This is a genomic window from Labrys sp. 22185 (assembly GCF_052045555.1).
Lineage (GTDB): Bacteria > Pseudomonadota > Alphaproteobacteria > Rhizobiales > Labraceae > Labrys > Labrys neptuniae.
Genome location: NZ_JBQEPH010000011.1, coordinates 1 through 114189, shown reverse-complemented (window position 1 = coordinate 114189; position 114189 = coordinate 1). Strand labels below are relative to the sequence as shown.

Genomic DNA, 114189 nt, shown 5'->3' with positions numbered 1-114189 from the left:
CCATCGATGCCGAAAAGAGTGAAAGCCATCGGCAACCTTCCGTCGTCGAGAGTATTCGCTCGGCCGCCCGGGATCCGCGGCTCGCCTTTTTCGTTGGCGGCGGCACTCTCCTGCTGGCCGTCTACGGCCAGTGGTCGGCCACCCTGGCGCCCTATCTCGGCGCCACGATGGAAGGCGGCGTCGACATCTTCGCCTATCTGCTCTCGATCAACGGGCTGGTCGTGCTCGTCGGCAATCTGTTCGCGCGCCGGCTGATCGAAAAGGTCGGCGCCCTCCATGCCATGGTGCTGGGCTGCGTCCTCATCCTCGCCAGCGAACTCGGCTTCCTGGCATCCAGCAGTTTCACCGGCTTCGCCCTTTTCATGGTGTTGTTCACCATCGGCGAGATCCTGGTGGTGCCGTCGGAATATCTCCTGGTCGACGGCATCTGCAACGCCCGCAACCGGGGTAGCTATTTCGGCGCCCACTCCTTCTCGACCATCGGCAATTTCTTCGGTCCGGCACTCGGCGGCCTGATGCTCGGCACTTTCGGGGGCACCGGCATGTTCCTGACCTTCGCCGCCTTTGCCGCGGCCAGCGCCGTGATGTTCACCATCGGCATGCGGATGCCGCCGCCGCGCCCGCGCGTCCAAGGCCTCCCGGCCGCTGCAGCCATCGAGATTTCAGGCCTCAGCCGGCGCCTGCATTACGCCTGAGGCGCTCGCATCACACATAGCCGAGGCAACACACCGCCACCGGCCCGGTCATGATCGCGCGGCCTTCCGGCAGCAGTTCGATGGAGAGGGCTCCGCCGGGCAGATGCACGGTGACGCTGTTGCCGTCGATCAGCCCACGCAGGCGGGCAGCATAGGCAGCGACACAGGCGCCGGTGCCGCAGGCCTTCGTCAGGATACCCGGGCGCTCCCAGACCTTGAGGCGCAGCGTACCGCGATCGACCACCTCGGCCACGCCGACATTGACGCCCTCCGGGAACAAAGGATCGTTCTGGATGGCTGGTGCCACCGCCCTGACGTCGACGGCGTCGAGTTCCCCAACGAAGAACACTGCGTGCGGATTGCCGATATTCAGGGCGAGGCCATCGCGAAGCGGCCCGCTGACGAGCGGCAGATGAGCGGTGTCGACCTCATGCGCGAGCGGGATCTGGTCCCATCCCATCACGATCGGCCCGAGCGTCACCGCAACAGCCATCGGGCCGGCCCGGCGGCAGGCCAACAGACCCCCACCGGTCTCCAGCACCAGTTCGTCCCGCCCGCTTTCCTCCAGCAGGAGATGAGCGACGCAGCGTGTGGCATTGCCGCAAGCCCCGGCCTCACGCCCGTCTATGTTGAAAATGCGCATACGGGCATAGCTCCCACCGGCGGCCCCAGCGGATGTCGGCGCCTCGATGGTGAGCACCTGTTCGGCGCCGACTCCCGTCTCGACGTCGCACAGGCGCACGATATCGGCCACAGGCAAGGCACGGGGATGCAAGCGCTGGTCGAAGATCACGAAGTGGTTCCTGAGGCCGTGCATCTTGACGAAGGGCTTGAGCCCCTCGAGGCCGGGCGCCGGCGCTTGGGCAAGGTAATCGGGCAGCAGCATCGGACGAGGCCTCATGGCGCAGGGTAACCACGACCGGATTTGTATTGTCCGGCAATTGACACATGCCTAGAGAAGATCCACCCTGAACGAAACAAATATTACTTCCAGGGAACAGCGTGGGGACATGATGGCAGGCCAGCAGCTTTCTGCACGCGATCGGCTGCGCCCCTGGTATCTGCTCTCCCCGACCCTGATCGTCCTGACCGTGCTGATGGTGGTGCCCATCGTCATCATGACGGTGTACAGCTTCTATGAGTTCGTCACGGCCGGCGTTGAGAAGCAGGTCTTCACCACCGCGAACTGGCACGAATTCTTCACCGACAGTTTCTACCACCTCTTCCTATGGAAGACCGTGAAGGTGGCGGCGATCACCGCCATCCTCTGCGCGCTGCTCGGCTATCCGCCGGCCTATTTCATTGCGATGACGCGCACGCGGCACAAATGGCTGCTGCTGCTGCTCCTGATCGTGCCCTTCTGGATCAGCTTCACCATCCGCACCTTCTCCTGGATCCACATCCTGGGCGAACAGGGCATCATCAACGTGGTGCTGATGAAGCTCGGCCTGATCTCCGAGCCGCTGCGCATGCTCTACACCCAGGGCTCGGTAATCATGGGCATGATCCACTTCCTGCTGCCCTATATGATCCTCAACATCTATGTCAGCCTCGAAGGCATCGACCGCAACCTGATCTCGGCGGCGCGCACGCTCGGCTGCACCCAGGGCCAGGCCTTCCGAGAGGTGGTGCTGCCGCTGTCCCTGCCGGGCCTGATGGCGGGCCTCTTGCTCTGCTTCGTGCTGGCGGCGGGCAGCTACGTCACCCCGCAGGTGCTGGGCTCCACCCGCGACGCGTTGTTCGGCAATCTGATCTACGACACCATCATGACGCAGCTGAACTGGCCGCTAGGCTCGACACTCTCCCTCGTGCTGCTGGTGCTGCTCGGCATCGTGGCTACGATCTACAGCCGCTATATGGGCCTGTCGCGCATCTTCAAGGGGTTGAGCCAATGAGCGAGCTGCCCGGCGCGGAAAAGGACTGGTCCTGGCAGGCCGTGAAGGTCTTCACCATCCTCGTCTACATCTTCATGTTCGCGCCGATCCTGGTGGTGGTGATCCTCTCCTTCAACGATTCGCAGTTCGGCGGCTTCCCGATGACCGGCTTCAGCCTGCGCTGGTACAGCAAGCTGATGGAGAACGAGGCGGTGATCCGCGCCTTCAAGACTTCGCTCTGGGTCGCCCTGATCACCGCGGTGGTCTGCACGGTGCTCGGTATCATGGGGGCGATGGCGCTGGTGCGCTACGACTTCCCCGGCAAGCAGTTCATCAACACGCTGCTGATCGCCCCGGCCCTGGTGCCGGAGACGGTGCTCGGTGTCGGCCTGCTGCTTTTGATGCGCTGGGCCCAGCAGCCGCGCACGCTGGTGCTGCTGGTGCTTGGCCATATCATGCTGGCGCTGCCCTATGTCATCCTGGTGGTGCAGTCGCGGCTGGTGGGCATCCGGCGGGTCTATGAGGAGGCGGCCCTGTCGCTCGGCGCCAACCGGTTCCATACCTTCCGCGAGATCACGCTGCCGCTCTTGATGCCGGCCGTCATCGCCAGCCTGCTGCTGGTCTTCACCATTTCCTTCGACAACGTCACCGCCAGCCTGTTCTGGCGCCCCTCGGGCGTCGAGACCATGCCGACGCAGATCCTGTCGATGCTGAAAGTTTCCATCAGCCCGGAGATCAACGCCCTCGGCGCGCTGATGATCCTGCTGACCGTGGGCGTGCCGCTCATCGGCGGCGGCCTTGCCCGCTATCTCGCCCGCGGCATTCGCTAGGGCCAGTCATAAAACCACCAGGAGGGGAACCAGACCAATGACAATGTCGCAGACCAGGCGCCTGGAGCGCCTCAAGGAGCGTTATCTCAATGGCGGCATGAGCCGCCGCACCTTCCTCGGCCTCACCGCGGCGGCGGCGGCAGGGGCCGGCATCAATCTGAAATGGGGCGGCTCGGCGCTCGCCGCCGCCAAGGACGTGCGCTTCGACGGCTGGGGCGGCAGCGTTCAGGAGGCGATGGATAAATACGCCTTCAAGCCCTACACGGCCAAGACGGGCAACAACGTGGTGCAGGGCACCTTCGGCGACGAGAACGAGATCATCACCAAGGTCAAGACCGCCTCGCCCGGCGAGTTCCAGGTGATTCATTCCTCCGGCGTCGAATATTACAAGCGCTATGTCGATGCCGGGCTGACCACCAAGCTCAACGACGCCAACATCCCCAATATGGCCAACATCATGCAGGTGATGTTCGAGCCGTTCCGCAAGATCTCGCCGGACCTGTCCTGCGTGCCCTATGACTACGGCACCACCGGCATCGCCTACAACACCAAGGTGATCTCCGAAGCCGAGGCCAAGGAGAAGGGCGTCAATCTGCTGTTCGATCCCAAATACAAGGACAAGATCGGCGGCTATGGCAACATGATCACCCGCGTCTGGTATGCGGCGCTCGCTCTGGGCCAGGACCCCAACGCCATCAAGGACATCGATGCCGTCTGGGACAAGGTGCGCGAGCAGCGCGACCTTGCCAAGAAATACTGGTCGTCGGGCGCCGAGCTGATGGACCTGCTCTCCAAGGGCGAGGTGGTGGTCACCGATGCGTGGTCGGGACGTGTCGCCGCCCTGCAGGCCCAGGGCGCGCCGATCGGCTATCTCGATCCGCCCGGCTCCTATGCCTGGATGGAGGACCTGCTGGTGCTCAAGGGCGCCCCGATGGCCGAATGCGAGGAACTGCTCAACTTCATGCTGCAGCCCGAAGTGATGATCGCGGTGGCGGAGGGGCAGAGCTATCCGCCCGCCCTCGATCCCACCAAGGTGAAGCTGACCGACAAGGTCAAGGCGCTGCCGGCCTTCGACCCCACCGGCAAGATGGCTTCGCTGACCTTCGCCGACGCCGCCTATTGGGACAAGCACACGGACGAGTGGACCAAGACCTGGGACCGCATCGCCAAGGGCGCTTGACCTCCCATCACGGGTCGAGCGCGCGCGTCTTACCCTCCCCTGGAGGGGGAGGGTCGGCCTATAAGGCCGGGGTGGGGTGAAATCATGCCCGGCGTAGCAATAAACATTCGTCATTCTCAAGACAGAGTCACCCCACCCCGACACTACGTATCGACCCTCCCCCTCCAGGGGAGGGTCAAGAACCCAAACTGCTCGCCAAAGTTGGCGCCTTTGCCCCAGGGCCAGTGTTTCGAACGAGAGCGTGACTGATGACCAAGCCGACGGCCGTGGAACTCACCAATGTCAATCTGGCCTATGGCGATTTCGTTGCCGTCAAGGACGTCAACCTCACCATTCGCAAGGGTAACTTCGTCACCCTGCTCGGCCCTTCGGGCTGCGGCAAGACCACGATCCTGCGCTCGATCGCCGGCCTGGTGCAGCCGACGGCCGGCGAGATCGTGGTGGCGGGAAAGCGCATCGACACGATGCCGATCCACAAGCGCAATATCGGCCTGGTCTTCCAGAACTACGCCCTGTTTCCGCATAAGAACGTGTACGACAATATCGCCTTCGGCCTGAAATATCGCAGCGTGGACAAGGCCACCATCGCCGCCAAGGTCAAGCGCGCCCTCGACATGGTCCGCCTGCCGGGCGTCGAGCGCAAGCTGCCTTCCGAACTCTCCGGCGGCCAGCAGCAGCGCATTGCCCTCGCCCGCGCCATCGTGATCGAGCCGGACGTGCTGCTGCTCGATGAGCCGCTCTCGGCGCTCGACGCGCATCTGCGCGAGGAAATGCGCACCGAGCTCAAGATCATCCAGCGCGAGATCGGCATCACCTCGATCTTCGTCACCCACGACCAGGAGGAAGCCCTGGCGATGTCCGACCACATCGTGGTGATGAACAAGGGCGTGGTCGAGCAGCAGGGCACGCCCAAGCAGGTCTACAAGCGTCCGGACACCCGCTTCGTCGCCAGCTTCCTCGGCCAGTCGAACCTGGTCGAGGGCAAGATCATGGGCGTGGCCGATGGCCGCCTTGCCCTGCATCTCGACAACGGCGTGCAACTGGTCGCCGTCGCACCGGCGTCGGCCCGCGCCGGCACAAGGGCGACCGGCGTGGTACGGGCCCAGCGCATCCGGCTCGGCCCGCCGGGCGGCGATCCCGGCGAGCTGCGCGCCACCATCATCGCCGCTTCCTACCTCGGCGGCACGGCGGCCTATATCCTCGATCTCGCCGGCCTGAGGCTGCAGGCCAATGCCACCATCGAGGACAGGGTCTGGCATGACGGCGAGGCCGTCGCGGTGACCATTGCCCCTCAGGATGTGTTGCTGCTGGACGAGAATGGGCGCAGGCTCACCTGACGGCGGGTCGCTCCAGCCGAACCGTATTCGATACCAAAGTTCTTTTCAGCACCAATGGGGTTTTCCATGCGTTACGACGTCGTGGTTCTCGGCGCCGGCATCGTCGGCACCTCGATCGCCGCGCATCTGCAGGAGCGCGGCCGGTCCGTCGCCCTGGTCGACCGGCGCGGCCCGGGCGAGGAAACCTCCTACGGCAATAGCGGCGTGGTCGAGCGCTCCGCGTTGCTGCCCGTCGCCTTCCCGCGCAGCCTGTCCGCCCTCGCAGACGTCGTGCTCAAGCGCTATCCCGGCGCCAACTACCATTGGACGGCCCTGCCGGCGCTGGCACCCTGGCTGCTCGCCTATTGGCGCAACTCCGCCCCGGACCGGCTTCTCGCCACCGCCCGGATGATGCAGCCTCTGCTCAGCGCCACCGTGGCCGAGCACCGCGCCTTGGCAAGCAAGGCCGGCGCCGACGCCCTGTTCCGCGACACGGGCTGGCTCAAGGTCTATCGCAGCGAGAAGGCGTTCGAAGCCGAGAAGCGGGAATTTCCCCTCGCCGCCGAGTTCGGCTACCGGGTGAAGGCGCTGACGCGCGACGAAGCTCTGGCGCTCGAACCCAATCTCCGGACCGATTTCACCGCGGGCGTGCATTGGCAGGATCCACACAGCGTCTCCGATCCCGGCGGCATCACCAAGGCTTATGCCGGCCATTTCGAAGCGATCGGCGGGCAGGTCCTGATCGGCGACGCCCGCAGCCTGCGTCCGGGTGCTTCCGGGTGGAGCATCACCACGCAGAACGGTCCGATCGAGGCGCGCCAAGCCGTCGTCGCGCTCGGCCCCTGGTCGATGGATGTGCTCGCCCCGCTCGGCTATCGCTTCCCGCTCGCGGTGAAGCGCGGCTATCACATGCATTACCGTGCCGAGGGCAATGCCGGCCTCAGCCGCCCCGTGCTCGACGAGCAGGGCGGCTTCGTCATCACACCGATGGCGGGCGGCATCCGCCTCACCACCGGCGCCGAATTCGCGCGGCGCGATGCCCCGAGGACACCCGTGCAGGTCGAGCGCACGGAAAGGCTCGCCCGCAAGCTCTTTCCGCTCGGTGAGCGCGCCGAGGCCGAGCCCTGGATGGGATCGAGGCCGATCTTCCCCGACTCGCGCCCGGTCATCGGCAAGGCGCCGCGCCACGACAGCCTCTGGCTGGCCTTCGGCCACCAGCATCTCGGCTTCACCCTCGGCCCGGCCACCGGCCGGCTCCTGGCCGAGATGATCACTGGCGAAAAACCTTTCGTCGACCCCTCCGCCTACCGGGCGGAACGTTTCGGCGCCTGAGCCCCGTAGCGTTTTGCGATTTGGCGGAATCGCCAAGAATCGCAAAGGCGCGTCGAACCAAAGGGTGAGAGCAAACGAGTGTTTCCGTCCAAACGCGCTTTGCTCCAGGGGCCGTCCCTTGTCCGAAAAGGCGACGATCTGCACCGAAAGGACATGGCCATTTCCCTTTGCAGCGCCACGATTTGGTGGTTAGACGGTGCATGACGAGATTGCGGAGCCCCCGATGAACCCCTCTTTTACTGCCGATCTGATGGAACGCGCCCGCGACAAGGGCCCTGTTACCATCGGCCTGGTCGGGGCCGGCCAGATGGGCACCGACCTCATCGTGCAGATCGCGCTGATGCAGGGCATCCGCATCGGCGCCGTCGCCGTGCGATCGCGACCGCAGAATGCCATCGCCGCCGCCCTGAGCGCCGGGCATCGGCTGGACGAGCTCGTCGAGGTCGCCAATGCCTCGGCCATCGACCGGGCCATCGAGACCGGGCGCATCGCCATCACCACCGACCTGGAGGCCCTGGCCGCCGCCGGCCGCATCGAAGTGATCATCGATGCCACCGGCCATCCCGAATCCGGAGCGATCGTGGCTGAGGCCGCCATCCGGCACGGCAAGCATATCGTCATGCTCAATGTCGAGGCCGACATCACCATCGGCCGCCATTTCAAGGCCGAGGCGGAGAAGGCCGGCGTGATCTATACCGGCGCGGCCGGCGACGAACCGGCCGCCGCGCTCGAACTGGTCTGCTTTGCCCGCACCCTCGGCATGACGGTGGTCGCCGCCGGCAAGGGCAAGAACAACGCCCTGAATTTCGACGCCGTGCCCGACGACTATGTCGCCGAGGCGACGGCGCGCGACATGAATCCGCGCGTGCTGGTGGAATTCGTCGACGGCTCCAAGACCATGGTGGAGATGGTGGCGCTCGCCAATGCCACCGGTCTCGAGCCGGACAAGCCCGGCTTGCACGGCCCCCGTGCCAGCAAGGAAGAACTCGCCGAGGTGCTGATCCCGATGAGCCATGGCGGCGTGCTCTCCAAGCGCGGCTGTGTCGACTACACCATCGGCAAGGGCGTGGCCCCGGGCGTGTTCTGCGTGGTCGAGCCCAACCATCCGCGCGTGCTCGAGCGCATGACGGACCTGCATGTCGGCAAGGGTCCGTTCTTCACCCTGCACCGGCCCTATCATCTGACCAGCCTGGAAACGCCGCTCACTGCCGCGCGTGCCGTGCTCTACGGTACCGCCGACCTGCAGCCGCTCGACCATCCCGTGGCGGAGACGGCAGCGGTGGCCAAGCGCGACCTCGCGCCCGGCACCGTGCTCGGCCGCATCGGCGAATATGATTATCGCGGCTGGTCGATGCGCTGGGCCGATGCCAGGCGGGAGCGGTTGCTGCCTCTGGGCCTGGCCGAGCGGGCCCGTGTCACCAAGCCGATCCGCAAGGGCGAGCTGCTCAGCCACGACAATTGCGCCGTCGACGACAGCCTCACCATCGTGCGCCTGCGCCGGCAGCTCGACCTCGCCGACCAGCGCTTCCTCAAGGCCGACGCGGCGTAGGCCCGATCGGGGAGCTGGCCTTCCGACCAGCCTGGAAATGCCACGCCCCCTGGATCGAGAAAGGCGGGTCTGAAGACCCGCCCCCCAAATGCCGCCCCCCTGACAACGCATCTCATGTTCTATTATCTCGCCAAGACCCTGGGCTTCCTGATCCTGCCCTCCAACGCGGCCCTGGTGCTCGGCCTCCTCGGCCTCGGCCTCAGCTTCATTCACCGTGTCCAGCGCTTCGGCCGCTTCCTGATGGGCGTCGCACTCCTGGCCTTTGCCATAATGGGCTGGTCCCCACTCGGCAATTGGCTGATCCAGCCGCTGGAGGAACGCTTTCCCCAGGCTGCGGTCCCTTCCCAGACCAAGATCGCCGGCATCATCGTGCTGGGCGGTGCGGTGGACACCCACATCTCCACCACGCGGCATGAGACGGCCCTGACCGATTCGGCCGAGCGCATGACGGCCGTTGCTGGCCTGTCGCGCCAGTTTCCCGATGCCCGCATCATCTTCACCGGCGGCGTCGGCTCGCTTGCCGGCCAGATCTGGGGGGACATCACCGAGGCCGATGCCTCCAGGCAGCTCTTCCGCAGCTTCGGCATCCTCGACCAGCGCATGCTGTTCGAGAACCGCTCGCGCGACACCTATGAAAATGCCGTCTTCACCTATGACCTTCTCAAGCCCAAGCCCGGCGAAACCTATCTGCTGGTCACCTCCGGCTACCACATGCCGCGCTCGATGGCCTTGTTTCGCAAGGCCGGCTTCGATGTAATGGCCTATCCCGTCAATTATCGCACGGCGGGTCCGCAGGATGCCATGCGGCCCTTCTATGCGATGAGCGACGGGCTGCGCCAGGTGAACCTTGCCGTGCGTGAGTGGATCGGCCTCCTCTCCTACCGGCTGAGCGGGCGCATCGACGAGATCTTCCCCGAACCCTGAAAGTTGCCCCATGCCCGAGCCCCTGCTTGCCGCCGCCGAAAACGCCGTCCCGATCTGGTTCGCCACCAAGCAAAACCTGGGCGCTGTTGTCGGGTCCTTGCCGCAGGCGCAGCGCGACTGGATCGCCGCAAACGGCTTCGAGGCCGCACCGGGCCGCCACCTTGTCCTGCCCGGAGCCGAAGGAACCCTGGGCGGCGTGTTGTTCGGCCTGGAAGGCGAGACGGCCCGCCACCGTGATGGCTTCCTTCCGGGGAAACTCGTCACCGTGTTGCCGCCGGGCACCTATCGCTTCGCCAATGCCAGCCATGACGACCGGCTCGCCGCCTTGGGCTGGGTCCTCGGGCTTTATCGCTTCGGCCGCTATAAGCGTAACGATATCAAGGCTATCAGCCTGGCCGCGCCCGATGGAGTCGATCGCGACGAAATTCTGTCGATCGCCGAGGCGGTGGCGCTCGGACGCGACCTCGTTAATACGCCGGCCAATGATCTCGGCCCGGCGGAACTCGCCGAAGCAGCCCGTTCCCTGGCCGAACGGCATGGCGCCGAGTTCCGGGTGACCCTGGGCGAGGAACTGCTCGCCCAGAACTTCCCGATGATCCATGCCGTCGGCCGCGCCTCTTCGCGTGCGCCGCGGCTGATCGATCTCACCTGGGGCGACGCCGCCCATCCCAAGGTGACACTGGTCGGCAAGGGCGTGATCTTCGACACCGGCGGCCTCGACATCAAGCCGTCGGCCAGCATGCTGCTGATGAAGAAGGACATGGGCGGGGCCGCCTCGGTGCTCGCCTGCGCCAGCATGATCATGGCGGCCGGCCTCAAGCTGCGCTTGCGCGTGCTGATCCCGGCCGTCGAGAACGCAATTTCCGGCGATGCCTTCCGGCCCAGCGACATCCTGGCCTCACGCAAGGGGTTGAGCGTGGAGATCGGCAATACCGACGCCGAGGGCCGCCTCGTGCTCGCCGACGCCCTCGCGCTTGCCGATGAGGAAGCGCCGGAGCTGATCGTCGACATGGCGACGCTGACAGGTGCCGCCCGCGTCGCCCTCGGCCCCGACCTGCCGCCTTTGTTCTGCCGCGACGAGAAGGTGGCAACCGATCTCCTCGCCCATGCCGCCCGGGAGAACGATCCGCTCTGGCGCCTGCCGCTCTGGCCCCCCTATGACGCCATGCTGGACTCCAAGGTCGCCGATCTCAACAACGCCCCCGGCGGCGGCTTTGCCGGCTCGATCACCGCGGCCCTCTTCCTCAACCGCTTCGTCGAGAAGGCTGGGGCCTATGTGCATCTCGACATCTTCGCCTGGACCCCTTCCGCCAAGCCCGGCCGGCCCGAGGGCGCCGAGGTGATGGGCGCCCGCGCCCTCTATGCCTATCTCAAGGCACGTTTCGGCTGAGGCGCCGCCAACCGACCGACCGGGGCCGGTGGCATCGCCGGCTCCGGCTATAGCAAAGCCAATCCAGCCTTCCGGGAATTTGCACCATGGGTAGCCACGACGAACTGATCCGCCTGACCGCTTGCGAGGTCGTCGAGCGCCTCAGGCGGCGCGAGGTCAGCCCGCTCGATCTGGTCGAGGCCTCGCTTGCCCGTATCGAGGCTGTCGACGGCAAGGTCAATGCCATGGTCACGCTCTGCCCCGAGCGCGCCCGCGACCAGGCCCGCCGCCTGATGGCGACCCCGCCCAGCGAAGACCCGCACTGGCTCGGCGGCCTGCCGCTCGCCGTCAAGGACCTCAACGACGTTGCCGGCGTACGCACGACCTATGGCTCGCAGATCTACAGGGATCACGTGCCCACGCGCTCGGACATCATGGTCGAGCGCCTGGAAGCCCGCGGCGGCATCACGATTGGCAAGAGCAACACGCCCGAATTCGGCGCCGGCGCCAACACCTTCAATGCCGTGTTCGGCGACACGCTCAACCCCTGGGACACCAGGCTGAACGCCGGCGGCTCGTCGGGCGGGGCGGCCGTGGCACTGGCCACCGGACAGGTCTGGCTGGCCACCGGCTCGGATCTCGGCGGTTCGCTGCGCACACCCGCGAGCTTCTGCTCGGTGGTGGGCCTGCGCCCCTCGCCCGGCCGGGTCGCCAGCGGCCCCGACGGCATCAAGTTCGAGACCCTGCCGGTCAACGGCCCGATGGCACGCAATGTCGAGGATGTCGGGCTGATGCTCGACGCCATGGCCGGCTGGCATATCGAGGACCCGCTGTCGCTGGAAGAGCCGGCCATCGGCTTTCGCGAGAGCGTCCGCCGCCGGCAGGCGCCCAGACGCGTCGCCTTCTCGCCCGATCTCGGCGTCACCCCGGTCCATTGCGAGACCCGGGCAATCGCCGAGGCCGCGGCAAGAAAACTGGAGGAAGCTGGCTCGATCGTCGAGGAAGCCTGCCCCGATTTTGCCGGCGTGCCCGAGGCCTTCCAGACGCTGCGGGCTCTTTCCTACGCCGCCGGCATGCGCGAACTGCTCGAGACCCGCCGCAGCGAACTCAAGCCGGACGTGATCTGGAACATCGAGAAAGGGCGCGCTCTCGATGCCGATACAATCGGTGCCGCCATGCTCCGTCGCAGCAAGCTCTATGACGACGTCGCGGCCTTCTTCTCGCACTATGACGTGCTGATCGCCCCAGCCGCCTGCACGCCGCCGCTCGGCATCGAGCAGCGCTGGGTGCGCGAAGTCGAGGGCACGGTGTTCGAGAACTATGTCGACTGGCTCAAGATCGCCAGTGTCGTCACCATGACCTCCTGCCCCTCCCTGGCCATGCCCGCCGGCTTCACCGCCGACGGCCGCCCCGTCGGCGTGCAACTCATCGGCCGGCCGCGTGGCGAGGCGGCGCTGCTAAGTGCGGGCGCCGTGCTGGAGGAGTTGCTGGGGCTGAGTAGACTGGTACCGATCGAGCCCAAAGCGATAGCTTGATCTCGATGCGGCAAAGCTGATTGGCGCCGAGCTCTCTTGGAACTACGAAAAAGCCAACTTGGCCAGTTCATCACCCAGTGCTTTTGGGTTTAAAATTAGATAATCAGAAAAAACACTATTCAAAATTTTCTTTTCCGAAACTCGAAGCATATCGGCCGGAGCTTTATATATTTCTGTCTTATTTTCACCGATGGCATCCGTTAGAAAATAGTTATGAATAAACTCTCCTTGATGATTTATTGCAATCATCCTTGAAGATTTGTGAGCAAATGCCGATGTATGAAACGCGGACCCAATAAATCCACACACGGCTTTATATTTTTTAAAAATTGAGACTTGTTCTCTAAAGGAAAGGTCCTGCGGATGAACTATGTCAAAACCTAAGGCTTGTAACGTGGCCTCGAGTTCCTGTTCTCCAACAATCCCATTGGATGGTTTCGCCACTTTACTTCTAGATAGATAAACGGGCCTATCAATCTTCAATGCATCGGTCTCGGCAAGAAATTCTCCGATTTTTCTATAGAGAGGTCTCGCCGCCTCTAAAGTTACAGCATAACTCAGTTGAACGCACGGTCCAGGAATGTAAATGTCACGCAGACGCTCTGGCTTACGGCACTCATAAATGTCATTTCTTGTTATTCCTAGAGCACTCATTATTTCAGAAATATACGCAACGTTATACCACTGATCGGTGCTCGAAGAATCAGATTGAAAGACAATTCTTCTTCCATTTAATCCATCTTTTGTTATACACCAAAGACGGCATAAGCTTTCAAGGATTACGTGACCATAATTCCTTCCTGGTTCGGGAAATATCTTACCACCATAAATGAAACCTGACTGAGAATTATCTTCCACGTCTTCAAGTAAGCAAGAAAGTTCAGCTTTCTGAAACGGCATATGGCTTTTGAACCAATAGTCGATTGCCGTATCTATGGATTTTCCCTGCGCGTCGAATACACCCCACGCCCCACCTCTAACCAGAGGTGTTACGATAGCTTCCTGAAAATGATCATATCTAGGCAAACCTTCTCTAAACACCAAGGAGTTCCTGATGTTCTCGACCGGGAATGGAACCAATTTACTGAACTCACTCATTTTAAACTATCCCTTAGGAAGTGCAGGTGAAGGAAGGGTAAGAGCTCACTACCCAAGGAATTAGGAAGAAGGTGTATCGTGATCTATGAACACGTCATAAAAGCGATCTTTAACATTTCGAAGCTCTATTGAGTTGCCTACGACGCTCCTATTTGGCGGGCTACCACGCTATGCGCCTCCTTATGAAAAACGGAGACTTACCGCATGGATAAAACATGCCCTCTCAGAAGCCGCTCCAATATGAGACCAAGCGCAAGCGTCACAACACCAAAGCCAATCGTATAAGTCCGATCAAGCAGATGCTCACCATATCCCTCGTAATATGCTGCGCGCATCCACTCAACGACCTGAAGAGCAGGGTTGTAGGATAACCACGTTCGGAATGGATCGGGTATCGCGCTCGGAACGAACATGACGCCTGACGAGGCCCAAACGGCCACATTCATGAGTGCATAACCCGTCATCCACATCTGGAACACCATCATGATGACGCTATTAAGTACACCCATGCCCAATCCGAGCAAAATAGCTGCCAAAATGGCGCTAAACGCCTCAGCCATATCTTGAGGCGCGATTGGAATATTGAAAGACCACCCTAAAATAATCATGACTATCGCGACCGCAAAAGCCGATAAGATCTCGAGCACGGCGCTAGCAATCAGAACATCCAGCAACTTTACTTCTGGCAATCCGAGCAACGGCCTGTTCGCCGCCAGATCCACCATCATGAAACGCGCGAGATAGGAGAAAACCATAAAGGGCACAGAGCCGGTTGCAATAAACAACACGGCGCTTTCGCCGAAGGGGGCCGATCGCCCCCCTATGGTAAATATCGCAATCAGCAGCAGGATGTGGGCAACAGGCCACCCAACGGCCAGCAGATAACCTGTGCCATGAGCGAAGAATCGCGTTCTAATCGTACGCAAGAGGACTGCGGCGAGTACCTGCCGTTGCCGTCGCACCGCGGCCCAAAAGCTCGGTACCTGATATCCAAGCATTGTCACCATACTCATCCCGATATGTCGGCTACAGGGAAAATGTGGCAGAAAGTCCGGAATGCATCTGTTGGCCTAAGAAAGTTGATCGGTAATGCTTGCGTTACGCCAAAGTGAATACAATTGCCTATATAAACCGACGCCTGCTAAATCCGCTCCATAACAGTTGTAAATTTTACAACCAAAACAATCTTCTCATATCTGATGCGGTATTGACAGACGAAGTTGAAATAACTTTACATTCATCAAAATACCTAGCCACTCCATATTCATCCAGAGAGATGCCTGACCACACTTTCCAAATATCTGAATAGTTATTCACTAGAGCTTCTGACTCAGGATTTAGATTTGTGATTGCCACAAGACCTGTAGGAGCCGCATCAAATACATATATATCTAGATCCGGCCTATTTTGTTTTAGAATTGGAAGCACCTTCCAAACATCGCCTGTCCAAGGAACAGCGCCGCCTGGATATTCCCGAACCGTCATTTCGGCGTTGAAAGGCAACATATCATGAAGAAATACAATTGAGTTCTTTTTACAATGCCGTTCTGTATTATAGAAATCTCGAAGCAAGGTTTCCGCCTCGTGCAATCCATCCAAAAAAGCGATATCAATTTTTGCAGACAACAGAGCTTCCGGGTTATAATCAGCGAAAAACCGATCACTCGGCATAGAGAATAGCATCGTTACCGCTCTTTTATTATTTATAGACTCAGGAGATACGGTAAACATTGGATCAATTGCAATAGAATTGCAGGTAGAATTTGCAAGAGAGGCACCCGTTGCAGTTCCAATCTCCAAATATGTTTTTGGTTTAAGAAAATCGTGAAACTTTTTCAAGAAACTGTAATATATCTCTCCGCTTGAACGAACATAATTCTCAGATAGGCGGTCGACTAGCTCATTCAATTCAGACATATTACAAACCTTCGCTGCATAGTAACGATAAAATCGTCTAGGTATACACAAGTTATATTGCAATATTATTGCTGATAACTTTTAACTTTCAGTATGTATACCTGGAGTTTCGCTCTATCCTCAAATCACAGAATTTATTCCAAATTGCAAGCCAGGAATAGTTCACCGTTCTTGAAGATGAGCTTTCGCCAATCATCAATTTCGATATATCTGAATTGAATGTTCAGAGATAGAGGACCTTGCCATTCGCTTTCGCGCGCGCCGTCGAGCATACTTGGCGCCTCCCTCAAAAGTCGATGATTGCGGAAGCGGTAGTCCTCTTAGGTTCCCTCTCGAATTAACCCAATCTGCGTGATTACCCCCTATCCTGGTCCTTCGAATGCCGGCGGCAGGGAGGCACAGAGGGGCGATGGCGGTGGAGATGCGGCCGGCGCAGGCGTTGCGGCTCTGGCATGACGTCATGCTGACGCTGGTGCGCGACGCCCAGCCAGATCTGTCGAGCCGGCAGCTTGCCATTCTCCTCACCGTCTATCTGGAAGCCCCGCCCCATACGGTGCGCGGCCTCGCCGCCAAGCTCGATGTCACCAAGCCGGTGATCACCCGGGCGCTCGACAGCCTGGCCAAGCTCAAGCTCACCGCGCGGCGGCGCGATGAGTTCGACCGGCGCAATGTCATCATCCAGCGCACGGTGGACGGTGCGCTCTATGTCGAGAAGCTCGGCGACATCCTGGTCGCCCTTGGCAAGGACCTTCCGCGCTGACGACCCTGGGGGTGCGAAGATCTTGCGGGACGGCACAGGCTGCTCCATTGAAGACAAGACCCGTTTGAAGGACTGTTGCATTGACTGCCCATGATCGTCGCATCACCCCGGCTCGGCCGGACCTTGCCGCAGCCTCGCTACGCGGCATCGTCACGGCGCCACGCTATGTCGAGGGCAGCGAGCGCCGCGTCATCGAGACAGCGGTGCCGTTGCGGCCGGATCCGGATTTCTCGGCCTCCATCGATACCGAGCTTCTCTTTGGCGAGAGCTTCACCGTCTATGACGAGATGGAAGGCTGGGCCTGGGGCCAGGCCGACCGGGACGGCTATGTCGGCTGGCTGTCCGCCAATGCGCTGGCGGCCCCGCGCCCCGCCACCCATAGCATCGGCGTGCTGCGCAGCTTCATCTACCCCGTACCGTCGATCAAGGCGCCGGTGATGCTGGCACTGAGCCATGGTTCCGTCCTTTCCGTGGTCGCCAGCGAGGGGCAGTTCCTTCGCCTCGAGGATTGGGGCTTCGTCTTCGCCGCCCATGCCAGGCCTGTCGATTCCAAGGAGGACGACCCGGTCGCGGTCGCCGAGCGTTTCCTCGGAGTGCCCTATCTGTGGGGTGGCAAATCGAGCCTCGGCCTCGATTGTTCGGCCCTGGTGCAGACGGCACGCCATGCCTGCGGCCTGGCCTGCCCGCGCGACAGCGACATGCAGGAAGGCGAACTGCCGGGCGAGCGGCTCGACCCCGCCGGGCCTCTCGCGCAATTGCGGCGCGGCGACCTCCTGTTCTGGAAGGGCCACGTCGCCATGGTCCGCGACGAAACGACGATGATCCACGCCACCGGCCATACCATGACCGTGACGGTCGAGGGCCTTGCCGACGGCATTGCGCGCATCGCCGCGGCGGGCAGCCCTTTGCGCAGCATCATCCGGCCGGATTGAGCCGGGCTGATATTCTCGACTTCGGCTAGAGGGAACCAATCATCATGACCTCGATGGATGCGCCGGCAAAAGCCACGGGCGGCAGGCTGACCATGCAGGACAAGCTTGCCGCCGGTATCGCCTCCGGCCTCTTGCGTGACCTGCATGTCGTCCTCGCCAGCCAGGACGGACGCATCATTCTCGAGCATTACCAGGCTGGCGTAGACGAGAGCTGGGGCAGGCCGCTCGGCGAGGTCGGCTTCGGGCCGCAGACGCTGCACGATCTGCGCTCGGTCACCAAGAGCGTCGTCGGCCTGCTCTATGGCATCGCCCTCGACCGCAAGCTCGTGCCGCCGCCGGACGCGCCCCTGCTGCCGCATTTTCCGGACTATCCCGACCTCATCGCCGCATCCGACCGGCAGGGGCTGCGGATCGAGCATGCCCTTACCATGACGCTCGGGCTCGAATGGGACGAAGAGCGGCCCTATACCGATCCGCTGAACAGCGAGATCGCCATGGAAATGGCGCCGGATCGCTACCGCTTCGTCCTCGAGCGACCCGTCGTCGCGCAGCCCGGGACGCGCTGGATCTATTCGGGCGGTTGCGTGGCTCTGGTCGGCGAGCTGATCCGGCGCGGAATCGGCAAGGCCCTGCCCGAATTCGCCCGGGAAACGCTGTTCGAGCCACTCGGCATCGACAGGTTCGAATGGATCGCCGGTGACGACGGCGTCGCCTCGGCGGCTTCGGGCCTGCGCCTGCGCGCCGCCGATCTGCTGCGGATCGGCGAGCTGGTGCTCGCCAAGGGCCTGTGGAACGGCGATCGAATCATATCGCAGGCCTGGATCGAGGCCTCGTTGAAGCCTGCCATACCGACCGGTGACGGTCTGGCCTATGGCCGGCTGTGGTTCATCGGCGCAGACGCAACGACAGCCCTGCCCGGCGGCGAGCGTCCCTGGATCGCCGGCTTCGGCAATGGCGGCCAGCGCCTCTGGCTGATGCCGGATGCCGGCATCGCCGCCGTGATCTATTCGGGCAAATACAATGCGCCCGACGCCTGGGTGACTCCGACGCGCCTCTGGCGCGAGATCATCCTCGCCAATGCAGGAAAAGCCTGAGGCAGCCTCTGGGGCCTATTTCGGCGCCGTGCCATTGAAGGCGAGGATCTCGCCGGCGAGATAGAGCGAGCCGGTGAGCACGACGCGAGGTGCCACCGGAAAGGCTTCGCTGGCGATCGCCTCGAGCGCGGCCTGAAGACTGCCATGGGCGCGGGCAGCGAGCCCGGCCTGGCGCGCCGCTTCGGCCACGGCCTCGGGGGCGCGGGCTGCAGCACTGTGCTCGATCGGCACCGTATGCACCTCACGGGCGAGACCGGCGAAATTGTGCAGGAACCCGTCGGAATCCTTGGTGGTCAGCATGCCCGTCACCAGCACCAGCGGCCGGGGATTGCGCTCCTCCAGTTCGGCGAGGGCCTCGGCCAGCACACGGCCGCCATCGACATTGTGGCTGCCGTCGAGCCAGATCTCGGAGCCCGGTGGCAGCAGGGCCGGTATGGCACCCTGGGCGATGCGCTGCAGGCGGGCGGGCCATTCCACTGCCTGCATCGCTTTCTCGAAATGGCCATCCTCGACGGTGAACAGGGTCTGGCTGCGCAGCGCGGCGATGGCAAGACCGGCATTGCGGTGCTGGTGTCGCCCGGCAAGGCGCGGCAAAGGTAGATCGAGCAGGCCGCTCTCGTCCTGATAGACCAGGCGGCCATTCTCCTCATGCACGTCGAAATCCTGCCCGCCAATCACCAGTGGTGCGCCGACCCGCGCGGCCACGCTTTCGATCACGGCCCTGACAGCGTCGATCTGCGGATAGATCACGCCGGGTGCGCCGCGCTTGAGGATGCCGGCCTTCTCGCGGGCGATGCCCTCGATGTCGGTGCCGAGGAAATCGGCATGGTCATGCGAGATCGAGGTGATCACGCTGAGAAGCGGCTTGTCGATGACGTTGGTGGTGTCCATGCGTCCGCCGAGCCCCACCTCCAGCAAGAGGACGTCGGCCGGATTCTCGGCGAAGAGCTTGAAGGCGGCGGCGGTGGTGATTTCGAAGAAGGTGATCGGCGCGCCGTCATTGGCCTGCTCGCAGGCCTCGAAGGCCTCGATCAGCATGTCTTCGCTCACCAGGGCGCCAGCGCTGCCCCTGGACCCGGCCAACCGGATACGCTCGTGGAAATGTACGAGATGGGGCGAGGTATAGACGTGCACGCCATAGCCGGCGGCTTCCAGCGCCGCGCGCAGGAAGGCGATGGTCGAGCCTTTGCCATTGGTGCCGGCGACATGGATCACCGGCGGCACCTGCCGCTCGGGATGGCCGAGCTTGGCCAGCAGCCTCTCGATCCGGTCGAGCGAGAGGTCGATCTTTTTCGGATGCAGCGCCATGAAGCGGGAGAGATAGGCGTCGGACTGCGTCATGGGTGTGAGAACCGAAGAATCGAGGAATGAACTACAGGGTTGAACGGGGCACATCCAAGCCGCGTCGGCTTTGGCATTTGCGCTCCAGCCCGTTCCGGAGCCGCCCTTTGGTAGGCAGCCTGATGAACTCGTCCCGCGGAGAGATGGCTTGCCCGAACCGTCTCGAATGAGCCTCCACGCCGCGACGATCGAAATGGGCGCTGCCGACGTGGCAGCGGCGGATTACAGCCCTTTGTCTCAGGCGGCTTCCGCCGGGATCTCCTTGGGCGGGGTCTTGGTCAGCAGTCGGCAGATGCGCGCGACGGTGGCCTTCATCTCGTTGCGGTGAACGACCATGTCGACCATGCCATGCTCCTGCAGATATTCGGAGCGCTGGAAGCCCTCGGGCAGTTTCTCGCGGATGGTCTGCTCGATGACGCGCGGACCTGCAAAGCCGATCAGGGCTCCCGGCTCGGCCAGCTGCACGTCGCCAAGCATCGCATAGGACGCAGTGATGCCGCCGGTGGTCGGGTTGGTCAGCACCACGATATAGGGCTTCCTGGTTTCCCGGAAACGCTGGATCGCCACCGTGGTACGCGCCATCTGCATCAGGGACAGGATGCCTTCCTGCATGCGCATCCCGCCGCCGCACGCGAACACCACGAAGGGTACGCCGCGATCGGCCGCCGTGAGCAGGCCCTTGACCACCGCCTCGCCGGCCGCCATGCCGAGCGAGCCGCCCATGAAGTCGAAATCCTGCACGGCAATCACCGCCGACACGCCATCGACCGTGCCGGCACCGAGCTTGACCGCATCCGTCATGGCGGTCTTGGTACGGGCATCCTTCAGCCGGTCGACATAGCGCTTCTCGTCCTTGAACTTGAGCGGGTCCGGCACGACCTCGGGAAGCGCGATGTCTTCCCATTTGCCGTCATCGAACATCAGCTTGAGGCGCTGCGTCGCCGTCATGCGCATGTGATAGTTCGAGGCCGGGATGACGTAGTTGTTCTGCTCCAGGTCCTTGTGAAAGACCATCTGCCCCGTCTCCGGATCCTTGATCCAGAGATTCTCGGGCGTGTCGCGGCGCGAAAAGAAGTCCTTGATACGCGGCGGAACGACGTTGGCGATCCAGTTCATGGGATACCTTTAAAAGCACGGCGCCCGCCCAAGGTGGGTCGGGGCTGCAGATCAATCATGTTGCCCCTACTTAGCCGTTCCAAACGCCTTTGTCAGCGCCCCCGGCGCATGACCGCCATCCGCCTCGCGGGTTTCCGGCGACAAGTCGAGCCATCCCACTCGACACACGCTGGACGGCGCACCCGAACCGCGCAATATGTAGGACGAATCCACGTTCAGACCGAGAAGCATCAGGGAGTCCCAGGGATGGCGAACGCCATTTATCCAGATCTGAAAGGCCGCACCGTCGTCATCACCGGCGGCGGGCAGGGCATCGGCGCCGCCACCGTCAGGCTGTTCGCCCATCAGGGCGCCAAGGTCGGCTTCGTCGACATCGCCGAAAAACCGTCGCAGGCCCTGGCGGACGAACTCAACCAGAGCGGCGCCACCGTCCTGTTCAAGAAGGCGGATATCACCGACATCGAGGCCCTGAAGGACGCCATCGCCGACATCAGCGCCAAGCTCGGGCCTGTCACCGTGCTGGTCAACAATGCCGCCCATGACCAGCGTCACAAATTCTTCGAGGTGACGCCCGACTATTTCGACGACCGGATCGCCGTCAACCTCAAGCACGCCTTCTTCGCCGCCCAGGCCGCCATCCCCGACATGATCGCCGCCGGCGGCGGCGCCATCGTCAATCTTGGTTCCGGCTCCTGGCTGATGGGCTCGGAGGATCTGAGCGCCTACGCCACCGCCAAATCGGCCGCCTACGGCCTGACCCGCGTGCTGGCCCGCGAATTCGGCAAGGACAATATCCGCGTCAACTGCGTCATTCCCGGCTGGATCATGACGGAGCGCCAGCTCGCGCTCTGGGTCGACAAGGCGGGCGAGGAAGCGATCGCACGCAACCAGGTGCTCAAGCGCAAGCTCGTGCCCGACGATATCGCCAAGGCCGTGCTTTTCCTCGCCTCGGAGCAATCCTCGGGCATGACCAACCAGCAGATCATCGTGGATGGTGGCTGGTATTGAGCCAGCCTTCGTATTCAGCGAGGATCGAGCGCCTCGATCCTCGGCACCGATAAAGGCTCGATGCTCGCCATGGCGCTTGCGCGGCGGCGGACGGGCGCGCATGTAGGCGCGTCGAACCCAACACCAACCGGATTGGACCAGCATGACTTCCGAACTCATCGCCGTGGACTGGGGCACCAGCCGTTTCCGGGCCTATCGCCTCGATAGTGCCGGCAAGGTGCTCGACCGGGTCTCGGCCGAGGACGGCATGTCGACAGTCCCGGCCGGTGGTTTCGCGGCCGTGCTGGAGCGCCATTGCGGCGCCTGGATGAAGGCCAGCCCCGATGCGCCGGTACTGATGGCCGGCATGGTCGGTGCCCGCAATGGCTGGGCTGAGGCCGCCTATGCGCCCTGCCCCGCTTCGCCCAAGAGCCTTGCAGAGGCGCTGCTGCACATCGACGAGCGGATTTCGATCGTTCCCGGTGTGATCGCACACGATGAAACCGGCCCCGACGTCATGCGTGGCGAGGAAACCCTGATCTTCGGCACCGATGTCCGCAATGGCCTGGTCTGCCTGCCCGGCACCCATTCCAAATGGGCAAGGGTCGAGGACGGCGTCATCACCGGTTTTGCCACCTTCATGACGGGTGAGACCTACGCCCTCTACCGCCAGCATAGCCTGCTCGCCCGCCTGGCCGCCGAGCCCGAGGATCTCACCGGCTTCGACGACGGGCTGGAAGCGGCCACCGACGAACGCGGCCTGCTGAACCGCCTGTTCCAAGCCCGCACCCGCGTGCTCGCCGGTGAGATGAGCGGCGAAAAGGTCGGCCCCTATCTCTCCGGCCTGCTGATCAATGCCGAGATCGAGGGCGCCTTCAAGCGCTACGGCGCCGACCATCTCGTTACGCTGGTCGCGGACGGCGTGCTGGCCAAACGCTATGTTTCGGCGTTGAGGGCCCGCGGCAGCGCCATCGAGATCATCGCGCCGGAACGGGCTTTCCTCGATGGTCTTTCCACCCTCGCCGCGGCTCGCTGACATCCGGCCCCTCGAACCGACAACAAGGACACAACCATGAGCCTCACCCTCGCCTCTGCCCTGGCCGAGATGCCGCTGGTCGCCATCCTGCGTGGGGTCAAACCGGACGAGGTGGAAGCCATCGCCGAGGCGATCGTCGCGGCCGGCATCCGCATCCTGGAAGTGCCGCTCAACTCGCCCGATCCTCTTCGCTCCATCGGCCTGCTCGCCCGCGGCCTCGCCGGACGTGCCTTGGTCGGCGCCGGCACCGTGCTGACCGTCGACGACGTCGCCGGCGTCGCCGAGGCCGGCGGTACGGTAATCGTCTCGCCCAACACCAATGTCGAGGTGATCCGGGCCAGCAAGGCGCGCGGCCTCCTCTCCCTGCCGGGCTTTTTCACCCCGACCGAAGCCTTCGCCGCGCTGGAAGCCGGGGCCGATGCGCTGAAGCTGTTCCCGGCCGAGATGGCATCGCCCGCCGCCGTCAAGGCCATGCGCGCCGTGCTGCCACGCAGCACCAAGGTGCTGGTGGTCGGCGGCGTCTCGCCCCAGACCATTCCGCCCTATCTCGCCGTCGGCGTCGACGGCTTCGGCGTGGGTTCGGACCTCTATGCTGCCGGGCGCAGCGCCACCGAAGTCGGCGAGCGCGCGGCTGCCCTCACGGCCGCCATCCGGGCGCTCAACGGCGAGCGCACGGCCTGAACCTGTCCCAATAGTGTTTTTGCGATTTGACGAAGCCACCGAGAATCGCAAAGGCGCGTCGAGCCAAAGAGTTTGAGCAAACAAGCGTTCAGTCATGAACGCATTTTGCTCTGGAGAGGCCGAGTTGCGCGCCTCGCCTTTCCCGTTATGCTTTCCAAAACAATCGAGGAAACCGCCCTATGATCGTCGTGTTCGGTTCGCTTGGCGTGGACCTGGTCACCAATGTCAGCCATATTCCCCACCCTGGCGAGACCGTGCTGTGCGAAGGTTATTTCATGGTGCCGGGCGGCAAGGGCGCCAATCAGGCGGTGTCGGCGGCACGCGCCGGCTCGAAGACCGCCATCATCGGCTCGCGCGGCAATGACGGCTTCGCCGATCTCGCCCTGTCGGTGATGCGGGAAGCGGGCGTCGATGTCGCGCCGGTGCTGCCGGTCGACAAGCCGACCTGCGTCGCCCTGATCACGGTGGACGAGAAGGCCGAGAACGCCATCGTCGTCGCGTCCGGCGCCAACCAGGCCACGCGCGCCGCGCAGCTCGAGACGTTCGACCTCGCTGAGGGCGATATCGTGCTGCTGCAGCGCGAGATCCGCGATTCCGAAAATTTCGCCGCCATCAAGCATGCCAAATCGCGCGGTGCCCGCGTCGTCTTCAACGTGGCGCCCGCCGGCCCGCTCCCCGAAGAGGTCCTGCGCCTCGTCGACGATCTCGTCGTCAACGAGCATGAGGCCCTGGTAGTGGCCAAAGCTGCCGGTATCGAGGCGACCGATCCTGTCGAAGCCGCCCGTGTGATCAGCGAGCGCTTCGGCTGCGCCGGCATCGTGACGCTGGGCGCCGAAGGCGTGGTCGGCTGGAGCAAGGGCACACGCCACACCGCACCGGCCCTCAAGGTGACGCCGGTCGACACCACCGCCGCCGGCGACAGTTTCACCGGCGCCTATGCTGCTGCCCTCGACCAGGGCCTCGGTTTCGACGCTGCCCTGGCTCGCGGCGCCGCCAGCGGCTCGCTGGCCTGCACCCGGCCCGGTGCCCAGTCCTCCATCCCGACCAAGGCCGAGATCGACGACGCCCTGCGCCAGTCATAGCCTGAAAATTGGCAAGGCGCGGCGAGCGCTCGCAGGAGCGGAAGTTCAAGCTCCCCTTGTCGCCACGGCCCTGGCGTGGTACCCGCGCGCTGGCTCAGCGGCCTGTCATGATCGGACTGCCGCTGGATTGTGATTCCTAGAGTATGGTGTCTCCAAGCTGGAACGCGCCTTGCCCTAGCCCTTTGTTCTGACGCGTCGTTGCCAGGTTCGGCGGCCTTGCCGGACCACAAGACGCTCCGGAGCGCTTTTTCCTTCGGCCCAAGGGCTGCACACCCACTAAGGAACTCGAAATGGCGAACGAACAGCAGAACGGCCCCGAAGAGGCGCAGGAAGTCCAGCCCTCCCTCAACGTGCTGGCGCAATACATCAAGGATCTCTCCTTCGAGAACCCCAATGCACCGCGTTCGCTCGGCAACCTGCAGAACTCGCCGCAGATCCAGCTCACCGTCAACGTCAATGGCAAGCCGCTCGGTGGCCCCGACTACGAAGTCGAGCTTTCGATCGAAGGCGGCGCCGGCGAAGGCGCCAACACCCTGTTCAAGTTCGAGCTGCTCTATGGCGCGGTGATCCGTCTTGCCGGCATCCCCGAAGACAACATCCACGCCATGGTGATGATCGAAGGCCCGCGCCTGCTCTTCCCCTTTGCGCGCCAGATCATCGCCGACTGCACGCGCAATGGCGGCTTCCCGCCCCTGATGATCGACCCGATCGACTTTGTGGCGCTCTATCGCAACCGCCTCGCCCAGAGCCAGCCGACCGTCGGCCAGGCCTGATCGTCGCGAACTGCGCGACTCTCCTGAACAGGACCGGCGGCGCGCACCCGATGCGCCGCCCGGTATCTTGTGAAACAAGCGCCATTCCCGAAGCGGCGCTATGATCGGAAATCGATCATCCGGCACCCCTCGACAAGGCCAGGACCGGACACAGGAGGAATGGGCTTGGGAACGCGGCGACTGATCGTCGGATGCCTTGCCGCGGCCATGCTCGTTGGCGGCGGCATTTATGCCATCGGCCAGCAACTGCGCAGCTGCGGCCTCATCGATGTCTGGCTCCGCCGCAGCGGCTGCATCGCCGCCCATGAATTTCCGACTCTGTTCGACGGCAAAAGCCTCAACAATCCCGCCATGGCCTTCGAAGGCGATAGCGATCGCCTCGCCCTGGCGATGACCGAAACCCGGCCGGCCACCGCCGCCGGCGCTATTCCCCAGCGCTACATATTGCTTGAAGTATCGGCCGAATCGGGCACGGTCCTCAACCGCACACCACTCGGCGGCTTCGAGGAAGGCCGGCTCAACGGTGCCATCCTGCTCGCCTGGAACGGCCGCCATGCCGCGATGGCCATACCGCAGCCGGGCAAGGCAGCTGCCCCTGCCGCCAAGGAACAGGTCGCGGCGACCCTCAAGCTCATGGCCCTGGCGGGCGGCGAAGCCGGCTGGGAAAAGCCGTTGGACGACATCCCTGCAAGCCGGTCCGGCTTCGGCCAGTTCGACCCGGACAATCAGCGGTTCCGGCTTTTCACCGGCGCATGGACGATCGCAGGGGAAAAGATCGATCGAGGCCAGGTGAATTGGAACAGGGCATTCGGCTCCGGCGACATGCCGGTGAACACGCCCGACGGCACCACCGCGGTCGTCCGCGCCGACAAGGGCGCGATCGAAATCATACAGGCCGACGGCCGCAGATCCAGCCACGATCTCGGCATCGCCGGCGGGCAGATCTCGACCAACTGGCTGCTGCTGTCGCCGGATGGGCGCAGATTGTCCCTGATCCTGCGCCCCGTCGGGGCAGACGGCATCCTGCAGGTTTGGGACATCCGGACCGGCCAGCGCCTGATGGATGCGGTCGTACCCAGGCTCGCCACGGAAGCGGCATGGTCCGCCGATGGCCGCCGCTTGGCCGTCCGCCGCAGTGGCCGCGAAGGTTCGGGCTACGCCCTGTTTGCCATTGACGGCTGAGACCTACGATCGCGATGTTCGATCCAGCATCGGTACTGTCGGCATGAGACCGCAGGAAGCGGGTGGCATCGATCCGGCCAGTGCCGCAGATCTCGAGAAAGCTCGCTCTGCGGACAAATACGATGTCGATACCGGCCACTCCCAATCGCCCGATGAGCCTCGTCGAATGGGGCCTGCTGCTCGCCCTCTCGCTGCTCTGGGGTGGATCCTTCTTCTTCACCGGCATCGCGATCGAGGCCTTGCCGCCGTTCACCATCGTCCTGCTGCGCGTCGGTCTCGCCGCGCTCATCCTGCTGGTGGTCCTGTCGTTCCACGGCCAATCCCTGCCGCGCGAGCCGCGTCTTTGGGCTGCCTTTTTCGGCATGGGCCTGCTCAACAACGTCACACCCTTCTGCCTGATCGTCTGGGGCCAGACGGAGATCGCCTCGGGCCTTGCCGCCATCCTCAATGCCACGACGCCGCTATGGACGGTGATCGCCGCCCATTTCCTCACAGCGGAGGAGCGCATGACCGGCAATCGCCTTGCCGGGGTACTGATCGGGCTCGCCGGCGTGGCCGTGATGGTCGGCCCGCAAGCCCTCGCCGGCCTCGGCGCACAGCTTGCTGCGCAGCTTGCTGTGCTCGGCGCCGCGATCTCCTATGCGCTTGCTGCCATTTTCGGCCGCCGCTTCCGGATCCTCGGCGTGCCGCCGATGGTTACCGCCACCGGGCAGGTCACGGCTTCCGCCCTGATGCTGGCACCGGCTGCGATCATCGTCGACCGGCCCTGGACGCTGGCCATGCCAAGTCTGCCGGTCTGGGCGGCAATCTTCGGCCTGGCCGCCATGTCGACGGCGCTCGCCTATGTCCTCTATTTCCGGATCCTGACCACGGCAGGTGCCACCAATCTGGCCCTGGTGACCTTTCTCATCCCGATCAGCGCTATCCTGCTCGGAGGGTTCGTGCTCGGAGAAAGGCTCGATCCGAAGCATTTCGCCGGGATGGTCTTGATCGGCCTGGCTTTGATGGCGATAGACGGCCGTCTTTTCAGGCGCCTGCGCCCGGCATGAGACAGGCCGGCTGTCAGACCGTTATTCCAACGGCCCCGTCACGGTGCATATTTCTTCCACAGGGCGTTCTCGCCCAGGCCGGCGATGAAGGCTTCGTGGGCGGCCAGTTCTTCGGGCCGGATGCGCGACGGCAACGCCTTGGGGCGGGGCCCGACCGTGCCGCCCCCAGCGCGGGCGACGATGGCGGCGGAGGCTGAAGCCAGGCTGAGCGCCGTCTGGCGTCCGCCGGTCAGCTCGATATAGACCTCGGCCAGGATCTCGGCGTCGAGCAAGGCGCCATGCTTGACGCGCTTGGAATTGTCGATGCCGTAACGCTGGCAGAGTTCGTCGAGCGAGGCACGCGCGCCGGGATGCTTGCGCCGTGCCATGGCCAGGGTATCGACGACCCGGTCCATCGCCAGGGCCGCGAGGTTGACCCGTTTCAGCTCCGCATTGAGGAATCGCATGTCGAAGCCGGCATTGTGGATGACGAGATGGGCGTCACCGACGAAATCGACGAATTCCTGGGCAAGTTCGGCAAAGAGCGGCTTGTCGGACAGGAACTCGGCCGAGAGCCCATGCACGTTGAAGGCTTCCACCGGCATGTCGCGCTCGGGATTGAAATATTTGTGCCAGGTGGCACCGGTGGGATTGCGGTCGATCATCTCGACACAGCCGATCTCGACCAGCCGATGCCCTTCATTGGGATCGAGGCCGGTGGTTTCGGTATCGAGGATGATCTCGCGCATTTAGGGTCCGTCGTCAGCTATGGTTTGGAATTTGATGAGGTCAAAAATAGTCAAATGGGAGGAGAGAGCGTAGCCAAGTCTTTCGTCTTGGCAAGCGAAGCGACGCTGCAGATGACCATTTTTCACCTCACCGCTTCCGACTCAGGCGGTGGAGGACAGGGCCGTGATTATGGCATCCACCTGACTCTGGGCAAAGTCGAGACCCTTGCTCGAATCGATGATGAAATGGGCGCGGCGGCGCTTTTCCACATCCGGAACCTGGCGGGCCAGGATCACGGCGAAGCGTTCCTCGTCCATGCCGGGACGCGCCATCACGCGCTCGCGCTGGATGCGGGCGGGCGCCGAGACCACCGCCACAGCCCGGCAGCGCCGTTCGCCACCGGTCTCGTAGAGCAGGGGGATGTCGAGCACGGCAAGGTTCGCCCCCTTGGCGCGGGCAGCGGCCAGGAAATCCTGTTCGGCAGCATGCACGAGCGGATGCACGATCGTTTCGAGAGTGCGCATCGCCTCGGCATTGCCGAATACCTGCCGGCCGAGCTTGGCGCGATCGATCACCCCATCCACGGACACCCCCGGAAAGGCTGCCTCCACCGCCTCCACGGCCGGCCCGGCATAGAGACGATGAACCGTGGCATCAGCGTCGTGCACCGGTACGCCCCGCGCGCGGAACATCGCCGCCGTCGCCGACTTGCCCATGCCGATCGAACCGGTCAGGCCAAGGATGAAGGTCATCATCGCCTCCAGGGAGCATGCGCCCCCATTCGTATCGTGATCACACCGGCACGCCAGCAGGGATCGTCAAGAAATCTTAGGCTTACAAATCCCAAGCCCTGAAATCCTACGCTTTCGCCTCGATGTCCGCCAGCACCAGCGCCCGCAATCGCGGCGTCACCTCGGGCCGGGCGCCGAACCAGCGCTCGAAACCGGGAACGGCCTGGTGCAGGAGCATGCCGAGCCCATCCACCGTGGCAAGGCCGAGCTGCCGGGCCGCGGCGAGCAGCGGTGTCTCCAGCGGCACATAGACGATATCGGTCACCAACGTCGATTTCGGCAGGCGCGAGAGGTCGAGATCGAGCGGCGGCTGGCCCTTCATGCCGAGCGATGTGGTGTTGACCAGGAGATCGGCCTCTTCAAGGGCGGTCTCGACCTGGTCCCAGGCCAAAGCCGTGACCTTCGTGCCGAAATGACGGGCGAGAGCTTCGGCGCGTTCCAGCGTGCGGTTGATCAGCAGGATCCGCTCGGCGCCGCGCTGCAGGAGCCCATAGAGAATGGCTCGGGAAGCACCTCCGGCCCCCAATACGACGGCCTGCTTCATCCCGGCGCTCCAGCCCGGGGCTTCCTGGTCGAGATTGGCGAGGAAGCCGGCGACATCGGTATTCATGCCTTTGAGCTGGCTGCCTTCGAACCAAAGCGTGTTGACGGCTTCAAGATCGCGCGCGACAGGATCGTCCACGCTGGCGAGGCGGAAGGCCGCCTCCTTATGCGGCACGGTGACGTTGCCACCGACGAAACCCTGCTCGGCCAGGGTCCTGACAAAGGTGTCGAACGCGGCAGGCTCGACGGCGATGCGCTCATAGCTGCCCTGAATACCGAGTTCCTTCAGCCAGAAGCCGTGAATCAGGGGCGAGCGCGAATGGGAGATGGGGTAGCCGACGACGAAGGCACGTTTCATGGCAGGTCCTGTAAAGGCTCAGGCGGTCGCAAGGCCATGCTCGCGCAGCGCGGCGAGCAAAGGCAGCAAGGGAAGGCCGAGAATGGTGAAATAATCACCCTCGATCGCCTCGAACAGGGTCACGCCCAGCCCTTCGAGCTGGTAGCAGCCGACACTGCCCAGGATGGCCTCGCCCGCGCGGGCAAGGTAGTCGTCGAGGAAGGCATCGGAGAAATCGCGCATGGTCAGGCGGGCGCTGGCAACGCCGCTCGCGATGACGTCGCCGTCCCGGGCCACGGCATAGGCGGAGTGGAGTTCGTGGCGCCGTCCACGCAGGACAAGGAGCTTGTCGCGAGCCTGCGCCAAGGTCGCCACCTTGGAAAAGCGCTGCTCGCCCAAGGCCATGGTCTGATCGGCGCCGATCACCACCGCGCCCGGCGCCTCGCGGGAAACGGCAAGGGCTTTCTCGCGGGCAAGCGCTTCGGCAACCCGGTCGGGGGCCAGATTGTCCGCCTGCCATCGGCGTTCGAAGCCGCGCTCGTCGATCGCTGCCGGGATCGCCTCGATCGCCAGCCCGGCGGCACGCAGCATCTCGCCGCGAATGGCGGATTTGGAGGCCAGAATGAAGCGCGGCGATGCTTCGCCAGCCCTGCCTTCGGCCCGACCGTCAACTTTTTTCATGCGCCTGAAAATCCCGTTTTTCTGCGTCTGCCTTAGCAGTCCGCCCCGCTTTTGCGTAGGGGAGCGGTCGAAAATGCCGCATGATCGCTGCCTTCAGCCGCAGGGGTTGCCTGAAAATCCTGCACACCGGCCCGTTGCAAACCGTCGGATATTGTGATCACATTATCGAAAGCCAAGAAAAATGAACCGAGACGAGCCTGGCCGTGAGCCAAGGCAGATGAGGGGTTGTGCGTGCCGGACGGAACGGTTGTCAATTCAATCGAAGTTCGCGATGTGCGGAAGGTTTTCGGCGCTGGCGACCATGCCTTCGTCGCTCTGGATACGGTCAGCGTATCCATTCGCCAGAATGAATTCTTCACCCTGCTCGGGCCGTCGGGCTGCGGCAAGACCACGCTGCTGCGCCTGATCGCCGGGTTCGATTTCCCCACCTCCGGGCAGATCCTGCTCTATGGCGAGGACATTGCGGGCCTGCCGCCCTTCAAGCGGCCGGTCAACACGGTGTTCCAGAGCTATGCCCTCTTCCCGCACATGTCGGTAGCCGAGAATATCGGCTTCGGCCTGGAAATGCTGGGCAAGCCCAAGGCCGAGATCGGCACGCGGGTCGCCGAGATGCTCCGCCTGGTGCGCATGGAGCACTTGGCCGATCGCAAGACCAGCCAGATCTCGGGCGGCCAGCAGCAGCGCGTGGCGCTTGCCCGCGCCCTGGCGCCCCAGCCCAAGGTGCTGCTGCTCGACGAGCCGCTCTCAGCCCTCGACTACAAGCTGCGCAAGGAAATGCAGCTCGAATTGAAGCGCCTGCAGCACGAGACCGGCATCACCTTCATCTTCGTCACCCATGACCAGGAGGAAGCCCTGGCCATGTCGGACCGCATCGCGGTGATGTCCGCCGGACGGATCCTACAGGTGGGCGGCCCGCGCGAGATCTACGACACGCCGGCCGAGCGCTTCGTCGCCGAGTTCATCGGCGAGACCAATTTCATCGAGACCGATTTCCTCGGCCGCAACGGCGCCCAGGCCCGCGTCAAGCTGCCCTCGGGCCGCGAAATCACGGCCGGCCTCAGTGACGGGCACCAGCCCGCCGACAAGACCTGGCTGGTGGTGCGCCCCGAACATGCCCAGCTCACCGCCGCCGAAGGCGCCCTCCTGGCCGGGACGGTGGAGAATGTCGTCTATCTCGGCACCGATACGCATTTCCATCTGCGGCTCGATCACGGGCCCCGCTTCACCGTGCGCCGGCAGAATACCGGGGCTGGAGCGGTGACCAGCCCAGGACAGGCCTTCGAGCCTGGCCAGCGCGCCGGCGTCACCTTTGCCGAAGGCACAGCCCGGGTGTTGAGGGACTGATGACGGACGCTGCCGAAATCGCCGCCAAGGCCCGCCGCAACGAAACCCGCAACCGCTGGCTGCTCTCCGCGCCCGCCCTCTTCGTGATCCTAGTCGCCGCCACCGGCCCGCTCCTGATCGTGCTGGTCTATTCCTTCCTGGTGCCGGGACCCTATGGCGACGTGAAGTGGCAATTCTCCACCGAAGGCTGGACCTCGGTCCTCTTCGAACGCGACATGTTCGACGACACCCTGTCGCTGGCCAGCGCCCATCTCACCATCTTCTGGCGCTCGGTGAAGCTGGCGCTGATGACCACCGTGGTGACCTTGGCGCTCGGTTTTCCCACCGCCTACTTCATCTCGACGCGACCGGCCCACCGGCGCGACCTCTGGCTGTTCCTGATCACCATCCCGTTCTGGACCAACCTTCTGATCCGCACTTTCGCCATGCTGCAGATCATCCGGAACGAAGGCCTGTTCAACATGGTGCTGATCAAGCTCGGCGTGATCTCGGCGCCGCTGCAGATCCTCTATACCGATACCGCCATCCTGGCCGGCATGGCCTATGTCTACCTGCCGCTGATGGTGCTGCCGATCTATGCCAGCATGGAGAAGTTCGACTTCCGCCTGGTCGAGGCCGGCTATGATCTCTATGCCAGCCGCTTCCAGGTGCTCCGCCGCATCATCATCCCGCTGACCAAGCCCGGCATCGTCGCCGGCTCCATCCTGGTGTTCATTCCCGCGCTCGGCGCCTATGTCACGCCGAACCTGCTCGGCGGCGGCAAAAACATGATGCTGTCCAACCTGATCGAGCTGCAGTTCGGCCAGGGCCGCAACTGGCCGCTGGGCGCTTCGCTCTCCATCACGGTGATGGCGATCGTGATGGTGGCGCTGCTGGTCTATGTGCGCAACACCGGCGGCTCGGGGGTGAAACATGGCTGAGCCCTTCTCCATCCGTCGCCAACCTGGCTTCACCACCATCGCTCTGCTCTGCTTCGTGCTGCTCTATCTGCCGATCGTGGTGATGGTGATCTATGCCTTCAATGAGGCGACGTCGGTCTCCACCTGGGGCGGCTTCTCGCTGAAATGGTTCGTGGCCGCCTGGAACAACGACCAGGTGGTCGATGCCACCCTGCGCTCCTTCCAGATCGCCACCATCGCCGCGGTGCTCTCCACCGTCTGCGCCACCATGGCGGCGCTGGCGACCACGCGCACCGAAGCCTATCCGGGCCTCACCTTCACCTATTCGGCCATCAACCAGCCGCTGATGGTGCCCGAGATCGTCACCGGCGTGGCGCTGCTGATCTTCTTTTCCCGCATCAAGATCGTCACTGGCTATGACGGCCTGGCCTATCTGATCGCCGCCCACACCGCCTTCTGCGTGCCCTTCGCCTATCTGCCGATCCGCGCGCGCCTGGAAGGCATGGACCTCACCTTGGAGCGCGCCGCCGCCGACCTCTATGCCACGCCCTGGCGGGCCTTCCGGCGCGTGACGCTACCGCTGCTCTGGCCCGGCATCCTCGCCGGCCTGATGCTGGCCTTCGTCACCTCGCTCGACGATGTGGTGATCACCGAATTCGTCAAGTCCGGCGGCCAGGACACGCTGCCGACCTACATGCTCGGCCAGCTGCGCCGCGGCGTCACACCCGAAGTCAATGCGCTGTCGACGGTCTTCCTGCTCTTGTCCGTCGTCATCGTCACGATTTTCTTCTTCATCAGCAGGAAGAAAGACTGATGCGCCGGATGGAGCGAAGATCGCATCTTCGTCCAACCGCCGCATCGCCACTCAGGTTGGGGGCAATAGAGCTCAAGCCGGTGCCCCGGCTTTGTAACGGGAGACAGAGATGAACTGGAAATCGACGGCCACAGCGGCCGCCCTGGCGCTGCTCGCATCCACGAGCCTCGCCAGCGCGGAGGGCGCGCTCAACATCTTCAACTGGGGCAACTACACCAGCCCGGAGATGATCAAGAAGTTCGAGCAGAAATACAACGTCAAGGTCACCATCACCGACTACGACTCCAATGACACGGCGCTCGCCAAGGTGCGCCAGGGCGGCACGGGCTACGACATCGCCATGCCCTCGCAGAACTTCATCCCGATCTGGATCTCCGAAGGCCTGGTGCAGGAGGTCGATCCCTCCAAGATGGAGAACTTCAAGAACGTCGCCAAGGAATGGGCCGATCCGCCCTTCGATCCCGGCCGCAAATATTCGGTGCCGTGGGCCTGGGGCACGGTCGGCGTCGTTGTTAACACCGACGTCTACAAGGGCGACATCAACACCTGGGGCATCATCTTCGACACGCCGCCCGAGCTGAAGGGCAAGACCAATGTCGTGCCCGAGATGAACGACGTTATCCACGCCGCCATCCGCTACAATGGCGGCAAGATGTGCGATGGCGACAAGGCCCTGCTCAAGAAGGTGCGCGACACCCTGGTCAAGGCCAAGCCCAACTGGATCGCCATGGAATACAACACCATCGAGAAGATGGGCGCCGGCGACTTCAAGGCTTCCAGCGACTGGAACGGCTCGGCCCTGCGCCAGCGCCTGGGCCACCCGCAGATCCACTACGGCTATCCCAAGGAAGGCGTGCAGCTCTGGAGCGACAACATCGTCGTGCTGAAGGAGGCCAAGAATGTCGAGAACGCCAAGCTGTTCATGAACTTCATGATGGATCCTGAAAACGCGGCGATGAACTCGGCCTTCCACCGCTATGCCAACGGCATCGCCGGTTCGGAAAAGTTCATGCCGGCCGACATGAAGGATGCGCCTGAGGTCAACGTGCCCGAGGCGATCATGAAGACCGCCGAGTTCTCGCATGCCTGCCCGCCCGAAGTGACCGAGCTCTACAGCAAGATCTGGACCGAGCTGCAGAAATAGGCGCTGTCCGTCCCGATCGGGCAGAATGACGCGCCTTAGCCTTCTCCCCTTGTGGGAGAAGGTGGACCGGCGCGGCCGGGCCGGATGAGGGGTCGCACCGTCCTCTCAGCAAGGTTGCGTTTCTCCCCTCATCCGCCCCCAAGTCTCCTGCTTGAACGCGAGGTCCTGAAAGGACCTCGCTACGGCACCTTCTCCCGCAAGGGGAGAAGGCCGGCTGCACCACACCCCTGATCTCCCATCAATTATTGACGCATCTTCAGCACCCATGCCTCATTCAGCCTTCGAATCCGCCTACGGTTTTTCCCGCAATGCCGTACAGCTTTCCAATTGGCGCCAGGCGCCCTGGAATGTCTGGGCTTTCCGCAACGTTTCCGAACTGGTGCCGACCGCACGCATCGCCGCCAAAGCCGCCAAGCCCGAGACGCCGGACGCCGATCCTTCCGGCCTGCTGCGCGAGACTCTGGCGATCGGCGGTGACAGTCATTCCATTGCCGCCATCCTCGCGCAGACCTCCACCGATGCCCTGGTGGTGATGAAATCGGGCCGCTTCGTCGCCGACTACCATGCCCCGCATTTCACCAGTGCTGACAGACATATCGTCTTTTCCATCTCCAAATCGCTGACCGCGATCCTGGCCGGTGTCGCCGAGGACGAGGGACGGCTCGACCCCGAGGCGCCCATCGCCGACTATGTGCCCGAGGTCGCCGGTTCGGCCTTTGCCGACGCCAACGTGCGCCATCTGCTCGACATGCGCGTCAGCCTCTCCTTCGAGGAAGCCTATCTCGATCCCACCGGCGAGTTTGCCCGCTATCGGCGCGCCACCTTGTGGAACCCCTCGGCGCCGGGCCAGGATCCCGGCACGCTGCTGGGCTTTATCGCCTCCATGCCCAAGGGCGCCGGCGAGCATGGCGGCCCCTTCCGCTACCGCTCGCCCAATTCCGACCTGCTTGGCATTGTGGTCGAACGGGCCAGCGGCGAGCGCTATGCCGACTACGCCTCCTCGCGTCTATGGCAGAAGATCGGTGCCCGCCAGGATGGCGCCGTCACGGTCGATGCCGCAGGCACGGCGCGCGCCGCGGGCGGCGTGAGCATGAGTGCGCGGGATCTTGCCCGTGTCGGCGAAATGATGCGCCAGGGCGGCAGTCTCGACGGCACCCGCATCGTCTCGCGAAACTGGGTCGAGGACACCTGCCGGGGCGGCAGCAGGGAAGCCTGGCAGCAGGGCGATTTCGTGCATCTGCTCGGCCAGGGCCGCTATCGCAACAAATGGTACCAGACCGGCTATGCCAATGGCGCCTTCCTGGCCATCGGCATTCACGGCCAGTGGCTCTATGTGAACCCGGCCGCCGAGGTGGTGATCGTCAAGATGTCGTCGCAACCCGAACCGGTGGACGATCCCACCGACAGGCTGAATCTCCAGCTGTTCGAGGCCGTGGCGGCGATAGTATAGGTCACCGGCGTTGCTCGGTTCCTCAGCCTAACACCGCAGGGCCTAGCAGAACGAGACGATCTGCCCTCTCCACGCAGTGGGGAGGGTGGCCCGACGAAGTCGGGTCGGGTGGGGTTGTGGCGGGCAACGCTCCGCACGTAATAGGTTTGCATCACCGTCATGCAAACCTCCAATGGCTATCACGTTGCCCACCACACCCCATCCGTCATTGCTCCGCAATGCCACCTTCCCCACTGCATGGAGAAGGCGGGTCGCGCTCCGTGTTTTCGGTTTTTGATACCGGGCCATGACCTGAGCCCGACGACGCTTGGCGAGCGCCGCCACTGGCGAACACCATAATATTTGGACCCGAATAATCCCTTTCCGTGCGAGCAAGATTGCAAGGGCCGGGTTGACGCGCGCCCTGCCTCACCACGCCCATTGCATCGCCGCTTCTCTTGTTGTACGTTTGTTCAATAAGAAAGAAAAGCAGCCGTGGCGGAGGATGCTCGGCATCGGGAAACGTTCATGCCTGTCCCTGCCGATCATCCGATCCTCCGCGGTCATGCCTGTGCAGCCAGAGAGAACGGAAAGACACCATGCCTCTTCACATCGGGACGCGTTGTATCGCCGCCGCCGCCCTGCTCTACGTCGCCATCACCGGGGCCGAGGCCGCGCCGACCCGCGTCAGCCTTGCCGCCGAACCCTATCCGCCCTTCGCGGCCAAGGATGCCGAGGGGCAATGGGTCGGTTTCGAGGTCGATCTCGCCAAGGCCGTCTGCAAGGCCGCCAAGCTCGATTGCGAGATCGTGCAGACCGCCTGGGACGGCATCATCCCGGCGCTCAATTCAAACAAGATCGACGTGATCTGGGCCTCGATGGGCATCACGCCGGAACGCTCCCAGCAGATCGCCTTCACCATCCCCTATTACACCACCCCGGCTCACTTCGTCGGCGCTAAGGGCGACAGCTTCGACTTTTCGCCTGGCGGGCTGAAGGGCAAGACCGTCGGCGTGCAGACGAGTACGGTCTATGCCGATTATATCGCTCGCGCCTATCCCGAAGCCAGCGTGAAGACCTACTCGACCCAGGATGCTGCCAATGCCGATCTCGTCGCCGGCCGCCTCGATCTCGGCCTGGCCGACAGCATCGCGCTGGCCGATTTTCTCAAGGGCAAGGACGGCGAATGCTGCGAGGTCAAGAACGTGCCCAAGGACCCGATTTTCGAGGCGGGTATCGCCGGCGGCCTGCGCAAGGTCGATATCGACTTGAAGGCCAGGCTCGATGCGGGCATCACTGCCGTCTACAAGCGCGGTGAGTTCGACAAGCTCGCCAAGAGATATTTCAGCTTCGATATCGGCACGCCGCCCAGGAACTGAGCGCACGCCGGTGTCGGAAGAAAGCGATTGGGTTTGAGCTCCGTTTCGCCGACACCGCCCCGCCCCGCCAAGCGCGCGCCCCGCTTCAACCGCGAAACCGCGGACGTCCGCCGGCGCCAGCTGATCGAGGCCGCCATACGCGCTCTGGCCAAGGGCGGTATCGCCGCCTTCACCATTGACAGCATCTGCAAGGAAGCCCAGGTCTCGCGCGGCCTGATCAACCATCATTTCGGCAGCCTCGACGATCTCCTGGTCGAGGTCTACCAATCCTCGCTCTATGAAAGCGTCAGCGAGCATATCGCGCAGGCTCGCCGGCAGCGGCAAGACCGGACAGGGAACCCGCCTGAGGCCGTCCTGCTCGCCCTGGTGCGCTCCAATTTCCAGCCGCGTTCCTTCACCCGCGACAATCTGCTGGTCTGGCTGGCGCTGTGGGGCGAGATCGCCGTCAATGACAAGCTGCGCCAGGCCCATCGCCGCCTCTACGAGGCCTATCGCGGCGAACTGGCCGTCGAAATCGCTGCCATTGCCGCCCATCGCAGCCGCCCGGTCGACGCGGCCGGGCTCGCCCGCAATTTCATCGCCCTGGTCGACGGCCTCTGGCTGGAATGGTGCCTCGACGACAAGGCGGTGACCCCGGTCGAGGCCGAAGAGGCTAGTCTCGGCCTGCTCGAAAGCGCGCTGGGGCCCCTGCGGTAGAAGCGAAGGATGATATCGGAAACGCCAGCTTCAAGCCGGCAGCGGCCGCTCCCGGCGCGGCACGACCTCGGCCGGCGGCCTGTCGAACTCGCGGGCCCAGCGATGGCCGGCATGCACGGCGTCGGCGATCGACGAGGGTGCCAGGCAATCGCCGATGCGGGTGACGGAGCGGAGGCCGGCCGCCGCCCACTGCCCGGCCCTATCGGCCAGCTCGCGATAGAGGCCATCCTCCGCCATGCGGCCGGTGACCAGGACGAGGGCGCCGAAATCATGCCGGCGGATCCGCCCGGTATAGGTGCAGGCGAGTTCGGCCACGCCTTCCGCCGCTCCGGCCAGGCGCTGGCCGAGCAGCGGTTCCACGCCGAGTTCCAGGAGCCGCCTGTGGATGAAGAACTGCTCGTCCGTCATCGCGGTCCAACTCGACAACATGGCTGCCGGAGTGGCCAGCCGCACCTCATGGCCTTGCCTGCGGAAGGTCTCGGCCAGAGCACCACCCATGGCGTAATGCTCGTCGTCATAGATCAGCACCGGCCCGCCGACTTCGGCACCGGCGAAGATGTCGTCGGGCGTAAGGATCTGGCCGGTGCCGAGGTCAGCGGCCTCCTCGCCGAGGCTGCCGATGCCGTCGCGCCGCCAGCGGCTGCCGGTCGCGAGCACGACATGCTCGGCCTCGAGCCCCAAAACGTCCTCGGCAGCGAGCGGGCTTTCCGGAAAGAGCTCGATGGCCGGCAGCTTGCCGATCATGGTGAGGCGGTAGTCGCGCACGCGAGCCCAGCTGGCGAGCCCCGGCAGGGTGGATTCGCGATTGATACGGCCGCCGAGCCGGCGCTCGGCCTCGGCGAGCATCACGCGATGCCCGCGGCGCCCGAGGGTCAGGGCGCATTCGAGGCCCGCCGGGCCGCTGCCTACCACCAGCACGCGTGACGGCCCGCCGGCCGTCGTTTCGATGCGCTCGGGATGCCAGCCGCGCCGCCATTCCTCGCCGATGGTGGGATTTTGCGTGCAGCGCAGCGGCACGGCCTCGTTATTGGCCGAACGGCAGATATTGCAGCCGATGCATTCGCGGATCTCGTCCTCCCGGCCCTCATCGATTTTCCTGGGCAGGAAGGGGTCGGCGATGGAGGGGCGGGCGGCGCCGATGAAATCCTGGATGCCGCGCCGGACCTGGCTCACCATGCTGTCGGGCGAGGTGAAACGCCCGACGCTGACCACCGGCTTGCTGGTGAGAGCCTTGACGAAGGCGACATGCTCTTCCTGGAAGCCTTCGTCGCTGAAGCGGGCGGAGCGGGAATCATTGCCGAGCGACCCGGAGACGTTGACGTCCCACAGATCCGGCAGCTCCGCCAGCATGGCCAGGATCTCCCGTCCTTCCCCCTGGGAGGTGATGCCGCGCGGCCCGTGCAATTCGTCAACCGACAGGCGCACGGCAACCGCGCAGCGGTCGTCGACGGCCTCATGCGTGTCCTCGATCAGTTCCCGCAGCAGCCTGACGCGATTGGCGAGGCTGCCGCCATATTCGTCGCCGCGCAGATTGAGGCGGGGCGACAGGAACTGGAACGGCAGATAATCGTGGCCGGCATAGCAATAGACGATGTCGAAGCCGGCCCGCCTGGCCCGCAGGGCAGCATCGCGGTGCCAGGTCCGGAACGCCTTGATATCGGCCTTGTCCATGGCGCGCGCACTGCCCGGCTGCGGAATCAGGGCCGGACGGGCCGACGGCGCCAGGACGGGCTCGCGCGTCAGGCGGTTATTGGCATGGGAGCCGCCATGCCACAGCTCCACGCCGGCAAGGCTGCCATGATCATGGATGGCTTCCACCGTGGGCATGAGCGAGCGCACATCGTCCTCGTCCCACAGGGTCAGGAAGCCGAAGGGCGAATCGTCCGAACTCGGATGGATCGAGCAATATTCCGTGCAGACTACACCCCAGCCGCCCTCTGCCTTGATGCCGCGCAGCTTGGCGCCGCTTTCCGGCCTGAGATAGCCCATGCCGGTGGCGTGCGGTGTCTGGTAGAAGCGATTGGGTGCTGTGACCGGGCCAACGCGCACCGGTTCGAACAGAATGTCGTAGCGCGGATTGCGGGGCATCTCGACCTGATCTCTTGTTGTACATTTGTTCAATAAGAATAGATGTTTCGCCATAGAACGCAAGCAGCTGCCGGCGGCCAGTCACGCGGGGCTCAGGCCAAGCGTAATGACCCAATCAATCAGGATGCAGCGGCGCTAGCGCCTCAAAAGGCGGTCGGGCAGCCATACCGCCACCAGCCAGAACACCAGGCCGCAGAGCGCCCCCATCAAACCGAAGTCGAGGGCTACGCCGGCAAGTTCGGGGTTCCCGTTGGAAATCCACTCGGTACCGAACATCAGATAGACCGCACCGACGGCCGCGACGATCGCCGCCGCCGCCATATAGGGCCAGGGCGCCCGCCAGCCGAGCAGGTGCATGAGGGCACGGGTCAGCAGTGCCGGCAGGCCGGCGAGCAGCACGGTCATATAAGCCAGGGCACCAATCAGGGTCGGGGCATCCCCGGCATCGCCGAGGCCGGTATCGGACCGAACCATGATCGCGCCGATATAGGTCAGGGCCGCCGTGAGCGAAGCGAGGGCGATGCCGATGAGACAGAAGGCGAGGTGGACGAGAAAGCTCAGAACCGGGCGAGGTTTCGGCGCCACAGGCGTTGCATCGGCAATCATCGTCAATCGTTCCCGAACCTACCAAACCAGCCCAATTCCAGCCGGATTACCCGTCGTCATTGCGAGCGCAGCGAAGCAATGACAAAAAGGCGATCTCGAAGTCGAATCCCGACGATCCTGCCAAGCTCTGTCGGTGAAGACATAACCGTTCCCGCGCCTCGACGTTGTATCCGGCGCTACAGCATGAACGACAGCAGCTGCCCTTACGTCTCCACGATGCGGGCGCGGCGATGGGCGCGCAGCAGGCCCTGGATGGCCGCCGCGGTTTCCTCGATCGAACGGCGGGTGACATCGATCATCGGCCAGCCGCGCTGGGAGAACAGGCGCCGGGACTGGGCGATCTCCTCGGCCACGGCCATGCGGTCGGTATAGGTGTCCACTTCGTGATGCGGGCTGAGGGTCAGCACACGGTTCTCGCGGATCTGCACGATGCGCTCGGGCGAGGCGAACAGGCCAACGATCAGCGGATTCTTCAGATGCTCGACTTCCGGCGGCAGCGGCACGCCGGGAACCAGTGGAATATTGGCGGTCTTGACGCCGCGATGAGCTAGATAGATCGAGGTCGGCGTCTTGGAGGTTCTGCTGACGCCGAGGAGCAGCACGTCGGCTTCCTCGTAATCGGTCGGCATCAGGCCGTCATCATGCATCATCGTGTAGTTGAGCGCGTCGATGCGGCGGAAATAGTCGGCATTCAGCACATGCTGGGCGCCGGGCTTCACCATCACCTCGGTGCCGAGATAGGATTTGAACAGATCGAAGATCGGCTGCAGCACCGATAATACCGGAGCGCCCATCTCGCGGCAGCTGCGCTCCAGCCGCTCCGCCAGTTCCGGTTCGACCAGGGTATAGAGCACCACGCCCGGATTGGCTTCGATCTCGGCGATGGTGCGGTCGAGATCGCGCTCGCTGCGTACCAGCGGGTAGATATGCTCGAGCGCCGAGACTGCCGGATACTGGGCGGCGACGGCTCGCCCGGCCATGATCAAAGTCTCGCCGGTGGAGTCCGAAACCAGGTGAAGATGGAAGAAGCTTCTTGTGGCCATGACAGGACGTAGCGCGGGATGGCCTTGTGGACAAGTGGGGACAGCTGAAGGCCCTTAACCCCTTCTTAAGAGAGGCTGTGGAAGAACTCGATCTTTCATCAACAGGCTGATCGCTTGGGATGGGATTCCGCGTGCTCGGCTGCAAAAGACTCATAAGGCGCTAAGTGAGACTCGGCGCCCTCACCCCGAGCTTGCCGCCACCGCCTTGATTCAACGGCTGGAATCAGCGCGGCTTTCTTCCGATTTTTCGCACTGAATTTTCGACGACGCTTGCCTGCCGCCTGTGAATAGATTGTGGACGGCAAGGAAGCACGGTAAACGAGGCGTTAAGAAGAAAGAGAATGAAGATTCATATCTCTCTTTTTCATTTTTTCTGGCGGTAGGCCGGATCGGGCGAACCCTGTCGCCGAGCTGGATTTCCGAACGCCCTCAAGAATGGATGCGATAGTCCAGCGACGTCTCAATCTTCCAGCAGGGCCAACCGGCCGAAGCGCCCGGTTCGATCCATCGCCCCTGCCTCGTATTGCCGAGAAAGCCTGACCCATATGACCAAAGCTCTCCTCGATGTCCTTGCCGGCAAGGCTCAGCCGGTGCCGCCAATCTGGCTGATGCGCCAGGCGGGACGCTATCTGCCGGAATACCGGGCGATCAGGACCAAGGCTTCGGGCTTTCTGAACTTCTGCTACACGCCCGATCTCGCCATCGAGGCGACCTTGCAGCCGATCAGGCGCTTCGGCTTCGATGCTGCCATCCTGTTCTCGGACATTCTGGTGGTGCCCGATGCCTTGGGACAGAAAGTCTGGTTCGAGGAGGGGGAGGGCCCGCGGCTGGAGCCGGTCACGGACCTTGCCGGCCTGGCGGGTCTCAAGAGCCAGGTCGATCTCGATCATCTAGCGCCTGTGTTCGAGACCATCCGCCAGGTCAAGGCCACGCTGCCGGTCAATGTGACCTTCCTCGGCTTTTGCGGGGCGCCCTGGACAGTGGCGACCTATATGATCGCCGGACGCGGGGTGAAGGACCAGCTGCCCGCACGCCTCGCCGCTTATCAGGATCCGGTCTTCTTCGCCGCCCTGATCGACCGACTGGTGGCGGCTTCGATCGATTATTTGGCGGCTCAGCTTGAAAATGGCGTCGACGCTGTCCAGATATTCGACAGCTGGGCGGGCATCCTTCCGCCGGACGAATTCGAGCGCTGGGCTATCGAACCTGCCAAGCGCATCGTTGAGGGCGTCAGGGCGCGCCGTCCCGGAGCGCGCATCATCGGCTTTCCGCGTGGCGCGGGTTCCTTCTATCGCGATTATGCGCAGGATGTGGCGGTCGATGCCATCGGGCTCGATTGGGCGGTCGATCCAGCCTGGGCGGCACAGGAAATCCAGCCGCTGAAGCCGGTACAGGGCAATCTCGACCCCCTGGCGCTGGTGGCGGGCGGCGATCCCCTGAACCGGGCGCTCGACCGCATTCTCGAAAACCTCGCCGGCAAGCCCTTCATCTTCAATCTGGGCCACGGCATCGTGCCGCAGACGCCGATCGCCCATGTCGAGCAGATGCTGAAGCGAATCAGGGGCTAGGGTTGTTAGACTGGTGATAATCCGTGCCGGAAAAGCAGCCTTCTCGCTGACGAGGAGAAGGGGCGGCACCCACCAAATGCAGGAACGACGTGATGGAATATGGCGGCACGGCCTATGATCTCGTAAAGGCGGGGCACATCATCGCCGTGATCGCCTGGATGGCGGGCATGCTCTATCTGCCGCGCCTGTTCGTCTATCACGCCGAAGCCGCCAAGGGCTCGATCCAGAGCGAGACCTTCAAGGTGATGGAACGCCGCCTCCTGAAGGCCATTATCAACCCGGCCATGGGCGCAACCTGGATTTTCGGCCTGCTGCTGGTGTGGTCGTCTGGCTTCTACAGCCAGCCCTGGTTCCACGCGAAATTCTTGGCTGTGCTGCTGCTTTCGGGCGTGCATGGCTGGTTTTCGAAGCTGACGCGGGAATTCGCCGAGGACCGCAATGTCCGCCCGGCGAAATTCTTCCGGATGATCAACGAAATTCCCACCGTTCTGATGATTCTTATCGTCATCCTGGTCGTGGTGAAGCCCTTCTGAGGATTTCACGCTTTTTCGACATTTGGCCGGTCCGCCCGCTTGCCCAGGCGCAGGGCCGGCTGTATAAAGCCCTTCTCCTTCCATTGCAGGCTGGCGTCTTGAGGGTATGGGTGTCGAACCCGGCCACGGCGCTGACGCAAGACTAAGTCTGGCGATAACAAGACCTGTTCCCCCCGAGAATCTTCTTATTCGCGCTTCTTTGATGCGCGTGACCCAACGAATCCATCCCCCAACAAGGACCCCCATGCGGGAAATCAAACTTCAGGATCTCAAATCCAAAACCCCAATCGAAATGCTTGCCTTCGCGGAGGAACTCGAGGTCGAGAACGCTTCCTCGATGCGCAAGCAGGAACTCATGTTCGCCGTGCTCAAGCAGCTCGCCAATCGCGAGGTCGAGATCGTCGGCGAAGGTGTCGTCGAGGTGCTGCAGGACGGCTTCGCCTTCCTGCGCTCGCCCGAGGCCAATTATCTGCCCGGCCCTGACGACATCTATGTGTCACCCTCGCAGATCCGCAAATTCGGTCTGCGCACCGGCGATACGGTCGAGGGCATCATCCGCTCTCCCAAGGATGGCGAGCGCTATTTCGCCCTGCTCAAGGTCAATACGATCAATTTCGAAGATCCGGACAAGACCAAGCACAAGATCAATTTCGACAACCTCACGCCGCTCTATCCCAACCAGCGGCTGAAGCTCGAGATCGGCGACGCCACCAAGAAGGATTATTCCTCGCGCGTCATCGACATCGTCTCGCCGATCGGCAAGGGCCAGCGCGCCCTGATCGTGGCGCCGCCGCGTACCGGTAAGACGGTGCTGCTGCAGAATATCGCCCAGTCGATCACTGCCAACCATCCCGAATGCTACCTGATCGTGCTTCTGATCGACGAGCGTCCGGAAGAAGTCACCGACATGCAGCGTTCGGTGAAGGGTGAGGTGATCTCCTCCACCTTCGACGAACCGGCTGGCCGCCACGTCCAGGTTTCGGAAATGGTGATCGAGAAGGCCAAGCGCTTGGTCGAGCATGGCCGCGACGTGGTCATCCTGCTCGATTCGATCACCCGCCTCGGCCGCGCCTACAACACCGTGGTGCCGTCCTCCGGCAAGGTGCTGACCGGCGGTGTCGACGCCAACGCCCTGCAGCGTCCTAAGCGCTTCTTCGGCGCGGCCCGTAACATCGAAGAGGGCGGCTCGCTGACCATCATCGCGACGGCGCTGATCGAGACCGGCTCGCGCATGGACGAAGTCATCTTCGAAGAGTTCAAGGGCACCGGCAACTCCGAAATCATCCTCGACCGCAAGGTTTCCGACAAGCGTGTCTTCCCGGCGATCGACATCACTCGCTCGGGCACCCGCAAGGAAGAACTGCTGGTGGCGAACGACATTCTCAAGAAGATGTATGTGCTGCGCCGCATCCTCAACCCGATGGGCACGGTCGACGCCATCGAGTTCCTGCTCGACAAGCTCCGGCAGACCAAGCTCAATGCGGACTTCTTCGACTCGATGAACACCTGAGGCATCCGCCCAGATCGTTCCAGACGGCCCGGCAGCAATGCCGGGCCGTTTTGCGTCCGGCACCGATTCGGAAACGGAACGGACCGGTCGCGGGCAAGAAGGGGCGATTCTGGTTCCCAGGCGAAGGTGGACGCTGCCTCCAGGGCCAATCGGTATGAACGGCGGCAGGAAGTACCGGATATAATTAACCCTGTTTCACGTGAATCACCCTCCGACCCCAAACCGCTCTCCTGTAGGGGGAACGCTTCGATAGAGGCCGTGCGAACTTCGACGTAGCTTAGGTTGAACCGCATGGCCTTCCCACCTGATTCACGTGAAACAGGCTGCCGGTGATTCACGTGAAACAGGCGGTGCTTGCTTTGCCTAGGCGCCCCGCATGGAGCGGATCGTCTCGGCGAGCGCCGCTGGATCCCCGACAGGAAGTGAGCAGCGTTGCCCCGAGCAGACGAAGGCGGCTGGCCCGCCACCGGCATCGGCCTGGCGCACGGCATGCCCCGCGGGCAGTTCCTCAATCCGCGCTGCCCGCAGGATGGTCCGGCTCGGAAAGGGTTGATCGAGCGCAGAGCGATAAAGCTGATCGGCCGTCGCCCCGCTGCCCAGCACCACGATTTCCAGGCCATGGAGCCTGAGGTCGAGGGCATTGAGCAGGGAGGCGTGGCCGAAGACATTGCCGGCCATTGCCGGCGACAATGCCGTGAACATCTCGTCGCCGCGCTGTAGCCAGCGCTGCTCGCCGGTCAAGGCAGCGAGACGGACCAGATTGTCCGCCATGATGCCGTTGGCGTTGGGAACGGCCTCGTCGAGGGTGGAGCGCGGCCGGGTGATCAGCGCCGCAGCGTCCTCTGCGGTGAGGAAATATCCGCCGCCCTCGGCATCGGCATAGTCGCGTTCGATCGCCTCTGCCCAGCCAAGGGCCCGATCGAGATAGGCCTGCCCCGCTCCGGCCTCGTGCAGGGCCAGCGCCGCCTTGATCATGGCTGCGAGATCACTGGCTAGGCCCGGCTTGAGCAGCCGGCCCTCGCGCCAGGAATGGCCGAGGCGCGGCCCGTCGGCCATGGATTCGGCGACGAAACGAAAGGCTGCCTGGGCAAGAGCGAGCCAGTCCGGCCTGTCGAATATGACGGAAGCACGGGCGAGCGCTGCAATGGCGAGACCGTTCCAGTCGGCCAGGACCTTGTCGTCGCGGGCTGGCGCGACGCGCTTGGCCCGCTCAGCAATCAGCCTGGGCCGCAGATCCTGCCAGCCTATTTCGAGCGCCGGCTCGAGGTCGTCCTTGCCGAGACGATTGGGAATGGACTGGCCTTCCCAATTGCCTCCGTCGGCGATGTCGAAGGTGTGGGCCACGAATTCGGCATCATCGACACCGAGGATCTCGACGAGTTCATGCGGTTTCCAGACATAGAAGCGGCCTTCATGCCCCTCCGAATCGGCATCGAGAGAAGCGGCAAAAGCCACGCTGTTCGAGATTTGTCCGTCTCCCGCCAGCATCTCGCGTTGCAGCCATTCGACCAGTTCGATGGCCGCCTGGCGATAGAGATCGCGTTTGGTCTCCTGCCAGGCCAGCGCCAGCAATTCGAGCAATTGGGCGTTGTCATAGAGCATCTTCTCGAAATGCGGCACCAGCCAATACTCATCGACGCTGTAGCGCGCAAAGCCGCCGCCGACATGATCGCGGATGCCGCCCTGGCAGATGCGCTCCAGCGTCAGCAGCATCAGCTTGCGGGCTTCGCTGCCCGGTCCGCCGCGCCAGAGCAATTCGAGATAGGATGCGTTCGGAAATTTCGGCGCACCCTTGGTGCCGCCATTGACGGGATCGGTGATGCCGGCCAAGGCAGCGATCGCCTGGGCGAGGCCGTCGGCACCGAAGGCGCGATCGCCACGCTGGGGGATGCGGTTGAGCACGCCAAGCAGTGCCTGGCGATTGCGGCCGACCCGCTCGAAATCGGTGTGGTAGGCCTTGGCAATGGCCCGGAGCACGTCGACGAAGCCAGGACGGCCATAGCGCGATTCAGGCGGGAAATAGGTGCCCCCCCAGAAGGGTTCGCCACCGGGTGTGAGAAACATGGTGAGAGGCCAGCCGCCCTGCTCCCCGAGAGCGTGAAGAGCCGTCATGTAGATCTGGTCGATATCGGGTCTTTCCTCGCGATCCACCTTGATGTTGATGAAAAGCTCGTTCATGACGGCGGCGATGTCGGGATTCTCGAAGCTCTCATGGGCCATGACGTGGCACCAATGGCAGGCGGCGTAGCCGACGGAGAGCAGGATCGGTTTGTTCTGGGCCCGGGCAAGCGCCAGGGCCTCTTCGCCCCAGGGCTGCCAATGCACCGGATTGCCGGCATGCTGGATCAGATAGGGGCTGGTTTCATGAGCGAGGTTGTTTTGCAGCGCGGTGGACATGATGGCAGCCTCTCCTTCGAGAAGAGAGTATGGGGTCGCCGGCCGGGAAGTGAAAGCGCTTCGGTGTCATCAAGGGCGGGATCTGTCCGGGCGGGCGGAGTGTTCGCTCATGGCTGAGACCATCGTCGCGCTCGCCTCGGGTGTCGGCCGGGCCGGTGTTGCCGTGATCCGGCTGTCCGGTCCCTCGGTTCGATTCGGATTGGAAACGATTGCCGGAAGTGTGCCGCAGCCGCGCCGTGCCGCGTTGCGGCGTCTGAAGGATCCCGGCAACGGCGAGGTGCTCGACGAAGCGCTGGTGCTGTTCTTTCCGGGCCCGGCCAGCTTTACGGGCGAGGATGTCGCCGAATTGCAGGTGCATGGCGGCCGGGCCATCATTGCCGGGGTGATCGCGGCCCTGACCGCCCTGCCGGGCTTTCGCCTGGCCGAGCGGGGTGAGTTTACCCGGCGGGCCGTCGCCAATGGCCGGATGGATCTGACCTCAGCGGAGGGTATCGCCAGCCTGGTCGAGGCCGAGACATCAAGCCAGCGGCGCCAGGCCTTGCGCCAGGCGGGTGGCGCGCTGGAGCGGGCGGCCATGGCTTGGCGGCAGCGCCTTGCCGGCCTGTTGGCGCTGATGGAAGCCGAGATCGACTTTCCGGACGAAGAGGACGTCCCTGCCCTGTTCCACTCGGTCCGGTCCGGGGCTGAGGCCTTGCTGGCGGAGATCGAGATGGCCTTGCGAGGCGCGCGCAGCGGCGAGCGATTGCGCGAGGGCGCGGTAATGGTGATTGCGGGACCGCCCAATGCCGGCAAGTCCACGCTGCTCAATGCCCTGGCCCGGCGCGATGTCGCCATCGTCTCTCCCATTGCCGGCACCACCCGCGATACGCTGGAGGTCAATCTCGATCTTGGCGGCTATCCGGTGACCCTGATCGACACGGCCGGCCTGCGCGAGACGAACGACGTGGTCGAGGCGATCGGCGTGGAGCGGGCTCGGGCGAGCTTGGACCGTGCCGATCTGGTGATCTGGCTGGAGGCTGGCGATGCTCGTGCGGATCCGCCCGAGCCGCCCGCTCCCCTCCTGCGTGTTCTCACCAAGCAGGACGATAGCCAAGACCCCCCGCCCCACACTCTCCCTGCGGGCTTCGAGCTCGGCCTGTCGGCCCGCAGTGGCGCAGGCATGCCCGCCTTGCTCGAGCGGCTCGAACAGGCGGCCAGAAAGGCCCTGGAGAGTGGCGAGACCGCCCTGGTGACGCGGGAGCGCCATCGCCGGGAACTCGAGACCGTGACGGCGCACCTGGCCACGGTGCGGGCGGCGGATGAGGCAACGCCAGTGGAATTCGTCGCCGAGGATTTGCGCCTGGCCGTGCGGGCCATCGGCCGGCTGACGGGCAGGGTCGACATCGACGAGATCTATGACGTGATCTTCCGGGAATTCTGCATCGGCAAGTAGGCGGGAACGAGGCATCCGGAATTGCCGCTATGTTTGGGTCGGTCCCGGTTCTTCGGGTTCTGGATCTCACGCTGGTTTTGACGCAGAGGCTGCTTCGGCGTAAGAGCTGCAGCGAAACACGGATATTTGCGCCGTCACCGTCAGCGCAGCCGGACGATCCTGGGTTCAATGCCTGGATCCGTATGGCTGCGTTTGCAATGACGAATGGGCGTTCGAAGCCGCGGATGGCGGGCGAATGGATTCGATGATGAACCGGCAATTCGATGTGATCGTGGTGGGTGGCGGCCATGCCGGCTGCGAGGCGGCGGCGGCCGCTGCACGGCTTGGCGCCCGGACGGCTCTCATCACCCATCGAGCCGAGACCATCGGCACCATGTCCTGCAACCCCGCGATCGGCGGGCTCGGCAAGGGACATCTCGTACGCGAGATAGACGCGCTCGATGGTTTGATGGGACGGGTCGCCGATCAGGGCGGCATTCAGTTCCGCGTGCTCAACCGCCGCAAGGGACCCGCCGTGCGCGGGCCGCGGGCACAGGCGGACCGAGCCCTTTACGCGGCCGCCATGCAGGCGGCGATTGCCGAGCAGGCCGATCTGACCGTGATCGAGGCGGAAGTCGATGATATCGAGATCATGGATGGTCGGGTCCGGGCTGTCACGAGCACGAAGGGTGATCGATTCGGATGCGGATCGGTTGTCCTGACCACGGGAACCTTTTTGAGCGGCATCATCCATATCGGCGATACCAGGATTGCGGCGGGCCGTGTCGGCGAGGCTCCGGCACTCGGCCTTTCCCGGACCCTTGCCCGTATCGGTTTCGAGCTGGGACGGCTGAAGACGGGCACGCCGGCCCGTCTCGATGGCCGAACCATCGACTGGGCTTCGCTTGAGATGCAGCCCGGCGACGAGCCGCCGGAACCCTTTTCGACCTTGACCACACAGCTGCCCAATCCGCAGGTTTCCTGTGGCATTACCCGCACCACGCCGCAAACCCACAAGGTCATCCAGGACAACATCCACCGGGCTCCAATCTATTCGGGGCAGATCGAAAGCCGGGGCCCGCGCTATTGCCCGTCGATCGAGGACAAGGTGGTACGCTTTGGCGAGCGGGACGGCCACCAGATCTTCCTGGAGCCGGAAGGCTTGAACGATCGCACCGTCTACCCGAACGGCATCTCGACCTCCCTTCCCGAGGATGTGCAGCAGGCCATGCTGGTGACCATTCCGGGCCTGGAGAAGGTTCGGATGATCCGGCCCGGCTATGCCATCGAGTATGACCATATCGATCCGCGCGAGCTCGACGCCACGCTGGAGGCGCGGCGGGTACGTGGGCTGTTCCTGGCCGGGCAGATCAATGGCACCACCGGCTATGAGGAAGCGGGTGCGCAGGGCCTGGTTGCTGGCCTGAATGCAGCCCGCCGGGCCGCTGGCGGTGAAGGCGTGAGCTTCCGCCGCGACGAATCCTATATCGGCGTGATGATCGACGACCTGGTTACCCGCGGCGTCAGCGAGCCCTATCGCATGTTCACCTCGCGGGCCGAATATCGCCTGACCCTGCGGGCCGACAATGCCGACCGGCGCCTGACCGACCGCGGCCTCGCCCTCGGCCTGGTCGGGGCGGAGCGGCAACGGGCCTGGAAGGCCAAGCAGGCCGCCTTCGACGCGGCCCTGGTCTGGAGCCGATCCGTTTCGGTGACGCCGAACCAGGCCGAGGTTGCCGGCATCCATATCAACCGCGACGGCGTCAGGCGCTCCGCTTTCGATCTCCTCGCCTATCCCAATGTCGGTTTCTCCGATCTGGCCCGGCTGTGGCCTGAGGCGGCCGAGTTCGAGGGGACGGTGCTGGAGCAGGTCGAGATCGAAGCCAAATATGCTGTTTATCTGGAGCGGCAGAAGGCGGATGTGGCGGCCTTTCGCCGTGACGAAGACATTGAAATTCCTAGTGATTTTGACTTCCAGGCTGTCGTCGGCTTTTCCAACGAGACCCGGCAGAAATTCGCCAGCGTGCAACCGCGGACCATTGGCCAGGCGAGCCGGATCGACGGTATCACGCCGGCGGCAACCACCCTTCTGCTGGCAGCGCTACGCAAGCGCAAGCAGGCAAGAGCAGTCCTTTGATCGATTCGGACTCGTATCGAATAACTTCGAGAACGTCGATCGAACCGCTCGAAGTATGAGGGAGCGCAGCCGGGTTGAGGCAGGTGGCTGACGAGCGAGCGTTCTCAAACCCACACGGTTCGGGCTAGCCGTAGCGTTGGATTACTCCAGGTCTTGCTTGCCTCCAGAAGCCGGATCAGCCATGGTCCGGGCATGACTCTGGACACTGACCGCCAAGCAGCCTTGCGATCCCTCCCTGTTTCACGTGAAACAGTTGGAGACTTTGACCTCTATGTCGATGCCCTGCAACGCTGGCAAAGGGTCAAGAATCTGGTGGCGCCGTCCACCCTCTCGCAAGTCTGGACCCGGCATATAGCCGACAGCGCTCAATTGCTTCCTCTGCTGGGCCATGCCAGGACGGTTGTTGATCTCGGCAGTGGTGCCGGCTTTCCCGGCATGGTCCTGGCAATAGCGAACAAGTCCATCCCGGGATTTCGAGTGCATCTCGTCGAGTCGAACGGACGCAAGGCCTCCTTTCTGCGAGAAGTGGCCCGCATAACCAACGCGCCCGCGACAGTGCATGCCCTTCGAATCGAAGATTTCGTATCCGGCTGGTCGGACGGCGCGGATATGATCACGGCGCGCGCTCTGGCATCGCTACCAGAATTGCTCGACTATAGCGAGGAGCTGTTGAAAACGGGCGCGCAGGCGCTGTTTCTCAAGGGACAAGATGTAGGGCAGGAATTGACCCAGGCAACTAAATATTGGAATATCCAGGCGGAATTGATACCGAGCCTTACTGACTCGACCGGGCAGATTGTTTCGATCAAAACCGCGATAAAGCGCCTGGGCGGGTGACATTTAGATGCCGTTTCCACGCTTTGGGCTGCAGGAAAGATGGGTGCCATGACGTTGCCGCGTATTCTCGCTATTGCCAATCAGAAGGGTGGGGTTGGCAAGACCACGACAGCCATCAATCTCGGCACGGCCCTCGCCGCAATCGGCGAAGATGTGCTGATCATCGATCTCGATCCCCAGGGCAATGCTTCTACGGGTCTTGGTATCGGCATGAAGCAGCGCGTGCGGACCACTTATGATGTGATGGTCGGTGATTGCGATCTGCGTGCTGCGATCGTCGAAACCGTGGTGCCACGGCTGCATCTGGCGCCCTCCAATATGGATTTGCTCGGGGTCGAGCTTGAAATCGCCGGTGAGCGCGATCGTGCATTCCGTCTGCGCAAGGCCATTCACGCCTTGGCTTCGTCGAGTGATTTTCCCTGCTCCTATGTCCTGGTGGATTGCCCGCCCTCACTCAATCTTCTCACGGTGAATGCCATGGCAGCTGCAGATGCGGTCCTGGTGCCCCTGCAATGTGAATTCTTTGCTCTGGAAGGGTTGTCGCAGCTGCTGCGTACGGTGGAGCAGGTGCGCAATTCGCTCAATCCCCATCTCAGCATTCACGGTGTGGTGCTGACCATGTATGATGCTCGGAACAATCTCTCTGGGCAGGTCATGGCGGATGTGCGCGATTTCCTGGGTGAGAAAGTCTATCAAACGGTCATTCCGCGCAATGTTCGTGTCTCGGAAGCGCCGTCCTATGGTAAGCCTTCGCTGCTCTATGACCTCAAATGCCCGGGTAGCCAGGCCTATGTTCGTCTCGCCTCCGAAGTGATTCAGCGCGAGAAATTGTTGCGTGCTGCGTAAGGAGCGATCATGACTTCTGATGATAGAATGCGTCCGCGCCTGGGGCGCGGCCTGGCCGCCTTGATCGGCGACGCTGGCGAGGAGGGGGCGGCGATTGAACGGGCTCGCGGCCAACGCCGGGTGCCGACGGGCTTCCTGCGGCCTAACCCCAAGAATCCACGGCAGAATTTCAGCGAGGAAGAACTCGAGGATCTCGCCAATTCTGTCCGTGAGAAAGGCATCATTCAGCCTATCCTGGTTCGCGCTGTTGCCGGCAGCATGGATGCCTATGAGATCATCGCGGGCGAACGGCGCTGGCGTGCTGCGCAGCGGGCCGAACTTCATGATGTACCCGTAACGATTGTCGAAGCTTCCGATAAGGAAGCGCTCGAACTTGCGATTATCGAGAACGTCCAGCGTGCCGACCTCAACGCCATCGAAGAAGCGATTGGCTATGATCGTCTGATCGAGGAATTCTCCTATTCCCAGAATGATCTTGCCAAGGTTATCGGCAAGAGCCGTAGCCATGTGGCAAACACGCTTCGTCTGCTCAAGCTTCCCGATGCGATCAAGGTCAATGTCGTAAGCGGCAAACTGACGGCCGGGCATGCCCGTGCCCTCCTGTCGGTCTCCGATCCCGAAAGCGTGGCCCGACTGATCATCGACGAGAACATGTCGGTGCGCGATGCCGAGAGTATCGTGCAGGACCAGTCGCAAAGTGCCGGCAAGACCTTGCGGGCGCGCAGCCGCGTCGAGAAGGACCCCGATACGATTGCGCTGGAGCGGACCATCTCGGACGTGCTCGGTCTCAAGGTCGTGCTCGATCATCGCGGCGATGGAGGCGAGTTGAAGATTCGCTACAAATCGCTTGAGCAACTCGACGATCTCTGCCGCCGCTTGCGTGGCTAGCCCATCCCGGCCGGAAGCTCATCCTGCTTTCGGAAAAGCGACAAGATAGCAAAGCCTATGGGTCCGGTCGGTTTTCGGAATCGGATCGAGGGCCGTAGCTGCCAACTTCTTTCTGGTCGCAGCCGGACCGATCCTCAGACCTAGCGAGGAGATGGGTCCGCCATGATCGGCTGCGGTCAACCCGGAGACGCTGCCTACCCGGCGGTTATCCCCCCAAACAGACATGCCACGCCGGGCGTGGCGGCCCACCCTCACCCGAGTGTTTTTTCCATGCAGATCACCCTCACCACCTGGAATATCAATTCGGTTCGTCTGCGCATGGGGCTGGTCGAGCGCTTGGTGAGGGAGAAAAACCCGGACATCCTCTGCCTGCAGGAAACCAAGGTCGAGGATGGCAAGTTTCCCCTCAACGATGTGCGTAAGCTCGGTTTCGAGCATATCGCCTTCAATGGGCAGAAGGGCTATCACGGCGTAGCGATCTTTTCGCGCTTGCCCTTCGAGATGGTCGACAAGCGTGAGTTCTGCCAGAAGGGCGACGCCCGGCATATTTCGATCCGCCTTGGGGCTGAAGCCGGCCTGAAGCAGCCGCTCACCGTTCACAACTTCTACGTGCCGGCGGGCGGGGACATTCCCGACCGCGAGCTCAATCCGAAATTCGGCCACAAGCTCGATTTTCTCGCGGAGATGCATGAGTGGTTTGCCGGTGATTTTCCGCAAGCCAATGGTCGTGCCCTGCTGGTGGGAGACCTCAACATCGCGCCTTTCGAGCATGATGTCTGGAGCCACAAGCAGCTACTCGACGTCGTCTCGCATACGCCGGTCGAAACCGAAGCGATGAAGGCGATGATCGCCGTTGGCGGCTGGATCGACCTGATGCGCGAGTTCACGCCCGAGCCGGCCAAACTCTATACGTGGTGGAGCTATCGCGCGGCCGACTGGATTGCCTCCAATCGCGGCCGGCGGCTCGATCATATCTGGGCGAGCCCGAGCCTGACCGGCACGGCCCGGTCGATCGAGATTCTCAGCGAAGCCCGTGGCTGGGAAAAGCCTTCGGACCACGTGCCGGTCACGGGCGTCTTCGAGATCGACTGACTACAATCGGGCGAAGTCCGTTCGAGAGGCGAACGGCTGAGCCTGGATCACGGCTTGGGATCGAGGTGTCCCAACGAAGCTGATTTGGCAGTCGTTGGATGCACCCGCGCACGGACAGCGAGTTCGAGCATCGCGGCTTCATGAGCGTTTTCTGTCTGCACTCGCCGCGGTCATGGCTAACAAGAAACTAAGCCGGCAACTTAAGGCCGATCTCTTCTCGTTAATCAGGGCGAGGAATGCAGCCAAACCCTGAACGAATCACCGACGAATCGGGCGGCTCAGATCGGTCGAACGACTGCCTGGCCGAGGGGCGTTAATGGGTTTGGAAGGAGAAGAACATCGCTATACGCGGCAGTTCTGCCTCGAATGCCTGGAGAAGATGCCGATCCCAGACAGGAAACGGCTCGTCATAAGGCTGACGCGGACCAGTCGATAGTCGGCTAAGGACGATGAAATCCCGATCCGTGGGGATGATTGAAATAGGCCAGTGCCGAAATGGGCCGACATCAGGCTTAACCTCGATGTTTCGTTTCGGCACAGCCCCATCCGGCTCAATCTGCATCGCCGCCAAAACGAGAGGCGGTGAGGGTCAGGCGTCCAATCTGGGTACCGATGATGATCTTGAACGGCGCGAGTACATGCGTCTCGCCGATCGGTGCAAGCCATAGTTCGATGTCGCGGTTCTCGACCATGAATTTGGTCTGGGAGCGCGAAGGCCGGTGGCCGGCGATCGGCACATAGCGCGCCGAACAGACGATGGCGGGGCCGGCGTAGCCCTTGCCGCTGACCTGCTCGGTACGGGCATAGGACAGCTTGATATCGAAACGCTGCGCTCCGTCGAACACCGGGAGTGAACGTCGGCATGCCGCGGCATCGAGGGCCTGGCCGCCGGTCACGGGTACCAGCACGGCCGAAAGCGGGTCGATCACGCCGTGCTTGTTGGCGTCCGTGAGCGGCACGCGATCCTTGCGCGGCGGCAGGTCGGGCTGCAACTGCAGGGCGGTGACATTGCCGCCGGCGAGAGCCATCTGCACCGATTGCGGCTTCTTGCCCGCCACCGAGGTGAGGGTATAGGCCGTCGGGCGGACCTGGCTGGAGCCGAGCTTTCCCGAAGAGGAAGCCGAGCCGCGCCCGTCGCTGATCAGGCGGATCAGGCCACCCACCTTGGCGGAGGCGTCGATCTTGTAGGGGCCGCCGTCGCTCAGATTGATGGCGAGATTCGCCGTGCCGATGGGGAAGCCGGCAAGGGTGACACCGTAATTGATCGCCGTCCTGGCGCTGGCCGCGGCTGCCAGGGAAGGCGTCAGGCCGGCTGTAAGGAAAAGGCTGGCGCCGAGCGCCGATCGAAAGAAATGCGAAATCGTCACGCCGGTCTCCGGGGCCGTTTGCAGCGCCGGACCCGAATTCGGGTTCGGGCCCGATGCCGTGGGTTGTTGTCGCGTTTCCGCCGAAGACCGGCGTCCACGTTTCGGCACGAGGCTCCAGTCGGCGAGTCCATCATGCGCACAGAATCTCTCGAGCGCATTCTAACAAGGTAAACGTTACGTAAATCTTGCCGACGCCAGTGCTGTTGAAGCTATCTTGGCCTGCCCAGGCTGAATGGTCGATGAATCAGACATGGCGCAATTGTGTCGTGCGGAGCGCCGACATCGTGGCTGCCCGCTCTTGACGCCCTCCCGGTTCCCAGGATGCGGATATGGCGACGTGCGGCCATTCGCCGGCAGGTTCGTGCTTCGAAGACAATGCCGAGACGCGGCCTACAACGCCGTCGCCAGCAATTCCCGGCCTTGCTGCCCCTCGACCCGCACGCGCATGAAGCTGCCCGGGGCCGCGGGCCTGTCGGGCCGCACGGCGGCGAATTGAGCAGTGCGGCCGATGCCGCCGCGCTCCATCAAGATCTCGCGGATCTCGCCGGTTTCGCTGGCAAGAAAGCGTGCCATCGCCCGGTCGCCGGCCTCCCGCAGGCGGGCGGCGCGGCGCTTCACCTCGGCACCGTCGACGGGTGGCATACGCGCCGCCGGCGTGCCGGGCCGCGGCGAGAAGGGGAAGGCATGCAGATAGGTGATGCCGCACTCCTCGATGAGATCGAGCGAACGGGTGAACATCGCCTCGTCCTCGGTGGGGAAACCGGCGATCAAATCGGCGCCGAACACGATGTCGGGCCGGAGGCGCCGGGCCTCGGCGCAGAAGCGAATCGCATCCCGGCGCAAATGCCGGCGCTTCATGCGCTTGAGAATGAGATCGTCGCCGGCCTGGAGCGACAGATGCAGATGCGGCATCAGCCTGTCATCCTCGGCCAGGGCCCGCATCAGATCGGCGTCTGCCTCGATCGAATCGATGGACGACAGGCGCAGGCGCGGCAGGTCCGGCACCTCGCGCAGAATACGACGCACCAGCGAGCCCAGGGGCAGGGGATCGGGTAGGTCGGGGCCATAACTGGTGAGGTCGACCCCGGTCAGAACGATTTCCTTGTAGCCGGCCTCGACCAGGCGGCGGATCTGCGCGATCACCATCTCCGGCGGCAGGGAGCGCGAATTGCCGCGGCCGAAGGGAATGATGCAGAAGGTGCAGCGGTGGTCGCAGCCATTCTGGATCTGCACGAAGCCGCGGGCACGGCCTTCGAAACGCTCGATCTCAGGCAAGGCGATGTCGTCGGCCGCCATGATGTCCGAGGTGACCAGCATGCCCGAAGTCTCGGTCAGGAAGGCCCAGGTCCGGGCTTTCAGCTTTTCGGCATTGCCGACCACGAAGTCGACTTCCGGCATGGCGGTGAAACGGTCGGCATCGATCTGTGCGGCACAGCCGGTGACGGCGATCCGTCGTTGCGGATTCTCACGCTTGAGCCGACGGATGGCCTGCCTGGCCTGGCGCGCCGCCTCGGCCGTCACCGCGCAGGAATTGATCACGGTCAGGTCGTCGCGCGAGCCGATGACCGTCTTCATCGCCTCCGATTCGTGAATATTGAGGCGGCAGCCGAAGGTGACGATCTCGGTCATGCCGCGTCGGCGAACCAGGAGGCCGCAAAGCGGCCCTCATGTTCGAGTTCCGCTGCCCCGGTCATCAGCACGTGGCCATCGGCCTCGCGCCATTCGATCCGGAGGTCGCCGCCCGGCAGGCTGATGCGAGTCCTGCGCCCGGTGTAACCGAGCCGAGCCGCAGCGACGCCAGTGGCGCAGGCAGCCGATCCGCAGGCGCGGGTGAGGCCGGCGCCGCGCTCCCACACGCGCAGCACGATATGGCCGCTGTCGCGGACCTGGGCGATCGAGACGTTCACCCGCTCGGGGAACAGGGGATCGTGCTCGATGGCCGGGCCGATGGTGGCGAGATCGATCTCGGCCGGGTCGCGGTCGATCCAGAACACGGCGTGGGGATTGCCCATGTTCACCACGCTCGGTGATTGCAGGACGGGAGCCCCAGCCAGGCCATAGGCGTAGTCGATCGCCCTGGTATCGCCGGCGTCCCGGGCGAGGGGGATCGCCTGCCAGTCCAGGGCCGGCGGGCCCATATCGACGGTGAAATCCGCTTCCGCACGCCGGGCCTCGACCAGGCTGGTCGGCGTCTGCAGCATGAGGCGGTCCTTGCCGAGCACCGGCATCAGATACCAGGAGACGCAGCGCGTGCCGTTGCCGCAGGCCCCGGACTGGGAACCGTCACCGTTGAAGATGCGCATGAAGGCGTCGCTCCCCGCCTGTTGCGGCGGATAGAGCACCATCAGCTGATCGAACGGCTCATGCGCCGCGATGGCACGGGCTTCCGCCGGCGTCACGGCATGCGACCCGTCGGTGAGATCGAGCACGACGATCTCGTTGCCGATGCCGTTCATCTTCAGATAGGGGCGGTTGGCGAGGCCAGACATGGTGGTTCCGATTGATTGAAGGCCCTTGATATAGGGCAAAAACCCTTGCGAACCAATGGGGGCATTCAGCTAGAGGCCTGCCCGAGGTCGAGGCGCATGATCGGCCGCTCCGGCGTCGGGGAGGGAGCATACCGGAAACCGAGCCGCTCGAAGGTGGTCACGAAACCGGTCGAGGAAGAGGAAGGCGAAAGGCGCCGGTCGATCGGATAGGCTTCGATGGTGGTGGCCCCGCCGGCGCGGCCGAAATCGATTGCGGCCTCGATCAGGCGCGATGCGACGCCCCGCCGGCGGATCCCCTTGGCGATGTAGAGACAGGATACCGACCAGACCGGTTTGTGATCGGCGATCGCAGCCGCCAGACGCGGTCGATATGGGGGATGGATGGGCGTGGCCCGATCTGGCACCAGCCGACGGGGCTTGCGTCGGCGAAAGCCAGCAGGCCCGGCGGCGGCCCGGTCTCGACCACGGACCGGAAGGCGGCGCGATTTTGGGTGGGGGCTCGCCGTCGGTAGAGACTGCCGATCTGCCAATACATGCACCAGCAGCCGGATCTCGCGCCATTCTCGCCAAAGAGGGCCTCGAAATCGGGCCAGAGCTCGGCGGTGAGGGGACGAATGGTCAACTCCATGAGCAAGTCTCCTTCCCGTGGCATCCGACAGGAATCGCCCCAGGGGCATCGGGGTCGCGGCGCACCGGCCCAGCCGTGGCCCTATTCTGCATTATGGTCACGGCCCCCAATTTGGAGCGATTCGCCATGCCTTCGACCGCCAATGCCCCCAGCCTGTTGCCTGCCCTTCCCTTGGGAAGAGAATGGCTGGCGGTCAGCCACGGTGAGTCGGGCGACAGCGTCTATCGTCGCAGCGATGGCGGGGCCTTCGCCAAACTATCACAGGGCCGTGGCGCCAGCGCGCTGGAGGCGGAGCGCCGGCGGGTCGAGTGGCTGAGCCGCTTCAAGCTCGGCTCTCCGGAAGTGCTCGACTGGCGCGCAGGGGAGGAGGGCGCCTGCCTGGTCACCAGCGCCATAGCCGGCGTACCGGCGAGCGATCTCGACGGCGATCAGCTATTGCAGGCCTGGCCGTCGATCGCGGCCCGCATCGGCGCGCTGCACGCGCTGGCGATCGAGGATTGCCCGTTCGAACGCGGCCTGTCGACCATGTTGGCGCGCGCAGCTGACGTGGTGGCGCGCGGTGCCGTCAATCCGGATTTCCTGCCGCCGGAGCAGCGGGAGGAGGTACCAGCCGATCTCCTGCTTGTGCTCGAGGCGCAGCGCGAACAGCGTCTCGCGGAAGAGATGAGGGATCGCGTCATCTGTCATGGCGATGCCTGCATGCCCAATTTCATGGTCGATCCCGCTACGTTGCGCTGCACCGGCATGATCGATCTCGGCCGCCTCGGCACGGCGGATCGCTATGTCGACCTTGCGCTGATGCTGGCCAATGCCGGCGAGAGCTGGTCCGGCCCGGAGCAGGCCGAAGCGGCCTTCGCCAGCCTGTTCGAGGTGCTCGGGCTGCAGCGACCGGACAGGCAGCGGCTCGACTTCTATCTAGGCCTCGATCCGCTGACCTGGGGCTGAGGCCGGCAGGCATTCGCGATAGACCGCAAAGGTCTCCTCGACCACGCGGTCCAGCGTCATGCGCGCGGCATTTGCGTGTGCACGGCTCTTGCCGTCCTGCAGGGCACCGGGGGTGACGAGCAGGGAGACCAGGGCCTCGGCCAGGCGAGCGGGATCATCGGGCGGTACCAGCAGCCCCGCCTTGCCGCCATCCAGCATTTCCGGCACGCCGCCGACATTGGAAGCGACGATGGCGCAGCCCGCCTCGCTGGCCTCGGAGAGCACCAGTCCGGCCGGCTCGGCCAGGGAGGGCAGCACGAAGACATCCGCTCCCCTGAAGAAAGGCCGCGGGTCGTCCCAGCCACCGTGAAAGGTGATCGCCGCTGCGCATGGCATGGCCGCGGCCACGGCCTCGTATTCGGCGCGGTGCGGGCCGTCGCCGACGAAATGGAGCGAGGCCCCGGGAACTTCCCTGGCGACCCGCTCGAAGGCCCGCAGCAGGACGGGCGCCCCCTTGCGCGGGTGCAGGCCGCCGACATAGAGAATCGAGGGCGTGCCAAGCGCCGCAGGCGGGCCGGCCGGCGCCGAGAGGCGCGGCGAGCCGATATTCCCGTTCAGCACGGTGCGGATGCGGGAAGCCGGGATGCCGCGCTTGGCCATCGAACGGGCGACGGCGTCGCTCACGGCAATCACCCGCCGGCCCACGCCCATGGCGACGGCGCTGCGCGCGAACTCGTTGTGGACAGTGGTGATCAGCGGCACACCCGCAGCCTTGCAGGCCGGCCAGCACAGCACCGCGCTCGTCATCATATGGGCATGCACGATGTCGAAACGGCGCGAACGCAGCAGCCGGGTGAGAGCGGCGACCGCCCGCAGCGCAACCAGGGGCTTCTGGCGCTGGTCGATCCGGATGATCTCCACGCCATGGGCAGCCAGCAAGGCGTCGAAATCGCCGTCGCCGCTGGCAATGGCCACCTCATGGCCGAGCTGTGCCTGCATGCAGGCGAGATCGATGGTGAGGTGCACATGCCCGTTGAGGCGGCGTGTATGATTCAAGACATGCAGGATGCGCAAGGCCAGCTCTCGTCGGAAATGGAAAACGCCAAACAGTTTCTTGTCGATGCGGCTTGCGAAGGGCTCGTCGCCATGGAGTGGTTGCGTCGCCGGGGCTGACCGCTGTGGCAAGATCCCTCCGCCAAGCTTCGACATTCGAAACCGGCGGCATCATGGCCAAGACGATTTGAGAATAATCCATAAAAGCGCGCCGCGGGCCACTTGGCTAAAGGGAGGGGGCTCCTTCTGTGTGATATCCGTCGAATGGATATCTGTCGGCTGCCGGCGCCATTGTCTAGAAGAGCCCGCTGGATCAGCTCCATCGGGCCGGTATCGCCGCGGCGGTTGCCATATTTCGGTGGGCGCATGAACTGGAATCATCGGGCGCCATGATGTGATACTGTCCCGATGGCGCAAACCGTGCCGGCATTTTTGCACCAGCGGGGCCATTCCGGAACGTTTTTCCCGGGCCGGAACACAAGCATGCCGCGGTTCGAGTGGCGGCCGAAGCGAGGACTGAGGGCAAGGCGCGTTTCCGCTGGAACGAGCTCTGCCAGGGGCAGACGGAAAGGGCCTCGCGTGAGTTTGGAACCCATTGGTGTCTTCTTCATTCTGCTCGGAATCCTCGCTTTGAGACGAGGGCCGGTTTTCGGCGTTTCCATGCTCATTCCCTGCATGATCTTCGGTTCCTCCGCCGCGCTCATCCTGGCGGGCACCACCATCCAGCCGGCCCATCTGCTGCTGGGGTTCACGGCAGCATCCGTGCTGACACGTCCAGGCACCTGGTCGGTCGTCACGGCACGCCTCACCTTTCCGCGTGAGGGATTCTGGTTCGTCGCGACCGCGGCTGTCGGCATTGTCGGCGCCTTCATCCTGCCGCGCTTCTTCGCCGGTGCCTCCTATGTCGCCGCCATCGGTGCCACCTCTGACGGTGGCTCTGCGCCCATTCTGGTGCCGCTTTCTCCCACCACCGGCAATCTGACGCAGAGCGTCTACTTCATCGGCGACATCGTCTGCTTTCTGATCTGCTACATCGTTGCCCGGACCAGGGAAGGCCTGGAGGCCGTCACCAATGCCGTGGTGGCCTATTGCGCCCTCAATATTTTCTTCGCGGTCGTCGATCTCGCCACCTTCTGGACGGGAACCGCCTTCCTGCTCGATTTCATGCGCAACACCACCTACACCATGCATGACGACACGGTGGTCAACGGGCTCAAGCGCATCAACGGCTCCTTCACCGAGGCCGCGGCCTTTGCCTCGTCGTCGATGTGGGCCGGCAGTTTTGCCCTCCGGCTCTGGCTCGGCAATATCCGCCCTCAACTCACATTCTGGCTGGCGCTGATCAACTTGCTCCTGGTGATCTTCTGCACTTCCACCAGCGGCTATGTCGCCTTGCCGGTGGTGCTGGCGATCCTCTATGCGGAGTCCCTGCTGCGCCTGGTGCGCGGCGGGCCCCTGCCGCGCAGCGTCTATGCCTATCTGGCTTTCGCACCCCTGCTGCTTGCCGTCATCGTCGCAGCCGTACTGCTCACCCCCACCTTGGCAGAAACGATCTACGGCATGATGCAGGACTTCGTGCTCAACAAGGGAACGAGCCAGTCTGCGGCGGAGCGCGGCATGTGGAACCAGACGGCGCTCGAAACATTCTTCGCGACCTATGGGCTGGGAGCCGGCATCGGCACGGTGCGCGCCTCGAGCTTCCCGCTGGCAGTGCTGGCCAATCTCGGCGCCATCGGCGCACTCACCTATGGGATCTTCATCCTGATGGTGCTGTTCAAGCCCGCTATCCGTCCCCTTGATTGGGCCACGATCCAGCTGCGAGCCGCCGTGCGGATCGGCTGCCTCGTAGGCCTGATCATGGCCACGATCTCGGGTACCCTGATCGATCTCGGCCTGCCCTTCTACATGCTGGCCGGCATTGCCTGCGCCACCTGCGACCTCGATTCAGGGGCCAGAAGGCAGACAGCAGAGGCCGTCAGGCCCGCCAGGGCCCAGGTCATGAGTTAGAGGTCATGGGTTAGAGGTCATGGGTTGATGGCCACCGCGTCCGGATCCTTGGAATAGATGCGGATATAGTCGATCAGCATGTCGTAATAGCCGCTTTCGGGAACGCTGATCGGCCAGCCGCCGCCCATGGCCAGGTTGAACATCCAGAAGAAACGGTCGACGCTGTCAGCCCGCAACAGCGAAACCGTGTGGACGAGCTTGCCGTCGAGAAAAGCGGAAACCTCGTTGTCGCCCACCAGATAGCCATAGGTATGGAAATCGGCGCTCAGGTCGGGAAGCTTTTGCGACATGGCGGGGGAAGATGTCTTGTTTCCCCAATTGTGGACGATGGTGTGGAAGATGGTCATGTCGACGCCATAGGCTTCCAGCCCGTCGATCTCGATGGAGCCGAGCGGATCGCCCTCAGGGGTCTGCGATTTCAGGTTGAGGGCCCAATTGGCAGGCCACACGCCCTTTCCGGCCGGGAACTTCTGGCGGACCTCGACATAGCCTCGCCGAAACGCTGCGCTTGGCGGCTTGCCGTTGGGAAAAGCCGTGCTGATCATGCCGGAATACCATTTGCGCTTCCAGCCGGTGGGATCGGCAAAGTCGGCCTTGTGATTGGCCCGGATCCGCAGCTTGCCGTCCGCGACCTGGTAGACCTGGCCGAACAACTCGGCGTCCGCCTGGCTGGCTGTGACGAAATAGCTGTCCGAGCCCCATTGCTCGCCCTTGGGGTTGGTGCCGATATGCCATTTGTCGCGGTCGAGCTCGGTTCCCTCGAATTCGTCCCTGAAGATGAGCTTGTAGCCGCTGAGGTCCGGTACGGCTTGTCCCCATGCCGGTGCGGCGGACAGGCCCAGGGCGGGAAGGGCCAGGAACAGGCGCCGGGTGATGGGACTCATGGGTACGAATTCCTTTCAGGCTCGCGGGTGCTCCGTCGACGGAGCGTTGCAACGGGCTGCTGATGTGTGATGATTGGGAGCCGCCAGGTCTTTGCCGAGCTGCCTGAGGATAGCCCAGAGGGTGCGGCGCGGACCACCTCCCAAAAGGGGGAGTGGTTCCCTTTTGGCGATCCTTCGAATGGATAGCTGTCAGGCTGCGAGGCCTTTGCATAAAATAGCTATCGCTGGTAGCAGCCGTCATCATCGGCGGTCATCCGCGGCCGGATAAGCCACGACTTGTTTTGATATTCGGTCTGGGGGACGAACCCCCAGCTCGAGATTTTTGTTCGCTGATGAAAGGCTCCGGTCGTCGCGCCGTGATATCCACGTTCCATACAATTCAACCTCGATGATGATCCTGATCGCACACCCTCAATGGCACCGCGGAACTTCCGGCGCCGGCTTCGAAACTGCTTGGGCCTTACGAGGGCAGGCAGAGGGGGGCCTGTGCCGCCATGAGGGCTGAAATCGGCGCACTTTCGAAACAGACGGCCAAGGCCGGTGCCTGGACCGCCGGAGCGCGGCTTGCCGGCAAGTCGGTGGATTTCGTTGCCTTGATCGTGCTGGCCCGCTTCCTCGGACCCAGCGATTTCGGCCTGGTCGCGATGGCGATGACATTGATCTTCATCGTCGAGGCCGTGATGGAACTGCCGCTCGGCGCTGCCATGCTGCGCGTTCCCGAGCCGACCGCGGAGGTCTACAACACCGCCTTCACGCTGGGAGCCCTGCGCGGACTGATCATTGCCGGCTTCTTCATTCTCTGCGCCTGGCCGATATCCTTCTTTTATGGCGAGCCCCGGCTGGTGCCCCTGGTGATGAGCCTGGCCCTGGCGCCGGCCATGCGCGGCTGCGTCAGCCCCATGCTGGTGGAATTCAACCGGCGCATGGATTTCCGCCGCCAGGCCGGGCTCGACATCACCAGCAAGACCATTGCCGTGACCACCGCAATTATCGTGGCCATCCTGACGCGAAGCTACTGGTCGATCGCGCTCGGAACCATTCTGGTGGCCTTTGTGGCCCTGGTCGGTTCCTACTGGCTCGCACCGATGCGCCCACGCCTGACGCTGAAGGCCTGGCCGGTCTTTGCCGACATCCTGACCTGGAACCTGATGTCGCAGATCCTGTCGGCCATCAACTGGCAGACGGATCGCTTCATCCTGCCCCGTTTCATTCCGCCCGCCGCCTTCGGGCGCTATGTCATGGCCAACGATCTTTCCTCGCTGCCGTTCCAGGTCCTGGCTGCCCCGCTCGGAACGCCGCTGAACGTGGCCTTCGTCAATGCGCATCAGAATGGCGGCCTTCGGAACAGCTATCTCAAGGCGAGCGTCGGCATCTTCCTGCTGATGGCGCCGATCCTTTGCTTCGGCGCCATCATGGCCGAGCACCTGATCCATGTCTTTCTCGGCCCGCAATGGGCCGAGGCCGCCCCCATCCTTACCGGCATCGCCCTGGCCTGCATCGGCTCCATTCCGGCGCTGCCGATGGCGCCCCTGGCCGTCAGCCTCAACAAGTCGCGCCAGATCACGTTCAGGAATCTGGTCGAGTTTGCCGTGCGCGTGCCGCTCACCATCGCCGGTATCCTGTGCTTCGGGGTTATGGGAGCCATTGCCGCCAAGGCGCTTGCCACGCTTGCGGTGCTGGTCTCGACCATGATGGCGGTGAAATCGATGATCGGGTTGAGCTATCGTGCCCAGCTTGCCGCCTTTGTCGGGCCCTGTGCAGCGCTGGTGATCAGTGCGCTTTTCCTGGTCTATGTCTCGACCCTGTTTCAAGACAGCACGGATATCGTCATGAATCTGGTCCGGATCGGTGCTGCCGGCGCGGTCTATCTGGTGACCTATGTCGGCAGTGTCTATCTGATGGCACGCTGGTTCGGTGACGCAGTTGGGCTGACCGGCCTGGTCGACCAGCTCATGTCGCGGGCACGGCTTCGGTTCAGGACCTGATGACATGCGCGGCGATGGCAAGGAAGACCTGCATCATGGAGAGATCGGCGTGAAGGCGCATGAGAACATGCGGATTGCCGTCGCAATCGCGACGGCGGGCCGACGGGATGTGCTGACCGAGACCGTGCGTGTGATGATGGGCCAGGAGCGCCGGCCCGACGATTTCCTGATCTGCCCGGCCAAGCCTGCCGATGCCGACGAGGCCGCCCTCCGGCAGATCGTGCCGGGCCTCAAGATGATTGCGGGTCCCGTCGGCCTGCCGCATCAGCGCAACGCCCTGATGGCCGCCACCGACGCGGACATCGTGATGTTCTTCGACGACGACTTCCTGCCCGCGCCCGATTTCCTGGCCGAGACCGTCAGGCTGTTCGTGGAAAATCCCGACATGGTGATGGTCACCGGCACGGTGCTCGCCGATGGCGCCCCGGGGGCGGGGCTCGGCATGCGCGAGGGCCTCGACAGGTTGGCGGTGGCCGGCCCCAATCGCGCGGCGGACACGCTGGAGCCGGTCTATAATGGCTATGGCTGCAACATGGCGGTGCGGCTCGAGCCGGTGCGCCGGCACGGCCTGGCCTTCGACGAAAAGCTGCCGCTCTATGCCTGGCTCGAGGATGTCGATTTCTCACGGCAGCTCGCGCCCTTCGGCCGGATCGTCAAGAGCGGGCGCCTGCGCGGCGTGCATCTGGGCACCAAGTCGGGGGGGCGCAGCCCCGGCCGGCGGCTCGGCTATTCGCAGATCGCCAACCGCGTCTACATCATGCGCAAGGGCAATATGAGCCTGCGCGGTGCGCTGGAGGGCAGCATCGAAAACCTGGCTTCCAATCTGGTCAAGAGCGCCTTTCCGGAGCCTTGGACCGACCGGCGCGGACGGCTCGCCGGCAATCTTCTAGCTCTGTGGGATCTGGTACGGGGGCAACTCGATCCTGCGCGGATTCTCAAATTGTAGGTCAAGGCGCAGACGATGGCCGTACATTTTTCACTGGTAATGGCGACGCTCGGACGCTCCGAGGAGATCGCGCTGATGCTCGACAGCCTGGAGACCCAGACCTTCAAGGATTTCGAGGTGATCATCGTCGACCAGAATCGCGACGAGCGGGTTACCGAGGTGCTGGCGCGCAAGATGCGTCCCTTTCCGATCCGCCATCTGCGCACGCCCGGCGTGCCGGGTGCGAGCCGGGCACGCAACAATGGCGCCAAGGTCGCCGAGGGCGAGCTTCTCGGCTTTCCGGACGATGATTGCACCTACCCATCCTGGCTGCTGGAAAAGGTGCTGGAGACCTTCGCGGAAACGGGCGCCGACATCGTCAACGGCCGGGCCGCCGACGAGACCGGGCGCTCGATCAATGGCCGCTTTGCCGAGGGGGCACGCTGGACCGGCGCCCGCGATGTCTTCGACACGCTGATCGAATGGGTGTCCTTCTGCCGGCGCGAAGTCTTCGAGGCTGTCGGCGGTTATGACGAGGATGTCGGCGTCGGCGCCACCTCGCCCTGGCAGGCCTGCGAGGCGCCCGACATCGTGCTGCGCATGCTGGAGCGGGGCTATCGCTCCTATTATGACCACGCCATCTATGGCCATCATCCCGAGATCCGTATCGACATGATGGATGTCCGCATGCAGCAGAAGGCGCGCGGCTATGGCCGCGGCATGGGCTATGTCCTGGCCAAGCATCGCATGGGCACACTCTATTCCTTCAACTACATGCTGCGCTCCTTCGGGGGCTATGTCGTCAGCCGGGCGCGCGGCCAGCGCGGGCGTGCGATCTATTACCTCAACACGCTGAAAGGCCGGCTCGAGGGCTATCGCGACGGCCGCCGGGCGGCCTGATGCCCTGATATCCCAGCGAACCGCGACAGGCCGGCAGCGCGGTTCCTGCCCTTTTTTCTTCCCCAAGTGGAAGCAGCAGGAACAGCAGCCTTTCGCGGGATCGTCCGTGGACGAAGCCCGTAATTGTGCTTAGGGTCGGTTCCCCTGATAATGGAAACGCCCCCGCAATGACGGATAAGAAACCGCCGCGTCCAGTCGGCTCGACCCCGGTCCGCTCCAATCAAGCCCGCCCCAGCTTCACCGACCAGGAGGCTCTGGCCTTTCACTCGCAAGGCAAGCCCGGCAAGCTGGAGGTGGTACCGACCAAGCCGATGGCGACACAGCGCGACCTCTCGCTCGCCTATTCCCCGGGCGTGGCGGTGCCGGTGCGGGCGATCGCGGAGAATCCGGCTGTCGCCTATGACTACACGGCCAAGGGCAACATGGTGGCGGTGATCTCCAACGGCACCGCCATTCTCGGCCTCGGCGATCTCGGCGCACTGGCCTCCAAGCCGGTGATGGAAGGCAAGTCCGTGCTGTTCAAGCGCTTTGCCGATGTCGATTCGATCGATCTGGAGGTCGATACCAAGGACCCCGACGCCTTCATCAACGCCGTGCGCTATCTTGGCCCGAGCTTCGGGGGCATCAATCTGGAAGACATCAAGGCGCCCGAATGCTTCATCATCGAGCAGCGCCTCAAGGAATTGATGGACATCCCGGTCTTCCACGACGACCAGCACGGCACGGCGATCATCGCCGCTGCCGGCCTGTTCAACTGCCTGAAGCTGACCGGGCGTGACATCACCTCCACCCGCCTGGTGGTCAACGGCGCCGGGGCGGCCGGCATCGCCTGCGTCGAGCTGGTCAAGGCGATGGGCTTTGCGCCCGACAACGTCCTGCTCTGCGACACCAAGGGCGTGGTCTACAAGGGCCGCACCGATGGCATGAACCAATGGAAATCGGCCCACGCCGCCGAGACGGACCGGCGCACCCTGGCCGAGGCGCTCGACGACGCCGACGTCTTCTTCGGCCTGTCGGTCAAGGGCGCCCTTACCACCGAGATGCTGCGCTCCATGGCGCCCAATCCGGTGGTCTTCGCCATGGCCAACCCCGATCCGGAGATCACGCCCGACGAGGCCCACGCCGTGCGCGACGACGTCATCATCGCCACCGGCCGCTCCGACTATCCCAACCAGGTCAACAACGTCCTGGGCTTCCCCTACATCTTCCGGGGCGCGCTCGACGTGCATGCCACCGCCATCAACATGGAGATGAAGGTGGCGGCAGCCCAGGCCCTTGCCGAGCTTGCCCAGGAGGAAGTGCCGGATGAGGTGGCGAGCGCCTATCAGGGCGCGCGGCCGCGCTTCGGACGCGACTACATCATCCCGGCGCCCTTCGATCCCCGCCTGATGACGCGGGTGCCCGTCGCCGTGGCCAAGGCGGCGATGGAGACCGGCGTCGCCCGCAAGCCGATCGCCGACCTTGCCGCTTATCGCGCGGCCCTCTCGGCCCGCCGCGATCCCGTCGCCGGCACGCTGGCCGGCATCTTCGACCGGGTTCGCCGCTCCCCCAAGCGGGTGGTGTTCGCCGAAGGCGAGGAGGAGGCGGTGATCCGCGCCGCAGCCTCCTTCGTCAACCAGGGGCTGGGCACCGCCATCCTGGTCGGCCGCGAGGATCGCGTCGAGGCCGCTGCCGCCTTTGCCGGCGTCGAGCTGCGCGAAGGCATGGTGATCCAGAACGCCCGTATCTCGCCGCGCACCAATGCCTATGCGCAATATCTCTATGACAGGCTGCAGCGGCAGGGCTATTTGATGCGCGACTGCGTGCGCCTGGCCTCGATCGACCGCAACCATTTCGCCGCCTGCATGGTGGCGATGGGCGACGCCGACGCCATGGTCACCGGCCTGACCCGCAACTATTCGATTGCCCTCGAGGATGTCCGGCGCGTCGTCAGCGACAAGCCCGGCCATTGCGTCCTCGGCCTTTCCATCGCCATTGCGCGTGGGCGCACGGTGCTGGTGGCCGACACCGCCGTGCATGACATGCCGACCTCGGAGGAACTCGCCGCCATTGCCATCGAGGCGGCCTCGGTGGCCAAGCGCCTGGGCTATGAGCCGCGCGTGGCCATGCTCGCCTATTCCACCTTCGGCCATCCGGAGGGCGAGCGGGCCGAGCGCGTGCGCGACGCGGTGCGCATTCTCGATCGCCGCCGCGTAGATTTTGAATATGACGGCGAGATGGGGGCCGATGTCGCGCTCAACCGCGAGGCCATGGCGCTCTATCCGTTCTGCCGCCTGTCCGGACCTGCCAATGTGCTGATCATGCCGGCTTTCCACTCCGCCTCGATCGCCACCAAGATGCTGCAGGAGCTCGGCGGAGCCACAGTGATCGGCCCGATCCTGGTCGGCCTCGACAAGTCGGTGCAGATCGTGCCGCTGGCCGCCAAGGACACCGATCTCGTCAACATGGCGGTGCTGGCGGCAGCCAATATCGGCGGGTGAGCGAGGCGCGCCGGATCCTCGGTCTGTTCGACACCATCGACAATCCCAAGAGGCATCGAGGATGCCTCTTGGGGCTGCACCAGCAAGCGGGCGGGAAGTCCAGGCTGGATGCCCATGCGCCACCAGGCAGAATTGGCGCCATTGCTCCCCGTTTTCGCCGAAACCCTGCCCGCGCTTTCAGGCATGGGGCTCCAGGAGCGCCTATTCCGTGCCTTCGCCCGCCAGATAGGTCGGCCGGTTGGCGAGCATGGTGAGGGCGGTGAGGAAGGCAATCGCGCACATCGCCGTGACGTACCAGAAGAACCAGGTCTCATGGCCTGCATCCTTGAAAGCGAGCGCCACCGCCTCGGCCGAGCCGCCGAAGAGGGCATTGGCGATGGCGTAGGAGAGGCCGACCCCGAGCGCTCGGACCTCGGCCGGAAACATCTCGGCTTTCACGAGCCCGCTGATCGAGGTGTAGAAGGACACGATCGCGAGCGCCGCCACCACCAGGATATAGGCCGAGAGCGGACTCTCAACGCTGCCGATCGCCGTCAGGAGCGGCACGGTGCACAGTGTCGCGAGGCCACCGAACAGCATCATCGACCATTTCCGCCCGATCCTGTCGGAAAGCGCGCCGAAGAGCGGCTGCATGCACATATAGGTAAACAGCACCGCCGTCATGGTGACGTTGGCCGTCTCCTTGGCCATGTGTGCCGTGTTGACCAGATATTTCTGCATGTAGGTGGTGAAGGTGTAGAAGATCAGCGAGCCACCGGCCGTGTACCCGATCACGGTCAGGAAAGGCCGCGGATGCCGGCGGAGCAGGCCGATGAGCGAGCCGGCTTCCTTGCGGGCGCGTGTCTCCGCCGACGAGGTCTCGTGCAGGGAGCGCCTGAGGTAGAAGGCGACGACGGCGGCGCAAGCGCCGACAACGAAGGGAATCCGCCAGCCCCAGGCCCGCATTTCCTCGTCGCTGAACAAGAGTTCGAGGATGACGATGACGGCCGAGGCGAGGAGCTGGCCGCCGATCAGCGTCACATATTGGAAAGAACCGAAGAAGCCGCGCCGCCCGGCGAGCGCAACCTCACTCATATAGGTCGCCGATGTCCCGTATTCGCCGCCCACGGAGAGGCCCTGGACCATCCGGCAGAGCAGGAGAAGGATCGGTGCCAGGATGCCCGCCGTGGCGTAAGTCGGCAGCAGCGCGATCGCCAGCGATCCCGCACACATCATCAGGACCGAGATCATCATCGAGTTCTTGCGGCCGTAGCGGTCGGCAATCCAGCCGAAGAGCCAGCCGCCGATCGGCCGCATGAGGAAGCCGATGGCGAAGACCGCCGAGGAATAGAGGAGTTGAGTTGTCGGGTCGGCATTCTTGATGAAGCCGAAGAAGGCACTCGAAAAGTAGAGCGCCGTAAACGCATAGGCGTAGAAATCAAACCATTCGACAAGATTTCCGGAAGATGAACCGATAATCGCCATCACCCGTCGGCGGGTATCATATGGGTCTGCTGCCGCCATGGTCGCGGTGTTACTCATCTGTTTCCCCCCTGGTTGACCTTGTCTTTAGGTCTGTTTTTCAAAGCGATTGTGATCATGATGCGGCTTTGCTGATCCGGGCAAGCCATTTTTCCCGAACGGCAAGGACAGGATGCCCGGACGGGCGCCGATCCTTGAAACCGTTGGTCAGATCGATGATCTCGTCCTCGATGTTTCTGGGTGGCAAAGACCAGATCGTGCTCCATAGCGACGCCACGGCGTCCAATCCGTTCTGCCGCCTGTCGGGGCTGGACCATGTGCCGGCGGCGGCCAATATGGCGGGCGAAAGGAAGCTGCGGGATCTTGAATGCTTGCAGGGATTCTCGATATTGGCCACGAGGAGCGTTGTCGAAAAGCCCATTGAGACTTGGCGGGGACCTTTCCACGCATGAGCGACGATCGTTGGAACCTCTATCTGTTTGAACGCCATGACCGGCAGCAGATCGCGCAATGGGCGCGCAGGCTCCGTTATTTCCGGTTCTGCCGGGCGGTCGGTGGCCATGCCAATGATGGCGATGAACTGCTGGTGGCCATCGGCCTCCAGGCAGGGGCCGATCTGGCGGATGTCTGTGCCGCCCTCGGTATCGTGCTGGAGGTCGTTGCGCCCGGCTCCCCACAACCTGTGCCAGGCGTCGCCTATACGGCCGAGGAATTCGGCAGGTTCGCTTCCATCGTGCCGGGCAGTGCGGGCATCCGGCAGCCTGGTTTTGTCGAATTGGCGGGGCAGCCCGTCTATGCCCATGTGCAGGCGGATCGGCTGGAGATCAGCCTGAGCAATGCTGATTCCCCCTATCAAGTCACGGAAGCGGCCGTCCGTTCAGCCGAACGGGTCGAAGCTTTGCTCGCGCCGCTTGCAGGCCGCCTGATCGACCCGCCGCGCACCAGCCGGCATTGCGTCTGCCCGGCCCATTATCCCGACATGTGGAATTGATTGTCAGCCCTGATGGTACGAACCAATGGTATGGGGCTGAGAAAGTGGTGCCGCTTGCGTGACTCGAACACGCGACCCCATCATTACGAATGATGTGCTCTACCGGCTGAGCTAAAGCGGCGCCAACGGTCGTTCAGAAGGCGATCCTTGCGGATGCGCCGCCCTGATACAGGCAAGCACAGCGGAAGGCAAGCCCTCTCGCGCATGCGGCCCAAGTTTAGAGTCAAACTCTTGACGCGGCACAAGCTCCCGACTATAGCAACCCACACAAATTTTGGCGGGAGGTTCCGCCCCCATTCTGGGGTGGCGGTTTTCTTTTTGCCCAAGCGGTTCTGTCGGCGCAAGCCATGCAGGATTGCCGGACCCTCTTAACACCGGCAGGTTCTTCCGGATCTGCCCTGGCCCCGCTGCAGCGGCGCCGTTCCGAATCGAGAAGGATAGACAAGATGTCCCGCCGTTGCTCGTTGACCGAGAAGGGCGTTCAGACCGGCCACAAGGTGAGCCATTCGAACGTCAAGACCAAGCGCAAGTTCCTGCCGAACCTGCACAATGTCACGCTGATCTCCGACGTGCTCGGCCGCTCCGTGCGCCTGCGCGTCTCGGCCGCCGGCCTGCGCACCGTCGAGCACAATGGTGGCCTCGACGCCTGGCTGATCAAGGCCTCCAAGGATGAGCTTTCCGCGCCGGCCCTGCGCCTGAAGCGCGAAATCGAAAAGAAAATGACGACTGCCCACTAAGGCTGGTTGCATGACTGACTTTTCGGGCCGGGGCCTTGCGCTCCGGCCTTTTTCGTTGTCGGGCCGCATGGCGCCTGCAGCCCGTCCTGCTCCAGATGAGCAAAGCTTAATGTGACCTCCCCTTGACGGGACATGCCCGTATCGGCGATTTGAAAGCGCCGGTTACCGGGCCCCTCTGGCGCATGCCCTGCATGACGCGATGTCGGAGCCGGCTTCGATGTTCTCGAAGCAAAAGGGTCCGGCACGATGCTCGATTTCCTGTATTCCGATTTTGCCGGCCAGCCGACCTGGATGTGGCTGGCCTTCCTCGCCTTCGTGGCGTTGCTGCTCGCCTTCGACCTCGGCGTGCTCAACCGCGACGACAAGGTGCTCAGCGTCGCCGACAGTTTCAAATTGTCGGCTGTCTATATCGCCATCGCCATGGCTTTCGGCGGTGCCATCTGGTGGGGCATGGATACCCGCCCCGACGGCACCAGCCCGGCGCTCGACTATTTCACCGGCTATTTCATCGAGAAGTCGCTGTCGATCGACAATGTCTTCGTCATCGCACTGATCTTCCGCTACTTCGCCGTGCCGCCCGCCTATCAGTATCGCGCCCTGGTCTGGGGTATCCTAGCCGCCGTGGTGCTGCGCGGCATCATGATCGCGGCCGGCGCCAGCATCGTGCAGAGCTATGGCTGGGTGCTCTATATCTTCGCGGCCTTCCTGATCCTGACCGGCCTTCGCATGCTGGTGGCCTCGGATGACCATGCCGAGTTCAAGGAAAACTGGCTGGTGCGCTTCCTGCGCCGCCATATGCGCATCAGCGAGGACCTGCATGGCAGCCGCTTCGTGGTGCGCCAGCCGGACCGCACCACCGGCCGGAACCTGCTGCATGCCACGCCGCTGCTGCTGGCCCTGATCGTCATCAACGTCGCCGACATCGTCTTCGCCGTGGACTCGGTGCCGGCCATTCTCGCCATCACCACCGATACCTTCATCGTCTACACCGCCAATATCATGGCCATTCTCGGCCTGAGGGCGCTCTATTTCGCTCTGGCGGCGATGATCGATCGCTTCCACTACCTCAAATATGCGCTGGCCCTCGTCCTCGTCTTCATCGGCGGCAAGATCTATTGGGGCCATCTCGTCGGCAAGGTCGATCCGGCCCTCGCCCTGATCGTGACCGTGGCGATCATCGTCGGCGGCATCGTCTTCTCGCTTTGGAAGACGCGAGGCCAGGACAGCTCGAGCGTTTCCTCCTGACGATGGTGGAGAAGAAAGGGCAACTCCCGCAAAAGTTGAGCTGTTTCAGCGGGAACAGACGGGCTAGAGTGATGGCGTGATGATGGCTTGATCGGGTTCGTCCGCTCTTTGCGGAGCAATGGAGCCGGTCAGCGTCGCCGGGACGGATCCTGCGATCCGTTCCCGTCCGGGGGGAAAAGAAGGCAGAGGCCATGCCAGGCGGCATGGCCGGAATGGTTTCGTGCGGTTTCTCCTCCCGACAGGCAGCGCTTTTGAGCAATCATCATCCGAAAGCCTGCCCGCACGGCTTGCCGGGCCCTGCTTTTCGGAATCGTGTTCGAGCGAGGAGAACTGCGATGACGATTTCCGGCCTGAAGCTTCGCTATCTGCTGCTGGGCGCCGTGCTGGGCGCGGCCGCCCTGGCGCCGCTGCCAGCCTCCGCCCAATATGGGGGCGGGGGGTATGGCGGTGGCGGATACAACAGCGGCGGCTATGACGATGACGACTATGGCGGCGGCTATCGCCGGCAATATCGTCCCCGCTGCTATTATCGCGTCGTGCGGGTGTATGACGACTATTATGGGCGCTACGTCAAGCGGCGCCAGCGCGTCTGCGAACGCAGCGGCTACTAAAACAAAGCACGTTGGGGCCGAAAACGGTTTCGCCCCATAGCATCGAACCCGATCTCGAAACCGGGTTCGATGCATATTTGCGATTCGGGGTGCTTCTGCCGAATTGCAAAATGCTCTAGAGGTTTTCTACAGCGCCGGGTTCGATTTGGATTGGAGCCAGTGCTGGCCACGTGCCACTTGTCACGGCCCAGACGGAATCCTTGGCCTATGGCATTCGGACAAGGATTGTGTTTCGTGGCTTTCCGCCCCAGGACGGATAGGGACAAGGAAGCGTCATCATGTTGATTCACCGCCGTACCGTGCTTGCCGGCCTGGCCCTTGCCGGGCTGCGGCCGGGTGTCGCCTCGGCGATGCAGATCGTCGAGGCCGGCACCGTGCTGGCCGTCACCGGGCAGACCACCGGGCAGCTCAAGGGCGAGAAACGTGCCCTCCAGGTCGGCGAGCCGGTTTTCATCGACGACATGCTGGCAACCGGAGAAGGCGCCCGGCTGGCGGCGCGGCTCGGGGATGCCACGCGCCTGTCCCTGGGCGAACGCACGCGGGTGCGCATCGACAAGTTCCTGGTGGACCGAGGCGGCGACCTGGTGCTGGAGCGCGGTGCCATGCTGTTCGACCGGCCCGACAACCAGCCCTCCGGCCCGCTCAACGTCACCACACCGTTCGGCCTGATCGCCGCCCGCGGCACCAAGTTCTTCGCCGGCCCCAGTGAAGGCGTGTTCGGCGTCTTCGTCGAGCATGGCGTGGTCACCGTCGCCACCAAGGGTGGTCAGGTGACCCTCACCAACGGCCTCGGCACCAACCTCGTCAATGCCAGGCAGGCGCCGTCCGAGCCGACGAGCTGGAATACGCTGCGCATCGCCCAGGCGGAAGCATCCGTGATCGGCGGGGCCTCTATGGAGTCAGCTCCGCCAGCGGCGGCGCCTCGCGCACCACGGCCGGCACCCAAGCCTTGAAGCTCACCCAGTCGGGGCGGGCCAGGCTGAAGCGATCGATCGGCAGGGCGCCGCCACGGGCCGGCGCATGCTGCAGGCCGGAATTGACATAGCGCAGCCCGCACTTTTCCATCACCCGGCGCGAGGCCTCGTTGATCACCCGGCATTCGCCGGTGATCGAGGTGATCGGCAGGGTCGAAAAGCCGTGGTCGATCAGGGCCCGCGCCGCTTCCGTCGCCAGCCCCTGGCCCCAATGGGGCTTGCCCAGCCAATAGCCGATCTCCGCGCTTTCGCGCTTGGGAAAGCGCAAGCCGATGCAGCCGAGGAAGGCACCGCTGTCGCGGCATTCGATCGCGAAGGCGAGTTCCTTGCCGGCCTTGCGAGCCTCGTCCTGATAGCGCACGAAGGTTTCGGCGTCGGTCTCGCCATAGGGGAAGGGCAGGCGTCCCGTCATCAACGCCACCGCCGAATCATTGGCAAGGCGCGCCATCGAGGGCACGTCGCCGAGATGGGGTTTGCGCAACACCAGGCGCAGGGTCTCGATCTCGATCGAGGCAATGGTGATGGCCGGGAGAGACTTGTAAGGGGGCATGATGGGCTCCTGGCAAGAAGAAGGGGCGGACTGGATTTCTCCACCGCCCCTGCGTCAACCTGGAGTCCCAAATGGGGTCTTTTCAGGTCCGCCGGTCCAGTGGAGCCGGCGGAGCTTCTGACCCGCCGGGATTATTCTGCTGCTACTTTGGTCGTGGCGACGTTGACGTAAATTCGGCCGTTGGCTCGGGTGCGGAAGTCCACTCGGCCGTCGGTAAGTGCAAAAAGGGTATGATCCTTGCCCATGCCGACATTGACGCCCGGATGCCACTTCGTGCCGCGCTGGCGCACGATGATGTTGCCAGCAACGACGGCTTCCGAACCGAACTTCTTCACGCCCAAGCGACGACCGGCCGAATCACGACCGTTGCGCGACGAACCGCCTGCTTTTTTGTGAGCCATGGCGATAACTCCTCGAATCCTATCTACGCCGGTGCTGTGACACGGCGGTGAAATCCATCAATCGGGGGCGACAATGCCCGAAAGCCGGGCTGTTGTCGACCCCATCGCTCCGAAACCGGCTCAGAGATCCTTGCCGGAAGCCTGCTCGGCCTGGTCGACCTTGGCGCGGGGCGGCTTGCCGTCCAGCAGTTCCTTGGCCTGGATGACCCACTCTTCGCGGGCGGCGCGGCCGCGCAGCGAGAGCTCTTCATCCCACTTGGCGATGTCGGCATCGGTCCAGGCGGCGATGTCGTTCCAGCTGTTGATGCCGGCGGCACGCAGCTTCTTCTCGATGGTCGGGCCGATGCCCGAGATCAGCGAGAGGTTGGAGGCATCGAGACCACCGGCCGGAACGGCGGCGGCAGCGACGGGAGCTTCGTCCTTGGCAGCCAGATTCTTGGCAGCTTGGGCGGGCTTGGCCGCAGCCTTGGAAGGCTTGGCACCGCCGGTGAGGATCTCGGAGATCCGCACCACGGTCTGGTGCTGGCGATGGCCGCGCTTGCGCTTCGAATTCTGACGGCGGCGCTTCTTGAAAGCGATGACCTTGTCGTCACGGTCCTGCTCGACCACTTCGGCGGCAACCGAAGCACCGGCAACCGTGGGGGCCCCGAAGGTCAGGCCGGCGTCGCCGCCGACAGCCAGGATCTCGGGGAACACGACGATCTCACCCACCTTGGCATCGAGCTTCTCGATGCGGAGAACGTCATTCTGATTGACGCGGTATTGCTTACCGCCCGTCTTGATGACCGCGAACATGTTTTTCCTCGTTCGGACCCGGCTTTCGCCCGCCCTGCTCCCTGAAGGGAAACGAGACGGATCGGGTCCTTGCCTGAGCAAAGTCCCCGCAGCGGCCGGCTTTTCCAGTCGTTGATATCAACCACCCGTTTTTGCGAAATCGGGTAGCCACGAAAAAAGGCACGCGGCCCAAAGGCCGCGCGCTGGCGTGGCTTATACAGCCATGAGCCGCAGAGTCAAGGAAAGTGACGGCCGAATCGCCGATTGGTTCGGCGGGCGCAGGAGAAAGATGCGGGTCGCCCCGCGCTGCTCTCCCGAAAGTAACACTGAGGCGAATAATATCCCATTCCAGGTGTTTTCCCGGCATCCATGCAAGGGAGAGACATCATGTCCTTAGTCCAGCCTTCGACACGCCGCCTGGCGGTCACGGTTCTTTCGACAGCCTTTCTGCTGGCCGCGGGCGCGGCCCTCGCCGCGGGCGGTGGCGGCGGTGGTGGCGGCAGTTCCGGTGGAGGTGGTTCCGGTGGCGGTGCCGGCGGTGGGGGAGGCGGCAACGGCTCCAGCGGTGGAGGCGGTGCCACCCAGGGCAAGCCGATCACCGACATGACCACCTGCCCGCGGGGCCAGGTCTGGAGCACCCGCAAGAAAGCCTGCCTCAAGCTGAAATCCGAAGCGCTGCCCGATGACGACATGGCCAACTATGCCTGGGTGCTCGCCAAGGCCGACCGCTACGACGAATCGCTGCAGGTCCTGGACCTGCTCAAGGATCCGAATACCGCCAAGGCCCTCAACTATCGCGGCTATGCCACGCGCAAACTCGGCCGGACCGATGAAGGCATCGGCTATTATCTGAAATCGGTGGCGGCCGATCCCCAATATGCGCAGGTCCGCGAATATCTGGGCGAGGCCTATGTGATCAAGGGGCGACTCGATCTGGCCAAACAGCAGCTGGACACCATCAAGACGCTCTGCGGTACCGGCTGCGAGGAATATCAGGACCTGAACGAGGCGATCGAGAAAGGCATCTGATCGCTGCTGTTCCGCCGGAAATAGCCTCCGGCATGATCGACAAGCAAAGTGTGCAGACCCCTTTCCCCTCGAAGGGGCTTGTGCGGGTGTGGCCCTGCCGGTTTTCGTCGCGGTAGCCGGCGGGGCTTCACTCCCTCCTGATTCGCGCTTCCACATCATGTTGCCAAGTCGCGGGGCAAAGTCGTGGCCTCCCGGGCCGGCGGCACCGGGGCAGCTCCTTTCATTTCCGTTTGGAGAGCAGCGGCAAGCCCGGCTATGACTGGTGGCGCTGATATCAAGGGTGGAAGCATGTCGCGCGGCAAGGCTGAGCAGTCCGGCTCTTTGGCGGGCCCGTTCGATTTCATCGTGGTGGGAGGTGGCTCGGCCGGGTGCCTGCTGGCCAATCGGCTCTCCAGCAATCCCAGCCGGCAGGTATTGCTGCTGGAAGCGGGGCGGCCGGACAACTACCCCTGGATCCATATCCCGGTCGGCTATCTCTATTGCATCGGCAATCCGCGCACCGACTGGCTCTACCAGACCGAGGCCGAGCCCGGCCTGAACGGGCGCTCGCTGCGCTATCCGCGCGGCAAGACCCTGGGCGGCTGTTCCTCCATCAATGGCATGATCTATATGCGCGGCCAGGCGCGCGACTATGACGGCTGGGCTGCCGCGACGGGCGACGAGGCCTGGAACTGGGCGAACAGCCTGCCCGACTTCAAGGCGCATGAGAATCACTATCGCCTCGATGGCGGGGCCGATCCCGTCACCGGCGACAACAGCCGCTTTTCCGACATGCATGGCCATGGCGGCGAATGGCGCATCGAAAAGCAGCGCCTGCGCTGGGATATCCTGGATGCCTTCGCCGAAGCGGCCGTGCAGGCCGGCGTGCCGCGCACCGACGATTTCAACAGCGGCGACAATGAGGGCGTCGGCTATTTCGAGGTCAACCAGAAGGCCGGCTGGCGCTGGAACACCGCCAAGGCCTTCCTGCGCCCGGCGCGTGCGCGTCCCAATCTCACGGTGTGGACGCAGGCTGAGGTCGAGCGCCTCGCTTTCACGGCCGGTGATGACGGCCGCCGCCGCTGTACCGGCGTGATCCTGCGGCGTGGCGGCGAGTCCATCGAAATCCAGGCCAAGCGCGAAGTCATCCTCTGCGCCGGCGCGGTCGGCTCGCCGCAGATCCTGCAGCTATCCGGCGTCGGCCCGGCCGGCCTGCTGCAATCCCATGGCATCGAGGTCGTGCACGATTTGCCGGGCGTGGGCGAGAACCTGCAGGATCATCTGCAGATCCGGGCCGTGTTCAAGATCGAGGGGGCTCGCACGCTCAACACGCTGGCGAGCAGCCTGACCGGCAAGATGGGCATCGGCCTCGAATATATGCTCCGGCGCAGTGGGCCGATGAGCATGGCGCCTTCCCAGCTCGGCGCCTTCAGTCGCTCCGACCCCGGCAAGGCCCATGCCAATCTGGAATATCATGTGCAGCCGCTCAGCCTGAACGCCTTCGGCGAACCCCTGCACAATTTCCCGGCCTTCACGGCGAGCGTGTGCAATCTCAATCCGACCAGCCGGGGCAGCGTGCGCATCCGCTCCAACCGGGCCGGCGATGCGCCGGCCATCGCCCCCAGCTATCTCTCGACGGAGGAGGACCGCAAGGTCGCCGCCGACAGCCTGCGCCATGTCCGCAACATCGTGAGCCAGCCGGCGCTGGCCCCCTACAAGCCGGTGGAATGGAAGCCGGGTATCGAGTTCCAGACCGACGAGGAACTGGCACGCCTGGCCGGCGACATCGCCAGCACCATCTTCCATCCCGTCGGCACCACCAGGATGGGCCGGGCCGACGATCCCGAGGCGGTGGTCGACAGCCATCTGCGCGTCCGCGGCATCGACGGCCTGCGCGTGGTCGATGCCGGGGTGATGCCGGCGATCACCAGCGGCAACACCAATTCACCGACCCTGATGATCGCCGAAAAGGCATCGCGCTGGATCGCCCGGGGCGAGTGATCAAGGCAGAGCGGACGTCTCGTCCGCCGGCTCAGGCCGGCTGGCGGCAGCCTTCCAGGATCTTGCGGATTTCCGGCCGGCAGGACCCGCAATTGGTGCCGGCCTTCAAGGCCGCGCCGATCGCCTCGACACTGTCGGCGCCACTGCGTGCCGCTGCCTCGATACGGGCCTCATCGATGCCGAAGCAGGCGCAGACCTGGCGGCTGGGGCGGATGCCCGGATCGGGTGCGCGCCCGGCCAGGATGAAACGGCGCGTGGCCGCGTCGATATGCTCGCGGGTCAGCAGGTCCGTGGCCCAGGCTGCGCCGTCGTCGTCCCGGCGCGGGCCGGTGGAAAGCAGGATCTCAAGGCGATGGTCCACGATCGAGGCGGAGCGGTAGAGATCGGCGGCGGGATTGCGCTGGTGCAGCGGGCTCGTCCACAGATTGAGCCAGTTCGAGAGGAGATCGTGCAGCGGGCCCGGTGCGCGCGGGCTGGCGAAATGGACGATTTCGCCGTCGGCGACCGTCATGCGGGCATGGCTGAGCCAGGCTGGCAGGGGCAGGCGATGGCGCGAGGCGATGAAGCCTTCCGATTGCATCGCCCAAGGGCGGATCGAGGCCGGCACCGTCTTCGAATCGGGCTGGCCGGAGACCGGATCGGTGCGGGCATGCACGAGCGAGCCGATACGGGCGCGGGCGGCGTTGGCATCGGTCCAGTGGATCGGCGCGAAGATCGAGCCGGGCTGCTGGCTGTCCGTGACCACCACCCGCAGTTCGACCTGTCCCTCGCCCGTGCTCACGGCGGCGAAGGCGCCATCCTCCAGGCCGAAGCGTTCGGCATCGGCGGGATGCACTTCCACGAAGGGGGCGTTGCGGTGCTGGGCAAGGCGCGGGCTGAGCCCGGTGCGGGTCATGGTGTGCCAGTGGTCGCGCACCCGGCCGGTGTTGAGCAGGAGCGGATGCTCCGCGGTCGGCGAGGCCGACAATGCCGGCGGCGCCAGCGGGACGAGGCGGGCGCGGCCATCGGCATGCGCGAAGCCGCCTTCGGCGAACAGGCGCTGCGTACCGGCATCCCGGCCTGATGGCAGCGGCCATTGCACGGGCTCGAGGGCATCATAGGCTTCGTCGGTGAGATCGGCGAGGCCTCCGATGTCGAACAGGCGCGCGCCGTCGTTTTCGAAGGCGGACAGGGCGGCATGCTCGCGAAAGATCGCCGCGGGGGCGGTGTACTCGAAGGCTTCGGCATGGCCGAGTCTCTTGGCGACTTCGCAGATCTGCCACCAATCGGGCCGGGCCTCGCCGGGAGGTGCCAGGAAGGGACGCTGGCGCGAGATCCGCCGCTCGGAATTGGTGACGGTGCCGTCTTTCTCGCCCCAGGCGGCCGAGGGCAGCACCACGGTCGCGGCATCCGTGAGGCCGTCGACATGGGCACTGACCTCGGAGACGGCGAGGAAATCGAGCTGGCGCAGGGCTGTTCGCATGGCGTCGGCGCGCGGCAGGCTGGCGGCCGGATTGGTGCAGAGTACCCAGAGCGCGCGGATCTCGCCACGCTCGATCGCCTCGAACATCGAGACTGCCTTGCGGCCCTCCTTCCCGGCCATGTGCGGGGCCTGCCAGAAGCGGCCGACGCGATCGACCTCGTCCGGCGCAAAGCCCATATGGGCGGCAAGCTGGTTGGCGAGGCCGCCGACCTCGCGCCCGCCCATGGCATTGGGCTGGCCGGTGAGCGAGAACGGGCCGCAGCCGGGCCTGCCGATGCGGCCGGCGGCGAGATGGGCATTGAGGATGGCGTTGACCTTGTCGGTCCCCTGGGCCGACTGGTTGATACCCTGGCTGAAGCAGGTGACGACGCGCGGGGTCTCGATCCACAAGTCGAGGAAGGCGGCGAGAGCCTGCTCGCTGAGACCGCAACGGACGGCGGTTTCAGCGCGGCTGGGGGCGATCTCGCGGGCATTGGCGAGGGCGGTGTCATATCCATCGGTATGGCGGGCGACATAATCGGTGTTGGCGGGGCCCCTTTCGGCGATTTCGACCAGCAGGCGGGCGAACAGCACGGCATCCATGCCCGGCGCGACGGGAAGATGCAGGTCGGCGCTGTCGGCCGTCACGGTCCGACGGGGATCGATCACCACGATGCGGGTGCCACGCCTGCTGCGGGCCTGTTCGATGCGCTGCCAGAGCACGGGATGGCACCAGGCCGTGTTGGAGCCGGTCAACACCACGAGGTCTGCTTCGTCGAGATCCTCGTAGCAGCCCGGCACGATGTCGGCGCCGAAGGCGCGGCGATGGCCGGCAACCGTGGAGGCCATGCACAGGCGCGAATTGGTGTCGACATTGGCCGAGCCGACAAAACCCTTCATCAGCTTGTTGGCGACGTAATAATCCTCGGTCAGCAGCTGACCCGAGAGATAGAGCGCCACCGCATTCGGACCGTGACGTTCGATCGTGTCCCTGAACCCCTTGGCGACGGCGTCGAGGGCCCGGTTCCAGGTGGTGCGCACGCCGTGGATGGTGGGATGGAGGAGGCGATGCCCGGTGGCCAGCGTCTCCCCGAGCGCCGCTCCCTTGACGCAGAGCCGGCCCTGGTTGGCGGGATGGGCGGCATCCCCCGCGATGTCGGCACCGCCCTGGCCATCGGCGGTGGCGACGACACCGCAGCCGACCCCGCAATAGGCACAGGTGGTGCGCACGGGGGCCGGGACGGGTGCGATCGTCGCAGGATCGGGGGCGGGCATGGAGACGTTCATGGGTGGGGTCTCCGGGGCCTGGATTTTAAGGCGCGAATACCCTTCTCCCCTTGCGGGAGAAGGTGGCGCGAAGCGCCGGATGAGGGGGGGCGGCGGACACTTGCCAAGGTTGCGTTTCTCCCCTCATCCGCCCCCAGTTTCTTAACCTGAACGCGTGGTCCTGAAAGGACCACGCTACGGCACCTTCTCCCGCAAGGGGAGAAGGGTATTCGCGCCTTTTTGGGTAAGGGTGTCATCGCGCCGCCCCCCTCAATACACGTCGGCCTGGTAGCGGCCGGCCTTCTTCAGGCCGTTGACGAAACTGGCCGCCTCCTCGGTGGAGCGGGCGCCCCATTGCGCCACGATGTCGACGAGGGCGCGTTCGACATCGCGCGCCATGCGCTTGGCGTCGCCGCAGACATAGAAGTGTGCGCCCTCGGCCAGCCAGCGCCAGAGATCGGCCCCGACCTCGCGCATGCGGTCCTGCACATAGAACTTGCCCTCGGCATCGCGTGACCAGGCGAGGGAGAGGCGGGTGAGCAGGCCGCTCTCGCGCATGGCGGCGAATTCCTCCTCGTAGAAGAAATCATGGTCGCGATGCTGATGGCCGAAGAACAGCCAGTTGCGCCCGCTGGCGCTCTCGGTCTTGCGCTCCTGCAGGAAGGCGCGGAACGGGGCAACCCCCGTGCCCGGCCCGACCATGATCACCGGCGTCTCGCCGTTTTCGGGCAGGCGGAAACCGTGGGCCTTCTGCACATAGACCTTGAGCTCCTCGCCCTCGGCGACGCGCTCGCCCAGAAAGGTCGAGGCAACGCCGAGCCGGTCGCGCGCACCGATACGGTAGCGCACCGTATCCACGGTGAGCGAGATCCGGCCCGGATTGGCCTTATGCGAGGAGGAAATCGAATAGAGCCGGGGCTGCAAGGGATCGAGGGCCTCGAGGAAGGCTTCGGCGCCGGGGCGGATACCCTGGAACTTGTAGAGCACGGCGAGCACGTCGAGCGTTGCCGCGTCCCCGTCCGGATCCTCGCCATTGGCCAATGCCCGGGCCTTGCGGCGCAGATCGCCGGTGCTGAGATAGGACAGGAGCTGGAACAGGCTGTCGGGCGGCGTGCCGAGCGAAAAATCCTCGATCAGCCTGTCGCGCAAGCTCTTGCCGTCGATCAGGGCTTCGGGGCGGGCGCCGAGCAGGGCGATGATCTGGTCGGCGAGGCCCACCTGATTCTTCGGGACCACGCCGAAACTATCGCCTGCGACATAATCGAGCCCGCTGTCGGACAGGTCGAACTCGACATGCCAGGTCGTCTTGGCGGATTTCGCGCCATTGAGCCGGCGGCGCGACAGGAATCGCGCGGCGACCGGATTGTCGCGGGAACGGCCGGGCAGGCCGGCAGCAGCCGTCGGTTGGCTGACTTCGGTCGAGGCATCCTTTACCTGCGCCGCAGGGCTCGCAGTCGAAGCGGTGCCGCCCTGCCCGATCTCCTGCGCCAGGGCCTTGAGCATGCGGGCGGTTTCCTTGCCGCCCGGTGCGCACAGGGTGAGGCGTTCTTCCTTGCCCAGGAAAAGCGCGTTGGCATAGTCGGCGCAGTTGTAGCCGCATTGGCCGCAATCCTGCTGGGCCATCGCCGCCATCAGGCGCGGCGCCAACGGCCTGTCCTTGGCCAGAGCGAGGCGTTCGTCGAGCGCCATGCTCGGGTCGTGCCAGGGCGCCTCGTCATTGTCGGCCAAAGTGGGGCCGGCAGGCTGATCGGGCCCGGCCGTAACGGCACCCGGCATGTCGGCGACGGCGGTGCCGCTCTGGGCGGCGAGGACAGCACCGAAAAAGCCGTCGAGCCAGGCCCTCTGCTCCGGGCTGAAGGGCGCGCTTTCGGGAATGAGCGAACGCTGGGGCGGGATGGCGATCATGTTCATGCGCCGGCAAGCTCCCTGTCGTCGACCAGGCCGCGCAAGGTTTCCGGTTCGTGCCTGGTCGTGAAGGCCTGGAAGCTCTCCGTCGAATCTTGACGGCGTTCGAGATAGAGGCGCAGCAGGCCCTCGACCTTGCCGGGGCAGTCCTCGGCCCGGATCTCCTTCCAGAGTTCGCGGCCGATCCTGGCCTGGTCGCCATAGCCACCGCCGACCACGATCGAATAGCCCTCGGCCTGGTCGCCCTCCTCGTTGAGCGTCACCTTGGCGCCGATCAGGCCGATATCGCCGATATAATGCTGGGCGCAGGAATGATGGCAGCCGGTGAGATGCACGTTCACGGGCACGTCGAGCGCCAGCCGGGCGTCGACGTGATCGGCGATCTCCAGGGCGTGTTCCTTGGTGTGGGCGGCGGCGAACTTGCAGCCGGTGGCGCCGGTGCAGGCCACCAGGCCGGCGCGCAGCGAGGTTGCCTTCCAGTCGAGGCCGAGCGCTTCGATCGCGGCCTTGGCGTCTTCGACCTTCGCATCCGCCACGCCGGAGATCAGCAGGTTCTGCCAGACGGTGAGGCGGATGTCGCCGTCGCCGAAATCGCGGGCGATGGCGGCAAGGCCGCGCATCTGGCCGGCATCCATCCGGCCGACACCCAGGGTGACGCCGATCCAGTTCAGGCCCGGCTGGCTCTGGGGGTGCACGCCGATATGGGCCAGGCGGTCGAAGGCGGGGCGGGGATCGACCCCGTCCTCGGGCAGGCGGGTGAGCTTGCGGCCGAGCTTGGCTTCGACGGCCTCGAGATAGGCCGGAAAGCCGATGGCATCGAGGACATATTTCATGCGCGCCTTGGTGCGGTTGGTGCGGTCGCCCTTGTCGATGAACACCCGCACGATGGCGTCGGCGATGGCGCAGCATTCCTCGGCCTTGCAGAATACGCCGGTGGGCCGGGCGAGGTCGCGATGGCCGGTGATGCCGCCGATCACGAGGCGGAACCAGATCTCGCCGCCGATGCGCACGGCCTGGAAGCCGATGTCGTTGGTCTCCTCCAGCGTGGCGATGCGCCCGCCGCCGTCGAAGGCCACGTTGAACTTGCGGGGCAGGCCGTAGAGCGAGCGGTCGTTGAGGATGTGATAGTGCCATTCGCGGGCGAGCGGCCGGGTGTCGGCCAGTTCCTGCGGATCGATGCCGGCGGTGGCCGAGCCGGTGACGTTGCGGATATTGTCGGCCCCCGAGCCGCGCGAGCACAGGCCGAGATCCTGGATGGCCTCGACCACGCGGGGCGCATTATCCGGCATCACCTCGCGGATCTGCAGATTGGCTCGCGTGGTGACATGGGCATAGCCCCCGCCCATCTGCTCGGCGACGTCGGCCATGCCGGCGAATTGCCAATGGTTGAGGATGCCGTTGGGAATGCGCAGCCGTACCATGTAGCTCGACTGCGCGGGCGCCACATAGAACAGGCCGAAATAGCGCCAGCGGAAATTGTCCTCGGGCTTGGGAAAGGCGCCGTCCCTGGCCTGGGCCTTCAGGCGCGGATAGGCATCGAAGGGATGTTCGGCCCGCTTCCATTTCTCCTGGTCGACAAGCTTGCCGCCACCGGCAGTTACGGCATCCTGCGCCTGAAGGTGTGTGGCGTCCGGGCCCATGGGGACGGGTGCTGCCGCCACGGGCGCCGCCTTGGCGCCGCCCACGGCCTGCATGCCGGAGACGAAACCTTCGAGGTAGCGTTTCTGGTCGGAGGTGAAGTCGCCGCCCATCATGCAGCCTCCCTCAGAACCCGCGAAGGTGCGGTTTCGCAGAAGGCCCGGCCGAAGATCAGGCTTTCTCGGATGGCGGAGATGTCGCTGCCCCGGCGGATCAGGTCCTTGTACCAGACGGCGTCCTCGGCCTCGCCGACCATGGCGGCGCCGATGAGGCGGTTGTCCTTCAGGACCAGGCGCTTGCACAGCCCGGCGCCGCGATCCTCCAGCAGGATGTCGTCATTGCCCTCGCCGAGGAAGTCGCCGGCGGAGAACACCGGAATGCCGGAGACCTTGAGGTTGGTCGACAGGGCGGTACCCTCATAGGCGGCCTTGGTGTCGCCGCCCCAGCGGCGCGCCAGCACGCGCGCCTGCTCATAGGCAGGCTCGACCAGGCCGTAGACCTGGCCGCGATGTTCGGCGCATTCGCCGATGGCGTGGATGAAGGGCACCACGGTGGCAAGGCCGTCATCCACCAGGATGCCGCGGCTGACAGGCAGGTCGGCGCTCTTGGCGAGGCCGAGATTGGGACGCACGCCCACGGCGACCACCACCATGTCGACGGGCAGGTGCGAACCATCGGCGAAGAGGAGGGCCTGCGCCCTGCCTTCGCCTGCGACCTCCTGGGTCTGGGCATTGAGCATGACACGGATGCCCTTGCGCTCCACCGCCCGCTTGAGGAAGGCGGCGGTTCGCCGGTCGAGCTGGCGTTCCATCAGGCGGTCCATGACATGGACGAGGGTGACTTTGGCCCCGCCCTTGGTCAGGCCATAGGCAGCCTCGATGCCCAGCAGTCCGCCGCCGATTACGGCGATGCGCCGGTTGAGACGGGCTGCTTCCTGTAAGGCCGGCAGGTCGGCGAGGTCGCGGAAGGTCATCACCCCTGGCAATGTCATGCCGGGGATGGGCAGGCGAATGGCGGAGGATCCCGTCGCCAGCACGACCCGGTCGAAGGACAGGGCTGTGCCATTGGCGAGATGGGCGGTGCGGGCCGCTGGATCGAGGCCGGTGACGGTCTGCCCGGTGATCAGACGGATGCCCTGGGCGCCATACCAGGCTTCGTCCCGCAGATTGACGCCGTCCCTGCCGATGTCGCCGGCGAGCAGCGCTGACAGCAGAACCCGGTTGTAGCCCGGCCGCGGCTCGGCGCCGACGACGGTGGTTTCGAACCGGCCCGGCGCGTGAGCGGCGAGTTCCTCGCACAGCCTGACGCTGGCCATGCCGTTGCCGATGATCAGGAGCTTTTCCGTCATGTCTCGATCCTCAGATTCTGGCCATTTCAGATTCTGGCGGTGGCGGTGCCGTCCTCGAGGGTCCAGGTCGTGCGCCAGCGGCGCTTGACGCGGGTGAGGGCGGTCAAGGCCAGCACTGCCAGCAAGGCAAAGATCAGGAAGCCGGCCTGGTAAGTGCCGGTGAACTGCTTGGAGAGGCCGAGGCTGGAGGCGAGGTAGAAGCCGCCGACGCCGCCCGTCATGCCGACCAGCCCGGTCATCACGCCCATTTCGGCGCGGAAGCGCTGCGGCACGAGCTGGAACACCGCGCCATTGCCCATGCCCAGAGCGAGCATGGCGACGACGAGGATACCGAGGCCGAGCCAGAGCTGGGCGAAGCCGAAGCTCACCAGAATCAGCGCGACGGCGGCCACGGCATAAAGCACGCTGAGGACGCGAATCCCGCCGAAGCGATCGGCGACGGCGCCACCGATGGGACGGAACAGCGAGCCGGCGAACACGCAGGCTGCCGTGCAATAGCCCGCCGTGACGGCGTCGAGCCCGTACTGGGTGTTGAAGTAGAAGCCGAGCGAGGAGGCGAGGCCCGAGAAGCCGCCGAAAGTGACGGCGTAGTAGAACATGAACCACCAGGCGTCGGGCTGGCGCAGGATCCTGGCATATTCGCCGAACGACTTGGCCGGTGGCTGGTTGGGGCTGTCCTTGGCGCAGGCGAGATAGACCAGGAGGGCGACGACCAGCGGGATGGCGGCAAGACCGATGACGTTGGTCCAACCCACCATGGTGGCGAGCAGCGGCGCGAACAGGGCGGCGAACACCGTGCCTGAATTGCCGGCGCCCGCAATGCCCAGGGCGATACCCTGGTAGTGTGGGGGATACCAGCGCGAGGCGAGGGGGAGCGCTACCGCAAAGGACGCGCCGGCCATGCCCAGGATGAGGCCGAGAAACAGCAGCTGGCTGTAGGAGTCGATGCCGACGGCCCAGAAGCCGAGGAGGCCGGCGATCACCACGAGCTGCGCCAGGATGCCGGTGAGCTTGGGCCGGAGATAGTCGACCAGGAAACCGTTGACCACGCGCAGGAAGGCGCCGGCGAGCACGGGCAGGGCCACCATCAAGCCCTTCTGGGCGGCATCGAGGTGAAGGTCGCCGGCGATTTGCACGGCGAGGGGCCCGAGGATCACCCAGACCATGAAGCTCATGTCGAAATAGAAGAAGGCGGCGAAGAGGGTGGGCCAATGACCGGCCTTGAGAAAGTCCCGCGTCTGCATCGTCGTGTTCCGCGTGCTTGAATGCGCCAAAACAAAAAGCCGCCGAACCATTCCCGCCGATGAGAGGCAGCAGGAATCGTTCGGCGGCGTTGCCGTTTCGCGTCCGTCAGTGGACGCCGGGCTTTTCGGCCCAGAATCTTCGAGGAAAACCGCTTATCGAGCCATCATTGACCCTGCTGCGGAAAGAGACCTGTGTCTCTTAGTCTGTGCAGTTTAGAAGCAGGCTGCTTTTTTAGGCAAGATCAAATATTGTGCGCCGCAGCATGGATTTGCCGATATTTTCGGCGCGAGGCAGGAAATGGCCAGTGTCAGCCGGAGGCTGGCACGCCGAAGGAGCGCAGATAGGCTTCGATATCGTCGGGATCGAACAGCCTGCCGTCGAAGAAGCCGTCCGGGCCGAGCACCATGGTGCCGTGGCGCGAGGCGACCGGCGTGGCCAGCCGCAGGGCGCCTTCGACCTTGGCGCTCGCCCGGGGCAGGTCGATGCCGGTGCCGGCGAGGGCGGCGCGATAGAGGTCCGGGCGATAGACCTGGCCGGCTCGGCGGACCAAGGCGGGGCTGTAGTCAACCTGGCCCCAGCGCACCATCTGCGAATAGAACCAGAGGGCGTGGCTCGCCCAAGGAAAGTTGGCGGCATGGTCGTGGAAGACCAGGAAGTCGGGGATATCGGCGGCGGCTTGGTGCTGGCGGCGCACCAGGGTGCCGCTGAGCGCCCGGCCGATGATCTCGGGTGGCCGGTCGAGATAGACAGGCGCGGCGAGGACATGGGCGAGCTCGTCGTGATGGCCGGCATCCCCAGCCCAGCGCGCCGCCGCATGCAGCGCGCGCAGCAAAGCGGCAAGCTGGTCCGGCGCGCGCTCGGCGAAGTCGGCGCGGAAACCGAGGACCTTCTCGGGGCCCTGGCGCCAGAGGGTGGATTTGGTCACCGCGATCACGCCGACCCCGGCCTCGACGGCGAGCGAGTTCCAGGGCTCGCCCACGCAGAAACCATCGATCTGGCCCTCGCGGATGGCATCGACCATGAAGGGGGGCGGCAGGACAACCAGCCGGATATCCCTGTCGGGATCGATGCCGGCCGCGGCCAGCCAATAGCGCAGTTCGTAATTATGCCCCGAGAAGGGATGGACGACGGCGAAGGTGAGGGGAGCCTGGCCCGTCGCTTGCCTTTTGGCGACCACCTTGGCCAGTGCGGCGCCGATGGCGGCCGGGCCGGCGGCAAGATCCGCACCCTCCTGCTCCATTCGGGCAAAGAGCGGCGGCGCGAGCGTGATGGCATTGCCGCCGAGGCCCAGCGAGAAGGGGGCGATCATCGGCACCTCGACATGCCCGAGGCCGAGCGTGGAGGCGATCGGCATCGGCCCGAGCATATGGGCGGCATCGAAATGGCCGAGCATGACGCGGTCGCGGATATTGGCCCAGGAGGTTTCCCGTACCAGTCTGAGTTCGAGGCCTTCGGCCGCAGCGAAGCCCTTTTCCCTGGCAACGATCAGGGGGGCGGCGTCGACGAGCGGGATGAAGCCGAGCGTCAGATCGGCGGTACTGTCCCTGTCCTTGCTGCTCATCGCCCGTACTCCTGGAATTTTGCGCCGTCCGCGTCGTGACCGCTCATATCAGGCCTATTTGTCCAGTAGCCTGGCAGCGGTGACGAGGCTGCGCGCCACCTCGGCCACGCGCCGGCTTTCATTCATCGCCGTCTTGCGCAGCAGGGCATAGGCCTCCTCCTCGCTGATGCCCCGTCGCTTCATCAGAATGCCCTTCGCCTTGTCGATGGTCTTGCGGTCCTCGAGGGCCTGGCGCGTGCGGTCAAGCTCCTCGCGCAGGCGATGGAAGGCGTTGAAGCGGCTGATGGCCATGTCGAGGATCGGCCGGACGCGTTCCTTGCGCAGGCCATCGACCACATAGGCCGAGACGCCGGCATCGATGGCGGCCTCGGTGGCGGCCTTGTCGGACTGGTCGACGAACATCACCACCGGGCGGTGCACGCTGCGGGAGACCTGGAACATCTGCTCCAGCACGTCGCGATTGGGGTTCTCCAGATCGATGAAGATGACGTCGGGATCGGCCTCGACGACCTGTCGCAGCAGATGGCGCATCTGGGTGATGATGGTGACGCGCTGGTGCCCCGCCTCGCGCAGGCCTTCCTCGATGACGGACGCCCTCATCGCATTGTCGTCGATCAGCAGGACATGCAGGGGCGTATCGTTCATTCCGGCAATTTCGGGTGCGCGCGCCGGGAAGGCAAGGCGCGATATTAGGCAGCATGCCACGAAGACAGGCGAGAAGGGGCGTTGCATTCGCGCATAAAATTGCGTAAAAATGCATATTAACGCAAATAGACGCACAAACAGGCAAATGGAGAAAGTCGTGGCAGACCCGATCAAGGCGGTGGTGTTCGATCTCGGTGGTGTGCTGATCGACTGGAATCCTCTCTATCTCTACCGCCAGCTCCTGCCGGACGAGGAGAGCGCCCGCCGCTTCCTCGCCGAGGTCTGCACACCCGCCTGGAACGGCCAGTTCGATGCCGGCAAGCCGTTTGCCGAAGGCGTGGCCGAGCTTTCCGGGGAATTTCCCCATCATGGCGAGCTGATCTCGGCCTTTCACACGCGCTGGTCCGAGATGCTGGGCGGCGCCATCGAGGGGACGGTCGCCATCCTGGAGGAACTGCGCCGGGAGGAAGTGGCCCTGCATGCGATCTCGAACTGGTCGTCCGAAACCTTTCCGATCGCAGCCGAGCGCTATGCCTTCCTCTCCCATTTCGAGGTCCTGATCGTCTCGGGCGAGAGAAAGCTGGCCAAGCCGGATCCGGCGATTTTCGAGCTTTTCCTGCAGGAAACCGGCTTGCCGGCCCATGCCTGCGTCTTCATCGACGACAATGCTGAGAATATCGCCACCGCCTCGCGCCTTGGCTTCAAGGCGATCCGTTTCAGCGACCCGGACAGCCTGCGCCGCGATCTGGGCGAGCTGGGTTTGTTGAACAGCATGCAATCTGCCATTTGACGGGCCTTGCCGGATTGGGCTGGAAAGTCGCCACCTTGCTCACCTCTGTTGCCAAGGTCGCGTAGCCCTCACCCTTACCCCCTCCCCGCAAAACGGGGCGAGGGGGACTTCTACCGAGTATTTCGTGTCGAAACGGTCCCATCTCGCCCAACCGCCAGGCGAGATGGAGTGTTGGGGGAATCAATCACGACGCCTGTGCCCCCTCTCCCCGCCCCTTGCGGGGAGAGGGTAAGGGTGAGGGGCGGCGTGACCCAACAAAATCAAGGAAGGCACATTTAGCCAACATCTCCGGACAATGTTCCAATCGCCCTCAGCGCCAGCCCGTTGTCCGGCCGACGGCGCTGCGGAAGCGGGCACGCCATTGCTGGCGAGGGGCGTTCTTCGGCTCGTAGAGCTTGCGCTTGGCGGCAGCCACGGCTGGTATTTCCAGGCCGATGCCGAGGGCCGCGAGCTGGGCCGTGCCCAGGGCCGTGGTCTCGTCGAAATCCGACAAGGCGACGGCCTTGCCGGCGCTGTCGGCCAGGAACTGGCAGAAATAGGGGCTGCGCGACAAGCCGCCATCGATGGCGATCACGTCGCCGGTCTGCACCTCGGCCTCCATTGCCGCCAGGATGTCGCAGGTGAGCAGCGCAATGCCTTCGAGCAGGGCCTGGCGCAGGTCCGCGAAATCGGAAGCCGGCGTCAGGCCGATGATGACGGGGGCGGCGGTGCGGTCCCAATGCGGGCAGGCGAGGCCCGAAAAGGCCGGCACGAAGACGAGCCCGCGTTCGATCGCCGGCGGCTGCCGGAACTGATGGAAATCGTCGACACCGCTGGCGATGCCCGTCTTGATCGCCCATTCGATGCTCGAGCCGACATCGTAGACGCCGCCGTCGAGGGCATAGGTCGGGCGATCGCCGATATGCCAGGCCACCGTCGGCAAGAGTCCGCCGGTCAGCGAGGGCGCCTTGGGAATTGTCGAGGTGACGGCCAGGCAGAAGGCGCCGGTGCCGAAGGTGATCTTGAGGTCGCCGGCCCGACGGCAGCGATGGCCGTAGAGCGCGGCCTGCTGATCGACCAGGGACGCGGTGATCGGCCCGGTCTGCGTCCTGCCGAAGGCTGCCACGGTCTGCCGGATCGGCGGCAGGCTGTCGAGGGGCACGCCGAACAGGGCGCAGAGCTCCTCGTCCCAGGCCCCCGTCGCCAGATTCATCAGCGAGGTGCGGGACGCCGTGGTCGCATCCGTGGCGAACTCGCCCGTCAGGCGCTGCAGGAAGAAGGCATCGGTGGTGCCCAGGCGCAGCCGTCCCGCAGCGCGGGCCTTGGCGACCTCGGGCAGGTTGTCGAGCATCCAGCGGAATTTGGTGGCTGAGAAATAGGGGTCGAGCGGCAGGCCGGCCCGCTCCAGCACGGTCGCGGCCTTGCCGTCCGTCCGCAGCCCTTCGACCATGTCCGCCGTACGGCCGTCCTGCCAGACGATCACGGGGGAGAGAGGCTTGCCGGTAGTGGCATCCCAGGCCAGGCAGCTTTCCCCCTGGTTGGAAAGGCCGATCGCCGCCGCCGGACCGGCCGCTTCCAGGCAGATCCGGATATTGGCCAGCAGTTCTTCCGGATCATGCTCGACCCAGCCCGGATTGGGATGATGCTGGCCATGCCGGATCGCCTTGACGATGGCGATGGCGCCGTCTTCGCCTACCACCAGAGAGCGGGTGGAGGTGGTGCCCTGGTCGATCGCAACGATATTTGCCATCGAGAATTGCTCCTATGGCGCTTTGCTCTGGACCACCTGCAATGTCAGCTCGGTCGCTGCAGGCGGGATGGCGAGATGCGCGGTGGGAATCAGGATACGCCTTTCCGGCGCCGAGGTGATCCTCCGAGACCACAGCACGGAATCGCCGGCCGAAAGCGTGAGGGTTCCTCTCAGCCGTTCAGAGAAGCGCAGCTGGAGTTCCGGCAAGGCGCGCGGCAGATCCACGCGATCGATTTCCTTGACGTCGATTTTCTTGGAGTCGATTTCCTGGGGCACGACCAGCTTGATGCCCGCCCCGGTGCGAATGGGAATGCTGGCACGGCGCGGGGGCAGTCCGCCTTCGAGGTCGCGGGCGATGCTGCCGGCAATGCGCCGCGCCTCGGCCCAGCACCAGCCGGCGGTCTCCACGGGCCTCAGCAGGTTGCCGGCGGCGAAGATTGCGCCGTCGCGGGTTCGGCCGAAGGCATCGACGACAGGCCCGCCGCTGCCCTGGTCGATCGCCAGGCCGCCGAGGCGCGCCAGGGCCGATTCCGGCGTGAAGGCGCCGGTGAACAGCACGCCGTCGCAATCGATGCCGAGCTCTCCCGCCTGCGAGCGCGCGACCACCTCCTGCACCCGGCCCTTGCCATTGATGGCGCCGATTTCGGTGCGGTAGTGCACGGGAATGCCGAGCAGGCGCGGCAGCAGCCAGAAGGGAAAGCGGGCCGTGGGGTCGGCGTTCGCTTCGATCACCGCGGCCGGGCGGATGCCACCCGACAGGCAGGTGAGGATGGCCGACATCGCCACCAGTTCGGTGCCGACGATCACCGGCCGGCGGAAGGGCGCGAGCTTTTCCAGATGGACATAGGCCTGCAGGGCGGCCGTGTTGAGAATGCCGAGCGGGCGCTCGCCCGACACCAGCCGCGCGGCACGCGAAGCCTCGCGCGTGCCGGTGGCCAACAGGATGCGCCGCGGCCTGAACTCGCTGGGGCCATCGGGCGATACCGCCCTGACAACGCCGTCCCCGACCGAGAGCACGCTATGCCGGGTGAGGATCTCGACGCCGCGGTCCCTCGCGCGGGCCTCCAGCCGGGCCGCATAGCGCGTGCCAGAGAGGATGCGGCGGAATTCGCGCATGCCGAAGGGCGAATGGCCGCAATGGCGGGGAATACCGCCCACGACCGTATCGCGTTCGAGCAGCACGACCTTGTCGACGCCGAGTTCCCGGAGCGTCGTTGCCGCCGACAGGCCGGCGGGACCACCGCCGACGACGAGGACATCCGGCGTTATCGCCTTGGCGGCACTCATCGCGCCGCTCCGCTGTCGAGGGGCACGGTAAAACGTCCCTGGGTCAGGCTCGCCAGCCTGGCGCTGCAGTTGAAGCCCTGGCAGCGCCCCATGGCGCAACGCGTGCGTCGCTTCAGGCCGCCGAAATCGCCGGCAGCCAGCGGGCGGGACAGGGCAGTCTCGATTTCGCGCTTCGTCACCAGCTCGCAGTGGCAGATGATTTCCCCGTAACCCGGCCGGTCGTAATCGCGCGGCAGGTGCTCGGCGAGATTGGGCATCGGGGAGGCGGGGCCGGCTGCGACGGGCGCGATGCTGCCGCCTGCCTCCTGGTAGAGGCGCAGCACATGGCGGGCTATGCCGAGCGAGGCGGACAAGCCGGTCGAGCGGATGCCGCCGACGCTGATCCAGTTGCGCTCGGCATAGGCATCGATGCGATAGTCCTTCTTCTCCGTGGCCGGCCGCAGCCCGGCATAGCAGGCGGTCACCGGCATGCCGGCCAGGGCCGGCAGGATCTCGATGCCCCGGCGAATCAGGGCTTCGAGCGCGTCGTGGTCGACATCGGCCCGGTCGCGGTCCTGCTGTTCCTCGGCGGTGGGGCCGACGAGCAGGTTGCCGAAGACGGTGCGCGTGACCACCACCCCCTTGGTGCGTTCATTGGGCACCGGCAGGATGATGGCCGCAGCCAGCCTGTAGGCCGCCTTGTCGAACACCACGAACTGGCCCTTGCGCGGACGGATCTCGAAGGCGCACTGGCCGAGAAGCGCCTTGTCGATTTCGTCGCCATGGTTGCCGGCGCAATTGATCACGCTGCGAGCCTCGACGGGCCCGGCCGTGGTTTCCAGGCGCCATATCCGGCCATCGAACTGGCCGCCGATGACACGGGTGCCGCGCAGGACGGTGGCGCCATGAGCCATGGCCTGCTCGACATAGGCGAGGAAAGGGCTCCAGGGGTCGATCAGAGCCTCGTCCGGCACGAAGAGGGCGGCGCGCGCCGCCTCCGATAGCCCCGGTTCCCTGGCGCGCAGTTCTGCCTGGCCAATCAGCGCGACATTGTCGATGCCGTTTTCCAGGGCCTTGGCGCGGATGCCCGCCAGGCCGGCTTCCTCGGCCTCGTTCCAGGCGACGACGAGCGCGCTGCTGCGCAGGAGCGGCAGCCCCAAAGCCTGGTGGATCTCGAGATATTCGGCGTAGCCGGCGCGGATGCAGGCAAGTTCCAGGCTGCCGGGCGGAGCGTCGAAGCCCGTATGCAGGATGGCGCTGTTGGCCTTGCTGGCACCGGAGAGGATGTCGCCGCCGGCCTCGATCAGGGTGACGGCGAGCCCTTCCAGCGCAAAGCGCCGGGCGATCGCGCATCCCACGACCCCCGCGCCGATGATGGCGACATCGCTGACCATTGTGCCGTCTTCCCCCCGGGCCGCTCCAGGCGCGAGCCTGTTGCGCCATCTGAGCAAATTCGTGGCTGCTTCGCTACTGGCTGAGGAAGGGTCCTGCTTCATATCGAGTGGGTATCCGCCGCTCGTCCTTCACATTATTCGATCATCATGGAAGATTCATATTTAATATATAGAAATAGTAGTCTAATGTTCTTGTCTCCCATCTGGCGGCACCGTCCGTGCCGCGGCGAAGACGAGACCAGGCATGACGCGCTACAGGCTGAGTTTGCTCGACAAGAGCCCCCTTGCTCCCGGCGACGAGGCCCCGGACGCGCTTGGGCGCACCATAGCCCTGGCCCAGGCGGCGGAGCGGCTGGGTTATCACCGCTTCTGGGTTGCCGAACATCACAATGCTCCGGAGCTTGCCAGTTCCGCTCCGGAGGTGCTGATCGCCTTCCTGCTCGCCAACACGGCCCGGATCCGTATCGGCTCGGGCGGGGTGATGCTCCAGCATTACAGCGCTTACAAGGTGGCCGAGGTCTTCAATCTGCTGGCCTCGCTGGCGCCGGGGCGGGTCGATCTCGGCATCGGCAAGGCGCCCGGCGGGCTGCCGCTGGCAACGCGCGCGTTGCAGGGAGCCCATGATCCGGCCCGCAAGCCGGGCTTTGCCGAGCAACTCGACGATCTTGGTCGCTTCCTGGATGGGCCGGTTGCGGCGGGCGAGACGCTGGCCGGGTTGAGCGCCACCCCGCGGCCACCCACGGCGCCCGAGCGTTTCCTGCTGGGGGCGAGCGTGGAAAGCGCCGAGCTCGCGGCCGCCAAGGGCTGGCAATTCGTGTTCGCCCGCCACCTCAATGGCGACGATGCCCTGCTCGCCGATGCCGTTGCGGCCTATCGTGGCCAGGCCGGACAACCGCCTTTGGTGGCGGTGGCCGCCATCGTTGCAGACAGTGCCGCCGAGGCGGCACGGCAGGCAGCGGGCCTGCAACTGTTCAAGGTGCATGTCCCGGGTGCGCAGAGCGTCACCGTCGGCAGCGAGGCACAGGCCGAAGATTATGCCCGCCAGGCGGGCGCCAGCGATTTCCGTATCGAGCGCAAAACACCCAGCGTTCTCGCCGGTACGGCCGGAGATGTAGTGGCCGCACTCGATCGCCTGCATGAGCGCCACGGCATCGAGGAGTTCATCGTCGAGCCTGCCGTGAAGGGCGATGCGAGGCTCACTCTGGTGGAGCGCCTGGCTGAGGCCCGTAACTCCGCCATCTCGCAGCACGCCGCCTTGCGCCAAGCCATTCCCGCCTGACCATCACGCATTTGAGGAGAGAGATTTGAGCAGGAAACGCATTCCCTTCGGTGTGATGCTGCAAGGCCCGGGCGGCCATATGAATGCCTGGAAGCATCCGAGCGTGCCGGCCGATGCCAGCATCAATTTCGAGCACTATGTCCGTGCTGCGCGCCAGGCCGAAAAGGCCGGTATCGCCTTCGTCTTCATTGCCGATGGCCTTTATATCAACGAGGTCTCCATTCCGCATTTCCTCAGCCGGTTCGAGCCGATCGCCTTGCTGTCGGCCCTGGCCGCCTCGACCGCCAGCATCGGCCTGGTCGGTACGCTCTCGACCTCCTATTCGGATCCATTCACCGTGGCGCGGCAGTTCGGCTCGATCGACGTGATCAGCGGCGGTCGCGCCGGCTGGAATGCGGTGACCTCGCCACTGGAAGGTTCGGCCCGCAACTACAACCGCGACAAGCATCCCGAACATGCCCTGCGCTACGAGATTGCCGGCGAGCATATCGAGGTGGTCAAGGGGCTGTGGGACAGCTGGGACGACGATGCCTTCCCGCGCGATCGCGAGACCGGCCGCTATGCCGACTTCACCAAGATGCACCGGCTCGACTTCAAGGGCCGCTTCCATGCCGCCGAAGGACCGCTCAATCTCGGCCGCTCGCCGCAGGGCCAGCCGGTGCTGTTTCAGGCCGGCGCCTCCGACGATGGCATCAAGCTCGCCGGCCGCCACGCGGATGCGGTGTTCGCCGGCTCCGAATCCTTCGAGCAGAATCGGGAGCTCTCGCGCAAGCTCAAGCAGAGTGCGCAGGCGCATGGCCGCCAGCCCGATCACCTCAAGATATTCCCCGGCGTTGCGCCCGTCGTGGGCTCGACCGAGGAGGAGGCGGAGCGCAAATATCAGGAGATCCGTGCCCTCGTGACCGATCACGAGGCGCTGCTTTATCTCGGGCGCTTCTTCGATCATCACGACTTCACCGCCTATCCGCTCGACGATCCCTTCCCGGACCTCGGCGACATCGGCGCCAATAATTTCAGGGCCCATACCGACCGCATCAAGCGCGTGGCGCGCGAGAAGAAGCTGACCCTGCGCGAGGTCGCCCTCAACGAAGCGACCCCGCGCTCGCGCTTCATCGGCACGCCCGAAGCCGTTGCCGACGAACTGGGCCGCTGGGTCGAGGGTGGGGCGGCCGACGGTTTCGTGCTCGGCTTCCACGTGCTCAATGCCGGCCTCGACGATTTCGAGGCGCAGGTCCTGCCGATCCTGGAGGCACGCGGCCAGCATCGCCCTGCCCAGTTCGGCACCACGCTCAGGGACCATCTCGGCCTGCCCTATCGCGAAAGCCGCTATGCCGTGCCGAGCGCCCGAACCGGCGAGGAGGCGGCCTAATGACGGCGCAGTTTCCCCCGCCTTCTGCCGCCGGAGCCGAAATCGCATTGCAAGGCGACGAGTTCATCGCCCTGCGCCGCAAGCTGCATACCGAGCCCGAGCTTGCCTACAAGGAAGAAAAGACCAGTGCTCTCGTCGCTGGCTATCTGGAAGGCTGGGGCTATGAGGTGGCGCGCAATATCGGCGGCACCGGGGTTGTCGGCACGCTCAGAAGCGGCGAGGGCGGGCGAACCGTCGGCATCCGGGCCGACATGGACGCCCTGCCGATCACCGAGGCCACGGGCCTGCCTTATGCCAGCACGGTGCCGGGCGTGATGCATGCCTGTGGGCATGACGGGCATACCTCGATCCTGCTGGCGGCGGCCAAGCACCTGGCCGAGACGCGTGCCTTTTCCGGCACGCTGAGGGTAATCTTCCAGCCGGCCGAGGAGAATGGCGGCGGTGCCCGCTCGATGATCAAGGACGGATTGTTCGAGCGCTTTCCTGTCGATGCCGTGTTCGGGCTGCACAATTGGCCGGGCGTGCCCGCCGGCGAGTTCGGTTTCCTCACCGGACCGGCCATGGCTTCGGTGGACCTCGCCATCATCCGCATCATCGGCAAGGGCGGCCATGGCGCCAAGCCCCAGCAGGCGATCGATCCGGTGGTGGCTTCGGCTTCGCTGGTGCTGGCGCTGCAGACGGTGGTCTCGCGCAATGTCGATCCGCTGGAGGCGGCGGTCGTCACCGTCGGCTCGATCCATGGTGGCATCGCACCCAACGTCATCCCCGACAGCGTCGAGCTGCAACTGACCATCCGCACCTTCGACGATGCGGTCCGCGAGAATGTGCGCCAACGCATCATCGAGCTGGCGCAGAGCCACGCCGCCTCCTTTGGCGCGCGCGCCGAGGTCCATTATCCGCGTGGCTATCCCGTGCTGGTCAACCATGCGGACGAGACCGCGTTCGCCCGCCAGGTGGCCACCCGACATTTCGGGGAGGACCGCATCCGCCGGGGCTTCCGGCCGATCACCGCGAGCGAGGACTTTGCCTTCATGCTCAAGGAGCGGCCGGGCAGCTACCTCTTCATCGGCAATGGCGACAGCGCCGACCTGCACAACCCCCAATATGACTTCAACGATGCCATTCTCGTGGATGCGGCGCGCTACTGGGTCGCGCTGGTCCAGGATTATCTTTCGGATAATAGTGAGCCGGCAAAATGACAGATGTCTTCTTCTATACGACTCCGCTCGACGAACAGGCGCGTCCCCTGATCGAGGCGCTTACCTTCGAATATCAGTCGCGCTACGGCAATTATTGGGGTGAACCGGGTTCGGCAGAAATGAGCCGCTATCCCGCCGAGCTCTTCGCACCGCCCCATGGCAATTTCGTACTCCTGTTGCGCGACGGCGTGGCCATCGCAGGAGGCGCCTTCAAGCGCTATGACGAACGCACGGCGGAATTCAAGCGGGTATGGACCCATGTCGACCTGCGCCGCCAGGGCCTGGCCCGCAAGGTGCTGGCCGAGCTCGAGGCGCAGGCCGCCCGTCAGGGCTATAGCCGCATCTATCTCACCACCGGCTTCCGCCAGCCGGAAGCCGCAGGTCTCTATCTCTCCACCGGCTATACCGCCCTGTTCGACGTCACCAAGGATCCCGAGACCTACGGCTCGCTGCCCTTCGAGAAGAACATCGCGCCTCTCGCCGTCGAACCGCTTGTGACAAGCGAAGGGCCGCCGGCAGGCGACAGACTGGTCGCACTCAGCGCTGTCCGCGCCGCCCGCCAGGCTGCCCCGGACCAAGGCCAGGCTGGGCGCAAGGCGGGCTGACAGGCCGGTTTTCACCGACCTTCTTTCGTCATTAATTCTATTATTTCTATGAACTAACTGAATATGAGCAGGAAGGAAACGCAGCATGGCCTCCACCACGGATTTCGACGGCTTACTCGCGGGCCCGCAATCAGGCAGTGCCCCCGATTATTCCCGCTATCGCGTGGTGCCGGCCCGGCATCCCTGGCGCGCCGTCGGCACGGTGGTGGCCGTGCTCATCCTTGGCATCACCCTGCATTCGATCCTGACCAATCCGAAATGGGGCTGGGCCGTCTTCGCGCAGTACTTCGTCTCCGAGCCGGTTCTGGTCGGGCTCGCCCGCACCGTATTGCTCACCGTGCTCGCCTCCATCTTCGGCTTCCTGCTCGGCGGCACGCTCGCCTTCGCACGGGTCTCGAAATCGCCCCTGCTCGCCGGGATTTCCTGGGGCTATATCTGGCTGCTGCGCTCGGTGCCCCTGATCGTGCTGCTGCTGATCCTCAACAATCTCGGCTATCTCTACACCACGCTGGACATCGGCATTCCCTTCACCGGCATCCTGTTCGCCCAGTACAATCTGGTGGAAGTGCTTAGCCCCTTCGCAGTAGCGCTGATCGGCCTCAGCTTGAACCAGGCCGCCTTCTCGGCCGAGATCATCCGGGGCGGCATCCTCTCGGTCGACCAGGGCCAGCACGAGGCCGCCGCCGCTCTCGGCCTGTCGCGCCGCCGCCATGCCCTCGGCATCGTGCTGCCCCAGGCAATGCGCGCCATCCTGCCGAGCGGTTTCAACGAGATCATCGGCCTGGCCAAGTCGACCTCCATGGTCTACGTGCTGGCGCTGCCGGAACTGTTCTACACCGTACAGGTGATCTACCGGCGCAATCTGGAAGTCATTCCCCTCCTGATGGTGGCGACGGTCTGGTACCTCATCATCATGAGCGTGCTCTCGCTCATTCAGCTGAGGATCGAGCGTCACTATGCCAGGGGCGCCCTGCGGACCGCCCCCGCCTCGCTGCTGGAACGCATCACGGGTCGAGGGGATAGCCGGCAAAATAAATTGATGCCTGCGGTGCAGCCACCTGCACCGGCGGCGCGCAGGCCCTTGGTTTCGGCGCTGCGCCCGGCCAGGCAGGAGGGCTTGATCGAGATCCATGGCCTGTCCAAGCGCTACGGCAGCCATACCGTCCTGGACAATGTCAATCTCACCGTGCGGCCCGGCGAGGTCACGGCCATTCTCGGCCCCTCCGGCGCCGGCAAGTCGACGCTGCTGCGTGCGATCAATCATCTCGAACGTGCGAGCGAGGGATTCATCGCCATCGATGGCGAGCTGATCGGCTATGAGCGCCGCGGCAACGTGCTCTATGAGCTGAAGGAAGGCGCGATCCGCCGCCGCCGTGCTTCGATCGGCATGGTGTTCCAGAACTTCAACCTGTTTCCGCATCTCACCGTGCTCGAGAATATCATCGAGGCGCCGGTCTCGGTGCAGAAGGTGCCGCGTGGCGAGGCCCTCGAACAGGCCCGCGACCTCCTCAGCCGTATCGGTCTTTCCGACAAGGCGAACGCCTATCCCCGCCAGCTGTCGGGCGGCCAGCAGCAGCGCGTCGCCATTGCCAGGGCGCTGGCGCTCAAGCCCAAGGTCATCCTGTTCGACGAGCCGACCTCCGCCCTCGATCCCGAACTTGTCGGCGAGGTGCTCGAAGTGATCAAGGAACTCGCCACCTCCGGCACCACCATGGTGATCGTCACCCACGAAGTCGGCTTCGCCCGCGAAGTGGCCGATACCGTGGTGTTTATGGAGAACGGCCGCGTCCTCGAATCCGGCCCGCCTGCCCAGCTTTTCAATGCACCCGCCCATTCCCGCCTCGGCGAATTCCTCGCCAAGGTCCTGTGACGCCCGACGTTTCTTCGACCTCTATGCCGGCGCGTGGAGAGCCGCCGGCGCGACCCTTCCTCCCACGCCCGATCAGGAGATCCCATGACAATCCGTCCCGCCTCCATCGCCGCCGGTGCCCTCGCGGCCGCGCTGGCCTTCGGCCTCAGCCTTGCCGCCTTCGCCGCCGAGTTCGACCTCAGCCCGGAACAGCCCGGCCGCCTGCGTGCCGACAAGAACGAAGAGGCGATCAAGGCGATTGCCAAGGACGCCAAATTTGCGCGGGACGGCAAGTTCGTGGTGGCGGTCAATCCCGGCCTGCCGCCGATCGCGACCTATGCCACCGATTCCAAGACGCCGGTCGGCTTCGATCCCGATCTCTCCCAGCTGGTGGCCGACAGCCTCGGCAAGGAGCTGGTGCTGGAAACGGTGGCCTGGGCGGATTGGCCGCTCGGCCTGTCCTCGGGCAAGTATGATGCGGTGATCACCAACGTTACCGTGACCGAGGAGCGCAAGGAGAAATTCGATTTCTCCACCTATCGGCGCGACGTTCTCGGTCTCTATGTCAAGTCGGACAGCCCGATCACTTCGGTGAAGGAGCCCAAGGATATCGCCGGCCTCAAGGTGATCACCGACCCCGGCACCAACCAGGAGAAGATCCTGCTGGCCTGGGACAAGCAGAACCAGGCTGCCGGCCTCAAGCCGGTCGAGGTGCAGTATTACGACGACGATGCGGTGAAGACGCTGGCGCTGCAGTCCGGCCGTGCCGACATCACCTTCAGCGTGAACGCCACCCAGGCCTTCCAATCGGCGCAGACGGGCAAGACCAAGCTGGTCGGCACGCTTTCGGGCGGCTGGCCGCTCACGGCCGACATTGCCGTCACCACCCGTAAGGGCGGCGGCCTTGCCGATGCCATCACGATCGCCGTCAACGGCCTGATCAAGGACGGCAAATACGCCAAGACGCTCGCCCGCTGGAACCTGAGCGCCGAGGCGATCGAGAAAGCCGAGACCAATCCCCAGGGCCTGCCGAAGAGCTGAAGCCGGGAGCGACGATACAACATGGATCCGTAAGGCTCTGTCATGGCCGGCTGAGCCCCTTCCCTTCGCCACGCTCAGCCGGGGACGACGGCTCCTTTTTCGAACGAATCCCAGCCAAGAAGATTGCCCATGCCTTCTCCTCTCGTCAGCCATGTCGGCTTCCTCTCGCCGGGCAGCTATCCGGACGATGATCCGGCGGGCGGGCTGGAGCGTACGCTGCGCTTGTTCGAACTCGGCGAGAGCCTGGGCTTCGACAGCGCCTGGGTGCGCCAGCGCCATCTCGAACCGGGCATATCCGCTGCTGCGGTGTTCCTGGCGGCGGCGAGCCAGCGCACCCGCCATATCCAGCTCGGCACCGCGGTGATTCCGATCGGCTATGAGAGCCCCTACCGCCTGGCCGAGGACCTGGCCACCGTCGACGTGCTCTCGTGCGGCCGGCTCAATGTCGGCCTCAGCGCCGGCACGCCGCCGCATGCCGAATTGCTGGCGCCACTGGTCTTCGACGGCGACTGGCGCTCCAACGATTTCTCCCATGCCAGGGTACAGCGGCTGGCGGACAATCTGCGGGGGCACTATCTCGGCGCCCCCGACAGCCTGATCGACATTCCCGGCGGTCGCATCCGGCCCCGCCTGCAGCCCTATGCCAAGGGATTGGTCGAGCGGCTGTGGTATGGCGGCGGCTCGCTGCGCTCGGTCGAATGGGCCGGCCGCAACGGTTTCAACCTCCTGATGGGCAATGTCACCACGGGCGAGGGCACCGACGATTTCTTCGAGGCGCAGACGCGCCAGCTCGAGACCTATCGCGCGGCATCGGCCCGACCTCGCATTGCCCTCGGCCGCGTCATCGTGCCCACAGACAGCGCCGATGGAACGACGCGGCGGCGCTATGCCGGCTATGCCGCCAGCCGGCATGCCCGCACGCTTGCGCCCAACGGCCCCCGGCGCACGCTCTATGCTGCCGATCTCGTCGGCCCCTCCGACCAGATCCTGGAGCGCCTCGCCGCCGATCCGGTGCTCGCCAGCGTGGGGGAGTTCCGGCTGGAGCTGCCCTATGCCTTCGCCCAGCACGATTACGAGCAGATTCTCACCGATTTCATCCAGCGCATCGCGCCCGAACTTGGCTGGGCGCGAACAGCGATCGCGGCATGACGACGAGATCCACCAAGACAGCCCCTCAAGACAGCCGAGGCCTGACATGAATTCCGGTACTCTCCGCGCTGCCGTGGCCAAGCCCGGCCACATCCACGACAATCTCACCGACCTGATCGGCAATACGCCGCTGCTCGAGCTGCACAATTATGCCCGCAACCGCAATCTGTTCGGGCGGATCGTCGCCAAGATCGAGTTCTTCAATCCGGCCGGCAGCATCAAGGACCGCGCCGCCTGGGCCATCATCGCCGAGGCCGAGGCGGCTGGCCGCCTGAAGCGCGGCGACCTCATCGTCGACGTGACCAGCGGCAATACCGGCATCGGGCTTGCCGCCGTGGCCGCCTCGCGCGGCTACCGGGCCAAGTTCTACGTCAGCGACAATATCAGCCAGGACAAGGTCAAGCTGCTGCGCCTCTACGGTGCCGAGGTCGTCACGGTGAACAACGCCTTCTTCCTCGACCCCGAGGCGATCGACAAGATCACGCAGCGCATCCGGGAAGAAAATCCCGCGGCCTTCTTCGCCGACCAGCTCGCCAATCCCGCCAACCCGCGTGCCCATTTCGAAACGACGGGCCCCGAGATCTGGCGCGACACCGCGGGCAGCGTCGACATTCTCGTCGGCGGGGTCGGCACCGGCGGCACCACGGCCGGCGCCGGGCGCTTCCTCAAGTCGAAGAAACCGGGCCTGAAGGTGGTGATCGCCGAGCCGGGCGAAGGATCGATCCCGACGGAGGACAATCCCTATCCCGACGAGATCGACGGGGTGCACAAGGTGAGCGAGGTGCCACCGGAGCAATTGCCGAAGAATGTCGATACCGGGATCGCCGACGAGATCATCGCGCTGAGCACCGCGCAGGCCCGGCGGACGGCGCTCGAGCTGGTGGCGGAAGAAGGCATCTTTGCCGGCACCTCTTCGGGCGCCGTGCTGTGGGCCGCCACCCAATTGGCGGCGCGGGCCGAGAACGCCGGCAAGGTCATCGTCGCCATTCTGCCCGATACGGGCGAGCGCTATCTAGGCTCGACCTGGTGGCCGCTCGAGACGGCGCCGGGAGTCCGGGGGGCGGGCGCGGCCTGGTAGTGGCAATGTATGATTGGTCTGCGCGTATCGACATCAGCTCGACCCTCGTCATTGCCGGGCTTTGACCCGGCAATCCAGCCGATCTTTCAATATCGCGGATGGCGAAACTCTGGATGCCCGGGTCAAGCCCCGGGCATGACAAAGGTCTGCGCTGGTGCGAGCGCGTCAGCGATGGCCCGCCTCAATCGACCTGCCCGTTGCTGCGGGCATGGGCCTGGGTGATCTGGCTGCCCGGCGGTACGCTGCGGGTCAGCCAGACATTGCCGCCGATCGCCGAGCCCCGGCCGATGGTGATGCGGCCGAGCACGGTGGCGCCGGCATAGATGACGACGTCATCCTCGACGATCGGATGGCGGGGGCTGCCCTTGACGAGCACCCCGTTCTCATCGGTGGGAAAATGGCGGGCGCCCAGCGTCACGGCCTGGTAGAGGCGCACGCGCTCGCCGATCACGGTGGTCTCGCCGATGACCACGCCGGTGCCGTGGTCGATGAAGAAACTGCCGCCGATCTCGGCGCCGGGATGGATGTCGATGCCGGTCTTCGAATGGGCGATGTCGGAGATCAGCCGGGCGAGGAAGGTCGCGCCCAGGCCGTGCAGGGCATGCGCGAGACGATGATAGATGATTGCCGTCATGCCGGGATAGCCGAGCAGGATTTCGGGAAAGTTGGTGGCCGCGGGATCGCCGCGGAAGGCGGCGGTGAGGTCGCTGACCAAGACGCCGCGAATGGAAGGCAGCTGGCTGGCGAAATCGCCGGTGATGGCCAGGGCCTGTTCATGCAGGCTGGCTTCCGGCGGGACCTCCTCACGGGTGAAGGCGAGGCTGCGGCGCACCTGTTCCGTCAACAGGATCAGGGCATTGTCGAGCGTCGAGCCTACGAAATAGTCGATATTGCCGGCACCGATCTCCGACTGGCCGTAGTGGCTGGGAAAGAGGGCGGCCGTCAGCCCATCGAGAATGGTCGTGACCGTCTCGCGCGAGGGCGTGCGGCGGATGCGGCCCTGGTGGCGGATATTGTGGGTGATCTCGCGCGAGAGCCGGAGCTGCGCCACCAGGGCATCGAGGTTCCAGCCGGGCGCCACCGGGTTCGGCGTCCCTCCGGCGTCTTCCTGCAAGGCGATGGCATGCTGCAGGGTCTCGGTCATGGCATGGCCCTTCGTGACGTCGCTGTTGCGCCGGCCTCAGAGGCGACGCCGATGCGGTCCGAATGTTGTAAATTTTATTTTCTACTATTTCTATAGACAAATTATAAATTTCGATCGAAGCTGGATCCCACACCACATCCGCATCACGGAACCGACCATGACATCTGGCCTTGCCTCACTGCTCTCCCCGGATCGTTCCCGTCTCGGCGCGGGGTGGACAAGCCCGATGGCGGCCAAGGCCTGAGCCGCGTGAGGCCGGGCGTGTCGGGTCCGCGCGAAGCAGGGAGTGCCGTCGAGGCGGGGCGCGCGAGCACCGTGATGAAGGCGCGCTTTTGCCCGCGCACCGCCCATCTGCGTCGGTTGATTGCGCAAGGCCGTATCGTCGCCGCCAAGCAGCAGGCGGGAGCCTGGTTGCGGGAAGCCTATGCCTCGCCGCAATTCCTGACCCTGATCGCCGAACTGCTCGATCCGGCCAAGCCCGATCGCAACCGGCGCCGGCCGGCGCCGGCGCAATGGCTCGATATCGGCGAGGCCTTCGAGGCTCTGCGCGAGGACGGCTTTACCCAGGACCAGACGATCCTGGTGCTCTCCGACCGCTTTCATCGGTCCGTCGGTCTCATCGAAAAGGCGCTCGCCTTCTATCGGGAGGCTCAACACACGCCCGGTCCGGCGCCGGTACCAAGGCAACCGCCCCTCAAAATCTCGGCGCGGAAATAGCCGCATGCCCGCCGGCTCGGCCTATTTCACACAAGGTATACGGGATTTGAGGAAGCCACGCGGCATGTCGGTTGTTAGGGCATTTGTCCGGGGCTTCGGCGCGCCGGATATACGTCGAATCAGGACTTCTTTCCGCAGCACGAACCAGACAAGGAGCACCGTATGGCCGACGAACCCGCCGTCCGCCGGACATTGAACGAGGCGGCGGCAAGGCAGCTTGCCAACGCCACCAAGACCAGGGCCCAGTGGTCCGGCATCACGCCGCGCTGGCTAGTTTCCTTCCTGCCCTGGACACCGGTGGAAGCCGGCATCTATCGCCTCAACCGGGTCAAGGAAGACCAGGGCGACATCAGCGCCGAGGTCGAGTGCTCTCCCCGCCGCGACCAGGATCCGGACCTGCCGGAGACCTTCGTCGACTATGAGGAGGCGCCGCGCGAATATTCGCTCAATGCCGTCACCACGGTGCTCGACGTGCAGACCCGCGTCTCCGATCTCTACTCCCATCCCTATGACCAGATCCAGGAACAGCTCAGGCTCCTGATCGAGAAGGTGAAGGAAAAGCAGGAGAACGAACTGGTCAACAACAAGGAATACGGCCTCCTGCCCAATGCGCAGGCCGGCCAGCGCATCAAGACCCGGACCGGCGCGCCCACGCCCGACGACCTGGACGAACTGATCACCAAGGTCTGGAAGGAGCCCTCCTTCTTTCTGGCTCACCCGCGCGCCATCGCCGCCTTCGGCCGCGAATGCACCCGCCGTGGCGTGCCGCCGCCAACGGTCACCCTGTTCGGCACGCCCTTCCTGACCTGGCGCGGCCTGCCGCTGGTGCCGAGCGACAAGCTCGAGGTCGACGCCAAGGGCAAGAGCAACATCCTGCTGCTGCGCACCGGCGAGAAGAAGCAGGGCGTCATCGGTCTGTTCCAGCCGGGTGTTCCCGGCGAGGTACAGCCCAGCCTGTCGGTGCGCTTCATGGGCATCAACCGCAAGGCCATCGCCTCCTACCTGATCTCGCTCTACTGCTCCTCGGCCATCCTTACCCATGATGCCCTGGCCGTGCTGGAAGGTGTCGAGGTCGGCAAGTACCACGACTATCCCGACAAATATGTCTGAGTGGGGTTGATCCGACAGGGCGCGCCGCCCCTCGCCCTTACCCTCTCCCCGCAAGTGCGGGGCGAGGGGGCGCCGAGTGTGGCGTCAACTAGGCGAGGCGCTGAGCGTGCTGGAGAAGATGCGACGTCACCATCTCCCTCGCCCCGCACTGCGGGGAGAGGGTAAGGGTGAGGGGCGACTCTGACCTTGTAGAAGAGCGCTGCTGATCCGATTCCCACCGTATGCCATGATGATCCCCGGTACCGTCCGGCGGACGTCTCCAAGGAGCTCCCGCTCGATGACGACAGGCATTTCCTCTCCCCCGTCCTGGCCGGATCCGGCGGTGCTGGCCGATCTTGCCAACGCCCTGTTCCAGGCGCCGCCCAGCCAGGGCACCGTGCCGCTGGCGCCGACCGTGCCGGCCGTCCCCCCGAGCCCGACCCTGGCGCCGGCGCCCTCCATCACCACCAGCGTCGCCCCTCAGGCGCCGGCCCGGCCCCCCGTCGGCCCGCCCGATCTGCCGCCGGTGACCATACCTTCGATCGTGCCAACGCCGAGCATCCCGATCGCGCCCGCCACCGCGCCGCAGCCTTTGTCGGGCGCCTCGGCCATTCCCTCGGACGTGCCGCAGCCCGGCGGCTCGGCCGGCCCCTTCGTGCCTGCCGTGCCCACCCAGATCGATTTTTCGGTATTGCCCGCCGGTATCGCTGAATTCCTCTCGCTGCTGCGCCCGGATGCGGCGGCCTCGGCGCCCCTGCAGGCGCCGTCCACGGCTTCCATCCCCGGCTCGATCGCCCAGCCGTCCCAGGATGGCTATTATTTCCTGCGCGACGGCCAGTCCCTGGCGCCTGCGCAGCTGCCTGCTTCGCCTGTTGCCGCTCCGCCCTCCGTTCCTCCCGTGCCGCAGAGCCCGCCGTCCGTTCCCGCCCAGGCTGCCTTGCCCGCCGTGCCGGCCGCCTCGCGCCTGCCCGATTTCAGTGCGGTTACCTTGGAATTGCGTCCCGACGCGGTGCCGGATCTCGCTCCGTCAGGCCGTCCCTTCGATGCGAACGCGGTCAAGCGGGACTTCCCGATCCTGCAGACGCAGGTGCATGGCAAGCCTTTGATCTGGCTCGACAATGCGGCAACCACTCAGAAGCCGCAGGCGGTGATCGATCGCCTCAGCCATTTCTACGAGCATGAGAACTCCAACATCCATCGCGCGGCCCATGCGCTGGCGGCGCGGGCCACCGATGCCTATGAGGGCGCGCGCGAGAAGGTACGGCGCTTCCTCAATGCCGGTTCGACGCGCGACATCATCTTCGTGCGCGGCACCACCGAGGGCATCAACCTGATCGCGCAGGCCTTCGGCCGCCGCCATGTCGGGGAAGGTGACGAGATCCTGGTTACCTGGTTGGAGCATCATGCCAATATCGTGCCCTGGCAGATGCTGGCCGCCGAGAAGGGCGCCAAATTGCGTGTCGCGCCGGTCGACGACACCGGCCAAATCATTCTTGAGGAATATGAGAAGCTCATCAATCCGCGCACGCGCATCGTCTCGATCACGCAGGTCTCCAACGCGCTCGGCACGGTAACGCCGGCCCGGGAGATGGTGGCCATCGCCAAGCGCCATGGCGCCACGGTGATTGTCGACGGTGCACAGTCGGTCTCGCATATGCGCACCGACGTGCAGGCGCTCGATGCCGACTTCTTCGTGTTCTCCGGCCACAAGGTATTCGGTCCGACCGGCATCGGCGTGGTGCATGGCAAGCCCGACGTGCTCGCCCATCTGCCGCCCTGGCAGGGCGGCGGCAACATGATCGCCGACGTCACCTTCGAGAAGACGATCTATCACGGGCCGCCCGAGCGCTTCGAGGCCGGCACCGGCAACATCGCCGACGCCGTCGGGCTCGGCGCGGCGCTCGACTATGTCGAGACAATCGGCATGGATGTGATCGGTCGCTATGAGCATGAACTGCTGGTCTACGCCACCGAGCACATGCTCACCGTGCCCGGCCTCAAGCTGATCGGCACCGCCAGGGACAAGGCGAGCGTGCTCTCCTTCGTGCTCGACGGCTGCCGGACCCAGGATGTCGGCGTGGCGCTCGACCGCGAGGGCATCGCGGTGCGCGCCGGCCATCATTGCGCCCAGCCGATCCTGCGCCGCTTCGGCCTGGAAAGCACGGTGCGGCCGTCACTGGCCTTCTACAATACGTATGAGGATGTCGACGCGCTGGTAACGGCGCTGAGAAGGATCCAGAGCGGGCGGGGTTGGTGATCTTCGGAGCGCGGACTTCCAGTCCGCTCTCCGAAGCCTATTTGCCCAGCCAGATAGGGCCCGACGGATTGTCGATGGCAGACAATATGTGAAGTCGGCAACCCACACTATGTCGGGGCGATCGGGGATCAGATTGCGATAGAGGTTCGGGTAGATTGGAGAATCGTGATTACTGTCGGTTGTGCGCGCATAGCGCCTGCGCGGCTTGATGCCCAAACCTGCCGCCCTCATCACTCAGGCTACGCACTTATGGTTGACCAGACGGCTGCGGCGGCAAAGCTCGTGGGTCACCCGCCGATAGCCGTAGCAGGGCAGTTCGTCCTGGATGTCCTCAATGAGGGTGACAAGTTCTGTGTCGTTCTGGCCGTGGCGCGATAGTAGAATGAATTCCTCGGCAGATCGATCACTTCACACACCCGTCTGACAGAGCAGCCCGAGGGCCGGTGATGATGAAGGATCTCTCGCTGTCGCCGGCGATCGGCTGGCGCGGCGTTTTTTTTGGCAAGGCCCAGTTCCATGGTGAGTTGGCCCACCTTGCGCTTAAGTGCGGCGATCCGCGCCTCGTATCAGCGACGACGCTGGCCTCGGCTTCCTCGTCATTCAGTTCGCCCCGGCCGAGCCACGCAGCCGTCGCACCGCACGCCGTGGGCACGCCGACATTCCAGTCGAGCAAGATAATCATCGCCTGCGGGACTGGGGGTCGGAGGTTCAAATCCTCTCGCTCCACCAAAGTGAATTCGTCGACCTACAATGAGCCGGACATTCTCAACCCAATCTAGCATGGGTGCCGCGATTCTTGCATCGGGGGCCGAGTTCGAGTTGCATCGATCGTGAGGAATGGCAGCTGGTCTGCAAGAAATTAGTAAAGCTACAAAACAATTAACGAGCGCGCCGCCACGAAGCGTGCCAAGAAAGAGCTGAGATCAGACGATCAGAGCACCAATACCCGAAAGCCCATCGATGACACCCGCCAGCAATACGGATCGTATCTTCCAATCTCTAGAGAAGTTGATTTGCGCCTTCTTTGAGGGACACGACGTCTCTCCCCTACAACAAAGCGCCTTCCTGATGCAGATCGCAAAGGCTGCGGCGCCGACGGAGCCCAAGAATAATATCAGGCCATCGCGTGTAAAAATTATCAGCGAGGACGACATTAAGCGAATGTGGGCAGTCCACGCGAGAATATTGCCACGAAAAAAGAGAAAAGTGCAGGCAGGAAAGCTGTAGACGTTAGCTATAGGCATTTCATAGAGACACTCTATACTGTACGATCCGTAAGCGTAGTGGATCGAAATCGTCGGATTCAGATGGCTTCGATCCGCAGCCGCTAGAGCATGTCCTGCGATCGATGAATCGATTGTGATGTGACAGGTGGCTTGTGAGCTGATTCAACATCTGCCTTGTGGGAGAGGTTGAT

Annotated in this window: 99 protein-coding genes and 1 tRNA gene (1 of these 100 only partly in view); 62 read left to right on the top strand and 38 right to left on the bottom strand. The window is 64.4% G+C overall.

The window, feature by feature from the left end; genetic code table 11:
• Positions 1 to 695, top strand: partial view of an MFS transporter gene (locus ACTJKX_RS21345; RefSeq protein ID WP_440726429.1) — the 3' portion only. The gene continues 559 nt to the left of window position 1, outside the view; 695 of the gene's 1254 nt are visible here — the last part of the coding sequence; its start codon lies off the left edge, out of view; the stop codon is at positions 693 to 695.
• 10 nt (positions 696 to 705) lie between these two features.
• On the opposite strand, the gene dapF (ACTJKX_RS21340) is transcribed toward ACTJKX_RS21345, so the two are convergent.
• Positions 706 to 1581: a diaminopimelate epimerase gene (dapF, locus tag ACTJKX_RS21340; RefSeq protein ID WP_440726428.1), complete on the bottom strand. Its 876-nt coding sequence runs from the start codon at positions 1579 to 1581 to the stop codon at positions 706 to 708.
• 127 nt (positions 1582 to 1708) lie between these two features.
• Here dapF (ACTJKX_RS21340) and ACTJKX_RS21335 point away from each other — a divergent pair, with 127 nt between their 5' ends.
• From ACTJKX_RS21335 to ACTJKX_RS21295, 9 genes are all read left to right on the top strand, one after another.
• Positions 1709 to 2590, top strand: coding sequence for an ABC transporter permease (locus tag ACTJKX_RS21335; protein ID WP_149255419.1), 882 nt, complete (start codon positions 1709 to 1711; stop codon positions 2588 to 2590).
• Positions 2587 to 3399, top strand: a complete 813-nt coding sequence (locus ACTJKX_RS21330; RefSeq protein ID WP_367623566.1) for an ABC transporter permease — start codon at positions 2587 to 2589, stop codon at positions 3397 to 3399. The genes ACTJKX_RS21335 and ACTJKX_RS21330 overlap by 4 nt, the downstream gene beginning before the upstream one ends.
• 37 nt (positions 3400 to 3436) lie before the next feature.
• The gene (locus tag ACTJKX_RS21325) at positions 3437 to 4579 is read left to right on the top strand and encodes an extracellular solute-binding protein (RefSeq protein WP_311934100.1); all 1143 of its coding nucleotides are present in this window, start codon (positions 3437 to 3439) and stop codon (positions 4577 to 4579) included.
• A 248-nt stretch (positions 4580 to 4827) separates the two neighbouring features.
• A complete protein-coding gene (locus tag ACTJKX_RS21320) occupies positions 4828 to 5916 on the top strand; it encodes an ABC transporter ATP-binding protein (RefSeq protein WP_440726427.1) in 1089 nt (362 codons plus the stop codon).
• Positions 5917 to 5982: 66 nt separating this feature from the next.
• The gene (locus ACTJKX_RS21315) at positions 5983 to 7227 is read left to right on the top strand and encodes an NAD(P)/FAD-dependent oxidoreductase (RefSeq protein ID WP_440726426.1); all 1245 of its coding nucleotides are present in this window, start codon (positions 5983 to 5985) and stop codon (positions 7225 to 7227) included.
• 223 nt (positions 7228 to 7450) lie between these two features.
• Positions 7451 to 8776, top strand: a complete 1326-nt coding sequence (locus ACTJKX_RS21310; protein ID WP_440726425.1) for an NAD(P)H-dependent oxidoreductase — start codon at positions 7451 to 7453, stop codon at positions 8774 to 8776.
• 114 nt (positions 8777 to 8890) lie between these two features.
• A complete protein-coding gene (locus tag ACTJKX_RS21305) occupies positions 8891 to 9700 on the top strand; it encodes a YdcF family protein (RefSeq protein WP_440726424.1) in 810 nt (269 codons plus the stop codon).
• 10 nt (positions 9701 to 9710) lie between these two features.
• Complete coding sequence (locus ACTJKX_RS21300) at positions 9711 to 11090, top strand: leucyl aminopeptidase family protein (protein WP_440726423.1); 1380 nt, start codon at positions 9711 to 9713, stop codon at positions 11088 to 11090.
• An 86-nt stretch (positions 11091 to 11176) separates the two neighbouring features.
• Positions 11177 to 12604, top strand: a complete 1428-nt coding sequence (locus ACTJKX_RS21295) for an amidase (protein ID WP_440726422.1) — start codon at positions 11177 to 11179, stop codon at positions 12602 to 12604.
• Positions 12605 to 12646: 42 nt separating this feature from the next.
• Here ACTJKX_RS21295 and ACTJKX_RS21290 read toward each other — a convergent pair whose 3' ends face one another.
• The 3 genes from ACTJKX_RS21290 to ACTJKX_RS21280 all read right to left on the bottom strand — a co-directional run bounded on the left by ACTJKX_RS21290 (position 12647) and on the right by ACTJKX_RS21280 (position 15619).
• The gene (locus tag ACTJKX_RS21290) at positions 12647 to 13702 is read right to left on the bottom strand and encodes a glycosyltransferase family 61 protein (protein WP_440726421.1); all 1056 of its coding nucleotides are present in this window, start codon (positions 13700 to 13702) and stop codon (positions 12647 to 12649) included.
• A gap of 197 nt (positions 13703 to 13899) precedes the next feature.
• The gene (locus ACTJKX_RS21285) at positions 13900 to 14715 is read right to left on the bottom strand and encodes an ABC transporter permease (RefSeq protein ID WP_440726420.1); all 816 of its coding nucleotides are present in this window, start codon (positions 14713 to 14715) and stop codon (positions 13900 to 13902) included.
• A 157-nt stretch (positions 14716 to 14872) separates the two neighbouring features.
• The gene (locus ACTJKX_RS21280) at positions 14873 to 15619 is read right to left on the bottom strand and encodes a class I SAM-dependent methyltransferase (protein ID WP_440726419.1); all 747 of its coding nucleotides are present in this window, start codon (positions 15617 to 15619) and stop codon (positions 14873 to 14875) included.
• Positions 15620 to 16028: 409 nt separating this feature from the next.
• Here ACTJKX_RS21280 and ACTJKX_RS21275 point away from each other — a divergent pair, with 409 nt between their 5' ends.
• The 3 genes from ACTJKX_RS21275 to ACTJKX_RS21265 all read left to right on the top strand — a co-directional run bounded on the left by ACTJKX_RS21275 (position 16029) and on the right by ACTJKX_RS21265 (position 18405).
• Positions 16029 to 16379: a MarR family transcriptional regulator gene (locus ACTJKX_RS21275; protein ID WP_311934089.1), complete on the top strand. Its 351-nt coding sequence runs from the start codon at positions 16029 to 16031 to the stop codon at positions 16377 to 16379.
• 80 nt (positions 16380 to 16459) lie between these two features.
• Entirely contained in the window at positions 16460 to 17311 is an 852-nt protein-coding gene (locus ACTJKX_RS21270; protein WP_440726418.1) for a C40 family peptidase, read from the top strand.
• Positions 17312 to 17355: 44 nt separating this feature from the next.
• Positions 17356 to 18405 carry a serine hydrolase domain-containing protein gene (locus ACTJKX_RS21265; protein ID WP_440726417.1) on the top strand — a complete coding sequence of 350 codons (1050 nt, stop codon included), beginning with the start codon at positions 17356 to 17358 and terminating at the stop codon, positions 18403 to 18405.
• 15 nt (positions 18406 to 18420) lie between these two features.
• Here the strand turns inward: ACTJKX_RS21265 and ACTJKX_RS21260 are convergent, their stop codons facing one another.
• Positions 18421 to 19746, bottom strand: a complete 1326-nt coding sequence (locus ACTJKX_RS21260) for a bifunctional folylpolyglutamate synthase/dihydrofolate synthase (RefSeq protein ID WP_440726416.1) — start codon at positions 19744 to 19746, stop codon at positions 18421 to 18423.
• Positions 19747 to 19983: 237 nt separating this feature from the next.
• Positions 19984 to 20862 (bottom strand): acetyl-CoA carboxylase, carboxyltransferase subunit beta, encoded by an 879-nt coding sequence (accD, locus tag ACTJKX_RS21255; protein ID WP_068283517.1) that lies wholly within the window; start codon positions 20860 to 20862, stop codon positions 19984 to 19986.
• A 246-nt stretch (positions 20863 to 21108) separates the two neighbouring features.
• Between accD and ACTJKX_RS21250 the strand changes: the two genes are divergently transcribed.
• The 7 genes from ACTJKX_RS21250 to ACTJKX_RS21220 all read left to right on the top strand — a co-directional run bounded on the left by ACTJKX_RS21250 (position 21109) and on the right by ACTJKX_RS21220 (position 27652).
• Complete coding sequence (locus ACTJKX_RS21250; RefSeq protein WP_440726415.1) at positions 21109 to 21870, top strand: SDR family NAD(P)-dependent oxidoreductase; 762 nt, start codon at positions 21109 to 21111, stop codon at positions 21868 to 21870.
• A gap of 142 nt (positions 21871 to 22012) precedes the next feature.
• Entirely contained in the window at positions 22013 to 22885 is an 873-nt protein-coding gene (locus ACTJKX_RS21245) for a 2-dehydro-3-deoxygalactonokinase (protein ID WP_394310726.1), read from the top strand.
• Between the two features lie 36 nt (positions 22886 to 22921).
• Positions 22922 to 23566, top strand: a complete 645-nt coding sequence (locus tag ACTJKX_RS21240; protein WP_440726414.1) for a 2-dehydro-3-deoxy-6-phosphogalactonate aldolase — start codon at positions 22922 to 22924, stop codon at positions 23564 to 23566.
• 179 nt (positions 23567 to 23745) lie between these two features.
• On the top strand, positions 23746 to 24648 hold the full coding sequence (locus ACTJKX_RS21235) for a ribokinase (RefSeq protein ID WP_311934078.1): 903 nt from the start codon (positions 23746 to 23748) through the stop codon (positions 24646 to 24648).
• Positions 24649 to 24938: 290 nt separating this feature from the next.
• Positions 24939 to 25421, top strand: a complete 483-nt coding sequence (secB, locus tag ACTJKX_RS21230; RefSeq protein WP_068283502.1) for a protein-export chaperone SecB — start codon at positions 24939 to 24941, stop codon at positions 25419 to 25421.
• Positions 25422 to 25586: 165 nt separating this feature from the next.
• Positions 25587 to 26603 (top strand): hypothetical protein, encoded by a 1017-nt coding sequence (locus ACTJKX_RS21225; protein ID WP_440726413.1) that lies wholly within the window; start codon positions 25587 to 25589, stop codon positions 26601 to 26603.
• Between the two features lie 122 nt (positions 26604 to 26725).
• Complete coding sequence (locus ACTJKX_RS21220; protein WP_440726412.1) at positions 26726 to 27652, top strand: DMT family transporter; 927 nt, start codon at positions 26726 to 26728, stop codon at positions 27650 to 27652.
• Positions 27653 to 27690: 38 nt separating this feature from the next.
• Here ACTJKX_RS21220 and dnaQ read toward each other — a convergent pair whose 3' ends face one another.
• From dnaQ to ACTJKX_RS21200, 4 genes are all read right to left on the bottom strand, one after another.
• Positions 27691 to 28380, bottom strand: coding sequence for a DNA polymerase III subunit epsilon (gene dnaQ, locus ACTJKX_RS21215; protein WP_440726411.1), 690 nt, complete (start codon positions 28378 to 28380; stop codon positions 27691 to 27693).
• A gap of 141 nt (positions 28381 to 28521) precedes the next feature.
• Positions 28522 to 29112 (bottom strand): dephospho-CoA kinase, encoded by a 591-nt coding sequence (coaE, locus tag ACTJKX_RS21210; protein ID WP_415081883.1) that lies wholly within the window; start codon positions 29110 to 29112, stop codon positions 28522 to 28524.
• A gap of 106 nt (positions 29113 to 29218) precedes the next feature.
• Positions 29219 to 30052 (bottom strand): shikimate dehydrogenase, encoded by an 834-nt coding sequence (locus ACTJKX_RS21205; protein ID WP_440726410.1) that lies wholly within the window; start codon positions 30050 to 30052, stop codon positions 29219 to 29221.
• Between the two features lie 18 nt (positions 30053 to 30070).
• Positions 30071 to 30712 (bottom strand): Maf family protein, encoded by a 642-nt coding sequence (locus ACTJKX_RS21200; RefSeq protein ID WP_440726409.1) that lies wholly within the window; start codon positions 30710 to 30712, stop codon positions 30071 to 30073.
• Positions 30713 to 30943: 231 nt separating this feature from the next.
• Between ACTJKX_RS21200 and ACTJKX_RS21195 the strand changes: the two genes are divergently transcribed.
• The 7 genes from ACTJKX_RS21195 to ACTJKX_RS21165 all read left to right on the top strand — a co-directional run bounded on the left by ACTJKX_RS21195 (position 30944) and on the right by ACTJKX_RS21165 (position 38417).
• A complete protein-coding gene (locus tag ACTJKX_RS21195; RefSeq protein ID WP_394310738.1) occupies positions 30944 to 32056 on the top strand; it encodes an ABC transporter ATP-binding protein in 1113 nt (370 codons plus the stop codon).
• Entirely contained in the window at positions 32056 to 32976 is a 921-nt protein-coding gene (locus tag ACTJKX_RS21190) for an ABC transporter permease (RefSeq protein ID WP_440726408.1), read from the top strand. The genes ACTJKX_RS21195 and ACTJKX_RS21190 overlap by 1 nt, the downstream gene beginning before the upstream one ends.
• Positions 32969 to 33769 carry an ABC transporter permease gene (locus ACTJKX_RS21185; protein ID WP_367623544.1) on the top strand — a complete coding sequence of 267 codons (801 nt, stop codon included), beginning with the start codon at positions 32969 to 32971 and terminating at the stop codon, positions 33767 to 33769. The genes ACTJKX_RS21190 and ACTJKX_RS21185 overlap by 8 nt, the downstream gene beginning before the upstream one ends.
• A 109-nt stretch (positions 33770 to 33878) precedes the next feature.
• On the top strand, positions 33879 to 34913 hold the full coding sequence (locus ACTJKX_RS21180) for an ABC transporter substrate-binding protein (protein ID WP_311934068.1): 1035 nt from the start codon (positions 33879 to 33881) through the stop codon (positions 34911 to 34913).
• 265 nt (positions 34914 to 35178) lie between these two features.
• The gene (locus ACTJKX_RS21175) at positions 35179 to 36363 is read left to right on the top strand and encodes a serine hydrolase domain-containing protein (RefSeq protein WP_440726407.1); all 1185 of its coding nucleotides are present in this window, start codon (positions 35179 to 35181) and stop codon (positions 36361 to 36363) included.
• Between the two features lie 578 nt (positions 36364 to 36941).
• Positions 36942 to 37721, top strand: a complete 780-nt coding sequence (locus tag ACTJKX_RS21170) for a transporter substrate-binding domain-containing protein (protein WP_440726406.1) — start codon at positions 36942 to 36944, stop codon at positions 37719 to 37721.
• Between the two features lie 27 nt (positions 37722 to 37748).
• Positions 37749 to 38417: a TetR/AcrR family transcriptional regulator gene (locus ACTJKX_RS21165; RefSeq protein WP_440726405.1), complete on the top strand. Its 669-nt coding sequence runs from the start codon at positions 37749 to 37751 to the stop codon at positions 38415 to 38417.
• A 30-nt stretch (positions 38418 to 38447) separates the two neighbouring features.
• On the opposite strand, the gene ACTJKX_RS21160 is transcribed toward ACTJKX_RS21165, so the two are convergent.
• The 3 genes from ACTJKX_RS21160 to ACTJKX_RS21150 all read right to left on the bottom strand — a co-directional run bounded on the left by ACTJKX_RS21160 (position 38448) and on the right by ACTJKX_RS21150 (position 42154).
• The gene (locus ACTJKX_RS21160; protein WP_440726404.1) at positions 38448 to 40505 is read right to left on the bottom strand and encodes an oxidoreductase; all 2058 of its coding nucleotides are present in this window, start codon (positions 40503 to 40505) and stop codon (positions 38448 to 38450) included.
• Between the two features lie 135 nt (positions 40506 to 40640).
• Positions 40641 to 41111, bottom strand: a complete 471-nt coding sequence (locus ACTJKX_RS21155) for a hypothetical protein (RefSeq protein ID WP_440726403.1) — start codon at positions 41109 to 41111, stop codon at positions 40641 to 40643.
• Between the two features lie 203 nt (positions 41112 to 41314).
• Positions 41315 to 42154 carry a pyruvate, water dikinase regulatory protein gene (locus ACTJKX_RS21150; RefSeq protein ID WP_311934060.1) on the bottom strand — a complete coding sequence of 280 codons (840 nt, stop codon included), beginning with the start codon at positions 42152 to 42154 and terminating at the stop codon, positions 41315 to 41317.
• A 545-nt stretch (positions 42155 to 42699) separates the two neighbouring features.
• Here ACTJKX_RS21150 and hemE point away from each other — a divergent pair.
• The 3 genes from hemE (at position 42700) to rho (ending at position 45765) form a co-directional block, all read left to right on the top strand.
• Positions 42700 to 43722 carry a uroporphyrinogen decarboxylase gene (gene hemE, locus ACTJKX_RS21145; protein ID WP_394310749.1) on the top strand — a complete coding sequence of 341 codons (1023 nt, stop codon included), beginning with the start codon at positions 42700 to 42702 and terminating at the stop codon, positions 43720 to 43722.
• Between the two features lie 92 nt (positions 43723 to 43814).
• Complete coding sequence (gene hemJ, locus ACTJKX_RS21140) at positions 43815 to 44255, top strand: protoporphyrinogen oxidase HemJ (protein WP_311934058.1); 441 nt, start codon at positions 43815 to 43817, stop codon at positions 44253 to 44255.
• Between the two features lie 244 nt (positions 44256 to 44499).
• Positions 44500 to 45765: a transcription termination factor Rho gene (rho, locus tag ACTJKX_RS21135; RefSeq protein WP_068283433.1), complete on the top strand. Its 1266-nt coding sequence runs from the start codon at positions 44500 to 44502 to the stop codon at positions 45763 to 45765.
• Between the two features lie 363 nt (positions 45766 to 46128).
• Here the strand turns inward: rho and ACTJKX_RS21130 are convergent, their stop codons facing one another.
• Positions 46129 to 48162: a thioredoxin domain-containing protein gene (locus tag ACTJKX_RS21130; RefSeq protein ID WP_440726402.1), complete on the bottom strand. Its 2034-nt coding sequence runs from the start codon at positions 48160 to 48162 to the stop codon at positions 46129 to 46131.
• A 109-nt stretch (positions 48163 to 48271) separates the two neighbouring features.
• Here ACTJKX_RS21130 and mnmE point away from each other — a divergent pair, with 109 nt between their 5' ends.
• From mnmE to xth, 6 genes are all read left to right on the top strand, one after another.
• Positions 48272 to 49594, top strand: a complete 1323-nt coding sequence (gene mnmE, locus ACTJKX_RS21125; protein ID WP_440726401.1) for a tRNA uridine-5-carboxymethylaminomethyl(34) synthesis GTPase MnmE — start codon at positions 48272 to 48274, stop codon at positions 49592 to 49594.
• A 247-nt stretch (positions 49595 to 49841) separates the two neighbouring features.
• Positions 49842 to 51710, top strand: a complete 1869-nt coding sequence (mnmG, locus tag ACTJKX_RS21120; protein WP_440726494.1) for a tRNA uridine-5-carboxymethylaminomethyl(34) synthesis enzyme MnmG — start codon at positions 49842 to 49844, stop codon at positions 51708 to 51710.
• A 192-nt stretch (positions 51711 to 51902) separates the two neighbouring features.
• Complete coding sequence (gene rsmG / locus ACTJKX_RS21115) at positions 51903 to 52547, top strand: 16S rRNA (guanine(527)-N(7))-methyltransferase RsmG (protein ID WP_394310756.1); 645 nt, start codon at positions 51903 to 51905, stop codon at positions 52545 to 52547.
• A gap of 39 nt (positions 52548 to 52586) precedes the next feature.
• A complete protein-coding gene (locus tag ACTJKX_RS21110; RefSeq protein WP_311934052.1) occupies positions 52587 to 53393 on the top strand; it encodes a ParA family protein in 807 nt (268 codons plus the stop codon).
• A gap of 9 nt (positions 53394 to 53402) precedes the next feature.
• Positions 53403 to 54281 (top strand): ParB/RepB/Spo0J family partition protein, encoded by an 879-nt coding sequence (locus ACTJKX_RS21105; RefSeq protein WP_311934051.1) that lies wholly within the window; start codon positions 53403 to 53405, stop codon positions 54279 to 54281.
• Positions 54282 to 54551: 270 nt separating this feature from the next.
• Positions 54552 to 55373 carry an exodeoxyribonuclease III gene (xth, locus tag ACTJKX_RS21100; protein ID WP_311934050.1) on the top strand — a complete coding sequence of 274 codons (822 nt, stop codon included), beginning with the start codon at positions 54552 to 54554 and terminating at the stop codon, positions 55371 to 55373.
• Positions 55374 to 55924: 551 nt separating this feature from the next.
• On the opposite strand, the gene ACTJKX_RS21095 is transcribed toward xth, so the two are convergent.
• The 4 genes from ACTJKX_RS21095 to ACTJKX_RS21080 form a co-directional block, all read right to left on the bottom strand.
• Positions 55925 to 56740 (bottom strand): DUF3108 domain-containing protein, encoded by an 816-nt coding sequence (locus tag ACTJKX_RS21095; protein ID WP_440726400.1) that lies wholly within the window; start codon positions 56738 to 56740, stop codon positions 55925 to 55927.
• 390 nt (positions 56741 to 57130) lie between these two features.
• Positions 57131 to 58369 carry a tRNA (N(6)-L-threonylcarbamoyladenosine(37)-C(2))-methylthiotransferase MtaB gene (gene mtaB / locus ACTJKX_RS21090; protein WP_440726399.1) on the bottom strand — a complete coding sequence of 413 codons (1239 nt, stop codon included), beginning with the start codon at positions 58367 to 58369 and terminating at the stop codon, positions 57131 to 57133.
• Complete coding sequence (gene dapF, locus ACTJKX_RS21085; RefSeq protein ID WP_440726398.1) at positions 58366 to 59229, bottom strand: diaminopimelate epimerase; 864 nt, start codon at positions 59227 to 59229, stop codon at positions 58366 to 58368. The genes mtaB and dapF (ACTJKX_RS21085) overlap by 4 nt, the downstream gene beginning before the upstream one ends.
• 65 nt (positions 59230 to 59294) lie before the next feature.
• Entirely contained in the window at positions 59295 to 59633 is a 339-nt protein-coding gene (locus ACTJKX_RS21080; RefSeq protein WP_440726397.1) for a GNAT family N-acetyltransferase, read from the bottom strand.
• 350 nt (positions 59634 to 59983) lie between these two features.
• Here ACTJKX_RS21080 and ACTJKX_RS21075 point away from each other — a divergent pair, with 350 nt between their 5' ends.
• Positions 59984 to 60802: an APH(3'') family aminoglycoside O-phosphotransferase gene (locus ACTJKX_RS21075; RefSeq protein ID WP_440726396.1), complete on the top strand. Its 819-nt coding sequence runs from the start codon at positions 59984 to 59986 to the stop codon at positions 60800 to 60802.
• Here ACTJKX_RS21075 and ACTJKX_RS21070 read toward each other — a convergent pair.
• The gene (locus ACTJKX_RS21070; protein ID WP_311934044.1) at positions 60773 to 61966 is read right to left on the bottom strand and encodes a glycosyltransferase family 4 protein; all 1194 of its coding nucleotides are present in this window, start codon (positions 61964 to 61966) and stop codon (positions 60773 to 60775) included. The genes ACTJKX_RS21075 and ACTJKX_RS21070 overlap by 30 nt on opposite strands.
• A 447-nt stretch (positions 61967 to 62413) precedes the next feature.
• Between ACTJKX_RS21070 and ACTJKX_RS21065 the strand changes: the two genes are divergently transcribed.
• Positions 62414 to 63841 (top strand): hypothetical protein, encoded by a 1428-nt coding sequence (locus ACTJKX_RS21065; protein WP_440726395.1) that lies wholly within the window; start codon positions 62414 to 62416, stop codon positions 63839 to 63841.
• A 17-nt stretch (positions 63842 to 63858) separates the two neighbouring features.
• On the opposite strand, the gene ACTJKX_RS21060 is transcribed toward ACTJKX_RS21065, so the two are convergent.
• Complete coding sequence (locus tag ACTJKX_RS21060) at positions 63859 to 64725, bottom strand: glycoside hydrolase family 16 protein (RefSeq protein WP_394310771.1); 867 nt, start codon at positions 64723 to 64725, stop codon at positions 63859 to 63861.
• Between the two features lie 494 nt (positions 64726 to 65219).
• On the opposite strand from ACTJKX_RS21060, the gene ACTJKX_RS21055 reads away from it, so the two are divergent.
• The 4 genes from ACTJKX_RS21055 to ACTJKX_RS21040 all read left to right on the top strand — a co-directional run bounded on the left by ACTJKX_RS21055 (position 65220) and on the right by ACTJKX_RS21040 (position 71015).
• Positions 65220 to 66710, top strand: coding sequence for an oligosaccharide flippase family protein (locus ACTJKX_RS21055; protein WP_440726394.1), 1491 nt, complete (start codon positions 65220 to 65222; stop codon positions 66708 to 66710).
• Positions 66711 to 66714: 4 nt separating this feature from the next.
• Positions 66715 to 67656: a glycosyltransferase family 2 protein gene (locus tag ACTJKX_RS21050; RefSeq protein ID WP_367623527.1), complete on the top strand. Its 942-nt coding sequence runs from the start codon at positions 66715 to 66717 to the stop codon at positions 67654 to 67656.
• 15 nt (positions 67657 to 67671) lie between these two features.
• Complete coding sequence (locus ACTJKX_RS21045; RefSeq protein WP_311934039.1) at positions 67672 to 68535, top strand: glycosyltransferase family 2 protein; 864 nt, start codon at positions 67672 to 67674, stop codon at positions 68533 to 68535.
• A gap of 167 nt (positions 68536 to 68702) precedes the next feature.
• Positions 68703 to 71015, top strand: a complete 2313-nt coding sequence (locus ACTJKX_RS21040) for an NADP-dependent malic enzyme (protein WP_440726393.1) — start codon at positions 68703 to 68705, stop codon at positions 71013 to 71015.
• A gap of 201 nt (positions 71016 to 71216) precedes the next feature.
• Here ACTJKX_RS21040 and ACTJKX_RS21035 read toward each other — a convergent pair whose 3' ends face one another.
• Together ACTJKX_RS21035 and ACTJKX_RS21030 are read right to left on the bottom strand one after the other, a co-directional pair.
• Positions 71217 to 72536 carry an MFS family transporter gene (locus tag ACTJKX_RS21035; protein WP_440726392.1) on the bottom strand — a complete coding sequence of 440 codons (1320 nt, stop codon included), beginning with the start codon at positions 72534 to 72536 and terminating at the stop codon, positions 71217 to 71219.
• Positions 72537 to 72591: 55 nt separating this feature from the next.
• Positions 72592 to 72873, bottom strand: a complete 282-nt coding sequence (locus ACTJKX_RS21030) for a hypothetical protein (protein ID WP_440726391.1) — start codon at positions 72871 to 72873, stop codon at positions 72592 to 72594.
• 51 nt (positions 72874 to 72924) lie between these two features.
• Between ACTJKX_RS21030 and ACTJKX_RS21025 the strand changes: the two genes are divergently transcribed.
• Complete coding sequence (locus ACTJKX_RS21025) at positions 72925 to 73467, top strand: hypothetical protein (protein WP_440726390.1); 543 nt, start codon at positions 72925 to 72927, stop codon at positions 73465 to 73467.
• Between the two features lie 45 nt (positions 73468 to 73512).
• Here the strand turns inward: ACTJKX_RS21025 and ACTJKX_RS21020 are convergent.
• Positions 73513 to 73588: transfer RNA gene (locus ACTJKX_RS21020), tRNA-Thr, on the bottom strand.
• Positions 73589 to 73913: 325 nt separating this feature from the next.
• Between ACTJKX_RS21020 and rpmB the strand changes: the two genes are divergently transcribed.
• From rpmB to ACTJKX_RS21000, 4 genes are all read left to right on the top strand, one after another.
• Positions 73914 to 74204: a 50S ribosomal protein L28 gene (gene rpmB / locus ACTJKX_RS21015; RefSeq protein WP_311934034.1), complete on the top strand. Its 291-nt coding sequence runs from the start codon at positions 73914 to 73916 to the stop codon at positions 74202 to 74204.
• A 246-nt stretch (positions 74205 to 74450) separates the two neighbouring features.
• A complete protein-coding gene (locus ACTJKX_RS21010) occupies positions 74451 to 75449 on the top strand; it encodes a TerC family protein (RefSeq protein ID WP_311934033.1) in 999 nt (332 codons plus the stop codon).
• A gap of 335 nt (positions 75450 to 75784) precedes the next feature.
• Positions 75785 to 76060: a hypothetical protein gene (locus ACTJKX_RS21005; RefSeq protein WP_068283375.1), complete on the top strand. Its 276-nt coding sequence runs from the start codon at positions 75785 to 75787 to the stop codon at positions 76058 to 76060.
• Between the two features lie 278 nt (positions 76061 to 76338).
• Positions 76339 to 77013: a FecR family protein gene (locus ACTJKX_RS21000; protein ID WP_440726389.1), complete on the top strand. Its 675-nt coding sequence runs from the start codon at positions 76339 to 76341 to the stop codon at positions 77011 to 77013.
• On the opposite strand, the gene ACTJKX_RS20995 is transcribed toward ACTJKX_RS21000, so the two are convergent.
• The 3 genes from ACTJKX_RS20995 to ACTJKX_RS20985 form a co-directional block, all read right to left on the bottom strand.
• Positions 76952 to 77584, bottom strand: a complete 633-nt coding sequence (locus ACTJKX_RS20995) for a GNAT family N-acetyltransferase (RefSeq protein ID WP_440726388.1) — start codon at positions 77582 to 77584, stop codon at positions 76952 to 76954. The two genes, ACTJKX_RS21000 and ACTJKX_RS20995, sit on opposite strands and share 62 nt — an antisense overlap.
• Positions 77585 to 77715: 131 nt before the next feature.
• Positions 77716 to 77985 (bottom strand): 50S ribosomal protein L27, encoded by a 270-nt coding sequence (rpmA, locus tag ACTJKX_RS20990; RefSeq protein WP_068283371.1) that lies wholly within the window; start codon positions 77983 to 77985, stop codon positions 77716 to 77718.
• Positions 77986 to 78105: 120 nt separating this feature from the next.
• Positions 78106 to 78780 (bottom strand): 50S ribosomal protein L21, encoded by a 675-nt coding sequence (locus ACTJKX_RS20985; protein ID WP_311934030.1) that lies wholly within the window; start codon positions 78778 to 78780, stop codon positions 78106 to 78108.
• 366 nt (positions 78781 to 79146) lie between these two features.
• Between ACTJKX_RS20985 and ACTJKX_RS20980 the strand changes: the two genes are divergently transcribed.
• Both ACTJKX_RS20980 and ACTJKX_RS20975 read left to right on the top strand, forming a co-directional pair.
• A complete protein-coding gene (locus tag ACTJKX_RS20980; RefSeq protein ID WP_440726387.1) occupies positions 79147 to 79788 on the top strand; it encodes a tetratricopeptide repeat protein in 642 nt (213 codons plus the stop codon).
• A gap of 288 nt (positions 79789 to 80076) precedes the next feature.
• Positions 80077 to 81768: a GMC family oxidoreductase gene (locus tag ACTJKX_RS20975; protein ID WP_440726386.1), complete on the top strand. Its 1692-nt coding sequence runs from the start codon at positions 80077 to 80079 to the stop codon at positions 81766 to 81768.
• A gap of 31 nt (positions 81769 to 81799) precedes the next feature.
• On the opposite strand, the gene ACTJKX_RS20970 is transcribed toward ACTJKX_RS20975, so the two are convergent.
• The 7 genes from ACTJKX_RS20970 to ACTJKX_RS20940 all read right to left on the bottom strand — a co-directional run bounded on the left by ACTJKX_RS20970 (position 81800) and on the right by ACTJKX_RS20940 (position 92817).
• Positions 81800 to 84496, bottom strand: a complete 2697-nt coding sequence (locus tag ACTJKX_RS20970; RefSeq protein WP_440726385.1) for a nitrate reductase — start codon at positions 84494 to 84496, stop codon at positions 81800 to 81802.
• 249 nt (positions 84497 to 84745) lie between these two features.
• On the bottom strand, positions 84746 to 86386 hold the full coding sequence (locus tag ACTJKX_RS20965; protein ID WP_440726384.1) for a sulfite reductase subunit alpha: 1641 nt from the start codon (positions 86384 to 86386) through the stop codon (positions 84746 to 84748).
• Entirely contained in the window at positions 86383 to 88131 is a 1749-nt protein-coding gene (locus ACTJKX_RS20960; protein ID WP_440726493.1) for a NirA family protein, read from the bottom strand. Before ACTJKX_RS20960 ends, ACTJKX_RS20965 begins: the two co-directional genes overlap by 4 nt.
• Positions 88131 to 89366: an NAD(P)/FAD-dependent oxidoreductase gene (locus ACTJKX_RS20955; RefSeq protein WP_440726383.1), complete on the bottom strand. Its 1236-nt coding sequence runs from the start codon at positions 89364 to 89366 to the stop codon at positions 88131 to 88133. The genes ACTJKX_RS20960 and ACTJKX_RS20955 overlap by 1 nt, the downstream gene beginning before the upstream one ends.
• A gap of 26 nt (positions 89367 to 89392) precedes the next feature.
• Positions 89393 to 90610, bottom strand: a complete 1218-nt coding sequence (locus ACTJKX_RS20950) for a nitrate/nitrite transporter (protein ID WP_311934024.1) — start codon at positions 90608 to 90610, stop codon at positions 89393 to 89395.
• 308 nt (positions 90611 to 90918) lie between these two features.
• Positions 90919 to 92172, bottom strand: a complete 1254-nt coding sequence (locus ACTJKX_RS20945) for a CmpA/NrtA family ABC transporter substrate-binding protein (RefSeq protein WP_440726382.1) — start codon at positions 92170 to 92172, stop codon at positions 90919 to 90921.
• A gap of 54 nt (positions 92173 to 92226) precedes the next feature.
• A complete protein-coding gene (locus ACTJKX_RS20940; RefSeq protein WP_367623491.1) occupies positions 92227 to 92817 on the bottom strand; it encodes an ANTAR domain-containing response regulator in 591 nt (196 codons plus the stop codon).
• 157 nt (positions 92818 to 92974) lie between these two features.
• Between ACTJKX_RS20940 and ACTJKX_RS20935 the strand changes: the two genes are divergently transcribed.
• Entirely contained in the window at positions 92975 to 93607 is a 633-nt protein-coding gene (locus ACTJKX_RS20935; protein ID WP_440726381.1) for an HAD family hydrolase, read from the top strand.
• A gap of 310 nt (positions 93608 to 93917) precedes the next feature.
• Here ACTJKX_RS20935 and ACTJKX_RS20930 read toward each other — a convergent pair whose 3' ends face one another.
• The 3 genes from ACTJKX_RS20930 to ACTJKX_RS20920 are packed head-to-tail and all read right to left on the bottom strand — an operon-like array spanning position 93918 to position 97996.
• Complete coding sequence (locus tag ACTJKX_RS20930) at positions 93918 to 95336, bottom strand: FGGY family carbohydrate kinase (RefSeq protein WP_440726380.1); 1419 nt, start codon at positions 95334 to 95336, stop codon at positions 93918 to 93920.
• A 12-nt stretch (positions 95337 to 95348) separates the two neighbouring features.
• Complete coding sequence (locus ACTJKX_RS20925; protein WP_440726379.1) at positions 95349 to 96623, bottom strand: NAD(P)/FAD-dependent oxidoreductase; 1275 nt, start codon at positions 96621 to 96623, stop codon at positions 95349 to 95351.
• Positions 96620 to 97996 carry an NAD(P)/FAD-dependent oxidoreductase gene (locus ACTJKX_RS20920; RefSeq protein WP_440726378.1) on the bottom strand — a complete coding sequence of 459 codons (1377 nt, stop codon included), beginning with the start codon at positions 97994 to 97996 and terminating at the stop codon, positions 96620 to 96622. The genes ACTJKX_RS20925 and ACTJKX_RS20920 overlap by 4 nt, the downstream gene beginning before the upstream one ends.
• 244 nt (positions 97997 to 98240) lie before the next feature.
• Here ACTJKX_RS20920 and ACTJKX_RS20915 point away from each other — a divergent pair, with 244 nt between their 5' ends.
• The 8 genes from ACTJKX_RS20915 (at position 98241) to ACTJKX_RS20880 (ending at position 107565) form a co-directional block, all read left to right on the top strand.
• Positions 98241 to 99275 (top strand): MsnO8 family LLM class oxidoreductase, encoded by a 1035-nt coding sequence (locus tag ACTJKX_RS20915; RefSeq protein ID WP_440726377.1) that lies wholly within the window; start codon positions 98241 to 98243, stop codon positions 99273 to 99275.
• A 55-nt stretch (positions 99276 to 99330) separates the two neighbouring features.
• Positions 99331 to 100644: an LLM class flavin-dependent oxidoreductase gene (locus ACTJKX_RS20910; RefSeq protein ID WP_394311230.1), complete on the top strand. Its 1314-nt coding sequence runs from the start codon at positions 99331 to 99333 to the stop codon at positions 100642 to 100644.
• Complete coding sequence (locus ACTJKX_RS20905; protein WP_440726376.1) at positions 100644 to 101843, top strand: M20 aminoacylase family protein; 1200 nt, start codon at positions 100644 to 100646, stop codon at positions 101841 to 101843. The genes ACTJKX_RS20910 and ACTJKX_RS20905 overlap by 1 nt, the downstream gene beginning before the upstream one ends.
• Positions 101840 to 102448, top strand: a complete 609-nt coding sequence (locus ACTJKX_RS20900) for a GNAT family N-acetyltransferase (protein WP_440726375.1) — start codon at positions 101840 to 101842, stop codon at positions 102446 to 102448. The genes ACTJKX_RS20905 and ACTJKX_RS20900 overlap by 4 nt, the downstream gene beginning before the upstream one ends.
• Positions 102449 to 102533: 85 nt before the next feature.
• Positions 102534 to 104318 carry an amino acid ABC transporter permease/ATP-binding protein gene (locus ACTJKX_RS20895; RefSeq protein WP_440726374.1) on the top strand — a complete coding sequence of 595 codons (1785 nt, stop codon included), beginning with the start codon at positions 102534 to 102536 and terminating at the stop codon, positions 104316 to 104318.
• Between the two features lie 84 nt (positions 104319 to 104402).
• On the top strand, positions 104403 to 105338 hold the full coding sequence (locus ACTJKX_RS20890) for an ABC transporter substrate-binding protein (RefSeq protein ID WP_394310812.1): 936 nt from the start codon (positions 104403 to 104405) through the stop codon (positions 105336 to 105338).
• Between the two features lie 129 nt (positions 105339 to 105467).
• Positions 105468 to 106487, top strand: a complete 1020-nt coding sequence (locus ACTJKX_RS20885) for an LLM class flavin-dependent oxidoreductase (RefSeq protein WP_440726373.1) — start codon at positions 105468 to 105470, stop codon at positions 106485 to 106487.
• Positions 106488 to 106533: 46 nt separating this feature from the next.
• Positions 106534 to 107565, top strand: coding sequence for a PLP-dependent cysteine synthase family protein (locus ACTJKX_RS20880; protein WP_440726372.1), 1032 nt, complete (start codon positions 106534 to 106536; stop codon positions 107563 to 107565).
• Positions 107566 to 107746: 181 nt separating this feature from the next.
• Here the strand turns inward: ACTJKX_RS20880 and epsC are convergent, their stop codons facing one another.
• On the bottom strand, positions 107747 to 108709 hold the full coding sequence (gene epsC / locus ACTJKX_RS20875; protein WP_311934008.1) for a serine O-acetyltransferase EpsC: 963 nt from the start codon (positions 108707 to 108709) through the stop codon (positions 107747 to 107749).
• A gap of 261 nt (positions 108710 to 108970) precedes the next feature.
• On the opposite strand from epsC, the gene ACTJKX_RS20870 reads away from it, so the two are divergent.
• From ACTJKX_RS20870 to ACTJKX_RS20860, 3 genes are all read left to right on the top strand, one after another.
• The gene (locus tag ACTJKX_RS20870) at positions 108971 to 109426 is read left to right on the top strand and encodes a hypothetical protein (RefSeq protein WP_440726371.1); all 456 of its coding nucleotides are present in this window, start codon (positions 108971 to 108973) and stop codon (positions 109424 to 109426) included.
• Between the two features lie 162 nt (positions 109427 to 109588).
• Positions 109589 to 110536, top strand: coding sequence for a family 2A encapsulin nanocompartment shell protein (locus ACTJKX_RS20865; RefSeq protein WP_068283297.1), 948 nt, complete (start codon positions 109589 to 109591; stop codon positions 110534 to 110536).
• Positions 110537 to 110813: 277 nt separating this feature from the next.
• Entirely contained in the window at positions 110814 to 112772 is a 1959-nt protein-coding gene (locus ACTJKX_RS20860; protein ID WP_394310819.1) for a family 2A encapsulin nanocompartment cargo protein cysteine desulfurase, read from the top strand.
• Between the two features lie 234 nt (positions 112773 to 113006).
• Here the strand turns inward: ACTJKX_RS20860 and ACTJKX_RS20855 are convergent, their stop codons facing one another.
• Positions 113007 to 113156 carry an IS3 family transposase gene (locus ACTJKX_RS20855; protein WP_440726492.1) on the bottom strand — a complete coding sequence of 50 codons (150 nt, stop codon included), beginning with the start codon at positions 113154 to 113156 and terminating at the stop codon, positions 113007 to 113009.
• A gap of 62 nt (positions 113157 to 113218) precedes the next feature.
• Between ACTJKX_RS20855 and ACTJKX_RS20850 the strand changes: the two genes are divergently transcribed.
• Positions 113219 to 113551, top strand: a complete 333-nt coding sequence (locus ACTJKX_RS20850; RefSeq protein ID WP_440726370.1) for a hypothetical protein — start codon at positions 113219 to 113221, stop codon at positions 113549 to 113551.
• Positions 113552 to 114189 lie beyond the last annotated feature (638 nt).

Bases quoted from the DNA above. Each gene is read 5' to 3' on its own strand.
- dapF (WP_440726428.1), bottom strand. From the start codon at position 1,581: ATGCTGCTGCCCGATTACCTTGCCCAAGCGCCGGCGCCCGGCCTCGAG.
- ACTJKX_RS21335 (WP_149255419.1), top strand. From the start codon at position 1,709: ATGGCAGGCCAGCAGCTTTCTGCACGCGATCGGCTGCGCCCCTGGTAT.
- ACTJKX_RS21330 (WP_367623566.1), top strand. From the start codon at position 2,587: ATGAGCGAGCTGCCCGGCGCGGAAAAGGACTGGTCCTGGCAGGCCGTG.
- ACTJKX_RS21325 (WP_311934100.1), top strand. From the start codon at position 3,437: ATGACAATGTCGCAGACCAGGCGCCTGGAGCGCCTCAAGGAGCGTTAT.
- ACTJKX_RS21320 (WP_440726427.1), top strand. From the start codon at position 4,828: ATGACCAAGCCGACGGCCGTGGAACTCACCAATGTCAATCTGGCCTAT.
- ACTJKX_RS21315 (WP_440726426.1), top strand. From the start codon at position 5,983: ATGCGTTACGACGTCGTGGTTCTCGGCGCCGGCATCGTCGGCACCTCG.
- ACTJKX_RS21310 (WP_440726425.1), top strand. From the start codon at position 7,451: ATGAACCCCTCTTTTACTGCCGATCTGATGGAACGCGCCCGCGACAAG.
- ACTJKX_RS21305 (WP_440726424.1), top strand. From the start codon at position 8,891: ATGTTCTATTATCTCGCCAAGACCCTGGGCTTCCTGATCCTGCCCTCC.
- ACTJKX_RS21300 (WP_440726423.1), top strand. From the start codon at position 9,711: ATGCCCGAGCCCCTGCTTGCCGCCGCCGAAAACGCCGTCCCGATCTGG.
- ACTJKX_RS21295 (WP_440726422.1), top strand. From the start codon at position 11,177: ATGGGTAGCCACGACGAACTGATCCGCCTGACCGCTTGCGAGGTCGTC.
- ACTJKX_RS21290 (WP_440726421.1), bottom strand. From the start codon at position 13,702: ATGAGTGAGTTCAGTAAATTGGTTCCATTCCCGGTCGAGAACATCAGG.
- ACTJKX_RS21285 (WP_440726420.1), bottom strand. From the start codon at position 14,715: ATGAGTATGGTGACAATGCTTGGATATCAGGTACCGAGCTTTTGGGCC.
- ACTJKX_RS21280 (WP_440726419.1), bottom strand. From the start codon at position 15,619: ATGTCTGAATTGAATGAGCTAGTCGACCGCCTATCTGAGAATTATGTT.
- ACTJKX_RS21275 (WP_311934089.1), top strand. From the start codon at position 16,029: ATGGCGGTGGAGATGCGGCCGGCGCAGGCGTTGCGGCTCTGGCATGAC.
- ACTJKX_RS21265 (WP_440726417.1), top strand. From the start codon at position 17,356: ATGACCTCGATGGATGCGCCGGCAAAAGCCACGGGCGGCAGGCTGACC.
- ACTJKX_RS21260 (WP_440726416.1), bottom strand. From the start codon at position 19,746: ATGACGCAGTCCGACGCCTATCTCTCCCGCTTCATGGCGCTGCATCCG.
- accD (WP_068283517.1), bottom strand. From the start codon at position 20,862: ATGAACTGGATCGCCAACGTCGTTCCGCCGCGTATCAAGGACTTCTTT.
- ACTJKX_RS21250 (WP_440726415.1), top strand. From the start codon at position 21,109: ATGGCGAACGCCATTTATCCAGATCTGAAAGGCCGCACCGTCGTCATC.
- ACTJKX_RS21245 (WP_394310726.1), top strand. From the start codon at position 22,013: ATGACTTCCGAACTCATCGCCGTGGACTGGGGCACCAGCCGTTTCCGG.
- ACTJKX_RS21240 (WP_440726414.1), top strand. From the start codon at position 22,922: ATGAGCCTCACCCTCGCCTCTGCCCTGGCCGAGATGCCGCTGGTCGCC.
- ACTJKX_RS21235 (WP_311934078.1), top strand. From the start codon at position 23,746: ATGATCGTCGTGTTCGGTTCGCTTGGCGTGGACCTGGTCACCAATGTC.
- secB (WP_068283502.1), top strand. From the start codon at position 24,939: ATGGCGAACGAACAGCAGAACGGCCCCGAAGAGGCGCAGGAAGTCCAG.
- ACTJKX_RS21220 (WP_440726412.1), top strand. From the start codon at position 26,726: ATGTCGATACCGGCCACTCCCAATCGCCCGATGAGCCTCGTCGAATGG.
- dnaQ (WP_440726411.1), bottom strand. From the start codon at position 28,380: ATGCGCGAGATCATCCTCGATACCGAAACCACCGGCCTCGATCCCAAT.
- coaE (WP_415081883.1), bottom strand. From the start codon at position 29,112: ATGACCTTCATCCTTGGCCTGACCGGTTCGATCGGCATGGGCAAGTCG.
- ACTJKX_RS21205 (WP_440726410.1), bottom strand. From the start codon at position 30,052: ATGAAACGTGCCTTCGTCGTCGGCTACCCCATCTCCCATTCGCGCTCG.
- ACTJKX_RS21200 (WP_440726409.1), bottom strand. From the start codon at position 30,712: ATGAAAAAAGTTGACGGTCGGGCCGAAGGCAGGGCTGGCGAAGCATCG.
- ACTJKX_RS21190 (WP_440726408.1), top strand. From the start codon at position 32,056: ATGACGGACGCTGCCGAAATCGCCGCCAAGGCCCGCCGCAACGAAACC.
- ACTJKX_RS21185 (WP_367623544.1), top strand. From the start codon at position 32,969: ATGGCTGAGCCCTTCTCCATCCGTCGCCAACCTGGCTTCACCACCATC.
- ACTJKX_RS21180 (WP_311934068.1), top strand. From the start codon at position 33,879: ATGAACTGGAAATCGACGGCCACAGCGGCCGCCCTGGCGCTGCTCGCA.
- ACTJKX_RS21175 (WP_440726407.1), top strand. From the start codon at position 35,179: ATGCCTCATTCAGCCTTCGAATCCGCCTACGGTTTTTCCCGCAATGCC.
- ACTJKX_RS21170 (WP_440726406.1), top strand. From the start codon at position 36,942: ATGCCTCTTCACATCGGGACGCGTTGTATCGCCGCCGCCGCCCTGCTC.
- ACTJKX_RS21160 (WP_440726404.1), bottom strand. From the start codon at position 40,505: ATGCCCCGCAATCCGCGCTACGACATTCTGTTCGAACCGGTGCGCGTT.
- ACTJKX_RS21155 (WP_440726403.1), bottom strand. From the start codon at position 41,111: ATGATTGCCGATGCAACGCCTGTGGCGCCGAAACCTCGCCCGGTTCTG.
- ACTJKX_RS21150 (WP_311934060.1), bottom strand. From the start codon at position 42,154: ATGGCCACAAGAAGCTTCTTCCATCTTCACCTGGTTTCGGACTCCACC.
- hemE (WP_394310749.1), top strand. From the start codon at position 42,700: ATGACCAAAGCTCTCCTCGATGTCCTTGCCGGCAAGGCTCAGCCGGTG.
- hemJ (WP_311934058.1), top strand. From the start codon at position 43,815: ATGGAATATGGCGGCACGGCCTATGATCTCGTAAAGGCGGGGCACATC.
- rho (WP_068283433.1), top strand. From the start codon at position 44,500: ATGCGGGAAATCAAACTTCAGGATCTCAAATCCAAAACCCCAATCGAA.
- ACTJKX_RS21130 (WP_440726402.1), bottom strand. From the start codon at position 48,162: ATGTCCACCGCGCTGCAAAACAACCTCGCTCATGAAACCAGCCCCTAT.
- mnmE (WP_440726401.1), top strand. From the start codon at position 48,272: ATGGCTGAGACCATCGTCGCGCTCGCCTCGGGTGTCGGCCGGGCCGGT.
- mnmG (WP_440726494.1), top strand. From the start codon at position 49,842: ATGAACCGGCAATTCGATGTGATCGTGGTGGGTGGCGGCCATGCCGGC.
- rsmG (WP_394310756.1), top strand. From the start codon at position 51,903: ATGACTCTGGACACTGACCGCCAAGCAGCCTTGCGATCCCTCCCTGTT.
- ACTJKX_RS21110 (WP_311934052.1), top strand. From the start codon at position 52,587: ATGGGTGCCATGACGTTGCCGCGTATTCTCGCTATTGCCAATCAGAAG.
- ACTJKX_RS21105 (WP_311934051.1), top strand. From the start codon at position 53,403: ATGACTTCTGATGATAGAATGCGTCCGCGCCTGGGGCGCGGCCTGGCC.
- xth (WP_311934050.1), top strand. From the start codon at position 54,552: ATGCAGATCACCCTCACCACCTGGAATATCAATTCGGTTCGTCTGCGC.
- mtaB (WP_440726399.1), bottom strand. From the start codon at position 58,369: ATGACCGAGATCGTCACCTTCGGCTGCCGCCTCAATATTCACGAATCG.
- dapF (WP_440726398.1), bottom strand. From the start codon at position 59,229: ATGTCTGGCCTCGCCAACCGCCCCTATCTGAAGATGAACGGCATCGGC.
- ACTJKX_RS21075 (WP_440726396.1), top strand. From the start codon at position 59,984: ATGCCTTCGACCGCCAATGCCCCCAGCCTGTTGCCTGCCCTTCCCTTG.
- ACTJKX_RS21060 (WP_394310771.1), bottom strand. From the start codon at position 64,725: ATGAGTCCCATCACCCGGCGCCTGTTCCTGGCCCTTCCCGCCCTGGGC.
- ACTJKX_RS21055 (WP_440726394.1), top strand. From the start codon at position 65,220: ATGAGGGCTGAAATCGGCGCACTTTCGAAACAGACGGCCAAGGCCGGT.
- ACTJKX_RS21050 (WP_367623527.1), top strand. From the start codon at position 66,715: ATGCGCGGCGATGGCAAGGAAGACCTGCATCATGGAGAGATCGGCGTG.
- ACTJKX_RS21045 (WP_311934039.1), top strand. From the start codon at position 67,672: ATGGCCGTACATTTTTCACTGGTAATGGCGACGCTCGGACGCTCCGAG.
- ACTJKX_RS21040 (WP_440726393.1), top strand. From the start codon at position 68,703: ATGACGGATAAGAAACCGCCGCGTCCAGTCGGCTCGACCCCGGTCCGC.
- ACTJKX_RS21035 (WP_440726392.1), bottom strand. From the start codon at position 72,536: ATGAGTAACACCGCGACCATGGCGGCAGCAGACCCATATGATACCCGC.
- ACTJKX_RS21025 (WP_440726390.1), top strand. From the start codon at position 72,925: ATGAGCGACGATCGTTGGAACCTCTATCTGTTTGAACGCCATGACCGG.
- rpmB (WP_311934034.1), top strand. From the start codon at position 73,914: ATGTCCCGCCGTTGCTCGTTGACCGAGAAGGGCGTTCAGACCGGCCAC.
- ACTJKX_RS21010 (WP_311934033.1), top strand. From the start codon at position 74,451: ATGCTCGATTTCCTGTATTCCGATTTTGCCGGCCAGCCGACCTGGATG.
- ACTJKX_RS21005 (WP_068283375.1), top strand. From the start codon at position 75,785: ATGACGATTTCCGGCCTGAAGCTTCGCTATCTGCTGCTGGGCGCCGTG.
- ACTJKX_RS21000 (WP_440726389.1), top strand. From the start codon at position 76,339: ATGTTGATTCACCGCCGTACCGTGCTTGCCGGCCTGGCCCTTGCCGGG.
- ACTJKX_RS20995 (WP_440726388.1), bottom strand. From the start codon at position 77,584: ATGCCCCCTTACAAGTCTCTCCCGGCCATCACCATTGCCTCGATCGAG.
- rpmA (WP_068283371.1), bottom strand. From the start codon at position 77,985: ATGGCTCACAAAAAAGCAGGCGGTTCGTCGCGCAACGGTCGTGATTCG.
- ACTJKX_RS20985 (WP_311934030.1), bottom strand. From the start codon at position 78,780: ATGTTCGCGGTCATCAAGACGGGCGGTAAGCAATACCGCGTCAATCAG.
- ACTJKX_RS20980 (WP_440726387.1), top strand. From the start codon at position 79,147: ATGTCCTTAGTCCAGCCTTCGACACGCCGCCTGGCGGTCACGGTTCTT.
- ACTJKX_RS20975 (WP_440726386.1), top strand. From the start codon at position 80,077: ATGTCGCGCGGCAAGGCTGAGCAGTCCGGCTCTTTGGCGGGCCCGTTC.
- ACTJKX_RS20970 (WP_440726385.1), bottom strand. From the start codon at position 84,496: ATGAACGTCTCCATGCCCGCCCCCGATCCTGCGACGATCGCACCCGTC.
- ACTJKX_RS20965 (WP_440726384.1), bottom strand. From the start codon at position 86,386: ATGAACATGATCGCCATCCCGCCCCAGCGTTCGCTCATTCCCGAAAGC.
- ACTJKX_RS20960 (WP_440726493.1), bottom strand. From the start codon at position 88,131: ATGGGCGGCGACTTCACCTCCGACCAGAAACGCTACCTCGAAGGTTTC.
- ACTJKX_RS20955 (WP_440726383.1), bottom strand. From the start codon at position 89,366: ATGACGGAAAAGCTCCTGATCATCGGCAACGGCATGGCCAGCGTCAGG.
- ACTJKX_RS20950 (WP_311934024.1), bottom strand. From the start codon at position 90,610: ATGCAGACGCGGGACTTTCTCAAGGCCGGTCATTGGCCCACCCTCTTC.
- ACTJKX_RS20945 (WP_440726382.1), bottom strand. From the start codon at position 92,172: ATGAGCAGCAAGGACAGGGACAGTACCGCCGATCTGACGCTCGGCTTC.
- ACTJKX_RS20940 (WP_367623491.1), bottom strand. From the start codon at position 92,817: ATGAACGATACGCCCCTGCATGTCCTGCTGATCGACGACAATGCGATG.
- ACTJKX_RS20930 (WP_440726380.1), bottom strand. From the start codon at position 95,336: ATGGCAAATATCGTTGCGATCGACCAGGGCACCACCTCCACCCGCTCT.
- ACTJKX_RS20925 (WP_440726379.1), bottom strand. From the start codon at position 96,623: ATGAGTGCCGCCAAGGCGATAACGCCGGATGTCCTCGTCGTCGGCGGT.
- ACTJKX_RS20920 (WP_440726378.1), bottom strand. From the start codon at position 97,996: ATGGTCAGCGATGTCGCCATCATCGGCGCGGGGGTCGTGGGATGCGCG.
- ACTJKX_RS20915 (WP_440726377.1), top strand. From the start codon at position 98,241: ATGACGCGCTACAGGCTGAGTTTGCTCGACAAGAGCCCCCTTGCTCCC.
- ACTJKX_RS20910 (WP_394311230.1), top strand. From the start codon at position 99,331: ATGCTGCAAGGCCCGGGCGGCCATATGAATGCCTGGAAGCATCCGAGC.
- ACTJKX_RS20905 (WP_440726376.1), top strand. From the start codon at position 100,644: ATGACGGCGCAGTTTCCCCCGCCTTCTGCCGCCGGAGCCGAAATCGCA.
- ACTJKX_RS20900 (WP_440726375.1), top strand. From the start codon at position 101,840: ATGACAGATGTCTTCTTCTATACGACTCCGCTCGACGAACAGGCGCGT.
- ACTJKX_RS20895 (WP_440726374.1), top strand. From the start codon at position 102,534: ATGGCCTCCACCACGGATTTCGACGGCTTACTCGCGGGCCCGCAATCA.
- ACTJKX_RS20890 (WP_394310812.1), top strand. From the start codon at position 104,403: ATGACAATCCGTCCCGCCTCCATCGCCGCCGGTGCCCTCGCGGCCGCG.
- ACTJKX_RS20885 (WP_440726373.1), top strand. From the start codon at position 105,468: ATGCCTTCTCCTCTCGTCAGCCATGTCGGCTTCCTCTCGCCGGGCAGC.
- ACTJKX_RS20880 (WP_440726372.1), top strand. From the start codon at position 106,534: ATGAATTCCGGTACTCTCCGCGCTGCCGTGGCCAAGCCCGGCCACATC.
- epsC (WP_311934008.1), bottom strand. From the start codon at position 108,709: ATGACCGAGACCCTGCAGCATGCCATCGCCTTGCAGGAAGACGCCGGA.
- ACTJKX_RS20865 (WP_068283297.1), top strand. From the start codon at position 109,589: ATGGCCGACGAACCCGCCGTCCGCCGGACATTGAACGAGGCGGCGGCA.
- ACTJKX_RS20860 (WP_394310819.1), top strand. From the start codon at position 110,814: ATGACGACAGGCATTTCCTCTCCCCCGTCCTGGCCGGATCCGGCGGTG.
- ACTJKX_RS20850 (WP_440726370.1), top strand. From the start codon at position 113,219: ATGATGAAGGATCTCTCGCTGTCGCCGGCGATCGGCTGGCGCGGCGTT.